87 protein-coding genes, 1 tRNA gene and 2 pseudogenes (1 of these 90 running past the window's edge) are annotated in these 115343 nt (G+C 61.9%); 54 read left to right on the top strand and 36 right to left on the bottom strand.

Annotated features, from left to right (window positions below; genetic code table 11):
* The first annotated feature begins 341 nt into the window (after positions 1 to 341).
* From NKF27_RS15350 to NKF27_RS15335, 4 genes are all read left to right on the top strand, one after another.
* Positions 342 to 953, top strand: a complete 612-nt coding sequence (locus NKF27_RS15350) for a superoxide dismutase (RefSeq protein WP_045992322.1) — start codon at positions 342 to 344, stop codon at positions 951 to 953.
* Positions 954 to 1111: 158 nt separating this feature from the next.
* On the top strand, positions 1112 to 2911 hold the full coding sequence (locus NKF27_RS15345; protein ID WP_045992321.1) for an ABC transporter ATP-binding protein: 1800 nt from the start codon (positions 1112 to 1114) through the stop codon (positions 2909 to 2911).
* Positions 2912 to 3067: 156 nt separating this feature from the next.
* Positions 3068 to 4318, top strand: a complete 1251-nt coding sequence (locus NKF27_RS15340; protein ID WP_253552957.1) for a ComEC/Rec2 family competence protein — start codon at positions 3068 to 3070, stop codon at positions 4316 to 4318.
* Positions 4315 to 5313, top strand: coding sequence for a hypothetical protein (locus tag NKF27_RS15335; RefSeq protein ID WP_253552955.1), 999 nt, complete (start codon positions 4315 to 4317; stop codon positions 5311 to 5313). Before NKF27_RS15340 ends, NKF27_RS15335 begins: the two co-directional genes overlap by 4 nt.
* Before the next feature lie 21 nt (positions 5314 to 5334).
* Here NKF27_RS15335 and NKF27_RS15330 read toward each other — a convergent pair whose 3' ends face one another.
* The 4 genes from NKF27_RS15330 to NKF27_RS15315 form a co-directional block, all read right to left on the bottom strand.
* Positions 5335 to 6639, bottom strand: a complete 1305-nt coding sequence (locus NKF27_RS15330; RefSeq protein ID WP_045992316.1) for a TRAP transporter large permease — start codon at positions 6637 to 6639, stop codon at positions 5335 to 5337.
* Between the two features lie 54 nt (positions 6640 to 6693).
* Positions 6694 to 7251: a TRAP transporter small permease gene (locus NKF27_RS15325; RefSeq protein ID WP_108448300.1), complete on the bottom strand. Its 558-nt coding sequence runs from the start codon at positions 7249 to 7251 to the stop codon at positions 6694 to 6696.
* Positions 7252 to 7407: 156 nt separating this feature from the next.
* The gene (locus NKF27_RS15320; RefSeq protein WP_253552953.1) at positions 7408 to 8400 is read right to left on the bottom strand and encodes a TRAP transporter substrate-binding protein; all 993 of its coding nucleotides are present in this window, start codon (positions 8398 to 8400) and stop codon (positions 7408 to 7410) included.
* 131 nt (positions 8401 to 8531) lie between these two features.
* Positions 8532 to 8969: a VOC family protein gene (locus tag NKF27_RS15315; protein ID WP_045992313.1), complete on the bottom strand. Its 438-nt coding sequence runs from the start codon at positions 8967 to 8969 to the stop codon at positions 8532 to 8534.
* A gap of 313 nt (positions 8970 to 9282) precedes the next feature.
* Between NKF27_RS15315 and NKF27_RS15310 the strand changes: the two genes are divergently transcribed.
* The 3 genes from NKF27_RS15310 to NKF27_RS15300 are packed head-to-tail and all read left to right on the top strand — an operon-like array spanning position 9283 to position 11716.
* Positions 9283 to 10035 carry a 5-oxoprolinase subunit PxpA gene (locus NKF27_RS15310; RefSeq protein ID WP_253552952.1) on the top strand — a complete coding sequence of 251 codons (753 nt, stop codon included), beginning with the start codon at positions 9283 to 9285 and terminating at the stop codon, positions 10033 to 10035.
* Entirely contained in the window at positions 10032 to 10754 is a 723-nt protein-coding gene (pxpB, locus tag NKF27_RS15305; protein WP_108132500.1) for a 5-oxoprolinase subunit PxpB, read from the top strand. The genes NKF27_RS15310 and pxpB overlap by 4 nt, the downstream gene beginning before the upstream one ends.
* Entirely contained in the window at positions 10751 to 11716 is a 966-nt protein-coding gene (locus tag NKF27_RS15300; RefSeq protein WP_253552950.1) for a biotin-dependent carboxyltransferase family protein, read from the top strand. Before pxpB ends, NKF27_RS15300 begins: the two co-directional genes overlap by 4 nt.
* A gap of 132 nt (positions 11717 to 11848) precedes the next feature.
* Here the strand turns inward: NKF27_RS15300 and NKF27_RS15295 are convergent, their stop codons facing one another.
* From NKF27_RS15295 to NKF27_RS15275, 5 genes are all read right to left on the bottom strand, one after another.
* Positions 11849 to 13846 (bottom strand): TonB-dependent siderophore receptor, encoded by a 1998-nt coding sequence (locus NKF27_RS15295; protein ID WP_253556487.1) that lies wholly within the window; start codon positions 13844 to 13846, stop codon positions 11849 to 11851.
* Between the two features lie 658 nt (positions 13847 to 14504).
* On the bottom strand, positions 14505 to 15527 hold the full coding sequence (locus NKF27_RS15290) for an AraC family transcriptional regulator (protein ID WP_253552948.1): 1023 nt from the start codon (positions 15525 to 15527) through the stop codon (positions 14505 to 14507).
* 2 nt (positions 15528 to 15529) lie between these two features.
* Positions 15530 to 16402 (bottom strand): siderophore-iron reductase FhuF, encoded by an 873-nt coding sequence (gene fhuF, locus NKF27_RS15285; RefSeq protein ID WP_253552946.1) that lies wholly within the window; start codon positions 16400 to 16402, stop codon positions 15530 to 15532.
* 74 nt (positions 16403 to 16476) lie between these two features.
* Positions 16477 to 17490, bottom strand: a complete 1014-nt coding sequence (locus NKF27_RS15280; RefSeq protein WP_253552944.1) for a sucrase ferredoxin — start codon at positions 17488 to 17490, stop codon at positions 16477 to 16479.
* Positions 17487 to 18356 (bottom strand): ABC transporter ATP-binding protein, encoded by an 870-nt coding sequence (locus NKF27_RS15275; protein WP_253552942.1) that lies wholly within the window; start codon positions 18354 to 18356, stop codon positions 17487 to 17489. Before NKF27_RS15275 ends, NKF27_RS15280 begins: the two co-directional genes overlap by 4 nt.
* Before the next feature lie 545 nt (positions 18357 to 18901).
* Between NKF27_RS15275 and NKF27_RS15270 the strand changes: the two genes are divergently transcribed.
* From NKF27_RS15270 to NKF27_RS15245, 6 genes are all read left to right on the top strand, one after another.
* Positions 18902 to 21037 (top strand): TonB-dependent receptor, encoded by a 2136-nt coding sequence (locus NKF27_RS15270; protein ID WP_253552940.1) that lies wholly within the window; start codon positions 18902 to 18904, stop codon positions 21035 to 21037.
* A gap of 372 nt (positions 21038 to 21409) precedes the next feature.
* Positions 21410 to 23236: an IucA/IucC family siderophore biosynthesis protein gene (locus NKF27_RS15265; protein WP_253552938.1), complete on the top strand. Its 1827-nt coding sequence runs from the start codon at positions 21410 to 21412 to the stop codon at positions 23234 to 23236.
* Entirely contained in the window at positions 23229 to 24497 is a 1269-nt protein-coding gene (locus NKF27_RS15260) for a type III PLP-dependent enzyme (RefSeq protein ID WP_253552936.1), read from the top strand. The genes NKF27_RS15265 and NKF27_RS15260 overlap by 8 nt, the downstream gene beginning before the upstream one ends.
* 8 nt (positions 24498 to 24505) lie before the next feature.
* Positions 24506 to 26602, top strand: coding sequence for an IucA/IucC family siderophore biosynthesis protein (locus tag NKF27_RS15255; RefSeq protein WP_253552928.1), 2097 nt, complete (start codon positions 24506 to 24508; stop codon positions 26600 to 26602).
* Positions 26596 to 27360, top strand: coding sequence for an HpcH/HpaI aldolase/citrate lyase family protein (locus tag NKF27_RS15250; RefSeq protein ID WP_253552926.1), 765 nt, complete (start codon positions 26596 to 26598; stop codon positions 27358 to 27360). Before NKF27_RS15255 ends, NKF27_RS15250 begins: the two co-directional genes overlap by 7 nt.
* Before the next feature lie 120 nt (positions 27361 to 27480).
* Positions 27481 to 29586, top strand: coding sequence for an IucA/IucC family protein (locus tag NKF27_RS15245; protein ID WP_253552924.1), 2106 nt, complete (start codon positions 27481 to 27483; stop codon positions 29584 to 29586).
* A 76-nt stretch (positions 29587 to 29662) separates the two neighbouring features.
* Here the strand turns inward: NKF27_RS15245 and NKF27_RS15240 are convergent, their stop codons facing one another.
* The 6 genes from NKF27_RS15240 to NKF27_RS15215 form a co-directional block, all read right to left on the bottom strand.
* The gene (locus NKF27_RS15240; protein WP_253552922.1) at positions 29663 to 30286 is read right to left on the bottom strand and encodes an RraA family protein; all 624 of its coding nucleotides are present in this window, start codon (positions 30284 to 30286) and stop codon (positions 29663 to 29665) included.
* Between the two features lie 66 nt (positions 30287 to 30352).
* Positions 30353 to 31435: an iron ABC transporter permease gene (locus NKF27_RS15235; protein WP_253552920.1), complete on the bottom strand. Its 1083-nt coding sequence runs from the start codon at positions 31433 to 31435 to the stop codon at positions 30353 to 30355.
* Positions 31432 to 32436, bottom strand: a complete 1005-nt coding sequence (locus NKF27_RS15230; RefSeq protein ID WP_253552918.1) for an iron ABC transporter permease — start codon at positions 32434 to 32436, stop codon at positions 31432 to 31434. Before NKF27_RS15230 ends, NKF27_RS15235 begins: the two co-directional genes overlap by 4 nt.
* Positions 32436 to 33524, bottom strand: coding sequence for an ABC transporter substrate-binding protein (locus tag NKF27_RS15225; RefSeq protein ID WP_253552916.1), 1089 nt, complete (start codon positions 33522 to 33524; stop codon positions 32436 to 32438). The genes NKF27_RS15230 and NKF27_RS15225 overlap by 1 nt, the downstream gene beginning before the upstream one ends.
* Before the next feature lie 138 nt (positions 33525 to 33662).
* A complete protein-coding gene (locus NKF27_RS15220; protein WP_253552914.1) occupies positions 33663 to 35222 on the bottom strand; it encodes an MFS transporter in 1560 nt (519 codons plus the stop codon).
* A 212-nt stretch (positions 35223 to 35434) separates the two neighbouring features.
* Positions 35435 to 37669, bottom strand: coding sequence for a TonB-dependent receptor (locus NKF27_RS15215; protein WP_253552912.1), 2235 nt, complete (start codon positions 37667 to 37669; stop codon positions 35435 to 35437).
* Between the two features lie 288 nt (positions 37670 to 37957).
* Here NKF27_RS15215 and NKF27_RS15210 point away from each other — a divergent pair, with 288 nt between their 5' ends.
* The 22 genes and pseudogenes from NKF27_RS15210 (at position 37958) to NKF27_RS15105 (ending at position 57632) form a co-directional block, all read left to right on the top strand.
* Entirely contained in the window at positions 37958 to 38998 is a 1041-nt protein-coding gene (locus NKF27_RS15210; RefSeq protein ID WP_253552910.1) for a hypothetical protein, read from the top strand.
* A 393-nt stretch (positions 38999 to 39391) separates the two neighbouring features.
* Positions 39392 to 39468 (top strand) — tRNA-Ile (locus NKF27_RS15205).
* A gap of 97 nt (positions 39469 to 39565) precedes the next feature.
* Positions 39566 to 40627, top strand: coding sequence for a site-specific integrase (locus tag NKF27_RS15200; RefSeq protein WP_253552908.1), 1062 nt, complete (start codon positions 39566 to 39568; stop codon positions 40625 to 40627).
* A 36-nt stretch (positions 40628 to 40663) separates the two neighbouring features.
* Positions 40664 to 41281 carry a hypothetical protein gene (locus tag NKF27_RS15195; RefSeq protein WP_253552906.1) on the top strand — a complete coding sequence of 206 codons (618 nt, stop codon included), beginning with the start codon at positions 40664 to 40666 and terminating at the stop codon, positions 41279 to 41281.
* 37 nt (positions 41282 to 41318) lie between these two features.
* Positions 41319 to 41588, top strand: a complete 270-nt coding sequence (locus NKF27_RS15190) for a tyrosine-type recombinase/integrase (protein WP_253552904.1) — start codon at positions 41319 to 41321, stop codon at positions 41586 to 41588.
* A 369-nt stretch (positions 41589 to 41957) separates the two neighbouring features.
* Complete coding sequence (locus NKF27_RS15185; protein ID WP_222237259.1) at positions 41958 to 42191, top strand: plasmid-related protein; 234 nt, start codon at positions 41958 to 41960, stop codon at positions 42189 to 42191.
* A gap of 31 nt (positions 42192 to 42222) precedes the next feature.
* Entirely contained in the window at positions 42223 to 42864 is a 642-nt protein-coding gene (locus NKF27_RS15180; protein ID WP_222237260.1) for a hypothetical protein, read from the top strand.
* A gap of 73 nt (positions 42865 to 42937) precedes the next feature.
* Positions 42938 to 43261: a hypothetical protein gene (locus tag NKF27_RS15175; RefSeq protein ID WP_253552902.1), complete on the top strand. Its 324-nt coding sequence runs from the start codon at positions 42938 to 42940 to the stop codon at positions 43259 to 43261.
* A gap of 2 nt (positions 43262 to 43263) precedes the next feature.
* Positions 43264 to 43914 carry a type IV secretion system protein gene (locus NKF27_RS15170; RefSeq protein WP_253552901.1) on the top strand — a complete coding sequence of 217 codons (651 nt, stop codon included), beginning with the start codon at positions 43264 to 43266 and terminating at the stop codon, positions 43912 to 43914.
* Between the two features lie 9 nt (positions 43915 to 43923).
* Complete coding sequence (locus tag NKF27_RS15165; RefSeq protein ID WP_253552899.1) at positions 43924 to 44217, top strand: EexN family lipoprotein; 294 nt, start codon at positions 43924 to 43926, stop codon at positions 44215 to 44217.
* On the top strand, positions 44214 to 45209 hold the full coding sequence (locus NKF27_RS15160) for a type IV secretion system protein (protein ID WP_253552897.1): 996 nt from the start codon (positions 44214 to 44216) through the stop codon (positions 45207 to 45209). The genes NKF27_RS15165 and NKF27_RS15160 overlap by 4 nt, the downstream gene beginning before the upstream one ends.
* 3 nt (positions 45210 to 45212) lie before the next feature.
* Positions 45213 to 45506, top strand: a complete 294-nt coding sequence (locus NKF27_RS15155) for a hypothetical protein (protein ID WP_253552895.1) — start codon at positions 45213 to 45215, stop codon at positions 45504 to 45506.
* Positions 45503 to 45697, top strand: coding sequence for a hypothetical protein (locus NKF27_RS15150; RefSeq protein ID WP_253552893.1), 195 nt, complete (start codon positions 45503 to 45505; stop codon positions 45695 to 45697). Before NKF27_RS15155 ends, NKF27_RS15150 begins: the two co-directional genes overlap by 4 nt.
* 627 nt (positions 45698 to 46324) lie before the next feature.
* The gene (locus NKF27_RS15145; RefSeq protein ID WP_253552891.1) at positions 46325 to 47101 is read left to right on the top strand and encodes a type IV toxin-antitoxin system AbiEi family antitoxin domain-containing protein; all 777 of its coding nucleotides are present in this window, start codon (positions 46325 to 46327) and stop codon (positions 47099 to 47101) included.
* Positions 47091 to 47384, top strand: coding sequence for a nucleotidyl transferase AbiEii/AbiGii toxin family protein (locus tag NKF27_RS15140; RefSeq protein WP_253552889.1), 294 nt, complete (start codon positions 47091 to 47093; stop codon positions 47382 to 47384). Before NKF27_RS15145 ends, NKF27_RS15140 begins: the two co-directional genes overlap by 11 nt.
* A gap of 68 nt (positions 47385 to 47452) precedes the next feature.
* The gene (locus NKF27_RS15135) at positions 47453 to 50506 is read left to right on the top strand and encodes a type I restriction endonuclease subunit R (RefSeq protein ID WP_253552887.1); all 3054 of its coding nucleotides are present in this window, start codon (positions 47453 to 47455) and stop codon (positions 50504 to 50506) included.
* Positions 50507 to 50510: 4 nt separating this feature from the next.
* Entirely contained in the window at positions 50511 to 51740 is a 1230-nt protein-coding gene (locus NKF27_RS15130; RefSeq protein WP_253552885.1) for a restriction endonuclease subunit S, read from the top strand.
* Entirely contained in the window at positions 51737 to 52921 is a 1185-nt protein-coding gene (locus NKF27_RS15125; protein WP_253552883.1) for an AAA family ATPase, read from the top strand. Before NKF27_RS15130 ends, NKF27_RS15125 begins: the two co-directional genes overlap by 4 nt.
* Complete coding sequence (locus NKF27_RS15120; RefSeq protein ID WP_253552881.1) at positions 52918 to 54522, top strand: type I restriction-modification system subunit M; 1605 nt, start codon at positions 52918 to 52920, stop codon at positions 54520 to 54522. The genes NKF27_RS15125 and NKF27_RS15120 overlap by 4 nt, the downstream gene beginning before the upstream one ends.
* 851 nt (positions 54523 to 55373) lie before the next feature.
* Positions 55374 to 56227 (top strand): IS5 family transposase gene (locus NKF27_RS15115; protein WP_253552879.1). Its coding sequence is split into 2 segments (ribosomal slippage): positions 55374 to 55728 and positions 55728 to 56227, totalling 855 coding nucleotides; the frame shifts between segments, so codons are not numbered across the junction.
* Positions 56228 to 56257: 30 nt separating this feature from the next.
* A complete protein-coding gene (locus NKF27_RS15110) occupies positions 56258 to 56530 on the top strand; it encodes a hypothetical protein (RefSeq protein ID WP_253556532.1) in 273 nt (90 codons plus the stop codon).
* A gap of 83 nt (positions 56531 to 56613) precedes the next feature.
* A pseudogene (locus NKF27_RS15105) lies at positions 56614 to 57632 on the top strand (IS30 family transposase).
* A gap of 38 nt (positions 57633 to 57670) precedes the next feature.
* On the opposite strand, the gene NKF27_RS15100 reads toward NKF27_RS15105, so the two are convergent.
* Both NKF27_RS15100 and NKF27_RS15095 read right to left on the bottom strand, forming a co-directional pair.
* The gene (locus NKF27_RS15100; protein ID WP_253552877.1) at positions 57671 to 58093 is read right to left on the bottom strand and encodes a type II toxin-antitoxin system VapC family toxin; all 423 of its coding nucleotides are present in this window, start codon (positions 58091 to 58093) and stop codon (positions 57671 to 57673) included.
* Complete coding sequence (locus tag NKF27_RS15095) at positions 58090 to 58347, bottom strand: type II toxin-antitoxin system Phd/YefM family antitoxin (RefSeq protein ID WP_253552875.1); 258 nt, start codon at positions 58345 to 58347, stop codon at positions 58090 to 58092. Before NKF27_RS15095 ends, NKF27_RS15100 begins: the two co-directional genes overlap by 4 nt.
* Before the next feature lie 655 nt (positions 58348 to 59002).
* Between NKF27_RS15095 and NKF27_RS15090 the strand changes: the two genes are divergently transcribed.
* On the top strand, positions 59003 to 59539 hold the full coding sequence (locus NKF27_RS15090) for a hypothetical protein (protein WP_253552874.1): 537 nt from the start codon (positions 59003 to 59005) through the stop codon (positions 59537 to 59539).
* Here NKF27_RS15090 and NKF27_RS15085 read toward each other — a convergent pair.
* Together NKF27_RS15085 and NKF27_RS15080 are read right to left on the bottom strand one after the other, a co-directional pair.
* Positions 59490 to 59777 (bottom strand): type II toxin-antitoxin system RelE/ParE family toxin, encoded by a 288-nt coding sequence (locus tag NKF27_RS15085; RefSeq protein WP_253556486.1) that lies wholly within the window; start codon positions 59775 to 59777, stop codon positions 59490 to 59492. The two genes, NKF27_RS15090 and NKF27_RS15085, sit on opposite strands and share 50 nt — an antisense overlap.
* 26 nt (positions 59778 to 59803) lie before the next feature.
* Positions 59804 to 60091, bottom strand: a complete 288-nt coding sequence (locus NKF27_RS15080) for a CopG family ribbon-helix-helix protein (RefSeq protein ID WP_253552873.1) — start codon at positions 60089 to 60091, stop codon at positions 59804 to 59806.
* A gap of 490 nt (positions 60092 to 60581) precedes the next feature.
* Here NKF27_RS15080 and NKF27_RS15075 point away from each other — a divergent pair, with 490 nt between their 5' ends.
* Entirely contained in the window at positions 60582 to 60938 is a 357-nt protein-coding gene (locus NKF27_RS15075; protein WP_213231463.1) for a nucleotide pyrophosphohydrolase, read from the top strand.
* Positions 60939 to 61190: 252 nt separating this feature from the next.
* Here NKF27_RS15075 and NKF27_RS15070 read toward each other — a convergent pair whose 3' ends face one another.
* On the bottom strand, positions 61191 to 61604 hold the full coding sequence (locus NKF27_RS15070; protein WP_253552871.1) for a DUF6691 family protein: 414 nt from the start codon (positions 61602 to 61604) through the stop codon (positions 61191 to 61193).
* Positions 61601 to 62059, bottom strand: coding sequence for a YeeE/YedE family protein (locus NKF27_RS15065; protein WP_253552869.1), 459 nt, complete (start codon positions 62057 to 62059; stop codon positions 61601 to 61603). The genes NKF27_RS15070 and NKF27_RS15065 overlap by 4 nt, the downstream gene beginning before the upstream one ends.
* Positions 62060 to 62255: 196 nt before the next feature.
* Here NKF27_RS15065 and NKF27_RS15060 point away from each other — a divergent pair, with 196 nt between their 5' ends.
* A complete protein-coding gene (locus NKF27_RS15060) occupies positions 62256 to 63170 on the top strand; it encodes a LysR family transcriptional regulator (RefSeq protein WP_253552867.1) in 915 nt (304 codons plus the stop codon).
* 138 nt (positions 63171 to 63308) lie between these two features.
* Here the strand turns inward: NKF27_RS15060 and NKF27_RS15055 are convergent, their stop codons facing one another.
* Both NKF27_RS15055 and NKF27_RS21185 read right to left on the bottom strand, forming a co-directional pair.
* Positions 63309 to 64058 carry a 2OG-Fe(II) oxygenase gene (locus NKF27_RS15055; protein ID WP_253552865.1) on the bottom strand — a complete coding sequence of 250 codons (750 nt, stop codon included), beginning with the start codon at positions 64056 to 64058 and terminating at the stop codon, positions 63309 to 63311.
* A gap of 192 nt (positions 64059 to 64250) precedes the next feature.
* Positions 64251 to 65037: pseudogene (locus tag NKF27_RS21185) on the bottom strand (CmcJ/NvfI family oxidoreductase).
* 439 nt (positions 65038 to 65476) lie between these two features.
* Here NKF27_RS21185 and NKF27_RS15040 point away from each other — a divergent pair.
* Together NKF27_RS15040 and NKF27_RS15035 are read left to right on the top strand one after the other, a co-directional pair.
* On the top strand, positions 65477 to 66274 hold the full coding sequence (locus NKF27_RS15040; protein WP_253552853.1) for an OBAP family protein: 798 nt from the start codon (positions 65477 to 65479) through the stop codon (positions 66272 to 66274).
* 365 nt (positions 66275 to 66639) lie between these two features.
* Positions 66640 to 66843 carry a cold-shock protein gene (locus tag NKF27_RS15035; RefSeq protein ID WP_045993826.1) on the top strand — a complete coding sequence of 68 codons (204 nt, stop codon included), beginning with the start codon at positions 66640 to 66642 and terminating at the stop codon, positions 66841 to 66843.
* Positions 66844 to 67252: 409 nt separating this feature from the next.
* On the opposite strand, the gene NKF27_RS15030 is transcribed toward NKF27_RS15035, so the two are convergent.
* From NKF27_RS15030 to NKF27_RS15020, 3 genes are all read right to left on the bottom strand, one after another.
* Entirely contained in the window at positions 67253 to 68425 is a 1173-nt protein-coding gene (locus tag NKF27_RS15030) for a hypothetical protein (protein WP_213231808.1), read from the bottom strand.
* A gap of 237 nt (positions 68426 to 68662) precedes the next feature.
* Positions 68663 to 69376, bottom strand: a complete 714-nt coding sequence (locus NKF27_RS15025) for a metal-binding protein ZinT (protein WP_253552851.1) — start codon at positions 69374 to 69376, stop codon at positions 68663 to 68665.
* Between the two features lie 74 nt (positions 69377 to 69450).
* Complete coding sequence (locus tag NKF27_RS15020; RefSeq protein ID WP_367399241.1) at positions 69451 to 70500, bottom strand: zinc ABC transporter substrate-binding protein; 1050 nt, start codon at positions 70498 to 70500, stop codon at positions 69451 to 69453.
* Between the two features lie 96 nt (positions 70501 to 70596).
* Between NKF27_RS15020 and NKF27_RS15015 the strand changes: the two genes are divergently transcribed.
* Positions 70597 to 71364: a metal ABC transporter ATP-binding protein gene (locus tag NKF27_RS15015; RefSeq protein WP_253552844.1), complete on the top strand. Its 768-nt coding sequence runs from the start codon at positions 70597 to 70599 to the stop codon at positions 71362 to 71364.
* A complete protein-coding gene (locus NKF27_RS15010; RefSeq protein ID WP_253552842.1) occupies positions 71364 to 72188 on the top strand; it encodes a metal ABC transporter permease in 825 nt (274 codons plus the stop codon). Before NKF27_RS15015 ends, NKF27_RS15010 begins: the two co-directional genes overlap by 1 nt.
* Positions 72189 to 72567: 379 nt before the next feature.
* Here NKF27_RS15010 and NKF27_RS15005 read toward each other — a convergent pair whose 3' ends face one another.
* Positions 72568 to 73170: a helix-turn-helix domain-containing protein gene (locus NKF27_RS15005; RefSeq protein ID WP_052704543.1), complete on the bottom strand. Its 603-nt coding sequence runs from the start codon at positions 73168 to 73170 to the stop codon at positions 72568 to 72570.
* Positions 73171 to 73548: 378 nt separating this feature from the next.
* Between NKF27_RS15005 and NKF27_RS15000 the strand changes: the two genes are divergently transcribed.
* The 7 genes from NKF27_RS15000 (at position 73549) to NKF27_RS14970 (ending at position 86172) form a co-directional block, all read left to right on the top strand.
* On the top strand, positions 73549 to 74613 hold the full coding sequence (locus NKF27_RS15000; protein WP_045992514.1) for a C4-dicarboxylate ABC transporter substrate-binding protein: 1065 nt from the start codon (positions 73549 to 73551) through the stop codon (positions 74611 to 74613).
* A 93-nt stretch (positions 74614 to 74706) separates the two neighbouring features.
* Positions 74707 to 75222 (top strand): TRAP transporter small permease subunit, encoded by a 516-nt coding sequence (locus NKF27_RS14995; protein ID WP_108133679.1) that lies wholly within the window; start codon positions 74707 to 74709, stop codon positions 75220 to 75222.
* Entirely contained in the window at positions 75219 to 76550 is a 1332-nt protein-coding gene (locus tag NKF27_RS14990) for a TRAP transporter large permease subunit (RefSeq protein ID WP_045992516.1), read from the top strand. Before NKF27_RS14995 ends, NKF27_RS14990 begins: the two co-directional genes overlap by 4 nt.
* Positions 76551 to 76579: 29 nt before the next feature.
* The gene (locus tag NKF27_RS14985; protein ID WP_253552834.1) at positions 76580 to 77617 is read left to right on the top strand and encodes an Ldh family oxidoreductase; all 1038 of its coding nucleotides are present in this window, start codon (positions 76580 to 76582) and stop codon (positions 77615 to 77617) included.
* 171 nt (positions 77618 to 77788) lie between these two features.
* Positions 77789 to 78682, top strand: coding sequence for a DMT family transporter (locus NKF27_RS14980; RefSeq protein ID WP_253552833.1), 894 nt, complete (start codon positions 77789 to 77791; stop codon positions 78680 to 78682).
* A gap of 845 nt (positions 78683 to 79527) precedes the next feature.
* On the top strand, positions 79528 to 84957 hold the full coding sequence (locus tag NKF27_RS14975) for a tandem-95 repeat protein (protein ID WP_253552831.1): 5430 nt from the start codon (positions 79528 to 79530) through the stop codon (positions 84955 to 84957).
* Between the two features lie 492 nt (positions 84958 to 85449).
* Complete coding sequence (locus NKF27_RS14970; RefSeq protein ID WP_253552829.1) at positions 85450 to 86172, top strand: hypothetical protein; 723 nt, start codon at positions 85450 to 85452, stop codon at positions 86170 to 86172.
* Here the strand turns inward: NKF27_RS14970 and NKF27_RS14965 are convergent.
* Positions 86084 to 87103, bottom strand: coding sequence for an IS30 family transposase (locus NKF27_RS14965; protein WP_108450240.1), 1020 nt, complete (start codon positions 87101 to 87103; stop codon positions 86084 to 86086). The two genes, NKF27_RS14970 and NKF27_RS14965, sit on opposite strands and share 89 nt — an antisense overlap.
* 413 nt (positions 87104 to 87516) lie before the next feature.
* Between NKF27_RS14965 and NKF27_RS14960 the strand changes: the two genes are divergently transcribed.
* From NKF27_RS14960 to NKF27_RS14950, 3 genes are all read left to right on the top strand, one after another.
* Positions 87517 to 94581 carry a tandem-95 repeat protein gene (locus NKF27_RS14960; RefSeq protein ID WP_253552827.1) on the top strand — a complete coding sequence of 2355 codons (7065 nt, stop codon included), beginning with the start codon at positions 87517 to 87519 and terminating at the stop codon, positions 94579 to 94581.
* 974 nt (positions 94582 to 95555) lie between these two features.
* Positions 95556 to 102266: a tandem-95 repeat protein gene (locus NKF27_RS14955; RefSeq protein WP_253552825.1), complete on the top strand. Its 6711-nt coding sequence runs from the start codon at positions 95556 to 95558 to the stop codon at positions 102264 to 102266.
* Between the two features lie 612 nt (positions 102267 to 102878).
* Positions 102879 to 105218, top strand: a complete 2340-nt coding sequence (locus NKF27_RS14950; protein WP_253552823.1) for a type I secretion C-terminal target domain-containing protein — start codon at positions 102879 to 102881, stop codon at positions 105216 to 105218.
* A 67-nt stretch (positions 105219 to 105285) separates the two neighbouring features.
* Here the strand turns inward: NKF27_RS14950 and NKF27_RS14945 are convergent, their stop codons facing one another.
* The 8 genes from NKF27_RS14945 to NKF27_RS14910 all read right to left on the bottom strand — a co-directional run bounded on the left by NKF27_RS14945 (position 105286) and on the right by NKF27_RS14910 (position 112486).
* Positions 105286 to 106311: a LacI family DNA-binding transcriptional regulator gene (locus tag NKF27_RS14945; RefSeq protein ID WP_045992521.1), complete on the bottom strand. Its 1026-nt coding sequence runs from the start codon at positions 106309 to 106311 to the stop codon at positions 105286 to 105288.
* A 38-nt stretch (positions 106312 to 106349) separates the two neighbouring features.
* Positions 106350 to 106877 (bottom strand): gamma carbonic anhydrase family protein, encoded by a 528-nt coding sequence (locus NKF27_RS14940; protein ID WP_253552821.1) that lies wholly within the window; start codon positions 106875 to 106877, stop codon positions 106350 to 106352.
* Positions 106878 to 106888: 11 nt separating this feature from the next.
* A complete protein-coding gene (locus NKF27_RS14935) occupies positions 106889 to 107821 on the bottom strand; it encodes a 3-keto-5-aminohexanoate cleavage protein (protein WP_045992523.1) in 933 nt (310 codons plus the stop codon).
* A gap of 74 nt (positions 107822 to 107895) precedes the next feature.
* Complete coding sequence (locus tag NKF27_RS14930; protein WP_253552819.1) at positions 107896 to 108831, bottom strand: 3-hydroxyacyl-CoA dehydrogenase; 936 nt, start codon at positions 108829 to 108831, stop codon at positions 107896 to 107898.
* Between the two features lie 16 nt (positions 108832 to 108847).
* Positions 108848 to 109621 carry an SDR family oxidoreductase gene (locus NKF27_RS14925; RefSeq protein ID WP_222568798.1) on the bottom strand — a complete coding sequence of 258 codons (774 nt, stop codon included), beginning with the start codon at positions 109619 to 109621 and terminating at the stop codon, positions 108848 to 108850.
* A gap of 20 nt (positions 109622 to 109641) precedes the next feature.
* Positions 109642 to 110910, bottom strand: coding sequence for a TRAP transporter large permease (locus NKF27_RS14920; RefSeq protein WP_253552817.1), 1269 nt, complete (start codon positions 110908 to 110910; stop codon positions 109642 to 109644).
* A gap of 2 nt (positions 110911 to 110912) precedes the next feature.
* Entirely contained in the window at positions 110913 to 111425 is a 513-nt protein-coding gene (locus NKF27_RS14915) for a TRAP transporter small permease (RefSeq protein ID WP_045992527.1), read from the bottom strand.
* 62 nt (positions 111426 to 111487) lie between these two features.
* Positions 111488 to 112486, bottom strand: coding sequence for a TRAP transporter substrate-binding protein (locus NKF27_RS14910; RefSeq protein WP_222568800.1), 999 nt, complete (start codon positions 112484 to 112486; stop codon positions 111488 to 111490).
* Positions 112487 to 113116: 630 nt separating this feature from the next.
* Between NKF27_RS14910 and NKF27_RS14905 the strand changes: the two genes are divergently transcribed.
* Together NKF27_RS14905 and nspC are read left to right on the top strand one after the other, a co-directional pair.
* Positions 113117 to 114337, top strand: coding sequence for a saccharopine dehydrogenase family protein (locus NKF27_RS14905; RefSeq protein WP_045992530.1), 1221 nt, complete (start codon positions 113117 to 113119; stop codon positions 114335 to 114337).
* A gap of 3 nt (positions 114338 to 114340) precedes the next feature.
* On the top strand, positions 114341 to 115343 hold the 5' portion of the coding sequence (nspC, locus tag NKF27_RS14900) for a carboxynorspermidine decarboxylase (RefSeq protein WP_253552815.1). Its footprint extends 173 nt past the window's final position; 1003 of the gene's 1176 nt are visible here — the first part of the coding sequence; its start codon is at positions 114341 to 114343; the stop codon falls past the right edge of the window.

The raw sequence follows: 115343 nt of genomic DNA, 5'->3' as shown, positions 1-115343 counted from the left end.
TGGCTGGTCCGGGCAGGAAAGATAATGGATAGGAATGGTTATCAATTTGTTTGTTATTGTCAATGATGCACGTCAGGGAGGCGTTGCGCTGAAAGACTATTGATCAACCCTTGTAGAAGGGGCGTAAAGGATGACACCCTGTGGTCCACGACATCGGGCCTCTTCAACGGCGGCAGGGATGCCGACACCGCCAGGCGGGCAATGCGTTTGGCGTGGAGCACGCTAGCGAGAAGAACGCGTCTTGCCTATAGTATGAGGCCCACGATGACGTAAGCTGGTGAGTGGGATACGATTATCCCCCCTGAACCCAGCCCAATTTCGACAAGGAAGGAGGTATCACCATGGCACATACTCTGCCGGAACTGCCCTACGCCTACGACGCACTGGAACCCTCCATTGATGCGCTGACCATGGAGATCCACCATTCTCGTCACCACAACACCTACGTCACCAACCTCAACGGCGCCCTGGAAGGCACCGGTCTCGAGGACCTGCCGGTCGACGAGCTGATCTCCAACCTGGAGCGTCTGCCGGAAGACAAGCGCCAGCCGGTCATCAACAACGGCGGCGGCCACTCCAACCACTCGCTGTTCTGGACCGTGATGTCCCCGAACGGTGGTGGCGACCCCAAGGGCAAGGTCGGTGAGGCCATCGAGAAGGAACTGGGCGGCTTTGACGCCTTCAAGGATGCCTTCACCAAGGCCGCGCTGGGCCGCTTCGGCTCTGGCTGGGCCTGGCTCTCCGTCACTCCGGACGGCGCCCTGGTGGTGGAAAACACCCTGAACCAGGACAGCCCGCTGATGCACGGCAACACCCCGGTGCTGGGTCTGGACGTGTGGGAGCACGCCTACTACCTGAAGTACCAGAACAAGCGTCCCGACTACATCGCCGCCTTCTTCAACGTGGTGGACTGGGACGAAGTCGAGCGTCGCTACCAGGCCGCCACTGCCTGAGCGAAGCCGGCCTGACGTCGATGTCTCGACGTCATCCGTGCTAGCGCAAGACCCGCGCCGCGGCCCCCAGGGCCGCGGCGCTTTTGGTTGGTGCCCCGGTCGGGGCGCCGTCTGGATTGGTCGTCGCCCTTGTGGTGCGACAGCAAGGAGTTCACGCCGTGTCCCGCTCATCCAGCCTGCAGGCGCTAGGGCGCCTGTTGCGCTACGCCCGCGGTTATCGTCGACGGATCGTCGCCGCCACCCTGTGTTCGATGATCAACAAGCTGTTTGATATCGCCCCCGAGATCCTGATCGGAGTGGCCATCGACGTGGTGGTCAACCAGGAGCAGAGCTTCGTGGCGGGGCTCGGCTTCGTCTCGGCCAGCTCCCAGATCATTGTGCTGGGGGTGCTGACCTTCTTTATCTGGGCCGGCGAGTCGCTGTTCGAGTACCTCTATCAGATCCTGTGGCGCAACCTTGCCCAGCGCCTGCAGGCCGACCTGCGTCAGGACGCCTACGAGCACGTGCAGCGCCTGGACATGGGGTTCTTCGAGTCGCGCTCGTCCGGTGAGCTGGTCGCCACCATGAATGACGACGTCAACCAGCTCGAGCGCTTCCTCGACGGCGGTGCCAACTCGCTGATCCAGGTCGCCGTCACCGTGGTGGCGGTGGGGGCGGTGTTCTTCGTGCTGTCGCCGCTGATCGCGCTTTTGGCCTTTACCCCGGTGCCGTTGATCCTGTGGGGTGCCTTCGTGTTTCAGCGCAAGGCCGGTCCCCTCTATGCCGACGTGCGTGAGAAGGTCGGGGTGCTGTCCAGCCGGCTGTCCAACAATATTCAGGGCATGGCCACCATCAAGAGCTTTACCGCAGAGGCCCGCGAGGCGGCTCGGCTGAAGGCCGACAGCGAGGCCTATGTGGACGCCAACAGCCGTGCCATTCGTATCAGCTCGGCCTTTATTCCGGTGATCCGCATGGCGATCCTCACCGGGTTTCTGGCCACCTTCATCGTCGGTGGCATGCAGGCGCTGTCCGGTGAGCTCAACGTCGGCGCCTACGGCGTGCTGGTGTTCTTGACCCAGCGGCTGCTATGGCCGCTGACCGGACTGGCCCAGGTCATCGACCTGTTCGAGCGGGCCATGGCCAGCACCCGGCGCATCCTCGATCTGATCGCTACCCCGATCCGGGTGCGCGACGATGGACGCCGTGAGCTAGAGACGCCGGTGCGTGGCGAGGTGCGCTTTTCAGAAGTGAGCTTTCACTACCCGGGCAGCGGCGCCGGTATCGACGCCGTGGAGCTGGCGGTACCCGCCGGCAGTACCCTGGCGCTGGTCGGGCCCACCGGCTCCGGCAAGTCGACCCTGATCAAGCTGCTGTTGCGCTTTCACGACCCCGACCAGGGGCGGGTCGAGCTCGACGCCGTCCCGGTGGCGGAGCTTCGCCAGGGAGCGCTGCGCGACGCCATCGGCCTGGTCAGCCAGGACGTCTACCTGTTCGAGGGCAGCGTGCGTGACAACATCGCCTACGCTCGTCCCGAGGCCAGTGATGAGGAGGTCATCGCAGCGGCACGCACCGCCGAAGCCTGGGAGTTCATCGAGCGTCTGCCGGACGGCCTCGATACCCGTGTCGGCGAGCGCGGCGTGCGCCTGTCCGGCGGGCAGCGCCAGCGTCTGTCGCTGGCCCGGGCGCTGCTCAAGGATCCCCCGGTGCTGGTGCTGGATGAAGCCACCAGTGCGGTGGACAACGAGACCGAGGCGGCGATTCAGCGCTCGCTGTCGCGCATCGGCGGTGAGCGTACCGTGATTATGATCGCCCACCGGCTCTCGACCATCGTCCACGCCGACCAGATCGTGGTGATGGAGCGGGGGCAGGTGGTCGAGCGCGGAGACCACGCCGAGTTGATCGCCCGGGGTGGGCGCTACGCCGCCCAGTGGCAGGTGCAGACCGGCGAGGCGGCGACGGTGGCAGCCACGTCGCCCTGACCTGGCGCGATGCGTGGGGCTTGGCCGTGGGCCCGGGGCCGGCCCAGGAACAGGCCCCGGAACCGGTTCCGGTGTGGAGGATACGGCTCGCCAGCGCCGCCCGTGCAGTCTAGGGTAAGTAAGTAGTAACTTCCTATGCTGCATGAGGCGTGAAGGATGAGCTGCGTACTGCTCGGGGACGGGGTTCGTCGCCGGGCGTTCCATCGTCTGCTGTCGGGCTTTGTTGTACCGGGCTTTGTTGTACCGGGCTTTGTTGTACCGGGCTTTGTTGTACAGGGCATAGCTGCACCTGCCTTGGCGATGCGCGCCCTGCGAGTGTCGGCGTCTTGTTTACTGGCGGCTTGTTTACTGGTGGCTTGGCGACCGAGAGCCCTGGTCCGGGCCGCTCTGCTGCTGGGTTGCCTGGCAACGACGCCGGCCCTTGCCGACTTGCGCATCCTGCATCTCGACGTGGGCATGGGCGACGCCACCCTGGTAGTGGATACCGGCAGCGGTCAGAGTCTGTTGATCGATGCGGGAAATCGTGGTGATGGCCGCAGGGTGGTGGCGCCGGCCCTGATCGCACTGGGGATCGATCGACTCGACTATTTTCTCGCCAGCCACTATGACGCCGACCATATCGGTGGCTTCGATGAACTCATCGAGGCGGGCATCACCGTCGAGACGGTGCTGGAGCGACCCGGTATCAAGCCCGAGGTGCTGTCTCCCACCGGCCGCGACACCCAGTACGGCGAGTACCTGGCGGCGGCCCGGGCCGTGGGGGCGCGGCTGATCGAGCTTGTCCCCGACTGTCGTCCCGATCATCCCCAGCTGCGCCTGGGCGCCGACACCCGTATCCAGGTGGCCGCAGCCGGCGGCCGGCACCTGGCCGGGGATATCGGTTTCTGCGAGGTCGGTGAGCAGTCACTTCATCCACGGCGTGAAAACGCCCGCAGCGTGGCACTGATCATCGAGCACGGGCGCTTTCGCTACTTCACCGGCGGCGACCTCACCGGCGGCGACCTCACCGGTGGCGGCGCTCGCAGCGTACCCATGGAGGCCTTCGTCGCCGCCCAGGTGGGCAACGTCGACGTGCTCAAGCTGAATCACCACGGTTCCGACACCAGCACCAGCGACACCTTTGTGCAGACGCTGAGACCCGAGGTGGCCGTGCTCAGCGTCGGCGATGGCGGAGTGAACCTGCGCTATCGCCTGCCGCGTCAGGCTCCGCTGGATCGCCTGGCCAAGCTCAGCCCGGCACCGCTGCTGTTCCAGACGCGCCAGGGCGAAGGTGGAAGCTACCTGGGGGCCTACGTCGAGAATCGCCACATCGTCGTTCATACCGATGGCGAGAGCTACACCATCAACGGCCTGATCTGTGTGGTGGACGAGCGCACCCAGGCAAGCGAGGGAGGACACTGTCGATGAGCAGTTCAGAGCAGGAGGGGCCTCGTCGCGATCGCAGGGACGATGATGCCGACGGCGGCAGCGATAGTGACAATCTTAACGGCAACGGCAACGGCAACGGCAGTGAAGATGGCTGCGGAGAGCGTATCCGCAAGCTGCTCGACGACACCACGGCGCTGCTGGACTACGCCCAGGAGTTCGAAGGTTACCCGCCGGAGATCGACCTGACCGCCTACTTCGTGGCCAAGGAAAGGACCGATCGCAAGGAGCTGTTGACCACCGAAGAACTGGCCGGCGTGGTGGTTTGCTACCGGCGCCTGTCCCGGCTCTACCCAGGTATCTCGCCTCGTACCCTGGCGGCGACGCGCCCGGACAGCGATGGTCGAATGCGCGACAGCCGCACCGGCAAGTACTTGATTCGCCTTTGGTGGTGGACCGGGGCGGTGGTGATGGCGGTGATCGGCTCCAACGTGCTGATGTACGCCATCGATACTGGCCGGCCGTCCTCTGGGCTCGACTGGACCCACTGGAATACCGCGCTCGACTTTATCTACGAGGGACTTCGCCACACAGAGCCCTTTCTTTATGGTGCCCTCGGGGCCTTCGCCTTTGTGCTGCGGGTGACCGCGACCCGGCTGTACAGTCGCACCTTCGATCCCGCGCGGATCGGCGAGCATGTCAATCGCATCGTGCTGGGCACGCTCTCCGGTGGCGCCATCGTGTTGTTCGTCTCCCAGATTCCCACCGATCAGGGCGCACAGGTGGCGCTGAGCGGCGCCGCCCTGGGCTTTCTCGCCGGCTACAGCATCGATTTTCTGTTCGGCACTCTGGACCGGGTGATCTGCGCCTTGCTGGTAAACGACGCGGGCGACAAGACTGGCAAGGCGGCGCGGGCTCGCCGTGACGCCGACGTGGTTCAGGTGCTGGATGATCTGGTCGCCGAGCAGCCAGACGGCGAGGCCAGGCGTCGTCTGGGAGAGGTGATCGAGACGCTCAGGCAGCGCCACCAGGCCTGATGGGTAGGGCAGTCGTAGGCCTCAGCCGCTCATCGCCTGTGGCAGATAGGTGGCGATGCCCGGGAACAGGCTCATCAGCACGATGGCCACGATCATCAGCAGGAAGAACGGCAGCGTGGCGCGGGTGATCGACATGATGTCACGCCCGGTCAGGCCCTGGATCACGAACAGGTTGAAGCCCACCGGCGGGGTGATCTGCGACATCTCGACCACGATGACCAGGTAGATGCCGAACCAGATCAGATCGAAGCCGGCGGTCTCGATCACCGGCATGATGATCGAGGTGACCAGCAGGATCAGCGAGATACCGTCGAGAAAGCAGCCCAGCACCAGCAAGAAAAGGGTCAGCACCACCAGCAGCCAGGCCGGCGACAGACCCATGGCGCCGATCTTCTCGGCCAGGTCCATGGGCAACTGGGTGAAGCTCATGGCCGAGGAAAGAAACGAGGCCCCGGCGATGATGAAGGCGATCATGCAGGAGGTGCGCACCGCGGCGAACAGGGCGTCTTTGAAGATAGTGCTGTTGAAGTGGCCGTTGGCTCGAGCGATCAGCATCGACAGCACGACCCCCGAGGCGGCGGCCTCGGTGGGCGAGGCAAGCCCGCCGTAGATGCTGCCGAGGATGCCGCCGATCAGCGCCAGCAGCGGCAGCAGTTGCAGGCTTCCCGACAGCTTCTGGCGCAGCGGCATGTCGCTGTCGCGCTTGCCCACCGCGCCACGACGATTGCCCACCAGCAGCGACCAGCCGATCACGTAGGTCATGAACAGACCGAGCAGCATCAGTCCCGGCCCGACGCCGGCGATGAACAGGCGAGAGATCGACTGTTCGGTGACCACGCCGTAGACGATCATCATGATCGACGGCGGAATCAACAGCCCCAGGGTCGAGGCGCTGGCCAGGGTGCCGATGGCCAGGTCGTTGTCGTAGCCGCGCTTTTCAAGCTCCGGCAGGGTCATCTTGCCGACGGTGGCGCAGGTCGCCGCCGAGGAGCCGCAGACCGCGGCAAACAGCCCGCTGCCGATGATGTTGGAATGCAACAGGCGTCCGGGAATACGTCCGAGCCAGGGCGACAGCGCCTGGAACATGTTGTTGGCGAGCCCCGAGCGAAACAGGATCTCGCCCATCCACACGAACATCGGCAGCGCGGTCAGGTCCCAGCCGTAGCTGGCGCCCCAGAAGTCCGAGGCCAGGATTGGGCCGGGCTCCAGCGGGAAGAACAGCGTCAGCACGATAAAGCCGGTGCCGAGCAGGGCGTAGGCGATCCACACGCCGCTGCCGAGCAGCACCGCCAGCGCCAGCAGGGTGACCAGACTGATCGTCAGCATCTCGGCAAGCCCTCCTGGCGAGACAGGCGCTGCAGGCGAACAGGAATCCTCGGGTCAGTCATGGCTGGGTTCCTCGTCCGGGGCCTCGAAGCGGCGTGGCGCCGTCAGCGCCTGTCTGGCGGTGTAGATCAGCGCTTCGGCCAGGGCCAGGCTCATCAGGGCCATGCCGACCAGCAACGCCAGCTGGGGAATCCACAGCGGAACGGCGAGCAGTCCCGAGGAGACGTCGTCGAACTCGAGGCTCTCGTGCATCAGTTGCCACAGCGATACGCACAACAGCGCGTTGAGCGCCGAAGCCACCGCCAGGCAGAACAGTTCGGTGAAGGCGCGCACCGCCGCCGGCAGGCGCTGGATCACCAGCGACATGCGGATGTGGGCGTGGTGGCTGAAGGTGTAGGCCATGCCGAGAAAGGTCGCGCCCACCAGCAGGAAGGACGCCAGTTCCGACACCCCGGTGATCTCGAGGCCAAGACGCGCGCCGCCGAACAGCACCAGCAGGGCATCCAGCAGGCGAAACAGCACCTGGATGGTGATCAGGCCGCAGATGGCGACCATGGAGGCGGCCGCACCCAGCCCACCAAGGCGGTAAAGCGGCATCAGGCGAAACTTCATGGGCGATCCTTGGCGTCAGTGGAGCGATACGTTGTCCGTGAGTCGTTGACCGCACCCTTCTTGCACGGCGTCGTGACGTGCCATGTTGCGAAAGACAGGCCGTGAACGGGACAACGAACGAGCGGCGAGGACACTCCCCACCGCTCGTCCCTAGCGCTATTCGGTATTGGCGCGGTAGTCCTCGATCAGCGCCTTGGCCCGGTCATCGGCGCGGCTCTCCCAGTCCTGAAAGAGCTTGTCGCCGGCCTCGGAAAGGGCTCCGGCCACCGCCTCGTTGGGCTCGCCAATGGTGATGCCGTTTTCCTCCAGGGCCTGGGCGCTGCCTTCCATATCGGCCTTGCTGGCCTCCCAGCCGCGCTCTTCGGCCTCGGCCGCCGCTTCCATCAGCGCTTGCTGGGTCGCCTCATCCAGGCGATCGAAGGCCTTCTGATTGACGAAGATGATGTTCTTCGGAATCCACAGGTTGGCGTCGGAGAAGTGGGAGACATAGTCCCAGGCCGCCATCGACTCGCCGGTGGACACCGAGGTGATCATGGCGTCGACCCGGCCGGTGGAGAAGGCGGTGGGGATGTCCGACTCCTCGGTCTCGGTGGGCAGGCCGCCGAGGTTCTCGGTCAGTCGCTGGGTATTGATGTTGGGCGCACGTACTCTGAGTCCCTCGAACTGGGCGGGGTCATTCAACTCGAAGTCGGTGTAGATGCCCTGTGACGGCCAGGGCACTGCGTACAGCGGCTTCATGCCCTGCTCGGCGAACAGCTCCTCGATCACCGGCTTGCTCGCCTTCCACAGCTCCCAGGCCTCGTCGTAGCTGCCGGCGAGCCCCGGCAGGGTGTCCAGTTCGAACACCGGCGACTCGTTGGACAGGATCGACATGAAGATCTCGCCGGCCTGGACGGTACCACGGCGCACCGATGGCTTGATCTCGCCGTGGCTGATCAGCGAACCGCCGGAGTGCACGGTGATGTCGAGCTCGCCATCGGTGGCCTCGCGCACGTCTTCGGCGAACTGCTTGGTGTTCTCGGTGTGGAAGCTGGCATCCCCATAGGGCGTCGCCAGGTTCCATTCGGCGGCCTGGGCGCTGCTGACCACAGTGGCGGTGGAGAGTGTGGCCACGGCAACGGCCAGCCCCAGGGAGGAGTATCGAGTCATGATGCCTACCTTGTTGTTGTAGAAACGTGGCGGTGAAAACGACGTGTCGTGATGGAGGTATCAGTCTGACTATGCAGCATCGGGCAGGATGGCGTTGAAGATCAAGCCGCCTTGCCGATGCCGCAGGGCCCTCAGGCCTTCTTGAACAGCTGGCTTTCGCGATCCTTGAACGCCTTGAACTCCAGTGCGTTGCCGGACGGGTCCTTGAAGAACATGGTGGCCTGCTCGCCGGGCTCGCCCTTGAAGCGGATGTAGGGTTCGATCTCGAACTTGACGCCATGGGACTTGAGCTTCTCGGCCAGGGCCTCCCAGGCGTCCATTTCCAGTACCACGCCGAAGTGCGGCACCGGCACACCGTGGCCGTCCACCGGGTTCTTGTGGGCAGCGTCGGCGGCGTCCTTGAGACCGGGGTTCAGGTGGCAGACGAACTGATGGCCGTAGAGGTCGAAGTCGACCCAGGACTCGGAGCTGCGGCCTTCGGGGCAGCCGAGAAAGTTGCCATAGAACTCGCGGGCCTCGTCGATATCACGGACCTGAATGGCAAGATGGAAGGGATCGCTGACGGCCATGGGGAAACTCCGGAGTGCGTGAAGGGGTATATCACTGATTCTTGGCCGGGGAGGATCGTGGCGTCAATCTTCTTGCCGAATTTGTCGGGAATCGACTCGGGCGTTAGATTCAACTGACAAGAGGAGATTGTGTGGCGCCCCGGCAACGCGATCGAAGCATCCACGAAAAGGCTCGAAGGCAAGTGCTCGGAGCGCGCGCTGGACGCCACGAAGGCGACAGAAGACAGCGGAAAACGACAATAACAGGTTCGTTAACCACCTGACGTCCATTGGCGAAGGTTCACCAGAGGACGTCGACAACAGAGGCTGCCCCATGCCGATACCCCGACTCAACTGCGACGTTGGCGAGAGCTTTGGTGCCTGGAAGATGGGCCGTGACGCCGACGTGATGCCCTATATCGACTGCGCCAACATCGCCTGCGGCTTCCACGCCGGCGACCCTGACGTGATGCGGCGCACCGTAGGCTACGCCGTGGCCAACGAGGTGCTGGTCGGCGCCCACCCCGGCTATCCCGACCTGGTGGGTTTTGGCCGGCGCAGCCTGGCGGTGTCCCCGAGCGAAGCCGAGAACCTGCTGCTCTACCAGATCGGTGCCCTCGACGGCGTCTGTCGTGCCGAGGGCACCAGGGTCGGCTACGTCAAGCCCCACGGCTCGCTCTACAACGACATGGCCACCAATATGGAACTGCTGCGCGCCACCATGCGCGCGGTCAAGGCCTATGACGGGAGACTGCCGCTGTTGGTGATGTCCACCGCCGACACCGCCGCAGTGAGGGCGCTTGCCGAGGAGGAGGGTGTCAGCCTGTGGTTCGAGGTGTTCGCCGACCGTGCCTATGACGGCGAAGGTCGGCTGGTGTCCCGGCGTGAGCCAGACGCGGTGCATCACGATGAGGACACCATCGTCGGCCAGGCGGTGACCCTGGCCCGGGGCGAGGCGCTGACCGCCCGCGACGGCACCAAACTGGTCCTTCCCGCCGATACTCTGTGCGTGCACGGCGACAACGAGAGTTCAGTGGCGGCGGTGCGCGCCATCCGTGAGGCCTTCGACCAGCTGGAGGGGGCATGACGCCGAGCCCACGTCTGGAGACGGTGGCCTTCGATAGCCTGATCGTGCGGCTGTTCGACGCCATCGACGAGTCGCATATGCCCTGGGTGCTGGCGGCGGTGGACGCCATCCGCGAGCGGCTTGGCGAGGATGCCCTGGAGGTGGTGCCGTCCTATACCACGGTGCTGGTGCAGCTCGATATCCGCAGGCTGTCGCTTGGCGAGGCCCGAGCGCGCCTCGGCGAGGCCCTGGCGAACCTGTCGCCCCGTGCGACGGAGGACGGCAGCCTGCACGAGATCCCGGTGTGGTATGACGCAAGCGTCGGCCCTGAGCTTGAGCTGATCGCTCAGCGCGCAGGCATCACCGCCGACCAGGTCATCGAACGCCACTGCGCCCACGACTACAGCGTCTTCGCGCTGGGATTTGCCCCCGGCTACGGCTTCATGGGACTGGTCGAGGACGCCCTGGCCACGCCTCGACTCAAGACACCGCGCCAGAAGGTGGCCGCGGGCAGCGTCGGCATCGCCGATCGCCAGACCGCCGTCTATCCCGCGCCGTCGCCTGGCGGCTGGAACCTGATCGGACGCACCGCCACCCGGCTGTTCGATCGCGAGCGCGAGGGTTACACCCTGTTCAAGCCCGGCGATCGCGTGCGCTTTGTGGCCATCGACCGCGCCACCTTCGAGGCGCAGGGTGGCGACACCACTCCCCAACCCCCGGCCGAGGAGAGCGGCGCATGAGTCTCAAGGTGGAACGCGCAGGTCCCCTGGCGCTGGTGGTCGACGGTGGTCGCCAGGGTGTGCGCCATCTGGGCGTGACCCAGGGCGGTGCCATGGACTGGGTGGCATTGGGCTGGGCCAACTGGCTGCTGGGTAACGCCCCGGACGCCCCCGGCATCGAGATCATGGTTGGCGGCCTTGCGCTGGTGGCCGAGGCCGACGTGAGCGTGGCGCTGGCCGGTGCCGACCTGGGCGCGACCCTGGACGGCGAACCCCTGGCCCTGGCGGAGCCGGTAACGCTCAAGCGTGGCCAGCGGCTGGTGTTCGAACGGCCGAAAAGCGGCCTGCGCGCCTATCTGGCGCTGCCGGGCGGGATCGAGGCGAGCGCCATCATGGGCAGCGTCACGAGCACCGTGCGTGAAGGGCTCGGTGGCCTCGACGGTTTCGGCAAGCCGCTGGCCCAGGGCGACGTGCTGACGCCCAAGCAGGATCGGCCCTCGGGCGGCGATCGTCGCCTGCCACAGCGGGACGCCGATTCGGGGCAGCGGGACGTTGATGGGGAGCCGGGGGCTCTGGTCACGGCAAGCGACGGGCCGCTGGCGCTGTCGCTGGTGCCCGGGGCCCAGATCGCGAGCTTCTCGGGCACCAGCCTGTATCGCGCCTTCAATGACGTCTGGACGCTGGATCAGCGCGCCGATCGCATGGGGATTCGCCTGACCGGGCCGCAGCTTGAGGGCAGCATGAGCGGCATGGTGTCAGAGGGCATTCCGCTGGGGGCGGTACAGGTACCGCCGGACGGCCAGCCGATCATCCTGATGAACGACCGCCAGACCATCGGCGGCTACCCCCGCCTGGGGGGGCTGACCCCGCTGGCCTGCGCCCGCCTGGCCCAGTGCCTGCCTGGCACCGAGGTGCACCTGGTGCCGGTGTCGCCGGAGCGTGCCCGCGATGACCATCTGAGACAGCTTGCCCGTTGGGAGTAGGAGCGGTGGACTGCCCACCAACAACGCCTTGCTGCGGATTCCGGTGCAGCAGCAGGCGAGGATAGCGGTCGGGCCGAAACGCAAAGCGCCCCGTTCATGGACGGGGCGCTTTTCCTTCATTCGGGTCAGTGGCTAGAAACGATAGCTCAGGGTAGCGCTGACGCTGCGCTCGGCGCCGAAGTAGCATAATTCGAGCGAGTTGCAGGAGGCCACGTAGTCCTCGTCCAGCAGGTTGCTGACGTTGAGGCGGCCGCTGACGTTGGTCAGTCCGACCTGGCTGAAGTCGTAGCCCAGGGTGGCGTCGACCAGGGTGTAGTCCGGGACCGACTTGGTGTTGTCGCGGTCGGCCTGGATATCGGCGTGGTAGCGCACCCCGAGGCCGGTGTTGAGTCCGGCCAGCGGTCCCTTGAGGAAGTCGTAGTAGCCCCATACCGAGGCGATGTGCTTGGGCGAGTAGATGGCGTCGTTGCCTTCCTCGCTGGGATCATCGCTTTCGGCGTAGGTGATGTCGGTGTAGGCGTAGCCGGCCTGGAAGCTCAGCTCCTCGGTGAGCTGAGTGCGCGCCTCAAGCTCGATCCCCTGGGATTCGATCTCGCCCACGGCACGATACGGATCGGTGGGCTGCTCCTTGGTGGCCACGTTTTCCTGGGTGATATGGAACAGGGCGATGGAGTACTGGTCCTGGGTACCCAACGGCTGGTACTTGAGCCCGGTTTCCAGCTGCTCGCCCTCCATCGGCTCGAGCAGATCGCCGGAGGCATCGACGAAGCTGGTCGGGGTGAAGGCGGTCGAGTAGCTGGCGTAGGGCGAGACGCCGTTGTCGAAGGCGTAGAGCAGGCCAGCGCGGCCGCTGAACTGGGTTTCGTCGAGATCCGAGCTGTCGCCGCTATCGAGGTTGGTGTTCTCGATGTCGACCCAGTCGTAGCGGCCACCCAGGGTCAGGTGCCAGCGATCCCAGCTGATCTGGTCCTGCAGATAGGCGCCGGCCTGGTCGAGTTCGTGCTTCTCGCGGGTGATCACGACGATATCGCCGATGGGGCCGGCACCGTAGCTCGGGTTGAAGGCGTCGATGTTGGGGAAGGTGCCTCTGGACCAGACCACGTCGTTCTCGCGGGTCTGGTAGTCGAGCCCGGTCAGCACCCGGTGCTCGAAGCCGCCGGTGGAAAAGTTGGCTTCGAGCTGGTTGTCCACGGTCCAGGCCTCGAGGTCTTCGTCGGCGCCGGAGTAGCGGCGGTTGAGCTCGGTGTCGTTGGCCCAGCCGTAGGCGAAGACCTGGTCCATCTCGACGTCGGATTCCAGATACTTGAGCTTCTGGCGAGCGGTGATGCCGTTGCCGAAACGGTGCTCCAGCTCATAGCCCAGCAGGGTCTGGTCGCGCTCGAAGTTGTCGTAGTCGTCCTCGCCCTCGAAGAAGGTGTTGTCGATATGCCCGCCGGCATGGCTGGTCACCGTGCCGTCGTAGGGCAGACCGGCGTGATAGCCGCCTTCGGGCTCACGCGAGACATAGGCATTGAGGTTGAGGGTGGTGGCGTCGGTGATGTCCCAGGTCAGCGACGGCGCGATGGCGTAGCTCTCTTCCTCGACCTGATCGAACTGGGTATCCGAGGAGCGGGCGATGCCGGTCAGGCGGAAGGCGGCACGCTGGCCTTCGTCGACACTGCCGGTGACATCGAAGGCGGCGCGCTGCTGGTCATTGTTGCCGAAGCCGACCTGCACCTCGCCGGTGGGGCTGTCGCTGAACTCAGGGCGCTTGCTGGTCAGCGCGACCAGGCCGCCAGGGGAGGCGCGACCATAGAGCACCGAGGCCGGTCCCTTTACCACCTCGATGCTTTCGAGCATCCAGGGGTCGACCTTCAGCGAGCTGAAGCTGTTGGTGTCGCCCATCAGCTTGAGGCCGTCGAGGAAGGTATTGCTCAGGCTGCCGTCGGAGAAGCCCCGCAGTACCAGATAGTCGTAGCGGTTGGACGACCCGAGTTGGTTGGTATAGACCCCGGGGGTGTAGTCCAGCGCCCGCTGCACCGTCTGGGCACCACGTCGCTCGATCTGCTCGGCGCTGACCGTCGAGGTGGCCTGGGGCGTCTCGAGGAAGGGCGTATCGGTCTTGGTGGCGGCCTGGCCGGTGACCGTCATGGTGCCCAGTTCGGTATTGGTGGAGGTGCCGGCATTGACGGCATTGTCACTGAGGGTGGTCTGGGCCAGTGCGGCGGAGGACACGCTGGCCGCCAGCAGCGCCGGGCCAGCTTTCAAGGCGAAAGGTTTCAGGGCGAAAGGCGTCAGCGCGAAGGGCAGGGTCGAGGTGATACGCATGTAGTCGCTTACCATTGGGAGCAGGGAATGGCGCCACGGGGTAGGCACCTGAACAAAGCGGTCATGTTTCGGTAATGCGAATTATTACATTTTGCGAGTGGGCCTGTTTATGCGCGGCGCCAAGAACCTTATGCGGGGTGACAGGACCTGCGCCGATAATGAAACCTCAGTAGCCAAGTGCGATCGGCGTAGCGAGTGCTAGGCGCTGTCCGAAAAGTCGACGAGCGAAGGTTAGACAAGGCAAAAATCGGTGAGAAAGCGCAGTTTACGGGGTGTAAATGAGCATGTTGATCCGATTTGTAACGCCGTATTACCGAGCGCAGGCACTTTTCAGACAAGCCCTAGCTGATGTAGTGGATCCAGTCACCGACGAAGCACCGCCCGACGGCTGGGTGCCGTTGCGGTGTACTGTATCCAGTTGAGGTCTCGGGGAGAGAGGTGCCCAGGGGGGCTGGGCGAAGGGCGAACGTCCTGGAAGCGTCTAGCCAACGTCGCGGGGTGAGACCCCGAAGCGCCGCCGAAAGGCGGTGGAAAAGTTGGAGGCGTGGCTGTAGCCGCTCTCGAAGGCTGCCTGTTGCACGCTGGCGCCCTGGGCCAGCAGCTCGTGGGCCAGGGTCAGCCTGCGTTCTCGCAGGTAGTCGAAGACCGAAACGCCGAACAGGCGCTGGAACTTGGCGCGCAGGCCCGAGGCGCTCATGGACGCCATCGCCGCCAGCTGCTCCAGGCAGTAGGACTCGGCGGGAAAGTCGTGCAGCCGCTGGCGGATCCGCTCCAGCCGCTGGCGCTCCGGCAGGGGCAGGTCACCGCGCTGGCGCGGGCCGGGATGTCGCAGGCCGTGGGCCAGCAGTTGCAGGCCGATGGCCTCCATCAATAGCTGGCGCTGGCCGGGGGAAGGCTGCGGCATGACCGCCTGTTCGAGCATCGGCGCCAGATAGCCCGGCAGTGGCCAGACGTGCAGATGAGGACGCGGGGCGTCGAGCAGTTCGGTGATGTCCGGGCGCTGGCTCAACGAGGCGATCGCGGCCTGGTCCAGCGACAGGTTCAGGGTGCGCAACCGCTGCCCCTCATCCTGATGCACGCGCAGGGAAACCTGATCGGCGAGCCGGGCGCTCAGTGCGCTGCCGGCGGTGAGTCGCTGTCGCCGTCCTCCGGTGTCGACCACGATGGCGCCTTCCATCACCACGCACACAAACAGCGGCGAGGCCATGGTGGAGCAGGAGTCGTAGGGCTTGAGCACCTCGACATCGGAAAAGGTCAGATGCCAGCCGCTGCGCACCTCTTCCTCGATGACGCGGCCTCTGAGGATTTCCAGGTGGTGGGCCACCGCCGGGAAGCGGGCACCGTCGAAGCGGTAGTCGATGCCGTGGCGCTGGCCGAAGCGCAGAAAGTCCCGCGCGCGGATGACCCGGGTATCACCAAGTCCCGCGGCGGCCCCGGCCAACGGGCGCGAGCGAGGCTGATCACCACTCGACTCGCAGGCTTGCGCGTGGCTTGCAGCGGTCATCTTCAGCTTGCGACCAGGCGGCGGGCTTCGCCGCGGGAGGGGAAGGTCTGCACTACTGCCCCGGTGCTCTGGGGCATCGCTGTGGTCCTGGTCTGCCTGGTCTTGTTGCTGGTCGTATTGCTGGTCTTGCTGCTGGTCGTGTTGCTCGCCTTGGCAACGACGGCATCATCCAGCGGGCAGTTGCCGCAGCAGCCGAAGTCCTCCAGCCGATAGCGCAGGCAGCACAGCCGCCGGGTGCGCTGGGTCTCGCCGTGTTCGTCGGGCAGGTAGCGCACCGGCATGAACAGGGGATTGCGCCGGCCATCCGGGTAGACCCGGTGGTCGATCAGGCGCAGTGCCTCGTCGCCGAGCCCTGGTGAGGCCATGGGGTGGTGCACGGCGGCCCTGGCAAAGTACTCGAAGTAGTTGCCGAAGTTGCTCCAGAACACCTTGGGGGAGGCCCCGGAGACGCAGCCCAGCATGTCGACCAGCGGTGCCACATGCCCCTGCAGCAGGCGTTCGAAGCGCTCGAAGGCGTCGAGTGACCCCAGCGGGGTGCCTTCGTGGGGCAGGGCGATGCCAGTCGTCTGGCCGCTGTCGCTGATATACAGGCCCATCTGATCCAGCGCTACCGGCAGGTCGCGCTCCAGCAGCAGGTTGGAGGCCAGGGTATGGGCGGCCATCGCGCTGAAATGCCACTTGGACCAGAGCGAGGCCACCGCCTTGAGGTCATCGCCCTGGTACTGGGCGGCGAAGCGCTCGAGCAATTCGTCCAGCACGCCAGGTTCGAGCAGACGCTCGGTAGGCATGGCGTCGTCGGGTAGCTCGGCCGCGACGGTGGGTACGGCAAGGTGTTCCAGGGGACCGCAATACAGACGAGGCAGCGCTGATGTCATGGGGTGTCCTGCAGGCCGGAGGCTTGAGGTCATAAGACCAACGGTGGACACCATAAATTAAATGCGAATTGTTATCAAGAATATTGCCGATAGCCGGCGTCGATCGATTGAATGCTGGCGGCCCGCCAGACCTGGCTGGGGCTGGGCCCCTTTTCGATATCCGAGCACATGTCGATCCGTTCAAGCGTGAGGGTGTGGCAATGGACGACCAGCTCACCGCTCGCTTCCCCGACATTGCCCCTGCCATCGCCCTCGCCGGGCTGGCGCCAGCGCCAGATCTGTCGGCGGTATTGCTGGGCGTTGTGGCTGTCGTTGTATGTGTGCTGGCCGGGCATCTCTTGCGGGTCCAGGGCGTTGTCCTCCACCAGCGCCAGTTCGACGCAGGGCAGGGCCGAGTCCCTGGCCAGCCACTGGAGCGCGGCGACCTCGGCGCACTGCTGGGCCGGGGTCAGATGGGAGGCTCCGCGATAGCCGGGCAGAAAGCGCTGCCCCTGCGCCTCGGCTTGCAGCATCGGCAGGGCCTGGTCGGGCTCGATACGCCCGTACTTGCGCACCGGTGACAGCAGGATGATGCTCGCGGCGAAGCGGCAACCGCCCAGGTGGCTGCTCTCCCACACGTCGAAGGGCAGGCGATGCTCCTCCACGGCGCGGGCCAGCGCCTTGTAGCTGCGATAGCCGTAGCGCGCGCAGCACTTGTCCTTCTTGCCGTGGGTGCAGCACAGCACCAGGTCGTGGTGCTGTGGTGTGGACGGCCAGCGCTCGAGATCCTCGCCTGCCGCCAGCGCCTCGACAAAGGCCAGCAGTGCACTGCGGTCGAGCTGGAGACGCCGACGCTCCGGCATCAGGATCACCTCGTGGACCTCGGCAGGTTGATCACGACGATGGATCAGATTGACCCGGCGACCGCTGGCGGCCAGGGCGTCGAGTTGTGCCACCAGATCGGGGGCCATGTCGCTGGCGTGGCGCAGGTTGCGCTGCCACCTGGCCCGGGGCCAGCTGATCAAGAGGTTGCGCTCGGCGTGGGCGCCGCTGCCGGGCAGCGGATCCCCGGCTTCGCGAGACAGGTCGGTGCAGAAGACGTGGTTCATGGCCTCGGCCCTGACATTGTCGAAGGATGTCTTGCCTGAGTGTGCGGCACCGGCGACTCGGCGGTTGGTCCCTGCTGCGCCGTCTGTGATTCACGGCGCCCCAGCAAAGGTACGCACAGCGGCTTGCCGCTTTCAGGGTCGATCATGACGTGGGCGTCCAGGTCGAAGACGCGCTTCAGATTATCGGCGGTGAACACCTCTCGCGGCGCGCCGCTGGTGAGGATGCGGCCGTCACGCAGCATCACCAGCTCGTCGGCGTAGGCGGCGGCCAGGTTGAGGTCGTGCAGCACCAAAAGCAGGGTGCGCCCCTGGTCGTGGGCCAGACCCGAGAGCAACTCCAGCAGGTCCACCTGGACCTTGAGGTCAAGAAAGGTGGTGGGCTCATCGAGCAGGATCAGGTCGGTCTGCTGGGCCAGCACCATGGCGATCCAGCAGCGCTGGCGCTGTCCGCCGGACAGGGTGTCGACGTGGCGCTCGGCGAACTCGGTGACTCGGGTGTAGGCCATCGCCTGCTTGACCACCTCGGCGTCGCCACGGGCATCGCGTTGCCACAGGCGCTGGTGGGGAAAGCGTCCCATCGCCACCAGCTGTCGCACGCTCAGCCCCTCCGGTGCCGTCGGCCCCTGGGGCAGCAGCCCCAGATGCTGGGCGACCTCGCGGGTGGAGCGACGGTGGATATCCTGACCGTCGAGCAGCACCTGGCCGCCCTGGGGCTTCAAGGTGCGTGCCAGGGTCTTCAGCAGGGTCGACTTGCCGCTGCCGTTGGGACCGAGCAGCACCGTCAGCTTGCCTGGCGCCACCGCGATATCCACCCCGTCCAGTACCAGCCGTTCCTCGTAGCTGACCTTGAGAGAATGCCCCGCCAATGGATGGTCAAGCGCGGACGCCGCGGTCGATCCATCTGACGACACGCCTGACGATGCATCGGACCGGTGTCGGGGTGCCGCGCTGGACGAGGGTGTGGTCGGCAAAGAAGGCTGAGATGAGGTCATGCAAGGCCCGCCTGGGGTGTGTGGCAGCAGCACGGTATGACAAAAAATTCTCATTTTCAATCCGGCCAAGCCCGTATCGGCGCGGTTTGTCGGCATGGCGCGCGGCGTTTTAGCACAGTGCGTTGTTAGCTTATGCCGAACGAATGGTTCGCATTTCGTAGACAGCGGGAAAGCGATTAATTAGGATAATCGTTCTCATTTGTATGTGAGATGGCAATAAACGACGCAATGCGGCATCGAGGCTTCGGTAAGGTGCGGCCGTTCGGGAAGGTGGCGAATTGCATCGCCACAGCTCGCCGGGAGCGGCAGCACGGGGCAGGGACGACGTCCGAGAGCAACGTCCTGGCGTGAGGGACTCGCCAGACCTCGAGTCAGCGTTTGCGCGATCATTCGATTTAGCAAAAGGAACGATGCACGACATGAAACGTCATGCTCTCTGGCCCACCGTTTCACTGCTTGGCCTGGTGGCCGCACAGCAGGTCGCGGCGCAGACCTCCGTCGATACCTCTTCCTCGAACGGCGCCCGTGCCGACCAGGCCCCGACCATGGTGGTGACCGCCTCGCGGACCAATACCACCGCGGAAGATTCGCCGCAGACCGTGCGCATCATCAGCGAGGAGGAGATCGCCCAGCAGCTGGACGTGACCACCGACTCCTCCCAGATCCTGAGCAACCTGCTGCCGTCCTACTCGCCCAACCGCCAGAAGATGACCGGCAGCGGCGAGACCCTGAGGGGCCGCACACCGCTGTTTCTGATCGACGGCATTCCCCAGTCGAATCCGCTGCGTCCGACCGGTCGTGAGGCCCACACCATCGACTTCTCCCAGGTGGAGCAGATCGAGGTGATCCAGGGCGCCAACGCCACCAACGGCGTCGGCGCAGCCGGCGGGGTGATCAATATCATCACCAAGCGTCCGGAGCCGGGTTCCTTCAATCAGCACTTCGGCGTGCAGATGACCACCCCGACCAGCGAGCTGGACGAGGACACCCTGAGCTACAAGACCGACTACGGCTTCAGCGGCAACAAGGGCAACGTCGACTACCTGTTTGGTCTGAGCTACGAGGACCAGGGGCTGTACCTGGACGCCAAGGACGACCCGGTCGGTGTCGACAACACCCAGGGCGACCTGATGGACTCGCGCAGCTATGACCTGCTCGGCAAGATCGCCTACTGGATCGACGATGACCAGCGCATCCAGTTCACCCTCAATCACTACGACATCGAAGGTCACAACGACTACGTCAGCGTGACCGGCGATCGCGACGCCGGCATTCCGACCACCTCCGTGCGTGGCACGCCCGAGGGCGACGCTCCCTTCAATGAGGTCTGGACCACCGGGCTGAGCTACGAGAACTACGACCTGGCCGGCATGCACCTTAGCGCCCAGGCCTACTATCAGGACTACGAGGCGCTGTTCGGCGCCACCGACTCCAGCAACTACCAGGATCCGGCGCTGGCGCCGGTAGGCACCTACTACGACCAGAGTTCGGTCAAGACCGAGAAGTTCGGCACCAAGGTCTCGCTGACCAAGGACGACCTGTGGGATGACCGGCTCAAGCTGACCGGTGGCTTCGATACGCTGTTCGACGAGACCGAGCAGTACCTGTATCAGAGCAACCGCACCTATGCACCGCCCGCCGAATATACCGACCTGTCGCCATTCTTCCAGGCCGAACTGCAGCCGATCGACTCGTTGCTGCTGTCCGCCGGGGTGCGCTACGAGTACGCCGAGCTGGATATCGACGACTATCAGACGGTGTGGGCCAACAATGGCGTCGACGTCGAGGGCGGCTCGCGTGACTTCGATGAGACGCTCTACAACGTCGGCGCGGTGTGGAAGCCGGTCGATCGCGTCAGCCTGTTCGCCAACTACTCCGAAGGCTTCTCGATCCCTGATGTTGGTCGCGCCCTGCGTGACATTGACGACCCTGGGAAATCAGTAGATGACTTTGATAATTTGCGCCCGATTGTCACCGAGAACGTCGAGACCGGTGTGCGCTTCGAAGGGGATCGCCTGTCGGCAGAGCTGAGCTACTACGAGTCCACCTCCGACTTCGGAAGTCGACTGTCCGAAGAAGACGGCGTCTTTATCATGAATCGCGAGAAGACCCAGATCACCGGTATCGAGGCCTCGGTGGACTATGCCTTTACCGAGCGCCACTCCGGTCGCCTGGCCTATTCCCACATGACGGGACTCTCGGACACCGATAACGATGGCGATCTCGACACCGAACTTGGTGGCCTTGATGTGTCGCCGGATCGACTGATCGGTAGCTGGTCCGCCAACTGGACCGACAAGGTGTCCACCTTCGTCCAGGCCAACTACGCCTTTGACGAGACCTTCGATGACGACTGGAGGGAGTTCGACGGCTATCTGCTGGTGGACGCGGCGGTGGGCTATCAACTGCCTACCGGCAAGCTGAATGTCGGCGTTTCCAACCTGCTCGACGAGGACTACATCACCTACTACTCCCAGAGCGCGCTGGAGAACGACGACCGTTACTTCGCCGGTCGTGGTCGTACCCTGACGGTAGGGTATAGCGTCGACTTCTAAAGGCCGCGGTTCGTAAGCACTGCTACTGGAAAGCGCCGCTGCTGTAGAGCGCCGCTGCTGGAAAGCGCTGCTATTTGGCTGACCCGGACCGCCGCCAGGACGGCGGCGGTCCACGCGGACGGGCCGTGGTGCCGCTCCGATGACACCAGGCAACGTCTGACGCTGTTTTCAGACCATCTCCAGAATCAGTTTCCAGATCAACGACTTCATAACATCGTATGCCATAACAACGTACGCAATAACAACCACGCCATAACAACACCCCTTCGCCAAGTGACTAGCCAGGAAAGCGCGGTTTCCCCTGACGAAAGGCGTCGATGATTCGACGTCCGGGGAAGCAAAACAAGGAAGGAATCCTTGCGGAGGTTGCCTATGCAATTCCCCCCATCTACTCGCATCCCTGGCGAGATCGCTCGGCATGCCTCACAGCATGCCCTGCTCAACGGCATCATCAAGGAAGTGGCGATCCCCCACGACCTGTTGCGCCACCACTGGCCCGCCAACCGGCGTGGCCTGCCAACGAGCCTCCAGGGCCTGCCATTGCAGGTCGCCTGGTCGTCTTCGTTGACCCTGTTCGTGCTGGTCGATCGCCACTCGGCGATGGGCTGCCATCAGGTTGTGTCGCCGCTGTATCTGCGCCGCAGCCTCGATCAGGCCTGGCGGCTGGCCGATACCGGCGAGCTGGTAACGGCCCTGCTGGAAGATGGCCCCTGGCGCGAGGCCAGCCCCAACCCCGAGTTCGGCGACCAGGTGCTGCAGAGCCAGGCGGTGATGGCCTCCATCATCGAGGACGCTCGGCGACGCCCCCATGACCCGCTCAAGGACTACGCCGCCAGCGAACAGGGACTGTGGTTCGGCCATCCCAATCACCCCACCCCCAAGGCCAGGCAGTGGCCGCAAGGCTTGAAGGGGCAGGGCAGGGACTGCTCCCCCGAGTTTGGTCAGGGTACCCGCTTGCACCAGTTCTCGTTTCCGGCGCAAGGGCTACGGATCGCCTGCAATGGCCTGGAGCCCGGTGAGGTGCTCAGCCAGGCCGCCGACCAGAGCGCGGAGCCCGAGGCCGGGCGGGTGGTGCTGGCCATGCACCCGGTCCAGGCCGAGCTGTTTCGCCAGGCGCCGGATGTCGCCGCGCGGATCAACGGCGGCTGCATCCGCGACCTGGGCAGAAGCGGCCCGCTGGCGCTGTCCACTGCCTCGATGCGTACCTGGTATGCGCCTGAGCATCCCTGGTTCATCAAGGGCTCGCTCAATGTGCGCATCACCAACTGCGTGCGCAAGAACGCCTGGTACGAGCTCGAGAGCACCCTGGTGATCGATCGCATCATGGGACGCTTGATCGACAGTGAAGACCCGGCGCTCGAGACCCTCGAACTGGCCCGGGAGCCCGCCACCCTGCACTGGGCCCCGCAGGATGCTGACGACGACCAGCGCCGCTGGTTCCGTGAGCAGACCGGGGTCATCCTGCGCGAGAACTTCTGTCGGCGTTTTGGCGCCGAGCGCTGCCTGCTGGCGGCGACGGTATTCGCGCGTGACACCGACCTTGAGCCGATGGCGCCAACGCTGGTGGCGCGCGCGAGTTCGCCTGCATCCGCTGCTGGTAGCGGCGCTCCCGCCGACGATGTGCCCGAACACAGGGTCGTCGACTGGTACAAGGCCTATCTTGGCGCCCTGGTCGAGCCGGTGCTGGCGCTCTATTTCCGTCATGGCATCGTGGTCGAGCCGCATCTGCAGAACTGTGTACTGATCCATGACCAGGGCTGGCCCCGTCGCGTACTGCTGCGCGACTTCGAAGGCGTCAAGCTGACCGAGGATCAGGGCCTTGACTGGCTCGCCGGCGAGACGCTGGATGAGCGCGTGCGCGAGTCGATGACCTACAGTCGCGACAAGGGCTGGAAGCGCATCGCCTACTGCCTGCTGGTCAATCACCTGGCCGAGGCGATCCTGGCGTTGAGCTGTCGCCGCCCGGCCCTGGCCGAGTGTCTGTGGGCGGCCACCGGGGAGGAGCTTTCGCGGGTCAGGCAACGGCTCGGGGTGGCCACGCCCGAGCTCGATGTGCTGCTCGCTGGCGGTGACTTGCCGTGCAAGACCAACCTCAAGCTCAGGCTGATGGCCCGGGCCGATCGTCACGCCGACTATGTGTGGCTGCCCAACCCCTGGCATCAGCTCGCGGCTGAGCGCCGGGAGGTGGCCCATGGCTAGCGTTGCTGCCTCGGGCCGGAAAGAGGCCCAGCGGCTGCCGCCAGCGGTGCGGCAGGCGATACGTTGCCACCAGGCCGAAGCGCAAGATCCCATCGCCGCCTTCGTCTACGACCTGGATGCGCTCGCCGCCCGGGCGCGCTCGATCAAGGCCACGCTGCCCGACGGTGTCGAGCTTTTCTACGCCATCAAGGCCAATAGCGAGGCGCCGGTCCTCGGGACCTTGGCGACCATCGTGGACGGCTTCGAGCTGTCCTCCGGTGGCGAGATCGGTCGCATGCGCGAGGCGACGAGCACGCTGCCCTGGGTGCTGTCGGGACCGGGCAAACTCGACACGGAGATGGCGTTGGCCATGGACGAGGGCATCGAGGCCTTTCACGTGGAGAGCCTTGGCGAGATCGCGCGGCTTGAGCGACTCGCCGCGGCCAGGGGACGCCACCAGGCGGTGCTGATCCGCATCAATCCGACCCTGCCCGAGGCGCTGTCGAGTCGTCTGCGCATGGCCGGTACCGCCACCCCCTTCGGCATCGACGAAGCCAGGCTTGGCGAGGCGGTGGCAGCTGTGGACGCCGCTGGCCATCTCACCCTGGTCGGCTTTCATATCCACGCCATGTCCCACCAGACGAGCGTGGCGCGCCACCAGGCGTTGCTGGACGGCTACCTGGCGCGCTGGCCCGAATGGCGAGCGCTTGCCGCCTCGCCCGCCAGGGTCACCCAGCTCAATGTCGGGGGTGGCATCGGCGTCGACTACATGGCGCCGTTCGAACCCGAGCGTCAGTTCAACTGGCAGGCGCTGTGCGCCCATCTGGACGCGCGACTCAAGGCGATGGCTCAGGCCCCGCGGGTGCGCTTCGAGATCGGCCGTTTCCTTAGTGCCTTCTGTGGCTACTACGCCATCGAGGTGCTGGACACCAAGCACAGCCATGGTCAGGGCTTCGTCGTCTGTCGTGGCGGTACCCACCAGTTCCGGCTGCCCGCGGCCCAGGGCCACGACCACCCGGTCATCCACCTGCCGAGCGGGGAGCGCGGCGAAGCGTCGTCCGGCGAGAAGCGACCCTGGACGGTGGTGGGGCAGCTATGTACGCCCAAGGACGTGCTGGGGCGCGATCGACTGCTTGGCGACGTCGCCCCGGGGGATCTTCTGGTGCTGCCGCTGGCCGGGGCCTACGGCTACAACATCTCCCACGCCGACTTCCTGTGCCACCCAAGGCCGCCGCAGATCTTCATTGGCGCCGACAGGGCGTCACCCGACACCGCACGCTGAGGTTATTCATGTCATCACCTTCTTACGTTGCCGAGCCCGCGACGGGGTCCGCTGACGCCGTCGCAGACGTCGCCGCGCCTCGAGTTGCCCCCTGTGTTGCTCCCGGTGCTGTTCCCGCTGCCGTACCCTTTGCCAGTTCAGCCGACTGGCGTCATCGGTCGCGCATCGAGCGGCGGGTCATCGGCCAATTGCTGCAGACCCTGCTGTACGAAGACGTGCTCGAGTATCGCTGCGAGCACCTGGCCCCGCCTGAGGGTGAAGGGCAGGGGCGTGAAACCACCTTCGTCGTCTCGCTGGGGGTGCGCGACTATCGGGTGCGAGGCTGGCTGTGCCACAGCTTCTCGCTGATTCGCCTCGATCATCAGAGTCTGGCTGTTGCATCGACACAGGCGTCGGCTCGGGCGCCGACAAAGGCGCCGGCTCTGGCCGGACACGATGGTCGGACCCAGTCGCCGTCACTTTCGGAGTTTCTGGACGACCTGTCGTCCACACTGAGCGCCAGGGCCGAGGGAGACCTTCAAGGGCGGCTGCAGCCGGGGTTCATCAATGAGCTCAAGCAGACCCTGATCAAGGACCTGCAGTCTTCGACAGCAGCGCCCGTCACCGGTAAGAGCGCGCCCCATACGCTCGACGCCGACGCCCTGGAGCAGTACTTCACCGACGCCCACAGCTACCATCCCTGCTACAAGTCTCGTCTCGGTTTCACGCTTGGCGACAACCGTCGCTTCGGTCCCGAGTTCGGCCAGCCGCTGCGGGTGCTATGGCTGGCGCTGCCGGCGCGGCTGGCGCATCAGGGGGCTGTTCCTGGTCTCGGCGCCCTGGCGACGTTCGCGGCCATGGCCGATGCCGAGCTGGGTGAAGAGGGATCGCCGGCCAGGCAGCGTCTGGCCGAGTGGCTAGGCGAGCGTGGCCTCTCGCGCGAGCAGGCGGTGCTGCTGCCGGTGCATCCCTGGCAGTGGGAGAACGTGCTGGTCAGCGCGCTCTACCCGGAGCTTGCCAGTGGCGAGATCGTCCTGCTCGGCGAGGGCGAGACCCGCTATCGGCCGCAGCAGTCGATTCGTACCCTGGCGCCGCTGGACCATGATCGGCGCGCGTCCCCGACGCCCTATCTCAAGCTGGCGCTGGGAATCACCAACACCTCCAGCACTCGTATCCTGGCGCGCCATACCATTACCAACGGGCCCATCATCACCGCCTGGCTCAAGCAGCTTCTGGAGAGCGACGGTGGCGCCGGGGCGGCCAACGTCGTGATCCTCGGCGAGGTGGCCGGGGTTGCCCTGGACGAACGCGCCTTTGGCGGCCTGCGCCAAGACGAGGTGTACGGCCAGGCCGGCGCGCTGTGGCGTGAGCACATCGACGGCTTTCTCGCCCCCGGCGAGCAGGCGGTTCCCTTCAACGGCTTGAGCCAGTGTCTGCGCGACCCGGACGGGGCGCCCGCAGAGCCCTTCATCACCGACTGGATCGCCCGCCACGGGCGCGACGCCTGGACCCGTCAGCTGGTGAGGGTGGCGACACTGCCGATCATCCACCTGCTGTTCGCCGAAGGGGTAGGGCTTGAGTCCCACGGCCAGAATATCGTGGTGATCCATCGTGATGGCTGGCCAGTGCGAGTCGCGCTCAAGGACTTCCACGACGGGGTGCGCTTCTGTCCCTCGGCGCTGGCCCGTCCCGAGCTGGCCCCCAGCCTGGAGCCGTTACCGGCGGCCCACGCCGCGCGCAACCGCAACTCCTTTATCGTTACCGATGACCTGGCGGCGGTGCGCGACTACTCCTGCGACGCCTTCTTCTTTATTGCCCTTGCCGAGATGGCGATCTTCCTCGAGCGTCACTTCGGACTCACCGAGGGCACCTTCTGGGCCATGGTCGCCGAGGTCATCACCGCCTACCAGGACGCCCATCCAGAGCACGCCGAGCGCTATCGCCAGTTCGACGTCTTCGTCCCCGAGTGGGAAGTGGAAGCACTGACCCGCCGGCGGCTGTTCGGTGACGAGGTGCCTCAGATCAAGCGGGTGCCCAATCCCCTGGCCGTGCATGCGCCGGTGGCGCGCCCTGCGTCTGTGACCACGGGGGCGCCAGCCGCGACACAGGAGCGCACCCCATGCTGAGAACCAATCGCCTGAAACGTGCGCTAAGCGAGCAGCGCGAGGTCTACGGCGTGCTGGCCTCGTTGCCCACGGCGGCGTCGATCGAGCTGATCGCCGAGGCCGGCTTCGACTTCGTGGTGATCGACACCGAGCACGTGCTGATCAACCCGGAAACCGTCGAGCACATGATCCGCACCGCCGAGAGCTACGGCCTGACGCCGCTGGTGCGGGTCGCCGACGACAACCCCAAGACCCTGCTGCGACTGCTCGACGGCGGCGCCCAGGGCATCGTGTTGCCGAGCGTCGAAGACCCCGAGCGACTGGCCGCCGCGGTGCGTGCCTGCAAGTACGCGCCCCAGGGCACGCGCAGCCTCAACGCCGGGCGCCCCGGCGCCTTCGGCAAGCACTCCCTGGCCGAATACGTTCAAAAGGCCAACGACGAGATCCTGGTCGTTGCCATGATCGAGAGCCGGGCCGGCGTCGAACGCATCGACGAGCTGTGCGCGGTCGATGGTCTCGACCTGGTGCTGGAGGGCGCCGCCGATCTGTCCCAGTCCCTGGGCGTGAGCTGGCAGACCGCCCACCCCGAGGTGCTAAAAGCGCTTTGCCGTGTGCAGCAGCGCGCGGCGGACCACGGCCTTCCCTACGCCGCCTTTCTGCGCCATGCGGACGCCAAGGCCGAGTGGCGCGAGCGCGGTGTGCGTACCTTCCTGCTCGGCGACGAGCGGGGCATCGCCTTTCGCGCCCTGACGAGCGCCTTGAAGGAGGCACGCGCATGAGGTGCCTGTCGCTTGCTTCCGGTGCCCCTGGGTCCCGAACCCCTGTTGCCCGAACCCCGAACCCTGCTGTCGCGCCTTCGTCGGTGCCCCCGATCGTTGCAGTTGCAAGGAGAGCCCAATATGGCCTCGTTTGATTCCGTTTCTTCGCCTGTTTCTTCAGCCGTTCCTTCACCTCAGGCTTCACCCCAGGCGAGGCGCCTGGCCAGCGAGCAGATCCTTCAGTCGCTGGTCGATGGCCTGCTGGTCGAGGGGATCCTCGAGATCGACTCGCTGGCCCGTGATGACAGCGATGCCCGCTCGTTTGCCGCTGAGCTGTTTGGTGATGACACTCTGGTGGCCCACCCCGGGGCGCGATTGTGGCGCCAAGAGCGGGCCCAGGGCGCTAGCCAAAAGACCAGCCTGGTGATGCTGCTGGAGCCCGGCATCGCCCAGGACTGGCAGAGGGTGCCCGGCACGCCGGTGTTGGCTCACGATGGGGGGACTCCGTCGCCCCTGGACCCCGTGGCAGTGATGCGCCGGGTGTTCGGCGGCGATGACCAGACCCTGACGCCAGGCCAGCGCGTCTTTCTCGACGCCCTGGAGGACAGCCTGTGGCAAGCCACGGCCTCCATGGCCCATGGTGTGGACACCCGCCATCTCGCCTCCCTGGGCACCCTTGAGCACTTCACCATTCTGGAGCAGTGGGCGTCGCTGCTCGACCGGCCCTACCATCCCACCGCCAAGGCCAAACAGGGTTTAAGCGCTGCCGAGTACCGTGCCTATATGGCCGAGTTTGCCAACCCCGTCGAGCTTTACTGGGTGGCGGTAGCGCGTCACCGGCTGACCCATGGCGCAGGGGTGGGGGCACTCGCAGCCGGCGCGGCTTCGGGCGCCGATAGAGAGAGCGCCCCTTTGGAACAACCCGCAGACTGGCTGCTCGCGCCAGAGGAGCGTCAGGCACTCGCCGATGAGATGCTCGCCAAGGGAATCGCCGATAGCCACACGGCGCTGCCGGTGCACCCCTGGCAGCACGATCATGCCCTGCCGAAGTGGCTCGCCGAGGACTTTGCCGCTGGTCACTGCATCACCCTGGAGGCTAGCGCCGGGCGCTGGTGGCCGACCTCATCACTGCGCTCGCTGCTGCCGGCTGCGCCCTCATCAGACGGCGAAGCGCACAGCCTCAAGCTGCCCATGGCTATCCACTCGCTGGGGGCCTCGCGCTACCTGCCGGCGGTGAAGATGATCAATGGCGACTTGAGCGCACGGCTGCTGGAAGAAGCCCGGCAGCGCGATCCACTGCTGGAAAGCGCCCTGCACCTGTGTGACGAAGGCAAGTGGTGGGCCTACCTGCCCGAGGGCGCCAGCCTGTTCGATGAGGCCCCGCGCCACCTGAGCGCCATGGTGCGCAGCTATCCTCAGGCGCTGCTCGAGCAGGCCGGCACCCAACTGGTACCCATGGCGACCCTGGGTACGCCGCTACCGATGGTCGGGGCGTCAGGTCCAGCACGCATCAGCGCCCATCACGTCTTCGATGACTGGATGGTGCAGCGTGGCATGGAACAGGGAGCCGCGAGCGCACAGGCGCTGTTTGGCGAGCTGTGTGCGCGCTTTTTCGAGATCAACCTGCGCATGCTGAGGCTTGGCATGCTGGCGGAGGTGCACGGCCAGAACGCCGTGCTGGTGGTGCGCCAGGGTAGGGTCGAGGGACTGTTGCTGCGTGACCATGACTCGCTGCGTATCAACGTCGGCCAGCTCGAGCGTCACGGCATGCAGGATCCCTGCTACCGGATCAAGCCGGGTCACGCCAACACCCTCTACCACGACAGTCAGGAGGCGCTGTTGTTCTGGCTGCAGACCCTGGCGATCCAGGTCAATCTGCGTGCGATCATCGACACCCTGGCGGGGCACTATGGCCTTTGCCAGCGCGAGCTATGGCGAGATCTGACGGTTCAGCTCGAGGCCCAGCTCGACGCCGTGCCCTTCGATGCCGCCGAGCGCAATGTCTTGAAGTCCGCGCTGTTCGAGCGCGAGCGCTGGCCCTACAAGCGCCTGATCGCCCCGATCATCGAGCGTGCGGGCGGTCCCGGCAGCATGCCTTTTGGCGTCAGCGAGACCGTCAATCCGCTGAGGGCCTGCCAGGGGGAGCTGACGCATCAGAATGCCGAGGCAACTGCTGGTGTTGAACAGGGTGTCGGTAGCGCTGGCGCTGGCGAAGCCGACCGCCTGGGGACGCTACAGCAGGCCTGATCCTACCGTCAGCAAATGCGCGGCGGCATCGGTGAACCCCGATGCCGCCGTTTTATGTGAGCAAGACGCGGGATATTCAGCGCAGCCATTCGGGATGCTCAGCGAGCATCGCCTCGCGCCGACGAGTTTCGTCCTGCTGCTTGGCCAGGGCTTTTTCGGCCAGCTCGTCGGCCCGGTGCGGGGGCACCACGAACAGACCGTCGTCGTCACCGAGCACCAGATCGCCGGGCGCGATGGCGACGCCGTCGATGGATACCGGGGTGTTGATCTCACCCTCCAGCGACAGCGAGCGGGTGGTCAGCGGACTGGTACCCGCAGCAAACATCGGCAGAGTCAGCCGAGACAGCGTCTCCCGGTCGGTGACAGCGCCATTGGTGACGACACCAGCGAGTCCCTTGGTGAGCGCCGCGTAGGCGCGAAATTCGCCCCAGCAGGCGCGACGATGATCACCGGACACGTCGATCACCAGCACGTCACCGGGGCGTGCGAGCGTCAGCGCCTCGCGGATGATGGCGCCGTCGACATGAGGAATTCGGACCGTCAGGGCGGTGCCGACCAGGCGCACCGGACGATGCAGCGGCTCCAGCGAGGCGATGGCGCCAAAGTCACTGAAGTGGCCCAGGGTCGAGGTGGCAAGCCCGGCGAAGCGATCGATCTGCGCCTGGCTGAAGCTGTCCCTGCGTGGGGCAATGTGGAACATCGGAGCTCCTGTCGGACGTGTTGCTGAGGGGGTGCTGACCGGATCACGGCGAGGCACCTAGCACCATTACTGACGGGTGCGATAGAGCAGATAGACGAAGAAGGGCGCACCCACCGCAGAGACGAAGACCCCGGCGGGCAGGTCCTTGGGCAGAAAGGCCACGCGGCCGATCAAGTCGGCGTAGAGCACGATCAGCGCGCCACACAGCGCCGCCACCGGCACCAGCCGCGCCAGACTGCGGCCGACCAGGTGGGCCGCCAGATGGGGCGCCACCAGGCCGACGAAGCTGAGTCCTCCGGCAAACGCCACCGCCGCGCCGGCCAGTGCCACGCTGAGGGCCAGCAGGATCAGCCGGCTTCTCAGCACATCGACACCGAGCCCGACGGCCACGGCGTCGCCCAGTGCCAGGGCGTCCATATGCCGAGCCAGGCTCAGGCATAGCGGAATCGCCACCAGCAGCCAGGGCAGCAGCGACAGCACATGGCTCCACTGGGCCGCATACAGGCTGCCGGTGAGCCAGACATAGGCGTGCAGCGCCGAGGCGTCATCGCTGATCACGATCAGCAGGGTCGTCGCCGCCCCCATGGCGGCGGACAGCCCGATACCGACCAGTACCACCCGGCTGGGGTTGAGCCCTTTACGCCAGGCCAGCGCCACCACCAGCACGGTGGCCACCAGGGCGCCGCCCAGCGCCGCCAGCGGCAGCAGGTGGATGCTCAGCTGACTGGCAAAGCCTGCCAGAAACACCACCGCCGCCAGCGCCGCGCCACTGGTGATACCGATCACATCCGGCGAGGCCAGGGGATTTCTGACGATGCCCTGCAGCACCGCGCCGGCCACCGCCAGCGCCGCCCCCACCAGCACCGCCAGCAGAATGCGCGGCAGCCTCAACTCCCAGACGATAAAGCCGATGTCGCTGGCCTGGGGCGCGGCCAGGGCTTTCAGCACCTCGATGGGGGGAGTGGGGAAGCTGCCCAGCGACAGCGACAGGCCTGCGCTTGCCACCAGCGCAAGCGCCAGCAGCGCCACCAGGCGGCGATAGCGCCGGTTGGCCCGATCTGGTGTATGGCCTTGTGCATGGCCCGGTGTTTGGCCCTGTGTCTGGTGCTGTGTGGCGGATTCGGCGTTGGCGCCAGACAAGCTGCTCATGCGGATACCTGCTTCTTGCGGGCCAGATAGATAAAGAAGGGCGTGCCGATCAGCGCGGTCATGACGCCGACCGGGATCTCCTGGGGCGCCATCAGAAAGCGCGAGGCGATATCGGCGACCAGCAGCAGCGTGGCTCCGAGCAGCGCACAGGCCGGCAGCAGCCAGCGATGGTCGATGCCGACCAGGCCGCGGGCCATGTGTGGCACGATCAAGCCGACGAAGCCGATCATCCCGGCCAGCGCCACCGAGCTGCCGGCCAGCAGGATCACGCATAGACCCAGGGCAAGCTTCAGGGTGCCGGCGCGCATGCCAAGGCCGGTGACCATGTCATCGCCCAGCAGCAGGGCGTTGGCCTGACGGGCGAGGGCCGCCGTGATCGCAAGGGCCAGGGCAAACAGCGGCAACAGTGGCACCACCAGTTCAAGCTCACGCCCGGAGACCGAGCCCGCCAGCCAGTACAGCACGCTCTCGAAGCTCTGCTGGTCGATGATCAACAGGCCCTGACTGAAGGACACGAACATCGCCGTCACCGCCACCCCGGCGAGCACGACCCGAAGCGGTGACAGCTCGCCGCGCCGGCCACGGCTGAGCGCTACCACGGCGAGTGCGGCCACCAGCGCGCCGAGCAAGGCCGCCCACACATACTGACCGGGGGTGTGCAGTGGCAGCAGCGATACCGCCACCACCACAAAGAACATGGCGCCGGCGTTGATGCCGAGGATGCTTGGCGAGGCCAGCGGGTTGCGCGTCATGGTCTGCATCAGCGCACCGGCCACCGCCAGGCTGGCACCGGTCAGGGTGGCGATCACCGCCCGGGGCAGGCGTTCGCTGAGGATGACGATATGGCTAACCCTGCCACCGTCATAGTCGGTGACGGCCTCAAGGGCGGTCAGCGGCGTGATCTCGGTGGTGCCGAGGATCACGCTGGCGCCAAAGGCCGCCAGCAGCAGCAGGGTACCGAGGATCAGTCCGGCGGCCCGGGTCGAGGTGCGTTTCAGCATCAGGCCGCACCCTCGTCTGTTGTTGGCGACGGCTCTTTAATAGCTGAAGGCTCTTCCCCCAGCGCGCAGGAAGGAGAGAGCGCCTGAGGCGCCAGGCCGTAGTGGCGATAGAGGTCATCGAGCATCGCGTTTGCGGCGAGGATGCCGCCGCCCATGATCCAGTTGACCGTGTCCACCTCGTACACTCGGTCGGCGCGGGTCGCGGTCAGCCGCTGCCATAGCGGGTGGGCGGTCCAGTGGCGGTAGGTGTTTTCGATCGCCGGGTCGTCTTCCAGCAGCACGAAGATGACGTCGGCGTCCAGCGCGGGGATGTTCTCCTCGCTGGTCAACTTCATGCCCCAGCCTTGGTCTGCGGCGGCGTCAGGCTGGCGGAAGCCCAGCTCCTCCAGGATGCTGCCGGCGAAGCCGGAGGAATACAGACGCACGTGGTCGCTCTTGAAGCGTACCACCGCGGCCTTCTGCGGCCAGGCGTCACCCAGTGTCGTGGCGATTTTCGCGCGCAGATCCGCTACCCGGTCGTCCCAGCAGGCCAGCAGTTGTTCGGCCCTGGCCTCGCGCCCGGTCGCCGCCGCCACCAGCGTGAGCGAGGCCTTGAAGTCAGACACCGTGGACGAGAACCGCGTCGGTGCGATCTGCTCGAGCAGCGGGCGTACCCGTTCGTGACGAAAGCGGGTGGCGACGATCACTCCGGGATCAAGCCAGGCCACCTTCTCCAGGTTGGGCTGGGTCTCCAGGCCCACGTGCTCGACGCCATCGAGCGCCTCGCGCAGGTAGCGATAGGTAGGCTTCTCCATCCAGGCATCGACCACCCCGATGGGCGTTACCCCCAGCGCCACGGCGCTGTCCGTGGCCCCCTGATACAGCGTGACCAGGCGTGGCGTCGAAGCCGAGGAGACTGCCAGAGCAGCGGCCGCCGAGACCGCGCTTACTTCAGACCTTACATCAGCCCTTGTATCAGCCCTTGCGTCAGTCCTGATGTCGGCCTCGGCAGTGCCTGTAAATAACAGCATCCCGGCGAGCAGGGCGAGTGCCACAAAGGCCAGCACGCCGGCGAACAGCCCGAGCACCAGCAACAGACTGCGCAGCACTGAGGGTGCCTGCCGAGGCTGGGACCGGGAGCGGTGCGGCGGCTCGGGTGGCATGTGCGATGAAAATGGCGAGCGCGAGCCTGGTGAGGGTTGCGACGGCGGTCGCAGCGATGGCGTGAACGTCATGGGGATGATCCTTCACCTGTATTGGCGTGTCTGGCGCCCCGACGAGCGGCCGATTTCTCGCCCCAGCGCCCAGGCCAGCGGTAGGCACAGCAGGGCAATGGCGGCCAGGGCGATAAAGGTCTCGTGCAGGGCCTGGGCGCTGGCCTCGGTGGCACTCACGCCAGCGGCGGTGACGCCACTGACGCGGGTGTCGTAGTAAAGCGAGAGCGCCACCAGACCCAGCGAGGCGATCAACCGCCTCGCCATATTGTTCATGGCCGAAGCCTGGGCCATGTCCCGGTCGGGCAGGGCGCGCATGCCCACGGTGGTGGAGGGCAGATAGCCGCAAGCCAGGCCAATGCCACGCGTCACCATCCACAGCCCCACTACCCAGGCTGGCGTCGCCGACGACATCAGCGCGAGCCCGGCCAGACTGACAGCGGTCAGCACAAGGCCGGCGAGCAGGCACCACTGGGGCGGGTGGCGGTCGATCATCCGCCCGGCGATGGGCGAGGACAGCGACGCCATCAGGGCCGTGGCCAGAAACACAAGCCCCGTGGTCAGCGGACTCGCCCCGAGCACCTGGTGCATCCACAGCGGCACCAGCAGCACGCAGCCGAACAGGATGATGGACTGCAGGCAGGCCAGGACGACGCTCAGGCGAAAGGCGCGGTGTCCAAACAGCGACAGCGACAGTAGAGGCGCCGGGGCTCCCTGGGCTGCTGTGGGGTCGGCTTTCCGTTCCTGCATTCGCCCCGCCTTGCACTCCATACCCCGTTCGACCACCACGAACCCTGCCAGGGCGGCAAGTCCGAGCCCCAGGGGGACGAGCGCCGAGGGTGTGAGCAGTTCGGCCAGACTGTCGATTCGGCTTAGCGAAAACAGCACCGCGCCCATGCCGAGGGTGATCAGCAAAAAGCCCGGCAGGTCGAAGCGCCTGGCACGGTTGGGCGCCTCCCGATGGAGGCAGCGCCAGCCGACCACCAGCCCCAGCAGCGCAAAGGGCAGGTTCATGACGAACAGCGCCCGCCAGTGGCTGACTTCCAGCAGCAGGCCGCCGACGCTAGGGCCGATGGCCGGCGCGATCATCACCGCAAACCCCCAGATGCCGCTGACGCGGCCACGCTGCTCGGGCGGATAGGCGGCAAAGATCAGCGCCAGCGACAGCGGCATCATCAGCCCCGCCGCCATGCCCTGGACGCCCCGAGCGATGATGATGCTGTCTAGACTGTCGGCCATGGCGCCAAGGCCAGAACCGGCGATAAAACCGATCAGCCCCAGCAGATAGATCACCCGCCGGCCGAAGCGGTCGGCCAGATAGCCGGTCAGCGGCATGGTCATGGCCATGCTGATCATGAACAGGGTGATGACCCAGTTCACCTGGCTGGCGCTGGCATCGAAGGTCGCCATCAGCTCCGCCACCGCCAGGTTCAGCGCACTGTTGTTGAGGCTGACGGTAAAGGTGCCCAACAACACGCTGACCAGCACCCAGGCACCTCCGGCGTGGGCCTTCGACGACTCATCACAAGACAGCTCAGCACCCCGCGAGGCAGGGACCTTGGTAAGCGTATTGGTGGGCCGGGCCTGGAACATGAACCGTCTCACAGTCCTGGAAAGCGGAAATGCGGAGGGCCAAGAGCATGCCACGACGCAAAAGCAAATGCAATTCATTATCAAATGAGAGAAGAGAGGAATATTCCCCGAAGTCGTCGCGCCAGGTGAGCGACGCCACCAGCCTGAAACCATAAGCGCCGGACCTGAAATGGCCCGGCGCTTGGTGGGGATGGAAATTCCCAGGACGAATATTAGAAGTCCATGGTCCAGCCAAGGGTAAAGGTCCGTCCCCGACCCTGATAGTCGTACAGGTACTCCGGACCGTAGTAGGGCGAGTAGAACATTGCCGCTCGCTGTCCCCAGACGGTGGAATATTCCTCGTCGAGCAGGTTGTCGATGCCCAGCGTCAGACGGCCGATATCGATATCCTGGGCCAGCGCCAGGTCCACCGTGGTGTAGCCGTCGATCTGGCGGTCATCGTCATCTTCCAGGTTATGGGCATGGTTGGCCTGCAGGCGAGCGCTGCGACCTGCCGCCATGTCCTGCCAACCGACGAAGGCCGTGGCGGAGGACAGCGACGCATAGCGGGCGTCACGCTTTTCCCAGCTGCCGTTCTCGTCTTCCTGCTCCGAGCGCACCAGGTGCAGGGTGCCGCCGACCTCGAAGCCGCCGTCCAGGAAGCGGGTCACCGCCGCCTCGAGGCCGTAGTCGCGCTTGTTTTCCTCGACCACGCTGACCGACAGGTCTTCGGCATTTTCCACCGCCTTGTCGGACCAGGCGTAGTAGATCGCCGCCTGGGTGCTCCAGTCGGCGTCATTGAAGCGCCAGCCGAGTTCCACCTGGTCTGTCTTGATGGCGTCCAGCGGGTTGTCGTCGACGCTGACATCGGCGCTCTTGCCGTAGTACTTGGCCGGGTCCGGCAGCTCAAAGCCCTGGCTGAACTGGATCCAGTTCTGGTGGCCGTTGCCGTAATCGTAGAGGGCGCTTGCGTTGACCAGGGTGGCGTCATAGTCATTCTCGCCACCCGGTACGCCGTTGAAGTCATCGACCTCGACGTCCATATGCTGCTGGCGCACACCTGCTGACAAGGTCAGGCCATCGGTGACCCGCCAGTCGCCCTGGGCGAAGCCGGCGTAGCCGTCGATCTCGTAGCTTGGATAGCGCGGGCCGATCTCGCGCTCTTCCTGGGTGAGACCGCCACTGGCATTCGAGGTGGCGATGTCGAAGTACATCTGGTCGGCGTCGAAGGACTCACGGTCCATGTCGAGGCCATAGGTCAGCGAGATGCGATCGCCCAGCTCGGCATCGAACAGCGCCTTGATACCGCCCAGATCGGTGTCCTGCTTGGAGGCGCGGAATTCGACGCCCTGAGTGGTGGCGTAGGGGAAGGCATTGAAGCTTGCCTCTTCTTCCCGATAGAACGCCTGCAGGTAGAAGTCCTGACCCAGCAGGTCGGCGTGGTGGTACTGCAGGTTGACCATGCGACGATCCGTCTCGGGATCGCGATCCGACGAATAGCCGTCGCGGATCTCGGCGCCTTCCAGATTGCCTAGCGCCAGGTTGGGGAAGTAGAGCCCACGGTCACCCTCATAGGCCGAGCGGTATAGCTGAGCGCCAAGCGTCAGCGTCTGCTCGGCGCTGAGTGCCAGATCGACGCTACCCATGATGTCGATGGAGCGATTGTCCTGCAGGTCGGTCTGGGCGATGTCCGGGAAGATCTCGTCGCCACGCCCGTCATAAAAGCGGCCATTGTCCTGATAGGCCACCGCCAGACGACCCTGAACACGCTCGCTGCCGCCACTGATCGACTGGGCCAGACGGAAGTCGGCGTCGTCACTGTCATTGAAGCCGCTGGTGACGCTCGTCGCGGTGGAAAAGTGGCGACCGGGGCCGTCACCTTTCTTCGTCACGATATTGATGATGCCACCGGTGGCGCCACCGCCATAAAGACTACTGGCGCCGGACAGCACCTCGACGCGCTCGATGTTGAACGGGTCGATGGCGTCGAACTGGCGCGACAGGCCCCGGGAGCTGTTCAACGAGACGCCGTCGATCAGTACCTGCACGCTGCGGCCACGCATGTTCTGGCCATAGTTGGTGCGTCCCTGGGGCGCAAGATCCAGCCCCGGTACCAACCGGCCCAGCGCGGTCTTGAGGTCCGCGCCCGTCGCAATCTGGGTCTCCAGCTGCTGCTGATCCACCACCCACACCGCACCGGGGATCTCGCTGATCGACTTCGGCGTGCGCGAGCCGACCACCACCATGGTCTCCTGGGACTGGACGGCTGCCTCGTCGGTGCCTTGCTGATCGGCGCCAACCGCCTGCGCCCAGCTAAGCGACGGAGCAGCGGCCAGCAGCAAGAGGCCTGCACCGAGGGAAAGTGACGCTGACGAGGGAGAGCCGCCATATGACGTGACGCCGGTGATTGGCGAAGTAGCAAGGGGACGCGGGCGTGTGTGGATCTGAATCGGAATCTGGGAAGGCATGGAATGATCGCTTGGCTAGTGTTGACCGGCTTGCCGAGACGAGCCGATGGGACAGTGCGGACCGGGCTTCTGGCGGCCCGTCTCGCGCCACCTGCCGAGGGAGCTGCGTGTTGCCCGTGGGGCAGGTGTGCAGCTTCGGCAGCGGCAAGCAATATAGCGAATTGTGAAAATAATGCGAAGCGTTCGTATTCAATTTTAAGATTTGTGCAAGTCAAGCTCACCCCCTCGCCGACCAGAGGCACAAGGCGTAGGCTGGATGCATCTACCACGCGACGATCAGGAGGCCTGATGGCACGAGTTAAAATCCTCAAGCAGGGCACGATCCACTGCTTTCCTCCCGGCCTGCGTGACGACCAGGGCGAGCTGGTCAACGCCGAGATTTCCGCGGTGGCCTACGATGGTGAGCGACTGTTGATGGCCAGCGACAAGCCGATTCCCGGCCACGAGCGTTCTGCCGCCTTCAGCCTGCCGTTGACCGCCGATGGTCCCGACGACAGCCGCATCGACTACCTGACCCAGCAGACCATCAAGGAAGCGGTGAAGTATGAAGACTTCGCCCTGACCACCGATGGGCGCCACATGATCGCCACCACCGGTTTCGATCGCATCGACGACGAGACCCACGAACTCAACGCCTACAACCACCTGCTGATCTGGCCACTTCACGAGCCTGACCGGGTCCAGGTGGTGGACCCGGACCCCCGCGACGGTGTGGAAGGCTCGCTCGAATTTCGTCGCAAGATGGACGCAGCCGTAGGCGAGCCCTACTACAAGATCGAGGGCCTGGCCGCGATCCCCGGCGAGCGTGGCGATGGCCTGCTGCTATTCGGCATCCGCGAGCAGGGCAAGGCCCACGATGACTTTGACTACGTGCGTCGCGTCATCGGTGCCCACTACATCATCAACGACGACGACAACCTGGAGTTCGTCGACGCCCTCCACGACGTCTTCAGCTTCGACCCTGGCGAGTACGACGGCGTGGAGCACATCTGCGGCCTGTCGAGCCTCGAGTACGATCCCTACCACGGCCAGCTCTACCTGCTGACCAGCTTCGAGACGGAAGAGGGCGACGACGAGCTCATCGGCGGCTATCTGTGGGTGATGTCGCTGCACGACTTCCGCCAGGGCAGGGCACCCACCCTGGTACGCGACGAGAACGACAAGGTGCTCGAGTTCGAACACAAGGCCGAAGGCCTCGCCGTGCTCGACCGCGAGCGGCTGTTCGTCGCCTACGACAACGACCGCAACTACGACCTGCACAGCGTCAGCGAACGCGACGAACGCCGCTGCTGCGAAGCCCCCTACACCATCCTTGGGTTGGTGCAGTAGGCACCAAGCGGTTCAGGTATGGCGCATTGCCACATCGAACCGAGACAGGGCAGAACGTGGCGGAGGAGCCTGATAGAGAGCCCCGGAGAGTAATACCAAGCCATAGAGGGCGAGCGCGTGAGAAGGAGCGCGGAAAGAGGGGGCGTGTGAAGGGAAAGGGGCGCATGGGGTGGAGCGGGGCGCTGCGGGTACGCCGGCGGTACACCCAAGCGCCAAAACCGGTTCTCGAGGCGCCAGAGCATTGATGCGACAAGGGCTACGATGCGAGGACGGCAACAGTCAAAGCACAACGGAAGCGCCTCGAAAGCCGCCATACTGACCAGCGGCAAGCGTCCACCCGAAACCCGCTAGCCTACGGCCGCAGCTTTCGCTATCATACGCCCGCGCTGATAAGGGCCTATAGCTCAGTTGGTTAGAGCAGGGGACTCATAATCCCTTGGTCGCTGGTTCGAGTCCAGCTGGGCCCACCAATGAAATCAGTGTCTTACGAATTTTGCCTGGTGAGTCCCATGGTCCAAGGGTACAGTTTCGGTACAGTGCCGATCCTTCAGCCCCCTGGAGACCTTCATGGCCACCATCGTCAAGACCCCTGCCGGTAGCTGGAAAGCCGTCATCCGCAAGACCGGCTGGCCCACCACCGCCAAGACCTTCCGCACCAAACGAGACGCCCAGGACTGGGCACGCCGCACCGAAGACGAAATGGTGCGCGGTGTCTATATCCAGCGCAGCGCTTCGGAGCGCATGACGCTCGAAGCAGCCCTCAAGCGCTACCTAGCCGACGTCACACCCACCAAGAAGCCCAGCACCCAAAAGAGCGAGCGCCACAAGGCCAGCACGCTGATCGAGCACTTGGGCAAGTACTCCCTCGCGGCCCTGACGCCGGAGCTGATCGCCAATTTCCGTGACACCCGCCTGAACAGCATTGGCCATCGTGGCCAGCCTATCAGCGCCAATACCGTGCGCCTGGAGCTCGCCTTGCTCGGCCATCTCTACACCGTGGTCATCCAGGAATGGGGGCTGGGCCTGACCTACAACCCCGTCCAGAACATCCGCAAGCCAAGCCCTGGGGAGGGGCGTGACCGGCGCCTGAGCGCCGACGAGGAAAAGCGCCTGTTCGCCGTGCTACGGCAGCACAGCAATCCCATGTTGGCCTGGATCGCAAGAATCGCCCTGGAGACGGGCATGCGCTCCTCAGAGATCCTGACCCTCACTCGCTCCCAGGTCGACGTGAAACGCCGCGTGGTGCGCCTCACGGACACCAAGAACAACGATGCCCGCCTGGTGCCGCTGACTCAGGCCGCCACCGAGGTGTTCAAGCAGGCGCTGAACAACCCGGTGCGCCCGCTCGATTGTGATCTGGTGTTCTTTGGCGAGCCTGGAAAGGATGGAAAGCGCGGCCCCTACGCCTACACCAAGCTCTGGAACCAGGCAAAGAAGCAAGCTCGACTGGATGACTTCCGCTTCCACGACCTACGTCATGAAGCCGTCAGCCGGTTGGTGGAGGCGGGGCTATCCGATCAGGAGGTCGCCGCGATCAGTGGCCACAAGTCGATGCAGATGCTGCGACGGTATACCCACCTGAGGGCGGAGGACTTGGTTATAAAACTGGATCGTATGAGGGATCATTAGTTACGAGTTTTCTAATTCTTGCATGGAGGGTGAAAAATGCTGGGTGTTTCATTAAACGATGGCTACCTACCTAAGGAGATGTACGTTTTCTTGGGAGCTGTTATCGGTGCGGTTGCCGCATACATAACGACAAAAACAACAGTTAGAAATCAGGTAAGGATTGCTGAGATTACTGCCCAAAAGGATGTTGCTCTTCAATCAGATAGATTGCTGCATGAGCGTGTTATGGCAGAAGTGGCCATTGAGAGAGAAGAGTTAAGAAAAATGCATGCGATATTGTCAAGAGTTTCGCTGGAGACATCTCTAACTATGAGTTATATGCAGTCTGATAATAACATGAAACTCCATGAGTTTCGGGAGAGATATGTAGAGAGCTGTCATCGGCTTCATGAGGCTAAAGCCATTTCAGATATTTATTATCCTGAGATGAGTGATTCTGTCTGCAAGATTTATGGGCAAACTAATGTTTTTTGGGGGCACCAAGAGAGCGTTTTGCGAACTGATGTTAAACATGAAAGAGGCGTATGGGAAACTAGTTTGTCCAAAGTGATTAAAACGGGAGATGAAATATCAAGCTATTCTCGCGTTCTTCAAGAAAAGATAGCTACTCGTGGAAAAGAGCTGAAGAGTGCGGTGGGGGAAAAAATTGATTAACAGTTGGCTGAGGCTAATGAAAGCGTGAAGTGACCTGGTGTTCTTCGGTGAACCTAGCGGAGACGGTAAGCGCGGCCCCTATGCCGACACCAAGTTCTGGAACCAGGCGAAGAAGCAGGCCGGACTAGATGACTTCCGCTCCGATAATCTGCGCCATGAGGCTGTCAGTCGGCTGGTAGAGGCTGGACTGTCTGATCAGAAATTAGCGGCGATCAGGGGTCTCAAATCAATGCAGATGCTGAGGAGATATACACAACTGCGGGCGGCAGATCTGGTCGCGAAGCTAGATCGAACTAAAAGTCAATAGCCAAACTTCTTGACCATTGTTTGTTGAGCGGATGCCGGTGCTTTGTCACCGGTGGTAAAAGGAGTGTTGCCCCCCCCCTGGCAAAAGGAGGATTTCTTTTAGGAATAATAAGAATAATAATTCTATTATTATTCTTATTATTGCTCCGCTTGAGCTCCTTGTCTTCACGTCTGTGCAATTTGTTAAATTTTGTTATTTATTTAAGTGGCTGTAATACCTAGTATTTTTATTTCGCCTTTTCTTCAAGATAATACACTTTGATAATCAATGTCTAGTGCATTGATTGCTATGCAAGAGGCGCGCGCTTGAGCTTTGGCTTTGCTTGGTTAGCATTGATTACGTCGATGTGTGATTGATGGAGTGCTAGCCATGAAAGTCGAAGAATATCTTATTGATCGGTTCGGCCTACTGATGAGCATAACAGACCTGGCGGATCTTCTTGGTCGTTCGCCCGATGGTGTGCGAGTTTCTCTTTATTCAGATACTGAGGTCTCTCGAAAGCTGAAGCCGACGATGGTGAAGGTAGGGCGTCGTGTCTATTTTCGGACGCTCCAAGTCAAAGACGCTCTGGATTTGGAGCCTTCTGAATATGGCGCGTGTTAGTCCCTCGGTAGTACAGAAGATCTTGGGTAGGGTGGTTGCTTATCATGCCGCATTCACGCTCCTTCCCGGCGTTTCAGTTCCTGGTGCAGTTTTTCTCAGCCAAGCATTTTACTGGACGCGTAACACCAAGGCGGAGGAAAGAGGAGGGTGGTTTTATAAGAATCAGCGTGGCAGAGATAGCTGGGAGTCAGAAACAGGGCTTTCTCCAAAGCAGCAGGCTAATGCTAGGAAATCGCTAGTGGAAATTGGCGTATTGGAAGAGGAAAGGAGAGATGTACCTGCAAAAATGTGGTATCGGGTGAACTGCGAGCGCTTGCTTGAGCTTCTGGCGGAGCAATTCGACGACGACCCTTCTGGAAGTGATTGTAATTCCCAGTTTTTCCCTTTGGTCGATTCTACTATCCCTTCTGGCCAATCTGGTGATCAGGATGGTCAAACCTTGATTCGACCAAAGGGCAAATCTATTACAGAGAATACAACACAGAGTACATCAAGAAATAAAAGCGAGGCGGCCAAGGCCAAGAGTTATCTTGGGTCCGAATCAAAATTAACTCGGGCGGAGATGGCTGAGTTATTGGGCCAGCAAAGAGCAGATCTCATCGCCAGAAATTACGGCAGCGACAAGGTTGGAGCTCCTGCAGTAGAAGAAATGCGCAGAACCCTCCGGACATAAAACTCAAGCGGCGCGGAACGGGGGTGATGGCCCCGACCGCACCTAACCACGACTGCCTGCATAGGAGGCATCCATGGCTAACAAACAGGGTATCACACCCGCCTACACCGACAGTGGCCTGTCACGGCTGTACCGATCACACGCGGTCGAACAGCACGCCATCCAGGGTGAGATTCAAACTCTGGTGATCATCGCCGGTTACGCTTGCGATTTTCTCATCGAAGGGTTGGAAGCCCTTCCCGAAGACTTCTTCACCTGTATCGAGGAGATGAAAGAGGTGATGGAGTCTATCGACCTGAAAAGCCTGGATTTTGAAAAACGGTCGCTCACGCTCCAGAGGACGAGACGGCGTCTGGAGGCCAAAGCGACCCGCCAGGATCGTCAAAAGGAGGTTTGATCATGAGCAACAAAATTTCGTGTGCGCGAAAAATGGCCGGTGTCGCCCTCGCGGCCACCATCGGACTATCGCAGCCAGCCATGGCAGGCGGGATTCCCGTTATCGACGTGTCGAGCCTGACCCAGCAGATTTTGCAGGTTCAACACATGCTTACCCAAATCGAGCAACTGAAAAGCCAGCTCGAAATGGCCAACAAGGAGTTGGACAGCATGAGCGGGGTTCGTGGCTTGGGCAACGTCATCGACTCGGCCTATGACACCGCCGTGAACGTCGATCCTAACCAGGTGCTGAGCGACGCCGGCATCAGGGGGGCGAACGAACACGGCCTGACCGGCGATGTGGCGGACCTGTACGACAGCGGCAACCAGAACACGGCGACCTGGCTTGGCCAGTCCCAAAAGTCCCTGGAACAGGCGCAGGAGCGTTTCAGCGAGCTGACTGGCTTGGTGGCTGAGGTCAACAACAGCCCTGACCAGAAAGACGTTCTGGACCTCCAGGCCCGTATCGGCGCCGAGCAAGTCATTCTGCAAAACGAGATGGCAAAGCTGTCCATGCTCCGTTCGCAGGCCGAGGCTAGCCAAGCCATGCACAACCAGCGCGTACAGCAGATGCGCGTCGCATCATCAGGGGAACCTTTCGAGCTTGATTGGTAAGGAGGCCTTATGAGTATCAGGAAAAATTCGTGCGCAAGAAATATTGCCATTGTGGTTCTGGTCAGCGTTGCGCAGTCGGGGTGTTTTGATGATACCCCGAATACTGGCCCGGTGCAGACCGTGGACTGGTACAAAGCGCATCACGACGAGCGCAAGGAGACACTGGAGACGTGTGGCAACAACCCTGGCGAACTCCAGGAGGCGCCGAATTGCATTAATGCACTCCAGGCGGAGCGGGCACTGTCTAGCGGTGAGCCCTTCGAGCTCGACCTATCTAGCCTCAAAAGCGAGGAGGACTCATGAACCTGTTTGAAGGCATGTTCTCCGTCGTTGATCAGGCACTGGATCAGTACATCATCAATACGGCTACTGACCTCATCGCTTACATCACGCCAATGTTTACCAGCATGTTGATCGTCTGGATTGCCATCTGGGGCTATTTGATGATGTTTGGCAAGGTCAGTGAGCCCTTGCAGGAGGGCGTTTTTCGTATCCTTCGCATCGGCTTCATTATGGCGCTGGGACTGACGGTCGGTACCTATATGGGCGTTGTGGTGGACGTGCTGGCTCACGGCCCGGAAAAGGTAGCAGCAGTCATCACGGGGTCCAATGGAGGTGCCGCGGCCATTTTGGACAGCCTGTTCTCCCGCGTTCTCGCCGTAGCTGATCAGGCCTGGGATAAAGCGGGAGTCATGAGTGGTGATTTCGGCATGTATCTGGTGGCAATTCTGATCATGGTGTTTGGTGGCGGTGTTGCCATCGTAGTGGCGTTTCTCCTGCTGGCCAGCAAGGTAGCAACGACTGTGCTGCTGGCGATTGGTCCGCTCTTTATCATCGGCCTGCTGTTTAACAGCACCCAGCGTTTTTTCGAGAGCTGGTTGGGCATGGTGATTAATTTCGGCATGCTGCTGGTTTTGGGTTCAGCCATTGGGCGCATGGTCATCGATGTCAGCGAAGCGTTCATGAACATCGTGGAATCCTCGGCAGGCAGCATGGCCAGTATGACCACAAGCGCCTATCTGATTGCTTTTTTTGCCCTTGGCATCCTCGTGCTGAAGCAGGTGCCGGCCATTGCTTCTGCATTGGGCGGCGGTGTGGCATTGGCAACTCAGGGCTCTCTGGGCTCTGCTATGTCCGCGATGCGTCCCTCAGCCATCCGCCGTCAGTATCGCGGCGTTCAACGTGATGCACGCTTAGTAGGCAGTGCAGCAACCTCTCCTTACCGTGGCGCCAAGTCTGCCTATCGTGCCTACCAGAAGCGTTTCGGTGCTGGCAACACGATGACAGGAGGCTAAGTCATGAATACCAATATCAAGTGGTTAGATACCTGTCGCGTCCGCTGGGCACGGGTAAAGCGTGGGGTAGGGCTGGCCATCTCGGGCATGTTACTGGTGGTGGGTATCCTGTTGTCTGTGGCATTGCTCCCTGAACTGCCTGGTTTGATCAGCGTCGCCCTTGCTGGCGATGGCGAGGCTGCTCGTACCCTGTTTGTCTGTGTGGTCGGTATTGCCGTATGTGTTCTTCAGTGGCAATGGCGAGCAGCGATATATCCCGAGCTCCGGCGTGATTCATCTCAGAAGGAGACCTCATGAGCTACCGGCGTTTGACACCCGAGGAGATCGAGGAACTGCGAGCCGAGATGCGCGCCGCCGGGCAGTGGATGAAAGCTGAGATGGCCAAGCGTCGGCGCAAGTGGGGAGAGGCTCTTGAAGATGAGACAAGTGCCTCCCCTATTACTAATGGCGAAGCCTCCCGCTCAGCCCCAGGCGACGAGCAGGTTTGAGACAGGTCCGTCCGTATTACTAATGGCGAACCCCTGCGGATTGGGGACGACAACGCAGCCGCAAGGGCATGCATCTTTTCGTGCACACGAAACGAAGTGGTTGTAACGAGGCAAGTCCGAGAAGTTTGAGACAGGTCCGTGCGTATTACTAACTGGGTAATCTAGCGCGTCCCTGACCCCATTTTCGTGCGTACGAAAAGAATGAATGGGTATAGAGCTAGAGCAGGATTCGCGAACTGCCAGCCAGTGGTACCACCGCCCTATTCGTAGCGCGAGAGAGGGCACCGCCAGAGTCAAAATTTCGTGCGTACGAAATCCATGAGCTTTTTTTGAGCTAGGGCAGGATTCGCAAAGTGCTGGCAGTTGCCGGCAATCCGGCGTCGTCATCAAGTTACCACCTGCTTCAGCTTCGCCGGTCGCCTGGGGAGAGCGCCGGCATCGATGATGGGCGACTGATCCTGCAACCGTTGCGGCGAGGTCACCCTCTAGCTCGAGTGGGGGCGGAAATGCAGCTGTCGGTTTAAAATTTTTCCTAAAAGTGGCTTGGAATGGCGGTTTGGGGCTTGAAGATAAACCGTTGTGGTTTATCCTTTACTCTGAAAACGGAATATAGGGCGGCTTTTGGGCGTGGAAATAAACCGTCTGCTGCACAAGATCCCGTATGGCGCCGTCGTGACGACCGCCTGGCTGGCATCACACGGCGTCACCTCGGATCAGGCGCGTAAGCTGGCCGGCAGAGGCTGGCTGAAACGCGTGGGGTACGGCGCCTACTTCCAAGCGGAGGCGCCTCTTACCTGGGAGAGCGGTGTGTTCGCCCTGCAGGCAAGCTACGACACGGGGCTGCCACCGCTTTGGCCGGGTGGCCAGACGGCCCTGGCACTGCATGGCATTGTTCATTATCTGCCCATGGGGGAGCGCACGACGCACCTGTATGGTAAGGAGGCCGCTCGGCTGCCCCGGTGGCTGAGTGACGCCGAATGGGCAGGGGGGATAGTGCACCACTCTGAAAAGGGCCTGCCAGTGCAACTTCCCGGCAGCTTCATGGACTACGAGCCGGATGGCAGGGCCTTCAGCTTGCAGGTATCGACCCCGGAGCGAGCGGCTCTTGAATGGATTGCCGTGACGCCGAATGAGCTGCTTTTCAGCAGTGAGCTGGTGGACACCTTCGGCGGGCTCAATACGCTGCGTCCGCGTCGGCTGCAGGCATTACTGGAGGGGTGCCGTTCGGTGAGAACGAAGCGTGCCTTCCTAGTGCTGGCTCGCCACGCCGGGCATGCCTGGTACGGTCGTCTGGAACCACGTCGACTGGACCTCGGCAGAGGCAAGCGGCAGCTCTGCCAGGGCGGCAAGCTAGACAGGGAATATCATGTGACGGTGCCGGAGACGTTCTTGTATGCCGATTGACGCTCGCTACCACGAACAGGTCAGGCTGCTAGTCTCGCTGCTGCCATTCCCCAATAGTGGGCCGTGCTTCGCTCTCAAGGACTGTAGGGCCATCAACCTCTTCGTGCAGCCAATACCCCGTGTATCGGGCGACTTCGACCTGGCCTACCTGCCGCTGGAGCCACGTGACGAGGCCCTGCGACGCTGTCGCGAGGCGCTGCGACTGGTTGAGGCCTTCAGTGCTGTGAATGATCTGGGGGCAGTACAACGGCGCACACTTCGGTCCTCGAGCCTCAGCGTGTGAAACGCTCCCCTAATCATCAAGGCATGTTTCGCAGTCACGATCCCGTGCAATTCAGAAGAGTTATCAGGATGACCTTAAAAGAAAGCCAGATCGAGCAGGATCTCATTAAGAAGTTGGAAGAGCTTAAATACACATACCGTCCTGATATCCGAGACAAGATCACGCTGGAGCAGAACTTCCGTGAGAAGTTCGAAGCACTCAATAGGGTCAAGCTGCTCGACGCCGAATTCGCCCGCCTGCGCGATGAGATCATCAACGCTGATGTCTTCCAGGCCGCAAAGTCCCTGCGGGAGTATGGCTATATCGAGCGCGAAGATGGCACCCCGCTGCACTATCAGTTGGTCAACCTTAAGGACTGGTGCAAAAACGAATTTGAGGTCATCAACCAACTCCGCATAAATACCGAAAACAGCCATCACCGCTACGATGTGATCCTGCTCATAAACGGCTTGCCGCTGGTACAGATCGAGCTGAAATCTCTGGGCATCAACCCGCGTCGGGCGATGGAGCAGATCGTCGAGTACCGAAACGAACCCGGCAATGGATACGCGAACACGCTGCTCTGCTTCATGCAGCTCTTCATCGTCAGCAACCGCGATCGCACCTGGTACTTCACCAATAACCACAACCACCACTTTACCTTCAATGCCGACGAGCGCTTCCTACCCATCTACCAATGGGCCGAGGAGAACAACCAAAAAGTCTCTCACCTGGACGACTTCACCGAGCAGTTCCTCGCCAAGTGTACGTTGGCGCGGATGATCAGCCGCTACATGGTACTGGTTGCCAGCGAGCAAAAGCTTCTCATCATGCGCCCGTACCAAATCTATGCGGTCAAAGCCATTGTCGACTGCATCCACCAAAACCGGGGCAACGGCTACATCTGGCACACCACTGGCAGCGGCAAGACCCTTACCTCCTTCAAGGCTTCCACCCTGCTCAAGGACAACCCTGATATTGAAAAATGCCTGTTCGTGGTGGACCGAAAGGACCTCGACCGCCAGACCCGCATCGAATTTAATAAGTTTCAGGAAGGCTGTGTCGAAGAGAATACCAACACTGAATCCCTGGTGCGCCGCCTGCTCTCCGAGGACTACGCTGACAAGGTGATCGTGACCACCATCCAGAAGCTGGGCTTGGCGCTGGATGAGACAAATAGAAAGGCTCTGCAGCATAAGGAGAAGGGCAAACTCACCTACAAGGAGCGCCTGGCCCCGCTGCGCGATAAGCGTGTCGTCATCATCTTTGATGAATGCCACCGCTCCCAATTTGGCGAAAACCATGCCGCCATCAAGGATTTCTTCCCCAAGGCGCAGCTCTTTGGTTTCACGGGAACACCCATCTTTGAGGAGAACGCCAGCTATAAGCAGATCGATGGCACCGTGGGTTCATACCGCACCACCAAAGACATCTTTGAAAAGCAGCTACACGCTTACACCATCACCCACGCCATCGATGATCGCAACGTGCTGCGCTTTCATATCGATTACTACAAGCCTGAGGCCGCACAGCAAGGTGAGGCCGACAATCCAATCAGTGGCAAGGCCAACACAGCTAGCCCCAAGCCCAGCCAGGCGCTCACCCAGCGGGCCGTTGTGGACGCCATCCTCACCAAGCACGATGCCGCCACCAACCACCGCCGCTTCAATGCCGTGTTAGCCACTGCCTCTATTAATGATGCGATCGCCTATTACAATCTCTTCAAGCAGGCGCAGGCCGAGCGTCGGGACGAAGATCCGGACTTCATCCCCCTCAATCTTGCTTGCGTTTTTTCGCCGCCGGCGGATGGCAGTAAGGATGTGAAGCAGCTGCAGGAAGACCTGCCACAGGAGAAGGCAGACAACCAGCAAGAGCCGGAGAAGAAGAAGGCCGCTCTGCAGGAGATCATCGGCGACTACAATGCCCAGTACGACACTAATCACAAGCTCGGTGAGTTCGATCTCTACTACCAGGATGTGCAGCAACGCATCAAGGACCAGAAGTACCCCAACAGCGACTACCCGAGAAAGAACAAGATCGATCTCACCATCGTCGTCGACATGCTCCTTACAGGTTTCGACTCCCAGTACCTCAACACTCTGTACGTGGACAAAAACCTCAAGCACCACGGACTGATTCAGGCCTTCTCACGCACCAACCGCGTGCTTAACGACACTAAGCCCTACGGCAATATCCTCGACTTCCGCGCCCAAGAAAAGACCGTGGACGAGGCCATCGCCCTCTTCTCTGGAGAGGACGCCAAGCGCTCCCGTGAAATTTGGCTGGTCGACCCCGCTCCCGAAGTCATCGATAAGCTGGATGAAGCCGTCAAGCAGCTGGAAAACTTCATGCAGGCCCAAGGCGAGCCCTGCACTCCAGCAGCGGTCAACAACCTAAAGGGCGATACCGCTCGTGCCGAATTCATCAATCGCTTCAAGGAAGTCCAGCGCCTCAAGACCCAGCTTGATCAGTACACCGACCTGAGCGACGAGCAGCAACAGCAGATCAAAGAGCGCCTGCCCGAAGATCAACTACGCGGCTTCAAGGGCATGTACCTGGAGGTCGCACAGCACCTCAAGCAGCAACAAGGCAAGACAGGGAGCGACGCTAGAGAAGACCAAGCAGCCATTGAGCAGCTTGATTTCGAATTCGTGCTCTTCTCCTCGGCCATGATCGACTACGACTACATCATGGGGCTGGTCGCCCGCTTTACCCAGGAGGCTCCCGGCAAGAAAACTCTCACCCGCGAGCAGCTCATCAACCTCCTCGCGGCCAACAGCAACCTGATGGACGAGCGCGACGATATCATCGCCTACATCAACACCCTTGAGTCCGGCAAGGGCCTCAGCGAGTGGGACATCCGCGAAGGCTACCAGGCCTTCAAGGCGTGCAAGGCCGAGTCTGAACTCAGCACCCTCGCCGAACGGTACGGGCTGGAGCGCGACAGACTGCAAAGCTTTGTCGACGATATCCTCGACCGTATGATCTTCGACGGCGAGCAGTTGAGCGACCTCTTCGAGCCGCTAGAGCTGGGTTGGAAGGCGCGGAGCAAGGCCGAACTGGCACTAATGGAAGAGCTGGTGCCTTTCTTGAAGAAACAGGCTAGTGGGCGAGAGATTTCGGGTTTGGCAGCGTATGAGTGATAACATGAAAGATGAAAAGCAGGCATTGGTGCCCAGGTTGCGGTTTCCCAAGTTTCGGGATGCGGAGGAGTGGGTGCCTAAAAAGCTCGGCGATAAAGATGTCTCTGAGTTTGTGAAAAAAAGGCTTTCGCTGAGTGAGCTTTCGCTAGATACATATGTTAGCACAGAGAATATACTGCCTGATTTCGGCGGTATTGCTAGTGCTTCAAAATTACCGCCTTCAGGGTCATTTACGGCCTATAAAAATGGCGATATTTTGATTGCAAATATTCGGCCCTACCTGAGAAAGGCTTGGGTGGCAAACAGAAGTGGCGGTGCATCGAATGATGTTGTTGTCATTCGCCCGAAGGGTAGAAGTAACAATGTCTTTTTGCCGTTTTTGTTGAAAAATGAGGTTTTCATTAATTATGTAATGAGGGGTGCGAAAGGCGTAAAGATGCCGAGGGGCGATGTCGCACTAATGAAGGAATACCCTCTTGCATTGCCAGGCTCAGATGAACAACAAAAAATCGCCGACTGCCTTTCTTCCCTTGACGCGATGATTGCCGCCCAGGTGGACAAACTCGACGCTCTCAAGACCCACAAAAAAGGGCTCATACAGCAACTCTTCCCCCGCGAGGGCGAAACCGTTCCCCGCCTGCGCTTTCCTGAGTTTCGGGGGGCGGGAGAGTGGGGGGAGACGACGCTGGGTCAGTTGGTTGATATTAGAAGCGGCTACAGCCCCTCTCGATACAACCTGACAGGTAAAGCACAATATCCCTTCCTCAAGGTAGAGGATCTTAATAACTGTGAGAAATATCAGTCAAGCAGCAGGGAATATAGCAATGACGAGCTGGGAGTGATTCCTTGCGGCTCTGTTGTTTTCCCCAAAAGAGGTGCTGCTATTCTAAAAAATAAGGTGAGAATTAATTCTTTAGAAGTTTTAATGGATACAAATCTCATGGCTATTACACCAAGGAGTAGTGTGCTCGCGGAATTTCTCTACTACATGATTGTTGCTGAAGGGTTATCGAAAATCGCGGATACTTCAGCGATACCGCAAATAAATAATAAGCATATAACACCTTATGTGGTTCGATTGCCGAGAAAACCGGAGCAGAAAAAAATCGCCGACTGTCTATCTTCCTGCGATGCGCTAATTACAGCCCAAGTGAAAAAACTAAAAGCCCTCAAGAACCATAAAGATGGGTTGATGCAGCAGCTCTTCCCTGACGTTGAAGGTACAATGTCATGAGTGGGATTCGCACCTACCAGAACTTGAGTAGACTGGTCACCCGCGTGCGCGATGATCTGAATAATAAAGAATTGATTCTTCTTTATGCTTACAATCGTACGGGAAAGACCCGCCTCTCTGTGGAGTTTAAAAACCATGGTAAGCGTAGAAACAACGGTAATGCCGATACACTTTATTTCAATGCCTTCACCGAGGACCTGTTCATATGGGAAAATGACCTCGAGAATGACTCTGATCGCGGATTGAAGGTGAACTATAGTTCAAGATTCTTTGATGGATTTACAAACTTGGGTCTTGAGCCTACCATCGATGAATATCTAAAACGCTATGCTGATTTCGGTTTTGATTTTGAATACAAAGAAATTCATCAAGGAGAAGAATCATTCTCTAAACCTAGCTTTGTAAGGTTCAGTAAGGATGGGCAAGACAATATAAAAATATCTCGAGGTGAGGAGAATATCTTCATTTGGTGCCTCTTTATGGCCATTTGTGAGCGCATTCTTGATGGTCATGAAACTTATCAATGGGTGAAATACCTATACATCGATGACCCAATTTCTTCCCTCGATGACAATAATGCCATCGCTGTTGCCTGCGACCTCGCCAAACTCCTCCGCCGAGCCACTAACCGTCTAGATGAGAATGAGACCGCTGCCCCCCTCAAGGTCGTCGTATCCTCGCACCATTCACTATTTTTCAATGTGATGTGTAATGAGATTGGTAGGTCGAAAGAAAATGAGCCCAGTGTGAGGCACAAACGCTATTTCCTTCATCGCCCCAATAGTGAGGGCAGGTACACCCTGCGACCCACCGAAGATGCACCTTTCTTCCATCATGTTGCCTGCCTCGCCGAGCTGAAAAAAGCAGCCGACCCGGACACAGGAACCCTCTATACATTCCACTTCAATGCACTGCGGAGTATCATGGAGAAGACTGCTGCCTTCTTTGGCCATTCAGATATTTCTTTTTGCCTAAAGGCTCTTGACGACGAGGATAATAGGGCTCTCTTCAATCGAGCGCTTAATCTTCTCAGCCACGGCAAATATGCCATACATGAACCAACTAGGATGGGCGAGGATAACCAAGACCTATTTCGTCATATTCTCAACGATTTCATCGCCCGTTTTCAATTCGATCTCCCGGAAATTCTCGGTGGCTCAACAATGGTGACAACACCATGACCAAAGAACAATTCAACCAACTAGGTAAGACTCTCTGGGCTATCGCAGACGACCTGCGCGGCGCAATGAATGCCGACGATTTTCGCGACTACATGTTGTCGTTCCTGTTTCTGCGCTACCTCTCCGACAACTACGAGGCCGCAGCTAAAAAGGAACTGGGGACGGACTACCCCAAACTGGACGGAGAGGATCGACGTGCGCCGCTGACGGTCTGGTATAAGAACAACGCTGACGATGTGCCAGCTCTGGAAAAGCAGATGCGCCGCAAGGTGCACTATTGCATCCACCCAGACTATCTCTGGAGTAGCATCTATGACCGTGCCCGAATTCAGGATGCCGAGCTTCTGCAAACCTTGGAGCGAGGGTTCAAGTATATCGAGAACCAATCCTTCGCCAGCACCTTCCAAGGTCTATTTTCCGAGATCAACCTCAACTCGGAGAAACTCGGCCGGACCCCCTCCGACCGCAACAAGAAACTCTGCACTATCATCACTAAGATCGCCGAAGGGATCGCCCAGTTCTCTGCCGAAAGTGATATTCTCGGCGATGCCTACGAGTACCTGATTGGCCAGTTCGCCGCCGGATCCGGTAAGAAGGCCGGGGAGTTCTACACCCCGCAATCGGTCTCCACCATTCTCTCTCGTATTGTCACCCTCGATAGCCAAGAGCCCGCCACCGGAAAAAAGAAGAAACTCAATTGCGTGCTCGACTTCGCATGCGGCTCCGGCTCGCTGCTGCTTAATGTTCGCAACCAGATGGGACCTTACGGCATCGGCATGATCTACGGTCAGGAAAAGAACATCACCACTTACAACCTGGCGCGCATGAACATGCTGCTGCACGGGATGAAGGACACCGAGTTTGAGATCCACCATGGCGACTCTCTGATCAACGATTGGGACATGCTCAGCGAGATGAACCCGGCCAAAAAGGTCAAGTGCGATGCCATCGTTGCCAATCCGCCCTTCAGCTACCGCTGGACGCCGACTGAAGAGTTAGGCGAGGACTTTCGCTTTAAGAGCCACGGTTTGGCACCGAAGTCAGCGGCGGACATGGCGTTCCTGTTACATGGATTCCACTTCCTCGGCGACGAAGGCACTATGGCTATTATCCTGCCCCACGGCGTTCTCTTCCGCGGTGGCGTGGAGAGTCGTATTCGTACCAAGCTGCTCAAAGACGGTCATATTGATACCGTCATCGGCCTTCCTGCCAATCTCTTTTTCTCTACCGGTATCCCGGTCTGCATTTTGGTCCTGAAGAAGTGTAAAAAGCCCGACGATGTGCTCTTTATTAACGCCAGCGAGTACTTCGAGAAGGGCAAGCGTCAAAACGCTCTGCGACCAGAGGATATCGATAAGATCGTCGATACTTACCAATACCGTAAGGAGGAAGAGCGCTATGCAAGGCGTGTTTCGTTGGAAGAGATCAAGAAGAACGACTACAACCTCAATATATCTCGCTACGTCAGCACTGCCGAGGTCGAGCCGGAGATCGACTTAGCCAGCGTCAATGCCGAACTGAGCGATATTGAAAAACGTATTGCCGAAGCCGCTGAGAAACACAACCGGTACCTGAAAGAGCTGGGACTACAGTCGGTGTAGTGGGACACAATAGGGTATATTGCCGAAAGCTCATAACCAAGCGCGGCACTGGACCGCAATTTCGCTGGTGGCCAGTGCCGCTGGGGAGCTTCAGTATTGCGTCAATATTTACTGAAATGCTGCTCTTGGTCGTAAGCGATCAGCATGCCTTTGAGAGAAGCAGCCTTGCGCTCTCTCTGAGGCATGCTATTCGAGTTAGGGGAGGTCCCCAGAACGGTACACCAGCGGTACACACACCAGCTTCGTATGCTATCCTCAACTTTCGTTAAGCTACTGATTCCAAAGAACTGTACCTTTCGCTCGATTACAGTCTCTTTCCCTTTTCTTTCAGTGGCTTATTGTTTTAAAAGCGAACTCATAATCCCTTGGTCGCAGGTTCGAGTCCTGCTGGGCCCACCATCGTCCCTTTCTACCTGCTGGTTGTGCCGTCTCTGTCTTTTTATTGCTTCCGTACCACGGGAACTCCAGGTACTGAGCTGCCACACGGAGATGGTTGTAGCGCCCCCTTTCTTGGTTTAGCCGGCTTCAAGCCGCGTGCAAGCGCAAATGGCCCCAAGTTGAGGTCATGTTGCGTAGTCCGCACCATCGTGACCGCCCGTTTTGATCTATCGTGACCGACTATTCCAGGCTAACGTGACCGGCCATTACGTTTCATCGTGATCGATTTCGGCCGCTTTCCCAAAATCCGTGGTCACGATACCGGAATCATCGGTCACGTTCCCGGAGTCTTATCTAACTCACTGTAATAATTCGGCTTTTTACGGAAGCCCCCTTCTTTTGCTTTGGCCTAGGCTTTGTCCGAAAACTCGAATTTGCTAATGCCACCTATGCCGCAGCAGCATAGGTGACTCATGGCAGGACGCTACGAGATCTCCGACAACGGCTGGGCCCTCATCGAGGACATCGTGTCGCCGCCGCAGAAAACGGGGCGCCTCCGCCGCGATGACCGCCAGGTGCTGAACGGTATCTTCTGGATCCTTTGTTCGGGCGCCAAGTGGCGCGATCTGCCAGAGCGCTACGGCCCATGGAAGACCGTCTATGACCGCTTTCGTCAGTGGTGCGATGACGGCACCTTCGAGACCATCCTGGCGCGGCTCCAGCTCTGTTTGCGAGAAGATGGCCTGATGAATCTGGACACTTGGATGATCGACTCGACGTCGATTCGCGCCACCCGTGCCGCCTCTGGAGGCGGCAAAAAGGGGGATGCCAAGAGCCGGTAGACCACGCCCTGGGCCGCAGCCGAGGCAGCCTGACGACCAAGATCCACATGGTCTGTGATCGGTATGGTTGGCCGCTAACCTTCACGCTCTCGCCCGGTCAGGACTCGGATACAGGCCACTTCATCACCGCCATGGAACACGTTCATCTGCCTGGAAGCCGGGGCAGACCACGTAAGCGCTGTCGCTACATCGTGGCCGACAAGGGCTATGGCAGTGATCCTTTTCGCCGCTACTGCGACCGGCGCCGCATGAAACCGATCATCGCTCGGCGCAAGATGAAGCGAAAGCCTCGACCTGGCGCCCCTCGGGGCTTCGACAAACCCCGTTATCGAGAGCGAAACATCATCGAGCGCTGTTTCGCGTGGATCAAGGAACTGCGCCGCGTCTGCACCCGCTACGACAAGTTGGCCAGCAGCTTCAGAGCGATGGTATGCCTGGCCTGCATAGATCGCTGCCTACGTGCTGACTTTCCAGACAGAACCTAGGAGGGGACGATGCTAGCACCGAGGATTCCCATGCGAACCATCACCGAGGTGTTGCGCCTCAAGTACGACGCCGGTCTCAGCCACGAGAAGATTGCTTGGGCCTGTGGCCTCTCCAAGGGCGTGGTCAGCAAGTACGTCAGCCTGGCCCAGGAGGCCGGCTTCAGCTGGCCACTACCCGATGGCACCGACGAAGCGGCGCTGGAGGCTCGACTGTTCCCGGCTGTCAAGGGTCTCACTTTCCGGCGATTCCGGCTTTTGTGCGGACCGAATATTAGTTATCACCTCGAATACCCCTTCGAGTAGCTCACCTTGAATAGTATCTTTTTGTCTGTATGGCGGTCTCAATGAGCAAGTGCAACACCTGATCGATCAGGTACGCTATCGCTATGACTCATTGCTACCACCACCTTACTGCTGAAGAACGTGCCACCATCATGCTGATGCGTGAAGACCGTCAATACGCTCCATCGCCAAGTACCTTTGGAGAGCTGCCAGCACGATTTCTCGGGAACTGGCTCGGCATGCGGTACCTTCTCATGCTGGCTATGACGCCAGTCTGGCGGGTTTCAGGGCCACGCTGACGCGACATCGAGCACGACGACAATCGAAGTTGCGCCTTGGTACGCCTCTCTTCGATCTGGTGACCTACCTGTTACGCAAGTACTGGTCTCCTAGGCAGATAGCCATCACACTGAAACGCATGTATCCAAATGACCCCACACGTCAGATCTCTCACGAGGCCATCTACAACGCGCTCTATGTGATGCCCCGAGGCTCGCTGAAAAAAGAGCTCGTTGCTTGCCTTCGGCAGGGGAAGGGAAAGCGGCGTCCACGCAGTCGTGGCAAGGATCGTCGCCGCCAAATTCCTGACTTGGTCAGTATTCATCTCCGGCCGCCTGAGATCGAAGATCGGTTGATGCCCGGGCATTGGGAAGGCGACCTCATCATGGGAGCCAGCAACCGTTCTGCCATAGGCACGTTGGTCGAGCGCACGACACGCTTCGTCATCCTGGTGAAAATGGACGGTACGACCGCAACGGATGCGATGGTCGGCTTTAGTGACAAATTGAACTGTGTTCCACGCTCACTACGGCTGTCGATGACCTACGACCAAGGGATCGAGATGGTCAAGCATGCCGAAATAACCCAACGTACCGGGACAGCCATCTACTTCGCCGATCCACACAGCCCGTGGCAACGTGGGTCGAACGAGAATACCAATGGTCTGCTTCGACAGTATCTGCCCAAGGGAACGGACCTATCGACCTACACCCAGGAGGAGCTCGATGAGATCGCAGACTCACTCAATACCAGGCCTAGAGAGACGTTGAACGCCAAGACGCCTCTGGAGGTATACGCGGAGGTTCTCCAGAAGTCAGCGCCCGGATCTCCGACACTCCAATAGTGTTGCGCTTGTAGTTTGAGACCGCCGTATTCGATCTTTCATTGCATCGCCTCCCACGGATTGAGGATGGTCACTCCTGTAGGCTCGAAGTCGGCCACATTGCAAGTGACTACCGTCATGCCATGAACAAGGGCCGTTGCCGCGATGAGCGCGTCACGTTCGCCGCGCTTGTCGGGGACGTATAGCCGGGCGCAGCGTTGCGCTACAGCTGCATCGACTGGCAATGTTCGCCCCGAGAACTCCGGCAGTACCTGTTGCTCCAGCCATGAGCGCAGCACTGCCCCCTGGGTAGCGTCCTTGCGCTCAATCGACAACACCCCAAGCTCAAGTTCCATGATGGTGGACACAAAAAGCTCGGCGGCATCGACACTTTCAGTCCATGTCGCAACGTTCAGGTCAGCTTTGCCAGCCCGAACTTTTCGTAGTTCGGACACGACGTTAGTGTCGAGAACATACATCATGAGAAATCAGCGGACTGTGTGCCAATGGTCACACGCGGCGGTTCAAACTCGATATCCTCCGAAACGTCTGGCATAGCCAGAGAATCAGCAATGTTGCGACGTTGCCTTATAAGCCGCTGGTATTCCTCGATGCTCAACAGCACATGAGCAGGCTTGCCGCGATCTGTGATGAACACTGGGCCGCTCTTGGCCGCCTTCTTTGCGCGGGTAACGTCCTGGTTAAGTTCTCGACTGGATAGGGTTGTGATGGTCATGATGGCACCTCCTATACGAGCCACTAATGTAGGTATGTTGCTACACGAGTGAAGGGCGGTTCATGAGCGGATGGCAGGCTATCGTGACAGTAGCAACTGGGCGGTACAGTAGGGGTACATTCATCAGGTCTGTCCTGTTTCGCCAATCTTCGCTAAACCATTGAAACTCGAATGTTTTGTGGTTTTTTGGATTTCGCTCGGCTACGCTTGATTTTTCAATGCATAGCGCGTGGGCGGCAAATTCACAATCCCGTGGTCGCAGGGTCATGTCCTGCTGGGCCCACCACCGCCCTCCCACTTGCTTGTTGGTTGTGCTGTCTGGAATTGACATTGCTCTCGCACCTCGGGAATTCCCGATGCTTGGCTGTCCACGGACATCGTTTCAACGCCGCTTCCTTTAGTGAATGGGCTTCGAGCCCCAGGCGAGCGCTTGCTGCCCAGCGTAGTCTCCATCTAAATAAGTCCCAGCATTTGATCGAACTCTGAAGCGAGTCGGCGCCATAAGATGCGACCGCCAGCCGGTACAGCAGCCGAATTGGTAGGCCTTACGGCCCTGACACGGGATCTGACCAGCAACCATCGCGATATTCGCTTTACTAGTATCGGGCACCGGGGACTTTCGGCCAGCATTCATACTCTGAGCCTGACACCTAGAATGAGCTACGCCAGAATGATCGGTCGGGCGATCCTAAGGATGGTGCGGAATACGCAGGTGTTGCGCGTCGATCTGATGCCGGACCATGACGACGTGCTCGGCTTCAGCAATCACTGGTATCCCCAGGCACTGGAAACGGCACAGCCCGTCTCCCTAGGTGGGGGTCTTTCCATCCGTGTGGTCGCACCACCGCTTTTCGTTGCCACCAAGCTTGAAGCCTACAAGGGGCGGGGTGAGGACGATCCTTTATCGGGCCACGACATCGAGGACATCTTCAATCTCGTGGATGGCCGCCCCGAGCTACTTGATGAGGTGAGAGCCGCCGGCAGTGACCTTCGGGCCTGTATCGCAGATGAGCTCAGCAAACTTCTCGCTAATGCTCTCTTCGGATATGCCGTGCAGAGTGCCGCCGGAGACCCCAACCGGAACGAGGCCTATTTCATCGCCATGATCTACCTGATCGGCAGCCTGTGTGGCGCATGCTGGATCAGGTCAAATCCCCATGAAGTGACGAAGAACACCTTCTTATCCCAGTGAGGGCGGCCACTGGCGAGCTGTGTGCACTACACTCAGTATCCGCACCTGCATCCCCACAACGTCGTAGACCAACATATAGCTGGGGTGAACAACCAGCTCCCGGAGCACGGCCAGGCTGTCCACATTCAGGGTGGCCTGTCAGTTGTGCCGCCTTCTCTGAAAACAGGTCATCCAACGTCAAGGCTGCCAGCGGATTCTCTGGCTCTATGTAATCGTAAATGTCGTCACGATCCTGCATCGCCTCTGGCGTCCAGACCAGTTCCATCAATTAGGCTTCGCCAGACGAGCACGGGTAGACGCACGGCGGGCAGCAAACCTGGCTTCCACATCGACAGCAGGTATTAGATTACCAGCTTCTGCCGAGGCTCGTGATTGCTCCACCTTGGACATCAGCCAGGCGTCATAGTCCTGTGCTTCCTGCTGCTGGGCTACATAGTTGCGCTTAAAGTCGCGTAGGAGCTGTGCCCCGGTCCGATCGTGAGCCTTGGCTGCACTGGCAAATTCTGCTTTCAGGCCCTCATCGACCCGAAAGGTGAAGGTAGCATCGCTCATGACACACATCCTCATGTGTTACACGGTGACCACGGGATAGCACGGGAAGTATGCCATGCATCCACTCGCATCCGCTCTGAACAGATACACCACTGGTACTCAATCACATCGTCTATTCGAGATGCACGTCAGGCTCTAGGTATCACGCTGTTCTTACTCAATGGTAGATAGACCATCGTTTGTGCGGTGAGGGCGCATCCCCAACGGCGCCTGGCGGCTGTTCCGTGCCAATCCTGGTGGCACACGGCAAGGCAAGGTCGTTGTGGTGCAGCATAGCGCCATTGAGGACGCGGACCACGCCGGCAGATTCACGATCCAGCTGTATCAGAGCGAGAAGGTCAGGGGACCTGAGAGTCATCGGAAAATTCCTCTCCACGCTGTGAGCGAGTCGACAGCCGGATGGTCGCCTTTGTCGATGCTGGCTGGATAGCGAGCGGCAGAGCAGGCATGCTCAGCGCTATCCGATACCGCAGAACCAGGTGACCCTCAGATGTCAGACCCGTTCAAGCAGCTTCGAGACGCCATGGACCAGTTCGCCACCGAGCGTGACTGGGATCAGTTCCACTCACCCAAGAACCTGGCCATGGCGCTGACGGTGGAGGCAGCTGAGCTGCAGGAGTGCTTTCAGTGGCTGACCGAGGCGCAGTCCAGGGAGCTGGATGAGCAGCAACTGGCCGCCGTGCGCGATGAAATCGCCGATGTTCAGCTCTATCTGATCCGGCTGGCGGGCAAGCTGGACGTGGATATCGAAGCGGCGTGCCGGGCGAAGATGGAGAAGAATGCTGAGAAATATCCCGCAGATAAGGTAAAGGGGAGTGCGAAAAAGTACACGCACTATCAGGATTGACGTGCTGTGTGGCCGTTTCGTTCTCTACAGCGGACTTCTCAGCCTGGCCTCGTCTCTCAAGCTTCCTCCGACTGATTTTGGCCTCAAGCAGGGCCAGAGACTCAGCTTTCGGTTTAAATTATCTGCTAAAAGCGGCCTTTAATGCCGTTTTCAGAGTGATAAATAAACCAGCTGCCGCACAAGATCCCGTGTGACACCGTTGTGACGCCCGCCGGATGGCCGGCGTTTGCTGGGCGAAGCGTGGCACTCGGGTCAGTGACGGCGAGTCAGGCGTGTGGCCAGCCACCAGCCCAGTAGCATCGTCAGAAGAAAGCCCGCCAATGGCAGGCTCATGGCGCTGCTGGAGACGATGGCAGGCCCGGGGCAGTAACCGCTCAGGCCCCAGCCAACACCGAACAGGGCCGCGCCGAGCAGCAGGCGGCCATCGATATCGCGACGCCTGGGCAGTTGGAAGCGCTCGCCCAGCAGGGGAGTGCCGCGCCGCCAGACGAGGCGATAACCGATGAAGGTGGTGATGACGGCACCGCCAAGTACAAAGATCAGTGTGGGGTCCCAGTCACCGGCCACGTCGAGAAAGCCGACGACACGCGCGGGATCGGTCATGCCGCTGAGTGTCAGCCCGAGGCTGAAGACCAGGCCGGTGATGAAGCCGATGACAGCTTTCATGGTGACTCTCCCATCAGGTGTTGGCTCACGAAGACCGTCAGCATGGCGACGGCCACGAACACCACAGTGGCCACCAGCGAGCGGGGTGAAAGACGAGCGATACCGCAGACGCCGTGGCCACTGGTACAGCCGCCCCCGATGCCTGTTCCCACGCCTACCAGCAGGCCTGCGAACATCATGCTCAGGCCCCCGCTGGTGGGATTTCCGATCAGCGCATCTGAGCGCTCGGCCACATTGCCCCAGTCAAGATTGAACAGCACAAGGAGCAACGGGCCGCTGATCAGCCCGAGCACGAAGGCAATGCGCCAGCGGTGGTCCGGGCCTGATTCCAGAAGCGCTCCCCGCGTGATGCCACTGATACCCGCGATACGTCCCAGAAAGGCCATCAGCATCACTGCCGAGAGGCCGATCAGGACGCCGCCGGCGAGTCCTTTCATGCTGCTCATGATGTCCATGTCATTCGTCCTCCCTTTCGGCCATCCAGCGTTGCGACGATGATATGCTCGAGCCCGACCATCGCCAACCGTCATCGCCAACCGTCATCGCCAGGCGACTTCGCCCACCGACTGCCGAGTCTACTGGTCAGGTGATTGGCCGGCCGGCTGACCTGTGGGGCACGCGACAGGGACGCCGAGGATTCGCAGGAGCACCATGAACGAACTGACTCAACGCCTGCGCACCTTTCTCAAGGTGGCGGAGCATCAGAGCTTCAATGTGGCGGCGCGGGAGCTGGATATCGCCAGTTCCACGGCGACGCGTCATGTCAATCATCTGGAGCGCCAGCTGGGCGAGCCGCTGCTGGTGCGCACCACTCGCCATGTGCGGCTGTCGCCCGCTGGAGAGCGTGCCCTGATCCGCTTTCGCGCCATTCTGGCCGAGGTGGAACAACTGGAGGGTGAGCTCGAGACGCTGAGTGAGCGCGTCGCGGGGCCGCTGCGTATCTCGGTGCCGTGGCGCTATTCACGCCTCTATCTGGCGCCGCTGGTGAGCGAGTTCATGCAGCGCTATCCCGAGGTGGCGCTGGATATCGTCAGCAGCGACCAGCGTGTGGATCTGATCGAGGACCACTTCGACGTGGCCCTGCGCATCGGTCACCTGGAAGATTCGAGCCTGATCGCGCGGCACATCAGTGATCAGCGCTTCGTGCTGGCCGCCGCGCCGTCTTACCTCGCGGCCCGGCCCCCGATCCATCGGCCGGAAGACCTGGAGCAGCACCGTCTGCTGACCTTCAGCTATACCACCGCCAATCATCACTGGCGACTGGTGCAGGGGGATCGGGAGCATCGTATCTCGGTGCGGGCCCGTGCGTTGCGCACCAACAATGCCGACATTCTCACCCAGGCGGCGCTGGGCGCCGCCGGCGTCGTGGTACAGCCGCTCTGGGCCATACGGGAAGAGCTGGCAAGCGGCCGCCTGATGCCGGTGCTGGAGGACTATCAGGTCACCTCATCGGATTTCGACACCGGTATCCATGTCGTCTACGCGCGCGAGAATCAGCATAACCCGCGCGTGCGCGCCTGGATCGACTTCTTGCTGGCCCGCCGCGAGCGGCTGTCCTGTCACTAGCCAGGCGTGAGCGCTGTCCGTCGTCCAGATACACGAAGGGCCCGATCTAAAGGGAGATCGGGCCCTGTGCGCACGTCGCGGCTGCTTGGACGATACTCATCAGGCGGTGTTTATCAGATGGCGCTCATCTGAGAGCCTTCAGTAGAGGATATCGCTGCGGATGATGTACTTGGCTCCGTCGCGGATCGGCTCGCTGGCGTGCACGCAGTGCTGCGGATGCGAGCCATGCGGGAAGCACAGTACGCCACCCTTGGGCGTGGAGACCGAGACCGTCTGGATATCGTCCCGCGACTGAGCCGGCTTGTCGGGATCACGGCGGCTGACCAGAAACTCGGTGCGCCCGCCAGTGTAGCCATCGCTCAGAAAAATGAGGAAGGTGTACTGGCTCATCAGGCCCGGATAGGCGTCCTGGACGACCTCGCCATTGATGACGCGACTGCCCGGCCAGGCGCCATCGGTGTGCGGCTTGAAGAAGTCGCCGGCCTCGTAGCGATAGACACGAAAGCGCGCATTGATGCCTTTGGCTCCCTCGCCCTGGATCTGCTCGGTGACCAGCGGCGCCGAGCGCTGCCAGATGACCTGATCGACCGCTTCACTGACGATCCAGTTGACGTTGTGATTGTGGCGTACCGAGCGCGGCAGGGAGACGGGCGCATCTTCCTCGAAGCCCATGTCCTCCAGAACGGCAACGAAGTTGTCGGCCTCGGCAGGTGTCAGCACATTGAGCAGCTGGAAGGCGCCGGGGACACCCTCGACCTCCTGACGGACAACCTCAGGCGTCGCGTCGGTTTCGAAGAGGTCAGACACGTCGCCGTTGTCCGTCCAGATGGGCAGGGGCGTGGGGGAGAAGCCGCGTTCGTGGCTGACGACATGGAATGACAAGCTCATGGCAAAGCTCCTGAATGACAAAGAATGTGAGACGAAAACGTGGGGACAGCGATGCCTGCTGGGAGGAAGGCCTGGATGACCGTCAACTGGCGGTGAGTGCCGGTACCGAGGAGAAATGGTCAGCTACCTGGATGGGCCCGGTATCCGCCATGTTGCCCTTGGCGCTCAGCCGCTACCAACGGCCGCTGCACCTCAGTCGGGATAGCGGACCAATACCCGCGTCTCCAGGCTGGTGCGTGTGGGCGCATCTTCGGGCGTGTCGAGCAGCTCGGCCGCGGTATGCGCGACCGGTGGCTTGCCGGCGCTGTCGAAGGCATTGAAGACGATGGCTTCGTCGGGGCGCATATGTGAGACGAAGTACCAGCGGTGATCCGGATTATGGACGAGGCCCTGGATCTGGCCGCAGCGATCTGGATAGAGGATGTCGATGTTGACCCAGTCCTCGTGGTGCACGCTTTGGGTATCGGCGAATGCCAGGGTCACGCGCGACGGCCTGCTCGACGGGCTGCCAGACATTGACGATGCCGTAGTGGCCGCTCAGCCAATGCTCCGCCTGCTCGGGCGGCAGCAGATCGCGCACGCGCTGCGGGCCAGAGCGTGGCGAGTAGTCGACATGCACATGCTGCGCCGGCACGCGTTCACCTTGGAAGCCTCGCAAGGTGTGGTCGAACACATGCACCTCACTGACACCGAGCTGCTGCTTGAGCAACGCCTCGATGGCTGGCGTGTGCAGGCGGTCGCGCGCCTTGGCGTCGCGTACATCCACAGCAAGCTCGGGCGTATCGAGAAACAGCAAGCCCTGGGACGCGAAGCTTGGCGGAGTAGCGCGCAGATCCTGCAAGCTGACGCTTTGGCGATCATGCTTCGGCTCAATGCGCCGACCGGTCTCGCCGTCCGGGTCCACCTTGATCAGCAGACCTTCCGGGCGATCGAGCTGATAATTGACGAACGCCAAGCGGGTAAGGATGGGCGCTGACATGATCGAGACCTCCTTCACGATGAGTCGTCAGAGGATGAGCACTGACATGCACTTGGGCCGACCGCCTGTGCTGTGGCGAGTCCAACAGGCTGGTTGGCGAGCTTAGTGCATTGGTGCAGACACAAAAAAGGCGCCTGTCTGCAATTTGTTATTGCACGAATGGCAATAATCAACGGCTGACAAGCGTCCGTGGCTTCCGCATGTTGTCTCCGTCTCCGTCCTCATCCCGATGCCCAGAAGCCGCTAAATAACTGATAAACAACGGCTGGGAGAGCCGCCAAGAGCAAGGCTGACGTCATATACAGTTGGCATTCGGCGTGTTGATGTAGATAAGGGCCGGCTTGTATAGTCGTGATGCTATTGCAAAGACGTCATCCAGTCGCATCTGTCAGATAATGCGATGGGTGAGCGTGATATTCATCGTGCCAAGGGAATGGTCATGAAAGATAAGCGTGTGCCTGTAACTCCAGTGTTTTATCGCGGTGCGTCAGCGGCTCTGTGTGTCGTCGTTCTAAACGGCTGTACCGGTATGGCCGAGACGGGCCCTGCAACCGACGTGCCCGGACAGCCAGAAAGCACCAAGACCAATGTGCTGGAAGCAGGAGCCAGTGCATTGCAGACCGATGCACCGACGGATCAGCTCAATATTTATCTTGTTGGCTTCCATCCCATGAAGGATGAGCCAAGCCATCAATTCGAAGCGCATCACTTCTGCCAGCAGGTCAATGAAGACTTCATGCAGTGTGCGCTTTACGATGGAAATACTGCGGATGCCCACCTCACCGGGGTGGAATACATCATATCCGAAAGCGTTTTTGAGAGCCTGCCTGAAGAAGAGAAGCAATATTGGCATCCTCATAACGGGGAGATTCTGTCTGGCCAATTGGTCGCGCCCAACCTGCCTGAAACCGCTGATCATGAGCTGATGCAATCCAAGATGAACAGCTATGGCAAGACGTGGCATACATGGAGCAGTTCACACAGCGATGAAGAAGACCAGGCCTTGCCACTGGGTAAGCCCAATCTGGCTTGGTCCTTTAATCGTACCGGAGAGCCGCAGCCAGGCCTGGTCGAAAATCGAGACCAACGTATGGGGATCGACACAGAGGAGCGGCGTCAGGCCCGGCAAGATCTGGTGCCGCTGGCCAATCCCCAGTCGGGTGTTGACGTATTGAAAGGGGCGTTTCCCAGGACAACCCAGCCCATCCCTGGTGTGGAAGCCAAGACCAGTGAGTGATGTCGTCGTTTTTGCCGGTTGGCTGTGGTGATCGGTACCGCCGGGTTCCGGATGATGGGTTGCTCGCTTGGTGAAACGCGAGCGGCCCTGCGGGTCCTTGGTGGGAGCGGGGGGAGGTCAGCGACGCCAGCCTCGTCCCGGGCACCAGCAGCGCAACGTGCGAAAGTTCTGTTGCCATGCTTTAAAAAGGTTTGACAAGGCGCGGCGAGCCGTGAGAGGATGCTTTTCGTTGGTTAGCAAGTCGTATATTTCAGTAGTGATCGAATCATTCGGTAGCCTGGCAATATCCCCCTTGTTATATCCATATTTCTGGGATGACACCCGGCAAACTGTAATGACAACGCTCTGCGTTAAGGAAATCGATCATGGCAACTGGCACAGTTAAGTGGTTTAACGACGCTAAAGGTTTCGGCTTCATTTCTCCGGCCGACGGTGGTGACGACCTGTTCGCCCACTTCTCCGAAATCAAGGCTGAAGGTTTCAAGTCCCTGCAGGACGGTCAAGAGGTATCTTTTGACGTGACCCAGGGCAAGAAAGGCCTTCAGGCTTCTAACATCAAGGTTATCTAACTTCTAGTTAGCTTACTGAGATGAATGACAAGACCCGCTCCGGCGGGTCTTGTCGTTTTTGTGTGTGAAAAGTCTAGGTCTGGCCGTGTGTGGTCGGCGTTTATCTTCTTTTCGGGCTCCGCATGCTCGGGTTGTCTTGCGAAGCAGCCTGGCCCGGCTATCTAGGGCTTGTCTGAAAAGTGCCTGCGCTCGGTAATACGGCGTTAAAAATCGGATCAAAATGCTCATTTACACCCCGTAAACTGCGCTTTCTCACCGATTTTTGCCTTGTCTAACCTTCGCTCGTCGACTTTTCGGACTGAGCCTAGGAGGCCTTCGTGCTGGACCAGCGGGATTGGCAGGCCGGTAGCTCAACCTGCCCAAGAGGCGATAGTGGTGGAGAGAAAACTTTGCTGACGGCTTTAACGCGTCAAAGGGGCTTCGCTGGGCTTGCCTCATCAGCATAGAGCAGCCAGTCTCCCATGCCGCTGTCCTCAAGGGCGTAAACTCCCCGACCAGAGCGCCACACCAGGCCCTTCTCGCGAAGCGAGTCGAGCGCACGTTGAATGGTGGATGCCGAAGGCTGGGTCTTGCGCTTGGCAAGAGCCTGGATCTCCTTGAGCGTATCCTTGGTGAAGGGTGTAAAAGGGCGCTGTTGCGCCGATGTTCGGGCCAGGACGAGCAAGATGGCGCGCTGTAGCTCGGGCAGTTGATCGAAGTCGGACTGGAAGAGGGCCTGGTAGTCTGCCTGGATCGATTGTGCACCTTGCTCCAGCAGCTTTCCGAGGTCGTCGGCCCGCCCGTGCTCCAAGGCAACGCGCTTGATGACGTCCCACAGCAGTTCAGGACGGCGACCCACACGTTCGAAGGTCTTGGCGACATCTGCGACCTGGAAGGTGTTGCCAGGAGCCAGCCTTGCATTGACGTGGTGGGTAAATGCCTCCACGAAATCATCCCCCAGCAGCGGGAAGGGTGTGACGGTATTGCCGAAGAAGGGCTGGTCGCGGCTCAACACCAGTTGGGCCAGCTTGTCACGACTGCTCCCAGTGAACACCAGACGCAGGCCTGGTTTTGCCCTGCCCAGGGTCAGCGCATCGCGAGCGGCCTTGAGTGCGAACATGGTGTTCATCCCCTGCTCGCTACTCAGTGCATGCTGTGCCTCATCGATGAAGAGTACGACCAGACGTTCCGATGCTTCGTGCAGTGCCTGCAGGGCTTCCGTCAGGGTGGCTTCATCCGGCAGAGCGGAACCTGTCAGGTCCCACGTCAGCGTCTTGTGTAGCGTGACGGAATCGACGCCGGCAGCACTCAAGAGCTTCTTGATGCGCGGCGAGTAGGTCTGCAATCTGGCCATGATAGCGCGTTCGATCAGCAGGCCTGGGTCCATCTGGCGGTCTGCCCAGAGGTCGACGTAAACCACTTCCCAGCCGTGCTGTTCGCAGGCAGGCATCAGGTCCTGCCGCAGGAAGGTGCTCTTGCCGGTGCGCCGTGGTGCGGCGAGGAATAGCCCGCCGCTGTAGTCGATCAGGCCATCGCCAGCCAGGCCTGTCACGATCGACTGTGCGAGGGCTGGTCGGTGAAAGACATAAGTTGCGGAAACCATGGAATACGCCTCTTTACGCAGCTATGCGTAAAATTATACATCATGGCGGTAAAGGGGAATAATGCGGGCCTGCATCGCCAGCACGATAGGCGAGTTCAGCAGGATGGCGCTGGCAAACCGTTTCTGGTGGGTGAACAGTCTGTCCGGCGCACTGCTGTGCATTGCGGCTAGTGCACCGATTCACCGATAAAACAAAGCCCCTCGTTCGAGGGGCTTTGGTCTCTCTGTGCCTGGTCCTTAGTGGGCCAGCATTTCATCGACGATACCCTGGCCGTCCAGCTCGGAGGGGTAGTAGGTTGGCCAGTTGGTGACTTCTTCAAGCAGGGCCGCACGGTCGTCACCCCAGTACAGGTGGTAGTGATCGGCCTCGGTCGGGTAGATGGCATGGTCGCTGAACTGGATGTAGTTCGGCAGGCTGTCGTCTTCACCCTGGTATTCGAAGATGTAACGAACGCCACGGTTGCCGGCCTTGTAGGTCAGGACTTCGTAGCCGTCGGAGGCGTATTCGCCGGAGAGCACCTGACCATCTTCGTGGAAGGAGACGGTAGAGCCATCGATGACGATACGGTCGACGTCGGTCTCGTAGCCGATCTCGTAGTACGCCTTGTATTCCTCGGCGGTCTTGTCATCGCTCTGTTCGGCCTTGTGGGCGAACACTTCGTCGAGGGTGCCGTCCAGCAGGTAGGGGTAGACGGACTGCCAGTCGCCTTCCCAGTCGGACAGCGGCCGATCCTTGATCTGGTCGTCGTCGAAATAGCCGGCGTAGATGTCCTTGGCGTGATCATGCTCATGATCATGATGGTCGTGATCGTGATCGTGATCGTGGTCGTGATCGTGATCGTGCGCTTCGCTGGCCGCGGAATCGCTTTGTGCGAGGGCCAGGGGGGCGGTCGCCAGTGTCAGGGCGCTGATTGCGGCGACGGCCATGCGGCGGGTCAGAATCGGGTCCATCGTCTTGCTCCTTGGGATGATCGGTGGGGCGTTGTGGCCTCCCAGGGGAGGCCTTGGAAAGAACAGGGCTTTCATCACTCGGCCTCGGCGGCGCAGCGGGTGACGCCGTCGGCCAGTTGGCGCAGCAATGCGGGATAGAGCTCGGTACCAAGCGGCAGGTCGACGCCCAGTGGGTCGATGACCAGCGACGTCTCGACCCCGGTGCCTGCGAAGACGCTGTCCACCAGCGCCGGGTTGAACTGGGGCTCTCGGAAGACGCACTGCACGCCGAGCTCGGCGACACGCTGCTGGATCTCTCGGATACGCGCAGGGCTCGGGTCGGAGGCATCCCCCAGGGCGATCGCCCCGGCCCCCGGTACATCGAAGCGGCGCTCGAAGTACTGGTAGGCATCGTGGAAGACGATGAAGCGCGTACCCTGGGCCTGCTGGAGGCGGGTCTCCAGTTCATCGATCAGGTCGTCGAGCTCGCTGCGGGCTTCCTCTGCGTTGTGTCGATAGATGTCGGCGTTGTCGGGATCGAGTTCGGCCAGTGAGGTGGCGATGGCATCGAGCCAGGCCTGGGCATTGACCGGGTCGAGCCAGCCGTGGGGGTCCCAGCCTGAATGGTCGTGATGGTCGTGGCCGGCATGCTGCTCGTGCTCGTGGCCGTCATGCGCGTCGTGCTCGTGCTCGTGGCCATCATGCTCTTCGTGGTGCCCGTGGCCCTCATGTTCCTCGTGCTCATGTTCCTCGTGGTGCTCATCATGATCGTGGGCCTCGAAGGTGGCGCCCTGTCGATAGGTAAGGCGCTGTGTGCCGGCGCTTTCCATCAGCTCGACTTGTTGTGCATCCGGCGCCAGTGACTGGCGTGCCTTGGCAAGCCAGGGCGTCAAGCCATCGCTGACCCAGAACACCACGTCGGCCTGCGCCAGTGCTTCGGCCTCGGAAGGCCGCATGGCGTAGCCGTGGGGAGAAGCCCCAGGCTGGATGACCAGTTGCGGCGTCCCCAGGTCTCCCATGACGCGCTCCACGAGGCTGTGGACCGGCGGAATATCCACGGCCACCGAGGGGACCTCTGCGGCAGCCACCGCAGGAAGCAGCAGGCAAGGGAGGATAAGGGGGCGTAGCGAGGTGTGCATCGTCATCGATCTCTCGGAGCATTCTCGGGGCGGGTGATTGTGGCATGTTTTGTTATGATATAACATTGTTTTCGACGTCAAGAAAGGCTCTGGAGAATGTTCATGCCGCTATTGTCGATCGATGATCTGCGGGTCGTCCTGGGAGGGCAGACTATCCTCGAGGGCATCGACCTCCAACTCGAATGCGGCGAAATCGTGACGCTGGTCGGCCCCAACGGGTCGGGCAAATCGACGCTTTTGCGCACCATCATCGGTGCGCTGACGACTGCTGGCGGACGCTTGGTGCGAAAGCCCGGGCTCACCATCGGCTATGTACCGCAGCGGCTGGCCATCGATCCGACCCTGCCGATGACGGTCACACGCTTTCTGAACCTGCCGCGTCGACGTTCCGGTGAAGCCGTGCAGCAGGCCCTGGCGCAGGCCGGTGTGCCTGAGCTGAGCTCACACCAATTGATGTCGTTGTCAGGCGGCCAACGTCAGCGTGTTCTGCTGGCGCGAGCCCTGCTCGAGAAGCCCGACCTGTTGCTGCTCGATGAGGCAACCCAGGGACTCGACCACCGGGGTACGGCGGATTTCTATCGCCAGATCGAGCGGGTGCGACGCGACACGGGCTGCGCGATCCTGATGGTCAGCCATGAGCTGCATGTGGTGATGCGCACCTCGGATCGGGTGATCTGCCTCGATCGCCACGTCTGCTGCCAGGGCTCGCCCGAGCGAGTGCTGGCGTCCCCGGCCTATCAGGCGCTGTTTGGCCCCGATACCGCTGACGCGCTCGCCTTTTACCGCCACGAACACCTGCGCGAAAGAGACGCCGCTAGCCCGGCCTTGGCGCAGGTGAGCGCTGCCCACTCAATGGGGGCCTCGGCCTGATGCTCGATGACTTCATGCTGCGTGCGGCGCTCGCCGGAATCGGTGTGGCATTGGCCGCCGCCCCGCTGGGCTGTTTCGTGGTGTGGCGCCGCATGGCCTACTTCGGCGATGCCACCGCGCACGCCGCCATCCTTGGTGTGGCACTGTCGCTGTTGCTGTCGACCTCGATCTTCGCCGGAGTGCTGGTGGTGTCGTTGCTGATGGCGATCCTGGTCTCGTTGCTCAGTGGTCGGGGCTATGCCATGGATACCTTGCTCGGGGTCATGGCTCATTCGGCGCTGGCCTTCGGGCTGGTGGCGGTGTCCTTCGTGTCCGGGGTGCGTATCGACCTGATGGCATATCTGTTCGGTGACATTCTGACGGTCGGCAAGGGGGATCTGGTGTTGATCGCCGGCAGCGCCTTGCTGGTCATGGCGCTGGTGGGGTGGCGCTGGTCGTCACTGTTGACGGCGAGCCTGGACGCGGATCTGGCACGGGCCAATGGCATCCATCCCGGGCGCGAGCAACTTGTGCTGACACTGTCCCTGGCGGTGGTCGTGGCGGTGGCGCTCAAGGTGGTGGGGGTACTGCTGATCGCGGCACTGCTGATCATTCCCGCCGCCGCCGCCAGACCCTTCTGCCGCACCCCGGAAGCCATGGTGCTGGTGGCAGCGGTGATCGGAGCCGCGTCTACTAGCGGCGGTCTTCAGGCGGCCTACTGGCTCGACACGCCCACCGGTCCCACCATCGTCAGCCTCGCCGCTGTGGTGTTTGTCCTGTGTAGCCTGGTGGATATCGGCAGGCGCCGGCTCGCAAGAATGTCTTCCAGCGATATCTCGTCCTGAACGGGTGACCCGTGCGTTGCTGCTTTGGGCGCAGGCCGCCACTGCAGGATCAGCCTTGCCTTACTGGCCCTTGCGCAGTCTAGCAGCATCATGGGTCATCGGCTGGTCTGGTGGCGATCTCCGCACGAGGAGGTTCTAAGTCGATATCGATGTCGCCATCGTCAGGCATCGCCAGCGTATCGGCGATGTTGCGACGTTGCCCGGCAAGCCGTTGGCACTATCGCTCGCACTGGAGCCATCGCTCGTCTGCCTGTACGAAAGCGCTACGGGCATCTAGCGTGGTCGGCCCCCTGTGTGGCCGACCACGCGGGCATTAGCCAGAGCCGGTGCAGTGTGCATGGGGCTCGGTGTCAGGACGAGCCTACGGCTGCCGGGCCCCTCAGGACGTACAGATCCACAGTATCCGCGCCGGCTCGTCGCCGACCGATATCACCGCGTGGCCCATCTGGCTGTCGAAGGACATGCTGTCGGCGACCTTGAGCCGGGTCGGCTCGTAGTGCTCCGTCCATACCTCCACTTCACCCTGCTGCACCACGATCTGCTCATGTCCGGCGTGGCGCTGCAACTCGCCGAACTCCTCGATACTGGTGTTGAGCACCGTCGTGGAAAACACCAGAAAGTCCTTGGCCACCATGTCGTTGCACAGAAGCTCGAAGCGATAGTTGGGCGTCTCGACCACCGGCCCCTGGCCCGCCCGGGTCAGGGTACGCCAGCCGCTCAGGGCGCTGCGTTCGTTGTGATAGAAGAGTTCGCTGACATCGACCTCCAGGGCGGCGGCCAGCTTGACGATCACGTCGTAGGTCGGGGATAGCCGGCCGTTCTCGATACGCGAGATGCTGGCGGCGGAACTGCCCGAGGCCTCGGCCATCTGGGCGATGGTCAGGCCCCTATCGCTTCTGAGTGCCTTCAGGTTGGTGCCGATGGAACCTGCCTTGCGCGGACGCTCCCTGACGCGTGGGGGCGGGGTGACGGTGTCGCTCATGCTGGCCTCCGACGCCTTTGTCTCGAATTTTTCAAGAAAAAAAGCGTTGATTTTTGGTCTTTTTTTATAATTTTGACTGAATATTGCGTATATGCAATCCTCATTCACGAAGGCGACAATAGCAAGGTGTGTGCGTGTGAGCGGGCGCTCCGGCGTGATCCCGGGGTTGCCAAAGCGCTTGCCAGCACGGTCATTGCGCTCCTAGGGCTTGTCTGAAAAGTGCCTGCGCTCGGTAATACGGCGTTAAAAATCGGATCAAAATGCTCATTTACACCCCGTAAACTGCGCTTTCTCACCGATTTTTGCCTTGTCTAACCTTCGCTCGTCGACTTTTCGGACAGCGCCTAATTTCCACAAGAAAATCCAATGGGGATAATAATGTACAAACTGAATCGACTGGCGGGCGGTGTCGCCCTGGCGGCCGCGCTGGCGGGTGCCTCGCTGAGTGCAAACGCAGAGGAAATGAACTGGAAGATGGCGACTCCCTGGGGCGGCGGTCCCTGGCTTGAGCGCGATGCCCAGACCTTCGCCGACTACGTCGACCAGCTGACGGCCGGCGACATCGCCATCGAGGTGTTCCCCGGTGGCACCCTGGGGGGCGCGCTGCGGGTCACCAATACGGTCAAGGCCGGGGTGGCCGAGGTCAGCCACAACTACGTCAACTACGACTACGGCACCGATCCCACCGCGGCGCTGCTGGCCGGGCATTCCAGCGGCCTGACGCCGGAAGAGTTCATGATGTGGATGTACGAGGGCGGCGGCGTGGAGCTGTATGAAGAGTTCCGCCGTGACGTCTTCGATGTGGTGGCCTTCCCCTGTTCGATTCTGGGCACCGAGATCTTCCTGCACTCCAACAAGAAGGTCGAAACGCTGGAGGACTTCCAGGGTCTGCGCCTGCGCACCTCCGGCGCCTGGGCCGAGATCGCCTCTCAGCTGGGTGCATCCACCGTGGTCATGGCGGGCAGCGAGATCTACAACGCCCTGGACCGTGGCGTGATCGACGCCGCCGAGTGGGGTAGCCCCGAGATGAACAAGCCCACCGGCTTCCAGGACGTGGCGCAGTACGTGATCCTGCCCGGCGTGCACCAGTCGGGTGGTTTCCTCGAGTGCCAGGTCAACCAGGACGCCTGGGATGCGCTGAGCGCCGAACAGCAGGAACTGCTACGTCTGGCCGGCAAGCTCAGCGTGTTCGACTCCTGGCTCGCGAGTTCCTACGCCGACCTCGAGGCCTATCAGGAGCTGGTCGACGGCCCCAACGAGATCGTCCAGCTGGATCAGTCGTTCATCGACGCCATCTATGAAGAAACGCGCAAGTGGGAAGACGAGAACGCCGAGAGCAACGAGTGGTTTGCCCGGGTGCTCGAGTCCCAGCGTGAGTTCAAGGCCAGCATGACCAACTGGCAGCAGTATCGCCTGCCGATCGGTGCCATGGGTCGCGACTGACCACACGCCTTGCGGCCCGGCCAGACAGCAAGAGCTAACCCCCTTGCTGCCTGGTCGGGCCGCTGTCTTTACCACCACCTGTGGGCAAACGAGATGAAGCTTATTCACGCTATCGAGCGGCTGACCCGCCTGGCGGGAGGGCTGGGCGCCATGCTGACCTTTCCGCTGATCGCGGCCTTGGTCTATGAGGTGTTCAGCCGTTACGTGCTGGGCCGCCCGACCCTGTGGGCCTTCGAGGTCAGCTACATGGTCATGGGTGCCATCTTCATGCTGGGCATGGCCAACGCCCTGCGTCTGGGCCAGCACGTCAGCGTCGATCTGTTGACGTTGCGCTGGTCGGATCGCACCAACGCAGCGGTGCGCCTGGTCGGCTACCTGCTGTTTCTGCCGGTGCTGGGCTGGCTGGTGTGGGAGCTGGGGCAGTATGCGCTGGAGGCCTTCGCCTCGAACGAGCGCTCTGGCCGCTCGGCCTGGAACCCGGTGATCTGGCCCGTATTTCTGACCTGGTGGGCCGGCTTCGTGCTGCTGGCGCTGCAGGTCGTGGCCGAGATCCTCAAGGCGGTTCATATCATGCAAGGGCGCACGCCCGAACAGGGGGGCGCGGCATGAGCGACTATCTTGCGCTGGTGATGTTCCCGGCTTTGATCGGTTTCATCATCGCCGGCTTTCCGATCGCATTTTCAATGATTCTGGTGGCGACGCTGTTCGGCATCATGCAGTTCGGCGACGCTGCCGCCTATCAGTTGCTGACCAAGATCGAGGACACCGCCTCCAATTCGATCCTGGCGGCGGTGCCGCTGTTCATCTTCATGGGCGCCATGCTCGAGCGCTCCGGTATCGCCGAGCGGCTGTTCACCGCGATCCACTTCTGGACCCGTCGACTGCCGGGGGGACTGGGCGTCGGCGCGGTGGTCATGGGGACCTTGTTCGCCGCGGCCAGTGGCGTGGTCGGTGCCACCGAGGCGGTGATCGGGCTCTTGGCCATCCCGGTCATGCTCAAGCATCAGTACAGCAAGTCGCTGATGTCCGGCACCATCTGTGCCAGCGGCTCGCTGGGGACGGCGATCCCGCCGTCTATCACGGTGGTGGTGCTGGGCCCGGTGGCCAGCGTCTCGGTGGGGTCGCTGTTCAGCGGCCTGATGTTCCCGGGCTTCCTGATGGCGCTGTTCTTCTTGCTCTACATCGTGCTGATCGCCTACTTGAAGCCGGAGATGGCGCCGCGCATGGCGCAGGATGACGCCGAGCGGGCGACCCTCGGCGAGAAGCTCAAGATGACCTTCGGTGCGCTGCTGCCGACCATGGCGCTGATCATGACGGTGCTCGGGACGATCTTGCTCGGCATCGCCACGCCGACCGAGGCGGCCGCCTGCGGTGCCCTGGGATCGGTGGTGCTGGCGCTGGCCTATCGCAACCTGACGCTGGACGTGCTGTGGAACTCGGCCAAGCGGACCTTGAATATCTCGGCGATGATTCTGCTGATCGTGCTGGGGGGCAACATGTTCGCCGGGGTGTTCTTCGCCGCCGGTGGCATGGCCACGGTGCAGTCGCTGTTGATGGACACCGGCATGAGCCCCTGGATGATCCTCGGCATGATCCTGCTGATCGCCTTCCTGGCCGGCTTTGTGCTCGACATGATCTCGGTGGTGCTGATCGTCATCCCGGTGGCCATGCCCATCGTGCGTGCACTCGGCTTCGACGAGATCTGGTTCTGCGTGGCCTTCCTGGTAGTGATGCAGACTAGCTATCTGACGCCGCCGCTGGCACCGTCGATCTTCTACCTCAGGGCGATCACACCGCCGGAGGTGACGCTCAAGCACATGTACATCGGGGTGGTGCCCTTTATCGTGGTACAGCTGGTGGTGCTGGCGCTGGTACTGAGTTTCCCGTCGCTGGCGCTGTGGCTACCCGAGCAGTTGAGCGGCCCCTCGTGGAAATGACCCCGGACACTGACAAAGGAGACGCCCCCATGAAGGACACCGACACCACCGTCGACAACGGGGCCTACCTGACCCGCGAGGCGCTGATGTCGCTCAGTCGCCGCGTGCTGGAGCACCAGGGCTTCAGTGCCGAGCAGGCCAGGGCCCTCGGCGAGACCCTGGTGGCGGCGCAGATGGATGCCAGCCACTCACACGGGCTCTACCGTCTGCTGGGGATCGTCCAGACGCTGCGCCAGGGCGCGGCAGTCGCCGACGCCGTCCCGGAGGTAGAAGACGTGGCCGCCGGGGTGGTGCGGGTCGATGCCGGCGGTGGCTTTTCACCGCTGGCCTTCGAGCTGGGGCTGCCGCTGCTGGTGGACAAGGCCCGCGACGCCGGGGTCGCGCTGATGGCGATCAATCACTGCGTGCATTCCACCGCCTTGTGGGTCGAACTCGAGCGGCTGACGGAACAGGGCCTGGTGGCGATCGCCTGCAACCCCACCCAGGCCTACATGGCGCCCCACGGCGGCAGTCGCCCGCTGTTGGGCACTAATCCGCTAGCCTTTGGCTGGCCCAGGCCAGGGCGCGAGCCACTGGTGTTCGATTTTGCCACCAGCGCCATCGCCCGGGGCGATATCGAGCTGCATCGCCGCGAGGGCAAGCCGATCCCCGAGGGCTGGGGGGTCGATCGCGACGGGGCGCCCTGTACAGACCCCGAAGAAGTGCTGGATCACGGCGCCATGCTGCCGTTTGGTCAGCACAAGGGGTCGGCACTGGCGCTGATGGTCGAGCTGATCGCCGGCCCGATGATCGGCGACCTGCTGAGCGTCGAGTCAAGCGAGCATGACGCCGGTCGCGCAGGACTTCCGTACCATGGCGAACTGATCATCGCCATCGACCCGGCGCGCACCGCAGGCGCCACCAGCGAGGCGCACATGGACAGGGCCGAGCGGTTGTTCGACGAGCTGCTGGGCCAGGGCGCACGCTTGCCGGCCCAGCGTCGTTACCGTGAGCGGGCGCTGAGTGAATCCCGTGGCGCCTGGGTGCCCCAGGCGCTGCTCGATGATATCGAGGCGCTGCTGGCGTGAGGTGACGCGGGCGCCTTAGCCGAAGGTGTCGCCGCCAGACCGAAGGTACATGAGGCTTACACGAAGTCATTGCCGCGCCTCTAGGACGCGCCGTGATCATTTCCTACGCTGGGGTACGGTTGGGCAGCGACGCCCGACCGAGAGCTCATTTGTTCGAAGCGAGGGCATGTCATGGCAATGACAGGGACGTTATTGGTGATGCTGGCATCGCTGCAGTGGGGGCTCGCCGGCGGTTTCGGCAGCCTGCTGTTGCAGCGCGACTGGGCGCCTGAGGCGGTGTCCTTCTGGCGGGCGCTGGTGGGGGTGGGTGTGATGCTCGTGTGGCTGGCGCTGTCCTGGTGGCGGCGCGGGCGACCGACGGTCAACCGCCGGATGGTGATGTGGGCAATGCTCGCCGGGTGCGGTATCGCCGCCAACTTCACCTTTTACTTCATCAGCATCAGTGAGAGCAGCGTGGCGGTGGCGGCGACCCTGATGTACAGCGCGCCGATCTTCGTGTTCGTGGTGTCCTTCCTCACCGGGGCCGAGCGTCCGTCACTGGTGCAGTGGCTGGCCATGGCGGTGGTGATGGGCGGTATCGTGCTGTTGACCGGCATCTATCGCGCCGATGCCGGGGTGGTGACGCCGTTCGGCATCGCCGCCGGTTTGCTGGCAGGCGTCGGTTACGCCTTCTTCATCTTCGGCTTTCGCTTTGCGGCATTGCATGGCTCGGCCACGGCGGCGCTGCCGATGGCGCTGGCCACCGCCGCCCTGTTGATCCTGCCGCTGGCGGATTTGTCGACGCTGGCCTCGGTGCCGGCGTCCGCTGACGTTTCGTTGTTTCTGCTGGTCGGTGTGCTGGGCGGCGCGCTGTCGTTCTTCTGTTACGTTGTCGGCGTGCGCTATACGCTGCCGACCATGGCCTCCATCGTCGCCATGGTCGAACCGGTCACCGCGACCTTGTTCGGGCTGTTCGTGCTGGACGAGAGCCTGACCCTGCCTCAGGTCGGGGGCATGCTGCTGATTCTCGGCGCGGTGACCGGTATCAGCCTGCTCAAGCACCGTGCGGCGACAGCCTCAGACTAGGGCTTGTCTGAAAAGTGCCTGCACTCGGTAATACGGCGTTAAAAATCGGATCAAAATGCTCATTTACACCCCGTAAACTGCGCTTTCTCACCGATTTTTGCCTTGTCTAACCTTCGCTCGTCGACTTTTCGGACAGCGCCTAGGCAAGTCGCCTCGATAGCACGGACGTCGTCGGTGGCATGAACGTCATCGGCGACAGCTTGGAGAGAGGTGGACCTCCCTTTGACGGCGCCGGTCTTGCGCTCGACTTCCGGGGGAGGAGGGCAGCCGTCTGCTGCGCGTGATGGGGGGCGTCGGTTGACGGCTGACAACAGGGTAGCAAGGAGCGCCGCTAGCGACTCATCCTGGAGTGCAGTCCCGCATTGTTTTGGAAATGCAAAGGTAATTTGTTGCTACTCTGTGCGAAGGGCGATGCTCAATTGGCCCAAGTATGAAAATTGGGTGTGTTTTGTCATCTATTGCCGCCAAGCGGTTATGGAAGAAAAGGTTTTATCAGGTAAGGCGGTTCCAGCATATGGCAAGATAATGCGGAACCTTGTTCGTTAGTGGCCGTATTTTTTTGCTATTTCTTGGCCATTTTAGCTCTATTCGAGCAATGATATGATTCTGGTTAAAAAAAGCTTTTGTCAAACATGAAGCCGAAAGCGCTTCCAAGGCCTTTTTGGCATAAAACACTGGCTATTGTATTAGATTTTCTTCGTTAAAATCTTAAATATTATGCATTAGTGTCGGATTTTAATGAAATATCTGGTTTCCGTACACCAGTACAGTGTTGATATCGTTTTAGGTGACATAGGTTTTCCTTGCCTTCGTCTTCGTGACGGACATTGAAAAAGGAACTCCTGATGAATACCGAAGAAAACATGACCTCCGTACATTCTAGTGTTGCCGCGCTGATGGCGGTGGACTGTGATTGCGAAGTCAGTGCCCTGGCCTCACTCGACGAGGACGGCTTGCCTCAGGGTATTGCCGGTGGGCCGCAGGATGCGCCCGGTGAGGCGGTCACGGTGACTGATACCCTGGGCTACAGTTTCGGCAACAGCGGGCCAGCAGACAGCGACGCCTTTCGCTGGGATCCGACCAGCCTTCCTGACCTCACCTCCGGCGGTGAGTCGCTTCGTTATCTAGTGTCTCCCAGCGGCCAGACCCTTACTGCACGTACCCCGGATGGCACGCCGGTTCTTCACCTGAAGCTGATTGATGTGGATACCGGAAGCTACAAGGTGACCCTCATCGGCCCGCTGGACCATCCTCAGCAGGGCACCGAAGACAACCTGGTGTTTTCCGTCAACTACGTCATCACCGACAGTGCCGGTAATGAGGCGACCGCCCGACTTGGGCTGGATATCGACGACGACACTCCGACCAACAGCATCGATGCACCGTCTTCGGTTGAGCCCAGCGATACCGTGACCGGTACCTGGTCCCAGCATGGTGGTGCCGATGGCGTTGCCGATACCACCGTCAAGCTGCCCGGTGACGATACCGACTATCCCCTGGGTAGCCCCATCGATACCGGCAACGGCATCCTGACGGTGAACCCCGGCGGCAGCTGGAGCTTTACCGCGGATCCGGACGCTGAAGGCTCGCTGGACTTCCAGATCGTCACCACCGACGGTGACGGCGACAGCATCACCTGCGACGGCCATGTCAACATCACCGAGGGTGGCGACAGCATCCCGACCACCCCCGAGACAGACGGTGATCCGAACACCAATCCTGCCAAGGCCATCGTCGACGAGGACGGTCTGCCCGGTGGTATCGCCGGCGGCATCAACGATGTGGCCGGCGAGCGGACCGCCGCCACTGGCTCGCTGGGCTATGACTTCGGCGATGACGGACAGGGCAACTTCACCTGGAACACCAACAATCTGCCGAGTCTGACCTCCAATGGCAGCCCGGTCACCTGGACGCTCAGCGGCAACGGTCGCTCGCTGGTGGGCTTCGACGGCAACGGTGATCGGGTGATCTCGGTGCAGCTGACCGACGTCGCCAATGGCACCTACAAGGTTGTGCTGGCCAAGCCGCTGGATCACTCCAACCCCGAGGTCGAGGACGACATCAACTTTGATGTCAGCTACACCATCACCGATGGCGACGGCGACAGCGCCTCCGGCGTGCTCAAGGTCACCGTCGATGACGACATGCCGGTGGCCAGTGACGACACCGCCAGCACCGACAGCAACACCCCGGTGACGGTGGACGTCCTCGACGACATCGATTTTGGCGCCGATGGTCCCGGCACCGTCACCGACGCCACCGTCGAAGGCGGCCCGGACGTGGGTACCGTGACCATCAATCCCGATGGCAGCCTGACCTTTGTGCCGGATCCAGACTTTTCCGGCAATGCCGATATCGACTACACCGTCACCGACGGTGACGGCGACACCGTCGACGGGCAGGTGACGGTGACGGTGGATGAGGGCGACGAGGACGACACTCCCACCACCCCGGAAACCGATGGGGATCCGAACACCAACCCGGCCAAGGCCATTGTCGACGAGGACGGTCTGCCTGGCGGCATCGCCGGCGGCATCAACGACGTGGCGGGAGAGCCGATCGCCGCCACCGGTTCGCTGGGTTATGACTTCGGCGACGACGGCCAGGGCAGCTTCACCTGGAACACCGATAGTCTGCCGAGCCTTACCTCCAACGGCAGCCCGGTGACCTGGACACTCAGCGGCAACGGTCGCTCGCTGGTGGGCTTCGACGGCAACGGCGATCGGGTGATCTCGGTGCAGCTGACCGACGTCGCCAACGGCACCTACAAGGTGGTGCTGGCCAAGCCGCTGGATCACTCCAATCCCGAGGTCGAGGACGACATCAACTTCGATGTCAGCTACACCATCACCGACAGTGACGGCGACGCGGCCTCTGGCGTCCTCAAGGTCACCGTCGACGACGACACCCCGGTGGCCAATGACGACACCGCCACCACCGACAGCAACACCCCGGTGACCGTGGATGTCCTAGATGACGTCGATTTTGGTGCAGATGGCCCCGGCACCGTCACCGACGCCACTGTCGAGGGCGGCCCGGACGTGGGCACCGTGACCATCAATCCCGACGGCAGCCTGACCTTCGTGCCTGACCCGGACTTTAGCGGCAACGCCGACATCGACTACACCGTCACCGATGGTGATGGCGATACCACCGAAGGACAGGTCACTGTCACGGTAGATGAAGGTGACGAGGACGACACTCCCACCACCCCCGAAACCGATGATGACCCCAACACCAACCCGGCCAAGGCCATCGTCGACGAGGACGGCCTGCCTGGCGGCATCGCCGGTGGAGTCAATGACGTGGCGGGAGAGCCGATCGCCGCTACCGGTTCGTTGGGTTATGACTTCGGCGACGACGGTCAGGGCAGCTTTACCTGGAACACCGACAGTCTGCCGAGTCTTACCTCCAATGGAAGCCCGGTGACCTGGATGCTCAGCGGCAACGGTCGCTCGCTGGTGGGCTTCGACGGCAACGGCGATCGGGTGATCTCGGTGCAGCTGACTGACGTCGCCAACGGCACCTACAAGGTGGTGCTGGCCAAGCCGCTGGATCACTCCAATCCCGAGGTCGAGGACGACATCAACTTCGATGTCAGCTACACCGTCACCGATAGTGACGGCGACGCGGCCTCTGGCGTGCTCAAGGTCACCGTCGACGATGACACACCGGTGGCCAACGACGACACCGCCAGCACCGACGGCGACACTCCGGTGACCGTGGACGTGCTCGGCAATGACGACAACGGCGCCGACGGCCCCGGCACCATCACCAATGCTACTGTCGATGGTGGCCCGGATGTGGGTACCGTGACCATCAATCCGGACGGCACCCTGACCTTCGTACCCGACCCGGACTTCTCCGGCAATGCGGTCATCGACTACACCGGCACCGATGGTGACGGCGATACCACCGAAGGACAGCTCACCGTCAACGTGGGCGAAGGGGACGACCAGCCGACGACCCCGGAAACCGACGGCGACCCTGACACCAACCCGGCCACGGCGGTTCTGGATGAAGACGGTCTGCCGGGCGGTGCCGCAGGTGGTCCCGGCGACGTCGCCGGGGAAGCACGGGTCGTCTCGGGCAACCTGGGCTATGACTTCGGTGACGATGGCGCCGCCAACGGGGGTGGGTTCGCCTGGACGCCGGATACCACCAAGCTGCCGGAAACGACCGCCGACGGCCAGGAGATTCGCTACTTTCTGAGCAGCAGTGAGCTGTCACTGGTAGGCCTGGATGAGGATGGCAACCGCGTCATCGCCATCGATATGCTGGACCCGTCCACCGGCGACTATCGCGTCACCTTGTCCAAGCCGCTGGAGCATCCGGTGCCCGGTGTCGAGGACGACCTGCGCTTCGAGGTTGGCTACACCGTCACCGACAGCGACGGTGACACTGCCCAAGGCGTGTTGAATGTGGTCGTCGACGACGACACACCGGTCGCGGTCGACGACAGTGCCAGCACCGACAGTGCGGCGTCGGTCACCATCGACGTACTGGCCAACGACAACACCGGCGCCGACGGTGCCACCGTCACTGGCGCCACGGTGGTGGGAGGCCCGGATGTCGGCACCGTGGTGATCAATACCGATGGTACTGTGACCTTCACCCCGGACCTGGACTTCTCCGGTGACGCGGTCATCGACTACACCCTGACCGACGCCGACGGCGACACCAGTTCCGCCTCGGTCAATGTCGATGTCACGCTCGAGAAGGCGGACGACGAACTCTTCGTCGGTGACAACGACGACGATACCAAGGCGACCCAGTCCGGTAACGATGTGCTGATCGGTGATCTCGGTGGCACGGTAATCGGCACGAACCCGACAGCCAGCTACAACGTCTCCTTGATCCTCGACACGTCTGTCACCATGAGCTACCAAGCGGATGGTTCGGGTACGACAGGGCCAGGACCGAGCCGACTGGATATCGCCGTCGAGGCCATCAAGGCCTTCGCCGCCGAGCTTGCCGCCTCCGGGGGCACGGTCAACTTCAATCTGGTCGAGTTCAATGAAAACGCCACCAGTACCATCGATATCCGTGGCTTCGACGTATCGGACCTCGATGCGCTCAATGCACATCTGGACAGCATTGAATTTGACTTCGGCACCAATACCGAGGCGGGGATTCGCAAGAGCACAGAGTTCTTCGAGTCGGTGGACAACGACTTCAACAATGTTGCCTATGTCATGTCCGATGGCTTCTCCACCGCCTATCTGGACAACAATGGTAACCCCGTCGTTATCGGCGGTTTCTCGAAAGCCCTGCCGGTGAAGCAGGCGATCGAGGCCTTCGATGTATTGAAGGAAATCGCCCAGGTGGAGGCGATCGCCATCGGCAACCCGGTAAGATCGGTGAATGAGCCAGCCAACGTCGCCAAGCAACTCCAGTTCTACACCAATACTGGAGATGTGAAGGTCGTAACGGAGAACTTCAACCAAGGTTCCGTCACCGATGAAGCCGGCGACGTGACCAAGGTCCTGACCGCCAGTGACTTTGAAACCTCCTTGTTCGAGGGCACCGAGACCGAGTTTGAGGCGCCGCTGGGCGACGACGAGCTCTCCGGTGACAGCCGCGACGACATCATCTTCGGTGATACGGTGAGCTCCGACCACCTGAGCTGGAAGAATGGTGATACCGGTGAGGTCTTTATCGCTGGCGAGCACGACGGCCTCAACTACGAAGGTCTGACCGAGTTCCTCAAGTGGTCGGTCAACGAGGGCAACGGTGAGGCACCGACCGACGCCGAGATCATCGACTACGTCCAGGACAACTACGAAGAGCTGATGGACACAGACCGCACCGATGGTGGTAACGACACCCTCAAGGGCGGAGGTGGCGACGATGTGCTGATCGGTGCCGGTGGCAACGACACACTGATCGGCGGCAGCGGCGATGATGAGCTGTGGGGGGGCGTTGGCTCCGATACCTTCAGCTACCAGTCGGGTCACGAGGGCAGCTCCAGCAGCCCCGCAGAGGACGACATCAAGGACTTCACCCTGGGCGACACCTCCAGCAACCTCGAGGCCGACAAGCTCGATCTGTCGGATCTGCTCGACGGCGCCACCGAAGACGATGTGTCGGACTACCTGAGCGCCAGCCAGGAAGGCAACGACACCGTCATCTCGGTCAAGTCTGACGGCGGCATCGGAGCGGGTGGCTCCGGCGCGGATCAGGTGATCACCCTGTCCGGCGTCAGCATGGGCGGTGCCTCCAGCGACGCCTTCCTCAACCAGCTGATTCAGGACGGACAGCTCGAGGTGGAGTGATCCATGCCCGTACGGTGCGATCCTGGCACCGGACCTGAAAGACCCATCACCCGGCCTCGTGCCGGGTGATGTGTTTATGGTAGTTGCCTGGGCATCGCTGGCCTTGCTGCCTCATGCTCGTGGTTTTCTCATTTCTCCGCTAAATCCTCTCGCCTTGGCCTTTTGGATGGCGTGCAAGGGTACATTTGTGTGCCAAAACGAGCGCTATTGTCCTTGGAAGATGTTCTGCAGATCAGCTTCGAGGAGGTTTGGCCTAGGTATATCAACAGTTAGCCGGTGTCAAAAATAATATTGGAGGAAAGTGAGGGCCTCGTTGCGAGTTTGACCAATAGGTAACCATGGAGATTCGTTGAACAAATGCTCTATAGCGGGCAATTGGGGCAATAGTGCCAGGCAATGGACGGCCAGCAGGGCAATACCGAGCTGGGGGTGGGGCGTCTAGCTTGAAAACCCCGTCCCTCGACTCGCCGCTCAAGCGGCCAGGAGTCTAGCATGAGTTCGGATATTCGCCGCGATCAGACAAGAGACAGTGATACCTATACGCCCGACATCGTAGTGATAACCGGAGAAAATGGCGACTACGACAGTCCTTTTCAATTGAACCACGACTTTGGCTTCAATAATGGGCCAGCGCCCATTCGCACCTTCCGTTGGGTCGAGCCGGACCTTGCCGGCTTGATCACGGGGGCCGGTGATCCAGTGTTTTCGAGGTTATCCGGGACCGGCAGACTCCAGATATTGGAAAACGAGAAGTTCAGCGAGGAATTTCTTTGGAACTTCGAGTTTGAGGATGAAGGGTACTTATTCATATCGAATGGCAGCGATGATAGCGAAGGATACGGGAATCTGGACCACGGTCGGCAGGACTCACTGTCGATTGCGCTGCCCTATATCGCCACCGATCGTTTCGGCAATGAGGAGATGAGCTGGGTGGAAGTCCAGTTCGAGGATAGTGAGCCCCTTGACCATCCGGCGCCACTGGCCACGGCGGCACCAGGGGCTAGCGACAGCGGTCTGTTGTACCGGACGGAGAGGCCGACGAGGTCTACACCTGTAGACCCCATCTCCGAAGTGCGCGTCAAGTTGCCCGACAGTGACAGGACGGTCTCAACCTACAAGCGCAACACTATTGGAGTGCCGGAGATCCGGGCACTGACTTCTGGAGAACCTCCGCGTATACCTCCAGAGGCGTCTTGGCGTTCAACGTCTCTCTAGGCCTGGTATTGAGTGAGTCTGCGATCTCATCGAGCTCCTCCTGGGTGTAGGTCGATAGGTCCGTTCCTTTGGGCAGATACTGTCGAAGCAGACCATTGGTATTCTCGTTAGACCCACGTTGCCACGGGCTGTGTGGATCGGCGAAGTAGATGGCTGTCCCGGTACGTTGGGTTATTTCGGCATGCTTGACCATCTCGCTCCCTTGGTCGTAGGTCATCGACAGCCTCAGTGAGCGTGGAACACGGTTCAATTTGTCACTAAAGCCGACCATCGCATCCGTCGCGGTCGTACCGTCCATTTTCACCAGGATGACGAAGCGTGTCGTGCGCTCAACCAACGTGCCTACGGCAGAACGGTTGCTGGCCCCCATGATGAGGTCGCCTTCCCAATGCCCGGGCATCAGCCGATCTTCGATCTCAGGCGGCCGGAGATGAATACTGACCAAGTCAGGAATTTGGCGGCGACGATCCTTGCCACGACTGCGTGGACGCCGCTTTCCCTTCCCCTGCCGAAGGCAAGCAATGAGCTCTTTTTTCAGCGAGCCTCGGGGCATCACATAGAGCGCGTTGTAGATGGCCTCGTGGGAGACCTGACGTGTAGGGTCATTTGGATACATGCGCTTCAGTGTGATGGCTATCTGCCTAGGAGACCAGTACTTGCGCAACAGGTAGGTCACCAGATCGAAGAGAGGCGTACCAAGGCGCAACTTAGATTGTCGTCGTGCTCGATGTCGCGTCAGCGTGGCCCTGAAACCCGCCAGACTGGCGTCATAGCCAGCATGAGAAGGTACCGCATGCCGAGCCAGTTCTCGAGAAATCGTGCTGGCAGCTCTCCCAAGGAACTTGGCGATGGAGCGTATCGAGTGACCTTCACGCATCAGCATGATGGTGGCACGTTCTTCAGCAGTAAGGTGGTGGTAGCAATGAGTCATAGCGATAGCGTACCTGATCGATCAGGTGTTGCACTTGCTCATTGAGACCGCCCAGTTGGGTTTCGACCAATCGTCCCATCAATACTGGCAAGGGCCTACTGACGATTAGTCACGAAGATTACTACGTCAGCTGGCGATTTGGAGCATCGGAGGACGCCGAGGGCAGGTTCGATTTTCAGATAATGGTGATCGACAGCGACGGTGATGAGACCATTATGGATCGCTATATCCTCGTGACCAGCGATGAGAATAGCTTCCCCACCTCCCAGCCGGACCATGTCGTCCTCGATGACAATGCACTGCACTTTTTCGACCGCTCCTATGGAGAAGACCCTATTCGCGCGAACGTTGTGACAGGGGAACTGGGCTTTGACTTTGGCCACAATGGCCAGGCTTGGGAGTATAGCTCTTTCTTGAATTTTGAGTTTGGCTTTCACTGGGACATGGACCGACTGCCGACGCTGACCACCCAGGGCGAGGCTGTGACATGGCGGGAGCGCGACAATGGCAGGCTGACCGCCATGCTGGGTGATCAAGAGGTGCTCAATGTATTTATCACCGATATCTTTACCGGTGGCTTCGAGATTTGGCAGCACACTGCTCTGGATCACGGCGATGGTGAGGACGAATTAAACTTTTCGCTGGGTTACAGCTTGATCGATGGCGGTGGTAACACTACCGACGGAGCGCTGGAATTCACGGTCAAGGACGACACGCCTGAGGCTCGCGATGACTGGTTTCGCATCCCCAAGGGCCAGTCGGCCTTGATGGATGTGATAGCCAACGACGACTTTGGTGGCGATGGCGTTACCAAGGCGCTCGTCGATGCCAGCGTTCGCGGCGGCGCGGATGTCGGTAGTGTCGTCCTCCAGACCGTTCAGGATAAGCTGCGTTTTGTGCCCCATCCCGACTTTGTCGGTGATGCCGTGATCGACTACACCATGCAGGACTCCGACGGTGACCTCGCCAACGGGGTGCTTGTCGTCAGTGTCCACGAAAATGGTGGGGCGCTACCGACCACCCTGCCGTCCAGGGCGGTGGTCGATGAGGATGGCCTGGTCGGCGGTATCGCCGGCGGTGTCAGGGATGTCGGGGGCGAAGCCGTCGTCGCGACCGGTAGCCTGGGCTACGATTGGGGCGGTGGCCGGGGGCCCGGTAACTTTCGCTGGTCCATCGATCCGACCATCGTTGCCGGCGTGTCAGCCCTGGGTTTTGAAGACGATATTCGCCTGAAGCTAAGTGACGACAAGATTCGCTTGATGATAAGTGACGACGGACTCTCGCTGTCCGGTGTTGTCGAACATCCATCTTATTCCTTTCCCCTAGGAGCTTTGCCGATCTTCAACCTGGAGATTGTCGACGTTCGGACAGGAGAATACCGCTTCGAATTGTTTCGGCCCCTGGGCCACGACAAGCCCGGTGAAGATGACCTCATCATCAACTTCGGCTATAGCCTCATCAGTTCCAACGGTAAGAGCGTCGATGGCGTACTCAAGGTCATCGTGGATGATGATAGCGGGCGCGCCAACGACGATAGCGCCACCACCACAAGCGCCACCCCGGTCACTGTGGACGTGCTGAGCAACGACGAGTATGGCGCCGACGGTGCGGGCAGCAAGCTGATCGATGCCACCGTTCAGGGAGGAGACGAGGTCGGCAGTGTCGTGGCCAATCGGGATGGCAGCCTGACCTTCGCCCCCGCCCTTGGCTTCGTCGGGGTGGCCTTGATCGACTACGAATCTCGCCCGGACGGTGATGGAGACCGCCTTTCCGCCACCCTCTCGGTGACCGTCACGGAAATCCCCCCGGATGTGCCGACGACACCCGAGACCGATGGCGACCCCGCTACCCAGGCGGCCATCCTTACCGTCGACGAGGATGGCCTGCCCGGCGGCCTCCACGGAGGCGTCGAGGATGCGCCCACCAGGCTTGCCGTGGCGACCACCAGTCTGGGCTACGGTATCGGCGATGACGGCCCGGGTGACTTCAGCTGGCACACCGACAGCCTGCCAGGCCTGAGAGCCGGAAAAGAGCTGCTGACCTGGGCACTTCGCGACGCTGGCCGCGTCCTGGTCGGGCTCGATGGCAAGGGTGATAGCGTCATCTCGGTGGGCGTGACCGACCTCGTCGACGGCACCGTCGAGGTAGCGCTGGCGCGGCCGCTGGATCACGCCGATGGCCTGACCGAGGACGATCTCAGCGTCGAGTTTGGCTATACCATCAGCGATAGCAATGGCGATACGGCTGACGGGGTATTCAAGGTCGTCATCGACGATGACCGGTTGCAGGTCGAAGACGAGGCCGTCCGCACCCTGGTCGATACGTCGGTACGTGTGGATGTGCTGGCCAATGATGCCTTCGGCGCCGACGGTTTCAACGATTTCCGCAGGATCGAGGTACAGGGCGGCGCCCAGGTCGGCCGCGTCCTGATGAACGACGACAATACCTTCATCTTCGAGCCAGCCAGAGGGTTCATCGGCACCGCTCTGATCGACTATCGCGTAAGTGATGGTGATGGCGATGTCGAGGGTGGCACCCTCGCCGTCATCGTCAGCTCAGGGCTAGGCGCAGACAAGCCGACCACTCCCGACAGCGATGACAACCCCGACACCGTGGCAGCGTTGGCCCTCCTCGACGAGGATGGCCTGCCCGGCGGCAACCCCGGCGGTCGCGGCGATACCCCCGGCGAGGCGACCGTCGTGACCGGATGGCTGGGCTATGAATTTGGCGACGATGGTCGCGGCGACTTCCGCTGGTCCACCGAAGGCCTGCCGCAGTTGACATCGCAAGACCGCCCGCTGAGTTGGTCGCTCAACGCTACCGGCCATACCCTCATGGCGACCGACAGCGAGGGCAACGACGTCATCAGCGTTCGCATCATCGATATTCTCGCCAGCCAGTACCGTGTCGAGTTGCTTCGTCCACTGGACTACGGTCCTGGCTTAAGCAGGGCGCTTGCTCCGTTCGAGGGTGACATCAACTTCAGTGTGGGCTACACCATCACCGATCGTAACGGCGACAGCGCTGACGGCAGTCTGAACATCAGCGTGGACGACGATGCTCCGCGGGACATCCGCGACTATGCCTGGACCACCATCGGCACTCCGCTGACGATAGACGTGCTGTCCAATTATCCGGTCGGCGCTGACGGCCTTGGGACTTTTAGAATTATAGGAGGGGAGCCGGACGAGACAGGAAGCTTCACCGTCAACCCCGACAATACCCTGACCTATACCCCCCATAGGTACTTCGAGGGCACCACCAGCATCAGTTACTACATCACCGATGCAGATGATTCAGACGATGTCGATGTAAGCACGGTTATCGCCGTCACGGGGCCAAGGCCCGGGGCTCCCACCACGCCCGAGACCGACGCTGACCCGCGTACCGAGCGCCCCATGGTCAGGATCCACGAGGATGGTCTCCCGGGCGGTGTCCCTGGTGAATATGGCGATGAGCCGGCGGGACCCACCGTCGTGGCCGGGTTTCTGGGCTACGATTTTGGTGACGATGGACCCGGTGATGTCCGCTGGGCCAGCGAAGGCCTGTCGCGGCTGCCATCGCTAGCCCGCCCGCTTAGTTGGTCGCTAAACGCCACCGGCCATACCCTTACCGGCGCCGATGGTGAAGGCAACGAGGTCATCAGTTTTCACATCATCAATGCCCTGACTTCCCGCTACCGTGTCGAGCTGCATCGGCCGCTGGACCACTTTAATACGGGATGGAACTGGAACTGGCTGACCTTCGGTGTGGATTACCTTGTCACCGACGCTGACGGCGATACTACCCCCGGTACGCTGGAGGTCACCGTGGTCGACGATACCCCTTACGACCCCAACGGCGATAGGAGTGAACTCGCCGCCACCACCACGCTCGGCACCCCGCTGACGCTTGATGTGCTGAGCGACGATAGACTCGGTGGCGATGGCAAGGGTGGCATCGTCGAGGCCTCGACCAGCGGCGGCACGGTGGTCGTCAACCCCGACAATACCCTGACCTTTACCCCCAGGCCGGATGTCCTCGGTGATGTGAAGGTAAGGTATCTGGTGACCGATGGTGACGGCGACACAGCCAAACGGAATCTGGTCGTCACCGTTGAGCAACAGACCCGAACCGACGTGCCGACCACCCCCGAGACCGACGGCGATCCCGCCACCGTGGCGGATCTCGCCGAGGTCGATGAGGGCGGCCTGCCCGGAGGTAACAAGGATGCAGCGACCACGCCAACCATGGCGACCGGCCTGTTGGGCTACGACTTCGGCGACGACGGCCCGGGCAGCTTCCGCTGGCACACCGACTCGCTGCCGACACTGACCAGCGCCGGCGAATCCGTCGACTGGCGCCTCAGCGACAATGGGGGCTCCCTGGTGGGCTCAGATGGCGACGGCGAGCAGGTGGTCGCGGTGCAGCTCACCGACCTGGACAGTGGTCGCTACACGGTAGCCCTGGACCAGCCCCTGGATCACCCTTACGCCTCTGACGAGGGCGATCTTGCGTTGACGCTGGGCTATACCATCAGCGATGCCGACGGCGACAGTGCCGATGGCCTGCTGCGCGTCAGCGTCTACGACGACAGCCCGCAGGCCACGGACGACAGCGCCACCATCGAGCGCGGCTCAGAGGTGACGCTGGATGTGCTGGCCAACGACGCCCCTGGTGCCGACGGGGGGGGTGAGATCTTCGATGTCACCCTGCAGGGGGGAAGCGACGTCGGTAGCGTTACCCTGAACGACGACAATACCCTGACCTTCAGACCGAAAGGCGTATATACCGGCACTGCCCTGATCGACTACGCCATCCGGGATGGTGACGGCGACATCAGCCGCGCGCAGTTCGCCGTCACGGTCGAGAAATCGGGTAACGATGTACCGACCACCCCCGAGACCGATGGTGACCCCGCCACCGGTCCTGACAAGGCCGTGGTCGACGAGGACGGCTTGCCCGGCGGAGTCCCCGGGGGCATCAAGGATGTGCCTAACGGCGTGAAAGTGGCCAACGGTGTGCTGGGCTACGATTTCGGCGATGACGGTTGGGACAGCTTCAGCTTCAGCTGGGACATCGATACCCTGCCGGTGCTTTACCGTGGTGGTGATCCGATCGACTGGGAGCTTTACTCTAAAGGACGCTTGCTGTGGGGTGTGGATGCCGCCGACGGTCAAGCTGTGTTGCAGTTGCAGCATAGAGATCTGGCAAGTGGCGCTTACCGGGTGGTGATGTTCAGGTCGCTGGATCATGGCACCCCCGGCATCGAGGACGATCTCAACTTCAGCGTGGGCTACACCGTCACTGACTTCGACGGCGACACGGCCTACGGCGAACTGCGCGTCACCGTGGACGACGACAGCCCGCAGGCCAGCGACGACAGCGCCACCACCACCATTGGCACTTCGGTGACGCTGGATGTGCTGGGCAATGACGCCTTCGGTGCCGACGGGAGCGACGGGGTGGTCGCCGCCAGCGTCCAGGGCGGGGCCAGCGTCGGCAGTATCAGCGTCAATGACGACGATACCCTGACCTTCGTGCCGGGGGATGGCTTCAGCGGCAGCGCCCTGATCGATTACACCATGCAGGATCGTGATGGCGACACCAGCGACGCCCAGCTTACCGTCACGGTCGAGGGGCAGCGCAACGATGTCCCGACCACCCCCGAGACCGATGATGATCCCGCTACCGGCCCCGACGAGGCCGTGGTCGACGAGGACGGTCTGGCCGGAGGCGTCCGCGGCGGCGTCAGCGATGCGCCGACCGAAGATACCATCGCCAGGGGCGTTTTGGGCTACGACGTGGGCGACGATGGCCTGGGCGGCTTCACTTGGCACACCGATAGCCTGCCGGCGCTGACCAGCGGCGGCGATTCGGTCAACTGGCGGCTCAGCGGCAACGGTCGCTCCCTGGTGGGCTTCGATGGCAGCGGTGAGCGGGTGATCTCGGTGCAGCTCACCGACCTCGCCAGCGGCAGCTACAAGGTAGCGCTGGCACGGCCGCTGGATCACGCCTATGACGGCAGCATCGAAGGCGACATCGCCTTCAGCGTGGGTTACACCATCACCGACAGTGACGGTGACAGTGCCTCGGGCGTGCTGAGTCTCACCGTGGACGACGATACGCCGGTGCCTCGCGACGATTTCGCCGCCACCGGCATCGATACACCGGTGACGGTGGACGTGCTGGCCAACGATGCCTTCGGCGCCGACGGGGGCGTCGGCGTGGTCGCGGCCAGCGTCCAGGGTGGGGCAGCTGTCGGCACTGTCAGTGTCAATAGCGACGATACCCTGACCTTCGTGCCGAGTGCTGGCTTCACCGGCAGCGCCCTGATCGATTACAGCGTCAGCGATGGCGATGTCGACACCAGCGACGGCCGGCTTACCGTCACGATCACGCCTGCCGATGTCCCGACTACCCCCGAGAGCGATGGTGATCCCGCCACCGGTCCGGCCAAGGCCGTGGTCGACGAGGATGGTCTGGCCGGCGGCATCCACGGCGGTGTCGGGGACGCGCTAACCGAGCAGACCGTCGGGACCGGCGTCTTGGGTTACCTCGCTGGCGATGACGGCCCCGGCGAGTTTACTTGGCATACCGATCGCCCGCGGGTGCCTCTCAGCGGCGGTGATCGGGTCGACTGGCGGCTCAGCGGCAATGGGCACTCCCTGGTGGGCTTCGATGGCAGCGGCGAGCGGGTGATCTCGGTGCAGCTCACCGACCTCGCCAGCGGCAGCTACAAGGTAGCGCTGGCACAGCCGCTGAGGCACACCTCTGACGGCGGCATCGAGAGCGACTTCGACTTCAGCGTGGGCTACACCATCACCGACAGTGACGGCGACAGCGCCGACGGCGCGCTGCGTATCACCGTGGACGATGACAGCCCGCAGGCCAGCGACGACAGCGCCACCACCGACAGCAATACGCCGGTGACCGTGGACGTGCTGGCCAATGACGCCTTCGGTGCCGACGGGTGTGGCGGGGTGGGCGCGGCCAGCGTCCAGGGAGGGGCGAGCGTCGGCAGCGTCAGCGTTAATGCCGACGATAGCCTGACCTTCGTGCCGGGGGATGGCTTCACCGGTAGCGCCCTGATCGACTACAGCGTCAGCGATGGCGATAGAGACTTCAGCGACGGGCGGCTTACCGTCACCGTCGGGGACCCGCAGGGGGGCGATACTCCTACCGCCCGCGAGGCCGAGGCTCAGGACGACGTCCTCGGCAACGTCCACGGCGACGTCGTGGCAAACGCCGAGGCGAGCCGGCTGGCGTTGTCGGAATTGCTCGACGAGAGCGACGAGGAGGTAGCGGCCTGGCTGCCGCCGGAACAGGACCAGACAGACAGCGTAGGCCCCGCGTCGGCAGGGGGCAGTGGTGGCGGCAGTGGTGGCGTCATGGACAGCGGCGCAGATAGTGAACAAGCGCTGGCCCTGAACGGCGCCGGTGCCGGCGACTCCACCCTTGAACGCATCGGCCAGGAGGCCGCGCTGCTGGTGGAGTAGGCAGTGGAGTAGAGAGTGGAGTAGAGAGTGGAGTAAGCGGTCGAATAGGCCGTGGAGCAAGTGTTGGAGCAAGCGGTCGAATAGGCCGTGGAGTAGGCCGTGGAGTAGAGACTGGAGCAAACGGTGGAATAGGCCGTGGAGCAAGTGGTGGATCACTCCAGCGAAAGTCCCCTTCGATCACCCGGCCCTTGGCCGGGTGATGTTTTTTTGCATAGCGACGAGCCTCCCTCGAGTACGAGACGCCAGACGCCAGACGCTGGACGGCTATCTCTCATCACTACTAGCATCCCTCTCAGCCCCTCCCTCCCAGCCCTCTCCCAGCGACAGGGCCGTGCACTGCATCCTGCAAGCGCAGCAACTATCGGCTGTTCTTCGGGGGTGATCTCGACCCATAACATCAGCACTTGAATCCAGCCAATCGGGGTTTGAATCAAAAGGTAATAATTCTTTGGTATGGCGTTATAACGGCGTGCGTAAAGGCCGGCGTGTACTCGCTTATGGAAAGATGGAAGCGTGTTTTTGTTTTTTTAGTTGTCGAACTGACAAGGGAAGAAAATCGTGACGTAAAGTCTAGAGTGTTTTGTGTGATTGTTCGCAGTCATCGTTGCCCGGGGCGTGGAATAAGCATGCAAAATTGTGCTTAACCGATTGTGGAATCTCTTAATGGCAGCGACCTTGGTTTTTTATTTATAAAGTAAAGTGTCGTGTTGTCAGTAATTTAAAAATTTGTGAATTTTTTATCACAAAATGTGAATTGGTGCCTGAGGTGTTTTCTGACACGCAATTAGCTGTTTTATAAAAAAGAAATTTTTGATGTCGGAAAACAAGGAGACTTTGAGTGATATTGGTGTTCGTCAGTCCAGTGTCGAGAGCGAAAATCAGTGCCTAGGTTTAAGGCAGTCGCAGGAATAAAACCGAGCTTGTTGCCTTGTTTTCGTTGTTTGCCGCCACCCACCGGCGGCGAGGACACTCCCATGAATACCGACACCGAAAGAGCCAATGCCAACGCCACTGCGCTGCGCGCCATGGAGCCCACCAGCGTTGTCTTTGTCACCGATGGTGGCGATGGCAGTGACAGGCTGGACTACGATTTTGGCTACAACAGAGGGCCCGCCAGCAGTGGCGCCTATCGCTGGGTGGCCACGGATCTTCCCACGCTGACGGCGGACGGTGAGCCAGTACGATTTCGGATTTCCCCCGACGGGCAGCGTTTGATGCTGTTCGAGGAGAGCTTGATCGATACCGATCCGGATCGAGCCTTGCTGACCCTGCAACTGACGGGTGACGATGGCAGTTTTACTGTCTCGATGAATCGAAAACTGGACCATACGGGGCCAGATTTCGACGACATTATCTCGCTATCGTTTCCTTACATCGCCACCGACAACGAGGGCAGGGAAGAGAAGGCCTGGGTCAACATCAATGTGGTGGATGTGGCGCCACCCACCGACCCGGCGGACAACGGCATTGATACGCCCAGTTCGGTCGTCCCGGGGGACTCTGTGTTCGGTAGCTGGAGGCTGGACGCCGGCGACGAGGGCCTAGACCGCGTCTTTGTCCGCGTGCCCGGTGACGACACCGAATATCCACTGGGAGCGATGATCGAGACCGATAAAGGCCTGCTCGCCGTCAACTGGGGCCGCTGGGTGTTCAAGGCCGACCCCGATGCCGAGGGATCGTTCGACTTCCAGATCGTTGTCATCGATGGTGACGGCGACCAGGTGATCATCGAGGCTCATACCGATATTCGGGAGCGTGACAGCAGCGAGGTCGTGACGACCCCGGAGACCGATGGCGATCCCACTACCGAACCGGCCCACGCCATCGTCGATGAAGCCGCCTCCTACTACGGCAGTGCCAGCGGCGCAGGCACAGGCGAAATGGTCATGGCAACCGGATCGTTGGGCTATGACTTCGGCGGCAATGGCCAGGGTGGGGCAGACTACGCTCACCAAGTGGTGAGCGGCTTCAGTTGGGATATTGCCAGTTTGCCGCGGCTGACCGCCGACGGTTATCCGGTGTCCTGGTCGCTTAGCGACGATGGCCGCACGGTGCGTGGGGTTGCCTACGATAGTGACGCCCTGGATGAGTATAGTGTCATCGAGGTGGTGCTTACCGATTTTGCCACCGGCAGCTATGAGGTGCGGTTGCCTGACGATAGACACTTTGCTGGTCGCGTCCAGATTGCCGCGCTGGATCACTCAGGCGCCGGCGCCGAGGACAGTATTCACTTTGAGTTGGGCTATATCGTCTTCGACGGCGGTGGCGACAGCGCCTTCGGCGTGCTCAAGGTCACGGTCAATGATGACGCTCCTCGCGCCAACGATGACAGGGCTTCCACGTCCAAGGACGCCCAGGTCATCGTCGACGTGCTGGCTAACGACGTTCCCGGTGCTGACGGTTCGGGTGGGGTTGTCGCGGCCAGCGTTCAAGGCGGAGCCGATGTCGGTAGCGTCACGGTCCGGGGCGATGGCCGCTTGTCCTTCGTGCCTCACCCGGACTTTCTGGGCGATGCCCTGATCGACTACACCAGCAGCGATGGCGATGGTGACACCACCCAGGGGCGGCTCACCGTCAATGTCCGCGACGGCGGCGCAGCGACGCCGACCACTCCCGAAACCGACGATGACCCCGACACCCAACCGGCCAGGATCGTTGTCGATGAGGAGGGTCTGCCCGGCGGCATTGCTGGCGGTATCGGTGATATCGCCGGTGAATCAACGGTCGCCACCGGTTTCCTGGGTTATGACGCTGGCGACGATGGGGTTGCTGGTTTCTCCTGGATGCGTAGCTTCTCTTTGCCAGGTGTGGAGGTGAGAGGGGAAGGGCTGCGCCTGTCACGGGAGAATGATGGGCGGACCTTGATTGCCAAGGACGCGCAGTTCGACCCGGTATTCAGGCTTGAACTTGTCGATATCTCGACGGGTGAATATCGCTTCGAGCTGTTCCAGCCACTGGATCATTCGGATCCGAGCGTCGAGGACAATGTCGACTTCGCGATTGGCTATGTCATCACCGATGGTGACGGCGATACGGCTGAAGGCGTGCTCGAGGTCAGCGTCAATGACGACGACGGCCGCGCCAACAGTGATAGCGCCACCACCTTCAGCGCTACGCCGGTCACTGTGGATGTGCTGAGCAACGACGAGATCGGCGCCGAGGGCATACGCAAGGTCATGCAGGCAAGCGTTCAGGGCGGGGACGCTCTCGGCACCGTCTCGATCAACCCCGATGGCACCCTGACCTTTGTTCCCGCTGAGGGGTTCTCCGGCGATGCGCTTATCGACTACGCCCGCTCCGATGGCGACGGTGACTTTGCCGCCGGCACTCTCACCGTGTCTGTTGCGGCCGTCAATCCTGACGGGCCGATCACGCCACTGGTCGACGGCGATCCCGACACCCGATCGCCCAGGGCGGTGGTCGATGAGGATGGCCTGGCGGGCGGCATCCACGGCGGGGCCGGCGACGTGGCTACCCAGAGTCGCGTGACCATCGGATCGCTGGGCTACGACTTCGGCAATGATGGTCCGGGTGGCTTCCGCTGGCATACCGATGGCCTGCCGATACTGACCTCCGGTGGCGATCCGGTGAGCTGGCGGCTAAGCGGCAATGGCCTTTCGCTGCTGGGCGTCGATAGCAGTGGCGGCAGGGTCATCGCGGTGCAGCTTGTCGACGTGGTGACCGGCCGCTACAAGGTGACGCTGGACAAGCCGCTGGATCACGCCATTTCGGGCATCGAGGACGATCTCTATATCGACGTGGGCTACACCGTTACCGACAGCAATGGTGACGCGGCCGTTGGTATGCTCAGCATCGTTCTGGACGACGACAGCCTGGTGGCCCGAGACGATAGCGCCACAACCGCCGCCGACACGGCGGTCAGGGTAGCGGTGCTGGACAACGACGGGTTGGGTGCCGATGGCCCTGGGGGCATCATCGACGCCAGCGTGCGCGGCGGGCCGGCGGTCGGCAGCGTCACGATCAACCCCGACAACAGCCTGACCTTCGTGCCTCACCCGGAGCTTTTCGGCAGAGAGGTGCTGATCGATTATGTCGTCAGTGACGCCGACGGTGACACCGCCGCCGCCACACTCAGCGTCGTCGTCGAAGGCGGCGATACCGACGGCCCCACCACCCCGGATAGCGACGGTGATCCTGAGAACGTGACGCCCACAGTCATCGTCGATGAGGACCGGATTTGGTTGTTTGGCTATCGATTGATTGGCCTGGAAGGTGGTCCCGGCGATATCGGATACTACCAAGCCTATTTCGACGGTTTTCTGGGCTACGACTTTGGCGAGGATGGGCCTGGCAGCTTCCGCTGGTCCACCGATGGCCTGCCCGAATTGAGCGCGAATGGTGAGCCTGTGACCTGGTCGCTCAACGCCGCCGGTAACAGCCTGATCGGCAAGGCCCGCGGTCTCAATATTAGCGGCTACTATGACCAGGTAGACGTGATCAGCATAAAGCTCCTGGGCCTGGAGCCGGGCATCTTCAAAGTTGAACTGCTGAGGGGGCTGGATCACAGCGCCCCCTACCTGGAAGACGAGATCACCTTCAGTGTCGGCTACGTCATCACCGATAGCGACGGCGATAGTGCGCAAGGCTCGCTGGACATCGTGGTGGACGACGACAGTCCCAGTGGCGGGTACGGGAGTTCCTTCGACACCGAGATCGATCAGCCGGTCATATTTAATCTGCGGGATATCTTCAATACCGGCGCCGACCGCGCGCGGGTCACCAACTTTCGCGCCGAGGTCGTCGGCGGCGATAGCGTCGGCCAGATCAGCCACGAAGAGGGGAGTTTTCGCGTCACCTTTACACCGCACCCCGAGTTCAGCGGCACGGCCTTGTTGCAGCTTGGATTTGCTGACGGTGATGGCGATGAGACCGGCGCAAGTGTTTGGGTCAAGGTCGGCGACACTCGCAACGATGAACCGAGCACGCCACTGAGCGATGACGACCCCGCCACCGACTCGGCCCGGGCCGTGCTCGACGAGGAAGGCCTCGCCGGAGGCATCGCCGGCGGCCCGGGGGATGTCGCCGGAGAGGCCAGGGTCGTCACCGGGTCGCTGGGCAATGACTTCGGCAAGGACGGGCCGGGGCTGTTTCCCTTCCACTGGGTCATCGATGGCCTGCCGGCGCTGAGCTCACAGGGTAGCCCGTTGAGCTGGTCGCTCAGCGGTACCGGGCATGAGCTGACGGCCCTGGATACGCTTGGCAACGAGGTGATCAGTGTCCGCATCACCGATCTCGAGCAGGGGCTCTACCGCGTCGAGCTGCACCAGCCGCTTGACCACGACGATGCCAGCCTCGAGGACAATATCGACCTGACCGTTCGCTACGTGATCACCGACAGCGACGGCGACACTGCCCGGGGCCAGCTCAGGCTCAGCGTGGATGATGACGGCCTGCTGCTGGTCGATGACAGCGTCGCCACCGCCAAGGGCAGCCCGGTCAGCGTGGATGTGCTGGCCAACGATCAGTTCGGTGCCGACGGCCCGGGTAGCCTTGTTGCCGCCAGCATCCAAGGGGGGGCTGCTGTCGGCAGCGTCACCATCAATTCCGACAGCACCCTGACCTTTATCCCCGACCCTGACTTCTCAGGGAGTGCGCTGATCGACTACACCGCGAGCGATGCCGACGGTGATACCCGCAGTGCACAGCTCAGCGTCATGGTCGAAAACGATGCCCCCGGTACGCCTACGACCCCGGAGACCGATGGTGACCCCGCCACCGGTCCGGCCAAGGCCGTGGTCGACGAGGACGGTCTGGCCGGCGGTATCCACGGCGGTGTCAGGGATGCGCTCACCGAGCAGACCGTGGAGACCGGCGTCTTGGGTTACGACGCTGGCGATGACGGTCTGGGCGGCTTCACTTGGCACACCGATGGCCTGCCGGCGCTGACCAGCGGCGGCGATCCGGTCAACTGGCGCCTCAGCGGCAATGGTCGCTCCCTGGTGGGGTTTGACGGCAACGGTGAGCGGGTGATTTCGGTGCAGCTTACCGACCTTGCCAGCGGCAGCTACAAGGTGGCGGTGGCACGGCCGCTGGATCACGCCTACGCCGGCATCGAGGACGATCTCAACTTCAGCGTGGGCTATACCGTCACCGACAGAGACGGCGACAGCGCCTCAGGCGTGCTGCGTATCACCGTGGACGACGACAGCCCACAGGTCAGCGACGACAGCGCCACCACCGGCAGCAAGACACCGGTGACGGTGGACGTGCTGGCCAATGACGCCTTCGGTGCCGACGGGAGTGGCGGGGTGGTCGCGGCCAGCGTCCAGGGAGGGGCGAGCGTCGGCAGCGTCAGCGTCAATGGCGACGATACCCTGACCTTCGTGCCGGGCGACGGCTTCACCGGTAGCGCCCTGATCGACTATAGCGCCAGCGATGGCGACGGCGACACCACTGAGGGGCGGCTTACCGTCACCGTCAGGGACCCGCAGGGGAATGGTATTCCCACCCCCCCCTCCACGCCGCCCTGGGTTCTCCTCGACGAGGACGGTCTGGTTGACGGTTTAGGTGGTGGCCCTGGCGATCTTCCTGAGCCCGTTGACGATTTCCACAGTGGTCAACTGGGCTATGACTTCGGCGATGACGGGCCTGGCAGTTTTACCTGGCTGACCGAGGACCTGCCGACGCTGACGAGTCGGGGATCTTCGATCGATTGGCACCTCAGCGACGACGGTCTTGTGCTCAGGGGCGCTGCCGATGGGCGTACGGTAATACGGTTTGAACTCACCGATGTCCTCAGCGGGGACTATCAGGTGTGGTTGGAGCAGTCGATGGACCATGACGATGCCTATGTGGAAAGCAACATCGACTTCGATATTGGTTACCGGATCACCGATGGCGACGGTGACAGTGCCGCAAGCAAGATACAGGTACGGGTAAACGATGATAGCCCCTTCGCCGTGGCCAGCATGGAAGCAACCATCGAGAGTGGCTCCACGGTATTTTTCGGCAATGTACTGCGCTTCTCCAGGTCCGGTGCCGACTATGGCCTCGACTTCAGCGTCGAGGTTCAGGGGGGTGACGCGGTCGGCAGCGTCAGCACCACCAGCGCAGGATTTTTCTTCACGGCCCATCCCGACTTTACGGGAATCGCCACCGTTTACCTGAACGTCATCGACGGTGACGGCTCCATCGATGTGGACGATGTTTCCATCACAGTGGAGAGCAATGTCGATACCGGTGACTACGCCAGGGCCAACTCGAGTCTCACCCCGGTTGTCGTCGCTGAGGACGGTCTGGCGGACGGTATCACCGATGGCGGTGATGACGCCCCCGGTGAGTCCAGCATCCAGTCGGGATCGATGCCCTACGACTTTGGCTCCGTGAGTGTCCTCGAAGCCGAGGCTCAGGACGATGTCCTCGGAGACGTCCTCGGCAATGTCCCCGGCAACGCTGTGGACAACGCCGAGGCGGGCCGGCTGGCGCTGTCGGAATTGCTCGACGAGAGCGACGAGGAGGTAGCGGCCTGGCTGCCGCCGGAACAGGACCAGACAGACAGCGTAGGCCCCGCGTCGGCAGGGGGCAGTGGTGGAGGCAGTGGTGGCGGCAGTGGCAGTGGCGCAGACAGCGAACAAGCGCTGGTCCTGAACGGTGCCGGTGTGCCGGGCGCAGGCGACACCACGCTGGAGCGCATCGGCCAGGAGGCTGCGCTGCTGGTGGAGTAGAGAGTGGAGTAGAGAGTGGAGTAGAGAGTGGAGCAAGCGGTGGATCACTCCAGCGAAGATCCCCTTCGATCACCCGGCCCTTGGCCGGGTGATGTCTTGTCGGATATCGCAATATTTTTTTGCATCTTTTTGTGTCGATAAGTCAGCTGAAATTCTGCCTCGACTTCTCGATGATCGATGGATGTTTTTCCTGTCGCGTGGTCAATGTTGATCGATCAATATTCCAAAAGGTGGCGTTGACTTACAAGGTGGTCTGTTGGCTTTTATAAGCCAGGTCAGCGCCGGCGCTTATCCAGCCTACAGAACTGTGTTGTTTCGAGTTTTTCGATGCCGGAATCTCATGTTTTCAAATCGGTGGAAAAAACAAAAAAGTGTTGTTTTTCAGTTGGTAAAGAATTTCGTGAATTTTCTTTTGTGTGGCTTTTGGTGTGAAGTGGTTTTTTGCTGATTCGCAAGTGTCGGTTTTTTATGAAAGTCGCGGTTCGCACCAGGAATCGAGGAGTAATGGGACGAAAAGTGGTGGCCACCAGTCCAGTGTCGAGGTCGGTATCGACCACCTAGCTTCAAGGAGTCATGCGCGAATTTCGACCCACCAAAGGACAGGAGACTGTCATGAATACCGATTCCGAAACAGACAATGCGAGCACCTACACCTCGATCGACAGTCCACACGACCACACCCCGACCGCCGGTCTGATCAGGTCGGTGGTTGACGAAGAGGGCCTGCCCGGCGGCATTCGAGGTGGCGTAGGGGACGCCTTGACTTCCCAGAGCTTTACCGCCGCTCGTTTGAACTATGACGTCGGTAACGACGGCGTGCGTTCCTTCACCTGGCACACCGCCGGGCTGCCGGCACTGACCTCCGGCGGCGTCCCGATCAATTGGCAGCTCAGTGGTAACGGTCGTTCGCTGGAAGGCTTCGACGACAACGGTGACCGCGTTATCTGGATACTGCATGGCCCTGCAACGGGCCCCTATTACAAGTTGTTTGTCGAGGGTCCGCTGGACCACCGCAGCAGCAAGTTTGAAGACGATATCAAGTTCACGGTGGGCTACACCGTCACCGATGGGGACGGCGACAGCGCTGACGGAGCTGTGCAGATCATCATCGATGACGACAGCGGAATCGCCCATGACGACAGTGCCACCGCCGCCAGCGGCACGCCGGTGCGTGTGGATGTGCTGGCCAACGATGAGCATGGTGCCGATGGCCCGGGCGGTGTCATCAGGGCCAGCGTTCAGGGTGGTGCTGGCGTCGGCAGCGTCACCATCAACCCCGACAGCACCCTGACCTTCGTCCCGCACCAGGGCTTCGCCGGTGACGCAGTGATCGACTACAACGGTACCGATGGCGACGGTGATATCACCTCGGCGTCACTGACGGTCGATGTGATGGCGGGCCGGGAAGATGGCGAACTCTATGTCGGTGACAACGGGGACAATCATGGGTCGACCGGCCCGGGTGATGACGTCCTGATCGGCGACCTGGGCGGCAAGCAGGGATTGATTGCGTCAGGTGTCGACTACAACATCTCGATCCTGATCGACGAGTCCGGCAGCATGCGCCAGCCGTCCGGCACGGATGGTCTGAGTCGGCTACAGCTATTGCAGCAGAACCTCAATCTGTTGCTCACACGTCTGGCGGGTCACGACGGAAATGTGGACGTACAAGTGGTGCGTTTTGACGACAAGGCGCATTCACCCAGAGCGGTCGATGGTCTGAACGAACATAACGTGGCTGGCCTTATCGCTTACGTCAACGGTGCGGCCGCCCAGGGCTCCACCAACTATCAGGCTGCCCTCTCCGCCGCCAGAAAATACCATGTCGCAAAGGAAGATGAAGGTGACAGGTCGCTGACCATGTTCCTGACCGATGGTCTCCCAACCTCCTACCGGGAGGGTGGACACATCGTGGAGAGCGATGTGGCGGGGGCCTTTACCCCTGTCCACAAGGCGTATCAACAGTTCCTTCAACTCGGTCGGCTGTCCGAGGTGCATACCTTCGGTATCGGTGAAGAGGTAGCGGGGGAGCCGGATCCTGCGGGTCTGCTGCGCAAGGACTATCTGGACATCTTCGACAATACCGAGACCCAGGGGACTCGCACCATCACCCTGCAGGACGGCACCGAGTGGACGTCACCCGCCGGTGAGTCGGTCATCGTCAACACCCAGGAGGTACTGAACGCCGCGCTGGCGCAGGGCGGCCCCGACGCACCGCTCGAGGTGCTCGGTGACGATGTGCTTGCCGGCGGGGTGAAGGCCGATATTCTGTTTGGCGACACCGTCAACTCCGACCACCTCCGCTGGAGAGACGGCGATACCCACGAGAGCTTTGCCGCCGGCAGCCACGACGGCCTCGGCTACGAAGGGCTGACCGAGTACCTCAAGTGGTCGGTTCACCATGGCAATGGCGCCGAGGCGAGCGACGCCGAGATCATTGCCTATATCCAGGACCACTACCGGGAGCTGATGGATACAGACCGTGTCGATGACGGCAACGATACCCTGCTTGGGGAAGGGGGGCGCGATGTGCTGATCGGCGGTGGTGGTGACGACGTGCTGATCGGCGGTCGCGGTGGCGACGTGATGTGGGGCGGCTTTGGCGCCGACACCTTTGGCTACGAGGCGGGGGATGCGGGCAGTGTGCGCAGGCCTGCAGAAGACGAGATCAAGGACTTCACCCTGGGCAACACCGCCCGCAACCCCGAGGCAGACCGGCTCGATCTTTCCGATCTGCTCGATGACGCCCGTGACCACCAGGTGTCGGACTTCCTGCACGCCAGTCAGGAGGGGGACGATACCGTCATCGCGGTCAAGTCCGATGGTGGTATCGGCGCACACGGCGCTGGCGCCGATCAGTTTATCGTCCTGGCCGGCGTGCGCATGGGCGGAGCATCCAGCGACGCCTTCCTCGATCGATTGATCGACCATGGACAGCTCGAGGTGGAATAGGCGCTGGCCCATCCGCCGGCGCATGCTCACGCATGCGTCGGCGGATGGCGATAGGCTCGTCGCTTCACTAGGTGTCGTTGACGTCGCCTGAAGGGCGCCTGACGCTGCCGCGCAGCATCGGCGTGACCGGCAGGGTGATCTGCTGTGGTGGGGTGTCCGGCTGGTCGATCTGGGCCAGCAGCAACTCGGTGGCACGCATGATCATGGTCTGTACCGGCTGCTGCAGGGTCGTCAGCGAGTGGCTCGGCCAGGCGGCCATGGGCACGTCGTCGAAACCGATGACCGAGACGTCCTCGGGCACCTTGAGGCAGAACTCGCTCTGGATGACTTCCATGGCGGCGATGGCCATCAGGTCGTTGGCGGCAAACAGGGCGTCGGGTGGGGTGGTGCTGGCGAACAGCAGACGGGTGGCCTGGCAGGCGCTGGTGTATTGGTAGTGGCCGATGCCGCTGTCGTGAAGGGCTGCCCCCATGGAGGCCAGGCCCTCGACAAAGCCAGCGCGACGCTGGATGTCGGTGGAGGAATCGACCAGGCCAGACAGGTAGGCGATGCGGCGATGGCCCAGCGAGACCAGGTGGCGGCCCGCCCAGTAGCCGCCCTGGAAGTTGTCACAGGCGACCTGGCTGATGCCCGCGTAGTCGACCGTACGGTTGATGATTACCACCGGAATGCCGTAGTCGCAGACCAGAGCCGCCTGGTCGTCATTGAGGGTAATCGCCAGCATCAGGATGCCTTCGACCTGGCTTCTCAGGATGTCGTCGAGCACGTCATCGAAGCCGTCGCTGCTGGACGCCGAGAACAGCAGCAGGTGGTAACCCTGCTGCTTGAAGAAGCGGGACGCCTTTTCCAGCATATAGCTGTAGAAGGGATTCTCGAGGCTGTAGACGACCACCGCGATGGTGCGACTCGATCGCGTGATCAGAGAGCGGGCGATGGTGTTGGGCCGATAGCCCAGTTGCCGCGCCGCTTCCATGACCTTCTTGCGGGTCTTGTCCGACACCTTGGCATCCGGCGAAAAGGTCCGGCTGACGGCAGACTGCGAGACCCCGGCAAGACGGGCGACATCGTGTGAGGTGACGGATTTCTTTTTCATCGAGTCATGTCGTGTCGGGTGGCAGAAATGGCCGGCGATCACGCCGGCTCGACAGGCTCCAGAGACGCATAGGCGGCGATCTTGTCGGTGTAGACGCGGGCATTGTCGCGCACCGACTGTATCTCGTCCTCGGTCAGTTCTCTGACCACCTTGGCTGGACTGCCGACGATCAACGAGCCAGGGGGAAAGCGCTTGCCCGAGGTGACGAGCGCGCCGGCGCCGATGATACATCGATCACCGATGTCGGCACCGTTGAGTACCGTGGCATTCATCCCCACCAGCACGTCATCGCCGATGCGGCAGCCGTGCAGCATGGCCAGGTGACCGACCGTGACCTGGCGTCCCATGGTAACCGGATAGCCGGGGTCCGAGTGAACCACACAGCCGTCCTGCAGGTTGCTGTCGTCTCCCACCACGATAGGCGCATTGTCGCCACGAAGCACGGCCCCGGGCCACACGCTGACGCGCTCATCCAGGCGTACGTCGCCGATCAGCGTGGCCTCGTCGAACACCAGCGCGCTGGCGGCGATATCGGGGGCCTTGCCCCCGAGTCGATACAGGGTCATTGCCCGTCTCCCTAGAAGCCGACCTGGTCGGCGCCCTTGAGTCCGAGCATCTGACGCGCTTCGTCCGGTGTCGCCACCTCAAACGACAGACCCTCGAGGATCTCGCGCACCTTGGCGACCTGGCTTGCGTTGGTCTCGGCCAGCTTGCCCGGGCCCAGCCACAGCGAATCCTCGAGCCCGACCCGCACGTGTCCCCCCATGGCGGCGGCCTGGGCGGCGATGCGCATCTGGCTGCTGCCGGCGCCCAGCACCGACCACTCGTAGGCGTCGCCGAACAGCCGGTCCGCGGTGCGCCGCATGTGGATCACGTCCTCCGGGTGAGGACCGATGCCACCGAGGATGCCGAACACGCTCTGGACGAACACGCGGCCGCCGATGACGCCGCGGTCGAGCAGGTTGCGCAGGGAATAGAGGTGTCCGATGTCGTAGCACTCGCACTCGAAACGGGTACCGTTCTCGGCGCCCAGGGTCATCGCCTTCTCGATGTCGGCGAAGGTGTTCTTGAACACCAGGTCGCGACTGTTCTCCAGGTGCTCACGCTCCCACTGGTGCTCAAGCGACGCGTAGCGGTCGAGCATCGGGAACAGCCCGAAGTTGATCGAGCCCATGTTCATGGAGGCAAGCTCGGGCTTGAACTCCATGGCCGGGCGCATACGCTCCTCCACCGTCATGTGCGGACTGCCACCGGTGGTGAGGTTGATCACCGCGTCGCAGGCGTCCTTGATGCGGGGCAGGAAGCGCTCGAACATGGCCGGGTCCTGGGTCGGCTTGCCGTTGTCGGGATCACGCGCATGCAGGTGCAGAATCGAGGCGCCGGCCTCGGCGGCGGCGATGCCTGCCTCGGCGATCTCTTCCGGGGTGACCGGCAGGTGCGGCGACATGGACGGGGTGTGGATCGCGCCGGTGACCGCGCAGGTGATGATGACCTTGCGTTGCTTTGCCATGGGTCGGGTCCTTGAATGATGGATAGGCGGGTAAGGTGGGGCAGTGGTTGGTCTGGGTCCGTCGTTGGCCCGGGTCAGTCGTTGGTCTGGGACTGCTGGTGGGCGATCAGCGCCATCAGGCGTCGGTCGCGCCAGGCCTGTCGCTCGCCCAGGCGCTGGGCCGGCAGTTGTTGACGGCGCTGCTGGTCGAGTGCCGCCAGGGTCGTGGTTTGCCAGGGATCGTCGTCACCGCGCTCGCGGTCAACGTCGCGATACAGCGGCCCATAGCGGTTGCCATAGTCGACCACGCCATCGGGCGCATTGAGGTCGATGGTCTCGAAGGGCCCCATGAACGACCAGCGCAGGCCCAGCCCGTGCTTGACCGTCTTGTCCAGATCCTCGGCGGAGCACACCCCGTCTGCGAACAGTCTCAGCGCCTCGTTGAGCAGGGCGCCTTGCAGGCGATTGAGCACGAAGCCAGGGACTTCCTTGTTGACCAGGATCGGTGTCTGCCGGGCCTGTTCCATCAGCGCCATGGTGGACGCCACCGCGGCTTGCCCGGTGGCCGGCGCCGGCACCACTTCCACCAGCGGGATCAGGTAGGGCGGATTGACCGGATGGGCCACCAGGCAACGGTCAGGGTGATGGAGGTGATCGGTGAAGCGCGAAGCGGCGATACCGGAGGTCGAGCTGGCCAGCACGGTGTCCTTGGCCACCACGGCTTCAAGGTCGCTGTAGATGCGCCGCTTGGTCTCGACATCTTCCGGCCCGCACTCCTGCACGTAGCCGACCCCGGCCATGGCCGATGCCAGGTCGCTGTCGTAGCGGATACGCGACATCGCCCGCTCCGGGTCCTCGATCAGCCCCGCCTGGTGGAGGTCGTCGAGGGAGGTGGCGATGGCGTCGCGGGCCCGCTCGAGCGCCTCGTCTGCGGCGTCATGCAGGCGCACGTCGATGCCGGCTCGGGCGAACACGATGGCCCAGGCGCGGCCGATCAGGCCGGCGCCGAGAATACCTACGGGTCTGGTCATAAGGAGGCTTCCGTGGTCACAGGGATTCGACGTTGGCGCAGACGCTGAGTGCCTGGCCGCTGATGTTGGTGCCCCCCGGCGCCGCCAGGAACAGTGCCATGGCGGCGATATCGGTGGGCTCGACCATGCGACGCATGGAGATCTTCGACAGGTTCTCCGTTTCCATTTCGGCGTAGCTGATGCCGCGCTTGGCGGCGCGGTCCTCGATCACCTTCTCGATGCGTGGCCCGCGCACGATGCCCGGGAGGATGGCATTGACCCGCACGCCGTCCGGGCCAAGCTCGCAGGCCAGGCTCTTGGTCAGGCCGACCACCGCCCACTTGCTCGCGGCGTAGGGCGTGCGGTAGGCGAAGCCAAGCCGTCCGGCTACCGAGGCCAGGTTGACCAGCAGTCCCTGGCTGTCGCGCAGCAGCGGCGCGGCGCGGTGGGCGACGCGGTACTGGCCGTTCAGGTTGATGTCGATGGTCTGGGTCCAGCTTGCGTGATCGATCTCGTCGATGCCCGCGGTGGGGCCGGCGATCCCGGCGTTGTTGACCACCACATCGAGACCGCCGAGTGCGCGGGCGTCATCGAACAGGCGGGCGACCTCGTCCTCGCGGCTGACGTCGCAACGGGTATGGGTGATGCCGTCTGGCAGGGCGGCCAGGGCCTCGCTGTCGATGTCGCAGACGTGGACCCTGGCGCCGGCCTGGACGAAGGCCTTGGCGATGGCCAGGCCGATGCCGGAGGCGCCGGCGGTGACCAGCACGCGCAGTCCCTGGCGCGGGGTGAGGCTTTCAACGACGTTCATGGTGTTCTCCTTGTGTGGGGTCACAGCGACGGCAGCCAGGTGGACAACACCGGCAGCAGGCTGATGATCAGAAGGTTGGCGAGCACGATCGCGACAAAGGGCATGACCGCCCAGGTCAGACGAGCGATGCCGATGTTGGTGATCTGGGAGGCGACGAAGAGGTTGAGCCCGACCGGCGGGGTGAACATGCCCATGGCCAGGTTGACCACCATGATGATGCCGAAGTGGATCGGGTCGAAGCCGTAGCTCACCGCGATCGGCAGCAGGATCGGCACGAAGATCAGGATGGCGGCGGCGGCCTCGATGAACATGCCGGCCAGAAGCAGCAACAGGTTCGCCAGCAGGATGAACAGAAGCGGGCTGTCGATGGCCGAGATCACGAAGTCCGAGATCATGTCGGGGACCCGCAGGCTTTGCAGGATGCGCCCATAGAGCCCGGCGGCGCCGATGATGCTGAGCACCACCGCGGTGGTCACGGCGGATTGCTTGAGGATGCCTACCAGGCTTGCGAACTTGATCTCGCGGTAGATCAGGGTGCCGATGACGAAGGAGTAGGCGACCGCGATGACGGCGGCTTCGGTGGGGGTAAAGACACCCCCATAGATGCCACCGAGGATGATCACCGGCATCAGGATGGCCAGAATCGCCTTTTTACCGGCGCGAAAGACGTCGCCGAGCGAGCTTTTTTCTCCGCCGCCAAGTCCATTGGCACGGGCAAAGAAGTAGGCAAACACCAGCAGGGTGAGGGTCACCAGGATGCCCGGCAGAATACCGGCGATGAACATGTCGCCCACCGAGACGTTGGCGGCGATGCCGTAGAGAATCAGCGGGATGCTGGGCGGGATGATCACGCCGAGGGCGCCGGAGGCGGCCTGGTTGGCGGCGGCGTAGCCACCGGGATAGCCCTTGGACAGCATGGCGGGAATCAGGATGGCGCCGATCGCGGCGGTAGTGGCGGCGCCGGAGCCGGAGATCGCGGCGAAGAACAGCGACGTGACGATAGCCACCATGGCCAGGCCGCCGGTCATGCTGCCCACCAGGGTGTTGGAAAAGTCGACCAGGCGCTTGGAGATGCCGCCACCCTGCATCAGGTAGCCCGCCAGGATGAAGAACGGGATCGCCATCAACGGAAAGGAATTGACCGAGGCCAGCATCTGCTGGGCGACGATCAGCATCGGCATCAGGTCGCCGTGCCAGACGGTGATGGCCGAGGCCAAGCCCAGCGAGAAGGCGATGGGGACGCCAAGAATGAACAGTGAAATCAGCAGGATGAACAGTAACAGTGCCATGGTCAGTTCACCTCCTGATGGTGGTGGACCGGTTGGCCCAGGGCTTCGTCGATCAGCAGGCCGAGGCTGTTGACCATGATCACGATGCCGCCTGCCGGGATGGCGAGGTAAGGCCACATCATCGAAATACGGGTGCTGGGGGCGGTCTGGCTGGAGACCCGGCCGACCAGCTCGAAGCCGTACTTGATCATGACGAAGGCGAACACCGCCGAGCACAGCACAACCAGGATGCGCATCAGGCGGCCCACGCGTTCGCCGCAATACTCCAGCACGATGTCGACCGAAATCAGGGTGCCCTTGCGGTAGGCGTAGCCGGCACCGATAAAGGTCAGCCAGAGCATCGAAAAGCGCGCGATCTCGTCGGAGAAGAACAAGGGACTGCCGACCACGAATCGGGCGAAGACTTGCCAGAAGATCAGTACGGTCATGACCAGCAGCAGCAGCGCCAGGCCCCAGCCGATCAAGCGGTTGAAGTGCCCGATCCCGGCGTTGACGAATTGCAGGAAGGATTGCATGGGATGCCTCGCAGGAAGAGACGGCGCCCGCCTTGCCATGGGCTCGGCTGGCGCCTTGTTGCTTAGTGGTCGAAGTTGATCGCGGCGTCGACCAGGTCCTCGCCCACGGTCGGCGCCCACTTGTCGATGACCGGACGGACGGCCTCACGGAAGGGGGCCAGGTCCGGCTCGGTCACGGTCATGCCGAGTTCCGCCAGTTCGCCCTTGTAGCGCTGCTCCAGTTCCTGGCTGGCCTCGCGCTGCACCGGCAGTGCGATCTGCGCGGCTTCGAGGATGATTTGCTGATCTTCTTCGCTGAACGAGTTGAACAGGTTCAGGCTCATCATCAGCGGCGCCGGCGAATAGACGTGCTGGGTGATGTTCAGGTAGTCCTGGACCTCGTAGAAGTTGACGTCGTAGATGGTGGCCAGAGGGTTTTCCTGGCTATCCATGACCCCCTGCTGCAGCGCGGTGTAGACCTCGGTCCAGGCCATCGGCGTGGCGTTGGCGCCCAGCGCTTCCCAGGTGTCCACCTGAACGCGGCTTTCCTGGGTGCGGTGATTGATGCCGTCGAGATCGCTCGGGTGCTCGAGCGGGCGTACCGAGTTGGTGTTGTGGCGGAAGCCGTTTTCCATCCAGGCCAGGAACTTGACGTTCATCTGCTCTTCGGCGAGTTGAGCGAGCTGTTCGCCGTGTTCGCTGTCGAGGAAGCCGTAGGCGTGCTCGTGGTCCTCGAAGATGTAGGGCAGGTCGAACAGCAGGAACTCGTCGACAAAACCGCCCATGGGGCCGGTGGAGGCGATGCCGGCGTCGATGATGCCGAGCCCCATGCCCTCGATGACCTCGCGCTCGGCCCCCAGGGCGTTGTCGTAGTGAGGTTCGATGGTCAGACGGCCATCCGACAGGCGCTCAAGTTCCTCGCCGAACTTGAGGATACCGATGCCCTGCTGTGACTCGGGTCCCAGCGGCAGGCTGACGTCGATGGTGCGTTCCTGCTGGGCCAGGGCGGTCGCGGACAGGCCAAGACCGACAGCGGCGGTCAGGGCGGTCAGGCTGAAGGGGAGGGGGTGAAAGTGGCGCATGGAGCTCTCCTGTTGTCGTTGTGAGCCCCTGGCCGGCAGCGAGGGGCAATCGGCGGCGCTCGAGGTGGTGGCGCTGCGGAGTGCACACTTGTAAATCCAAACGACATACGTATTCAACAATAGAAAATTCCATGATCCATGTATGTGAAGTAAGTTGCTGAAAAGTAAATAAATATACTTTAGTTTAATTTAGTGACTACGTAGTCTTTTTTTGTGGATTGATGGGTGGCGTGCGCGCTCTGTAGCGTCGGGTGGAGGCTGGGGCAAGTGACGTCAGGTGACCTGAAGTGGAGTGTGCTGGCGTGTGCTGGCGTGTGCTGGCGCGAGGTGAGGGCGGCTCGTACATGGGCTCGCACCAGGCGCTCGACAGCGTCACATCAAGCTGTCATCTGGTGGTGATTGACTACACTGTCGCCAGGTCGGTGGCACGCCTTGACATCCACCTCGGCGACGCACAGCTAAGGGGCGAAAAGCCGTGGCGTGAAACGGCAAATCTGGTTAGCATGCGCCGTCCGGTAGTAGGGTAGGGGGCTCGTCGGGTGGACGAGCCTCGTGGGTCGCGATTCGGCTCACCTCGACCGGGCCTATCCATCTTGACGGGTCGTTGTACTCAGGCGGGAGCGTATTGTTATGTCAAAAGTGATCATCATCGGTGCCGGCGGTGTGGGCAGTGTCGTCGCTCACAAGTGTGCGCAGCTTGAATCGGTGTTTACCGATATCCTGTTGGCCAGTCGCACCGAGTCCAAGTGCAAGGCCATCGCCGAGCAGTTGCCGCGCCCGATTCGCACAGCCCAGGTCGACGCCGACAACGTCGCCGAGCTGACCGCCCTGCTCGAAGCCGAGAAGCCGGAGCTGGTCATCAACGTGGCGCTGCCCTACCAGGACCTGAGCATCATGGATGCCTGCCTGGCCGCCGGCGTGCACTACCTCGACACCGCCAACTACGAGCCGCTGGATACCGCCAAGTTCGAGTACAAGTGGCAGTGGGCCTACCAGGATCGCTTCAAGCAGGCCGGCCTGACCGCGCTGCTCGGCAGCGGCTTCGATCCGGGCGCCACCAACATGTTCACCGCCTATCTCGCCAAGCACTACTTCGACGAGATCGAGGAGCTGGACATCATCGACGTCAACGGCGGCGATCATGGTTACCCCTTCGCCACCAACTTCAATCCGGAGATCAACATCCGGGAGGTCAGCGCGGACTGCCGCCACTATGAAGATGGCGAGTTCGTTACCACGCCGCCGATGTCCAAGATGGCGCGTTTCAGCTGCCCCGAAGAGGTCGGTGACTACAACATCTACCGCCTCTACCACGAGGAGCTGGAGTCGCTGTCCAAGCACTTCCCGAGCCTCAAGCGCGCCCAGTTCTGGATGAGCTTCGGCGACAGCTACCTCAAGCACCTGGAGGTGCTGAAGAATGTCGGCATGACCGGCATCGAGCCGGTGGAGTATAACGGCCAGCAGATCGTGCCCATCCAGTTCCTGGCCAGCCTACTGCCCGACCCCTCCACCCTGGGTCCGCGCACCAAGGGCAAGACCTGCATCGGCACCGTGGTGCGTGGCAAGAAGGATGGCCAGGAAAAGGTCATGTACCTGTACAACATCTGCGACCACCAGGACTGCTACGCCGAGGTGAAGTCCCAGGCGATCTCCTACACCACCGGCGTGCCGGCGATGATCGGCGCCAAGATGATCCTCGAGGGCCACTGGAAGCGCCCGGGCGTGTGGAACATGGAGCAGTGCGATCCCGATCCGTTCATGGCCGACATGAACGAGTACGGTCTGCCGTGGAAGGTCATCGAGCTGGATCCGTCGTTCCGTCTGGACGTGCAGAAGGGCGAGGACCTCTAAGGCGTGGAGATCCTTCAGTTCACGGATATCACGCGGCTGGACGCCGAAGAGCTGCCGTCACCCTGCTACGTCGTCGACGAGGTGGCGGTGGAGCGCAACCTGGCGATCCTCGCCGAGGTCGCCGAGGCCAGCGGTGCCAAGGTGCTGTCGGCGCTCAAGGCCTTCAGCATGTGGCACTTCGCGCCGATGGTGTCGCGCTACTTGAGCGGCACCTGCGCCAGCGGCCTGCACGAGGCGCAGCTCGGGCGTGAGCACTATGGTGGCGAGGTCCACGTCTTCGGTGCCGCCTACAGCGACGCCGATCTGGCCGAGATCCTCAAGATCGCCGACCATGTGGTGTTCAACAGCTCGGCCCAGTGGCGGCGGGCCCAGCCGCTGGTGCGCGAGGCGCTGGCGCGTCGTCCGGGGCTGCGCTTCGGGCTGCGCATCAATCCCGAGCACTCCGAGGGCGATGTACCGATCTATGATCCCTGCGCACCGGGGTCGCGGCTCGGTATCCCGTTGTCCGAGCTCGACGAGCAGAGCCTCGACGGCATCAGCGGCCTGCACTTCCATACCCTGTGCGAGCATGACTTCCCGCCGCTCGAGCGTACCCTGGCGGCGGTGGAAGAGCGCTTCGGCCATCTGCTCGGGCGCATGCAGTGGGTCAACTTCGGCGGTGGCCACCATATCACCCGTCCCGACTACCAGCGTGACGACCTGATCCGCTGCGTGCGTGACTTCGCCGAGCGTCACCAGGTGCAGGTCTACCTGGAGCCCGGCGAGGCGGTTGCCATCGGTTCCGGGGTGCTGGTGACCACGGTGCTGGACACGAGCTTCAATGCGTTGAACCAGGCGATTCTCGACACCTCGGCCACCTGCCATATGCCGGACGTGCTGGAGATGCCCTATCGTCCCGGTCTGCTGGGGGCGGGGGAGCCAGGCGAGTACCCGCACACCTACCGACTGGGCGGGCTGACCTGTCTGGCCGGGGACGTGATCGGCGACTACAGCTTCCCCGAGCCGC

The sequence above is a fragment of the Halomonas sp. DN3 genome (genome assembly GCF_024137905.1).
GTDB classification, from domain to species: Bacteria; Pseudomonadota; Gammaproteobacteria; order Pseudomonadales; family Halomonadaceae; genus Halomonas; species Halomonas litopenaei.
The sequence above is the reverse complement of the archived record's forward strand: the minus strand, read 5'-3'. Positions and strand labels throughout refer to the sequence as shown.

Coding starts and splice junctions, on each gene's coding strand:
- NKF27_RS15085 (WP_253556486.1), bottom strand. CDS start 59,777: ATGCAGGATCGTGACGACATTTACGATTACATAGAGCCAGAGAATCCG.
- NKF27_RS14940 (WP_253552821.1), bottom strand. CDS start 106,877: ATGACCCTGTATCGACTCGGGGGCAAGGCCCCCGATATCGCCGCCAGC.
- NKF27_RS15265 (WP_253552938.1), top strand. CDS start 21,410: ATGCAATTCCCCCCATCTACTCGCATCCCTGGCGAGATCGCTCGGCAT.
- NKF27_RS14985 (WP_253552834.1), top strand. CDS start 76,580: ATGAAGGACACCGACACCACCGTCGACAACGGGGCCTACCTGACCCGC.
- NKF27_RS14995 (WP_108133679.1), top strand. CDS start 74,707: ATGAAGCTTATTCACGCTATCGAGCGGCTGACCCGCCTGGCGGGAGGG.
- NKF27_RS15120 (WP_253552881.1), top strand. CDS start 52,918: ATGACCAAAGAACAATTCAACCAACTAGGTAAGACTCTCTGGGCTATC.
- NKF27_RS15010 (WP_253552842.1), top strand. CDS start 71,364: ATGCTCGATGACTTCATGCTGCGTGCGGCGCTCGCCGGAATCGGTGTG.
- NKF27_RS15030 (WP_213231808.1), bottom strand. CDS start 68,425: ATGGTTTCCGCAACTTATGTCTTTCACCGACCAGCCCTCGCACAGTCG.
- NKF27_RS15280 (WP_253552944.1), bottom strand. CDS start 17,490: ATGAACCACGTCTTCTGCACCGACCTGTCTCGCGAAGCCGGGGATCCG.
- NKF27_RS15170 (WP_253552901.1), top strand. CDS start 43,264: ATGAGCAACAAAATTTCGTGTGCGCGAAAAATGGCCGGTGTCGCCCTC.
- NKF27_RS14930 (WP_253552819.1), bottom strand. CDS start 108,831: ATGACCAGACCCGTAGGTATTCTCGGCGCCGGCCTGATCGGCCGCGCC.
- NKF27_RS15255 (WP_253552928.1), top strand. CDS start 24,506: ATGTCATCACCTTCTTACGTTGCCGAGCCCGCGACGGGGTCCGCTGAC.
- NKF27_RS15065 (WP_253552869.1), bottom strand. CDS start 62,059: ATGGACATCATGAGCAGCATGAAAGGACTCGCCGGCGGCGTCCTGATC.
- NKF27_RS14905 (WP_045992530.1), top strand. CDS start 113,117: ATGTCAAAAGTGATCATCATCGGTGCCGGCGGTGTGGGCAGTGTCGTC.
- NKF27_RS15075 (WP_213231463.1), top strand. CDS start 60,582: ATGTCAGACCCGTTCAAGCAGCTTCGAGACGCCATGGACCAGTTCGCC.
- NKF27_RS15095 (WP_253552875.1), bottom strand. CDS start 58,347: ATGACCATCACAACCCTATCCAGTCGAGAACTTAACCAGGACGTTACC.
- NKF27_RS14915 (WP_045992527.1), bottom strand. CDS start 111,425: ATGCAATCCTTCCTGCAATTCGTCAACGCCGGGATCGGGCACTTCAAC.
- NKF27_RS15290 (WP_253552948.1), bottom strand. CDS start 15,527: ATGACCGCTGCAAGCCACGCGCAAGCCTGCGAGTCGAGTGGTGATCAG.
- NKF27_RS15185 (WP_222237259.1), top strand. CDS start 41,958: ATGAAAGTCGAAGAATATCTTATTGATCGGTTCGGCCTACTGATGAGC.
- NKF27_RS15350 (WP_045992322.1), top strand. CDS start 342: ATGGCACATACTCTGCCGGAACTGCCCTACGCCTACGACGCACTGGAA.
- NKF27_RS15260 (WP_253552936.1), top strand. CDS start 23,229: ATGGCTAGCGTTGCTGCCTCGGGCCGGAAAGAGGCCCAGCGGCTGCCG.
- NKF27_RS15295 (WP_253556487.1), bottom strand. CDS start 13,846: ATGACGGTCACCGGCCAGGCCGCCACCAAGACCGATACGCCCTTCCTC.
- NKF27_RS15160 (WP_253552897.1), top strand. CDS start 44,214: ATGAACCTGTTTGAAGGCATGTTCTCCGTCGTTGATCAGGCACTGGAT.
- fhuF (WP_253552946.1), bottom strand. CDS start 16,402: ATGACATCAGCGCTGCCTCGTCTGTATTGCGGTCCCCTGGAACACCTT.
- NKF27_RS14955 (WP_253552825.1), top strand. CDS start 95,556: ATGAATACCGACACCGAAAGAGCCAATGCCAACGCCACTGCGCTGCGC.
- NKF27_RS15175 (WP_253552902.1), top strand. CDS start 42,938: ATGGCTAACAAACAGGGTATCACACCCGCCTACACCGACAGTGGCCTG.
- NKF27_RS15270 (WP_253552940.1), top strand. CDS start 18,902: ATGAAACGTCATGCTCTCTGGCCCACCGTTTCACTGCTTGGCCTGGTG.
- NKF27_RS15110 (WP_253556532.1), top strand. CDS start 56,258: ATGCGAACCATCACCGAGGTGTTGCGCCTCAAGTACGACGCCGGTCTC.
- NKF27_RS14945 (WP_045992521.1), bottom strand. CDS start 106,311: ATGAAAAAGAAATCCGTCACCTCACACGATGTCGCCCGTCTTGCCGGG.
- NKF27_RS15245 (WP_253552924.1), top strand. CDS start 27,481: ATGGCCTCGTTTGATTCCGTTTCTTCGCCTGTTTCTTCAGCCGTTCCT.
- NKF27_RS15220 (WP_253552914.1), bottom strand. CDS start 35,222: ATGTTCCAGGCCCGGCCCACCAATACGCTTACCAAGGTCCCTGCCTCG.
- NKF27_RS15070 (WP_253552871.1), bottom strand. CDS start 61,604: ATGAAAGCTGTCATCGGCTTCATCACCGGCCTGGTCTTCAGCCTCGGG.
- pxpB (WP_108132500.1), top strand. CDS start 10,032: ATGACGCCGAGCCCACGTCTGGAGACGGTGGCCTTCGATAGCCTGATC.
- NKF27_RS15315 (WP_045992313.1), bottom strand. CDS start 8,969: ATGGCCGTCAGCGATCCCTTCCATCTTGCCATTCAGGTCCGTGATATC.
- NKF27_RS15240 (WP_253552922.1), bottom strand. CDS start 30,286: ATGTTCCACATTGCCCCACGCAGGGACAGCTTCAGCCAGGCGCAGATC.
- NKF27_RS15330 (WP_045992316.1), bottom strand. CDS start 6,639: ATGCTGACGATCAGTCTGGTCACCCTGCTGGCGCTGGCGGTGCTGCTC.
- NKF27_RS15000 (WP_045992514.1), top strand. CDS start 73,549: ATGTACAAACTGAATCGACTGGCGGGCGGTGTCGCCCTGGCGGCCGCG.
- NKF27_RS15125 (WP_253552883.1), top strand. CDS start 51,737: ATGAGTGGGATTCGCACCTACCAGAACTTGAGTAGACTGGTCACCCGC.
- NKF27_RS15300 (WP_253552950.1), top strand. CDS start 10,751: ATGAGTCTCAAGGTGGAACGCGCAGGTCCCCTGGCGCTGGTGGTCGAC.
- NKF27_RS14965 (WP_108450240.1), bottom strand. CDS start 87,103: ATGACTCATTGCTACCACCACCTTACTGCTGAAGAACGTGCCACCATC.
- NKF27_RS15015 (WP_253552844.1), top strand. CDS start 70,597: ATGCCGCTATTGTCGATCGATGATCTGCGGGTCGTCCTGGGAGGGCAG.
- NKF27_RS15165 (WP_253552899.1), top strand. CDS start 43,924: ATGAGTATCAGGAAAAATTCGTGCGCAAGAAATATTGCCATTGTGGTT.
- NKF27_RS15210 (WP_253552910.1), top strand. CDS start 37,958: ATGGCACGAGTTAAAATCCTCAAGCAGGGCACGATCCACTGCTTTCCT.
- NKF27_RS15340 (WP_253552957.1), top strand. CDS start 3,068: ATGAGCTGCGTACTGCTCGGGGACGGGGTTCGTCGCCGGGCGTTCCAT.
- NKF27_RS15335 (WP_253552955.1), top strand. CDS start 4,315: ATGAGCAGTTCAGAGCAGGAGGGGCCTCGTCGCGATCGCAGGGACGAT.
- NKF27_RS15005 (WP_052704543.1), bottom strand. CDS start 73,170: ATGAGCGACACCGTCACCCCGCCCCCACGCGTCAGGGAGCGTCCGCGC.
- NKF27_RS14910 (WP_222568800.1), bottom strand. CDS start 112,486: ATGCGCCACTTTCACCCCCTCCCCTTCAGCCTGACCGCCCTGACCGCC.
- NKF27_RS15090 (WP_253552874.1), top strand. CDS start 59,003: ATGAGCTACGCCAGAATGATCGGTCGGGCGATCCTAAGGATGGTGCGG.
- NKF27_RS15135 (WP_253552887.1), top strand. CDS start 47,453: ATGACCTTAAAAGAAAGCCAGATCGAGCAGGATCTCATTAAGAAGTTG.
- NKF27_RS15060 (WP_253552867.1), top strand. CDS start 62,256: ATGAACGAACTGACTCAACGCCTGCGCACCTTTCTCAAGGTGGCGGAG.
- NKF27_RS15150 (WP_253552893.1), top strand. CDS start 45,503: ATGAGCTACCGGCGTTTGACACCCGAGGAGATCGAGGAACTGCGAGCC.
- NKF27_RS15230 (WP_253552918.1), bottom strand. CDS start 32,436: ATGCTGAAACGCACCTCGACCCGGGCCGCCGGACTGATCCTCGGTACC.
- NKF27_RS14975 (WP_253552831.1), top strand. CDS start 79,528: ATGAATACCGAAGAAAACATGACCTCCGTACATTCTAGTGTTGCCGCG.
- NKF27_RS15055 (WP_253552865.1), bottom strand. CDS start 64,058: ATGAGCTTGTCATTCCATGTCGTCAGCCACGAACGCGGCTTCTCCCCC.
- NKF27_RS14920 (WP_253552817.1), bottom strand. CDS start 110,910: ATGGCACTGTTACTGTTCATCCTGCTGATTTCACTGTTCATTCTTGGC.
- NKF27_RS15140 (WP_253552889.1), top strand. CDS start 47,091: ATGCCGATTGACGCTCGCTACCACGAACAGGTCAGGCTGCTAGTCTCG.
- NKF27_RS14990 (WP_045992516.1), top strand. CDS start 75,219: ATGAGCGACTATCTTGCGCTGGTGATGTTCCCGGCTTTGATCGGTTTC.
- NKF27_RS15325 (WP_108448300.1), bottom strand. CDS start 7,251: ATGAAGTTTCGCCTGATGCCGCTTTACCGCCTTGGTGGGCTGGGTGCG.
- NKF27_RS15250 (WP_253552926.1), top strand. CDS start 26,596: ATGCTGAGAACCAATCGCCTGAAACGTGCGCTAAGCGAGCAGCGCGAG.
- NKF27_RS14950 (WP_253552823.1), top strand. CDS start 102,879: ATGAATACCGATTCCGAAACAGACAATGCGAGCACCTACACCTCGATC.
- NKF27_RS14970 (WP_253552829.1), top strand. CDS start 85,450: ATGAGTTCGGATATTCGCCGCGATCAGACAAGAGACAGTGATACCTAT.
- NKF27_RS15035 (WP_045993826.1), top strand. CDS start 66,640: ATGGCAACTGGCACAGTTAAGTGGTTTAACGACGCTAAAGGTTTCGGC.
- NKF27_RS15100 (WP_253552877.1), bottom strand. CDS start 58,093: ATGATGTATGTTCTCGACACTAACGTCGTGTCCGAACTACGAAAAGTT.
- NKF27_RS14935 (WP_045992523.1), bottom strand. CDS start 107,821: ATGGCAAAGCAACGCAAGGTCATCATCACCTGCGCGGTCACCGGCGCG.
- NKF27_RS15040 (WP_253552853.1), top strand. CDS start 65,477: ATGAAAGATAAGCGTGTGCCTGTAACTCCAGTGTTTTATCGCGGTGCG.
- NKF27_RS15130 (WP_253552885.1), top strand. CDS start 50,511: ATGAAAGATGAAAAGCAGGCATTGGTGCCCAGGTTGCGGTTTCCCAAG.
- NKF27_RS15200 (WP_253552908.1), top strand. CDS start 39,566: ATGGCCACCATCGTCAAGACCCCTGCCGGTAGCTGGAAAGCCGTCATC.
- NKF27_RS15155 (WP_253552895.1), top strand. CDS start 45,213: ATGAATACCAATATCAAGTGGTTAGATACCTGTCGCGTCCGCTGGGCA.
- NKF27_RS15320 (WP_253552953.1), bottom strand. CDS start 8,400: ATGACTCGATACTCCTCCCTGGGGCTGGCCGTTGCCGTGGCCACACTC.
- NKF27_RS15195 (WP_253552906.1), top strand. CDS start 40,664: ATGCTGGGTGTTTCATTAAACGATGGCTACCTACCTAAGGAGATGTAC.
- NKF27_RS15235 (WP_253552920.1), bottom strand. CDS start 31,435: ATGAGCAGCTTGTCTGGCGCCAACGCCGAATCCGCCACACAGCACCAG.
- NKF27_RS14925 (WP_222568798.1), bottom strand. CDS start 109,621: ATGAACGTCGTTGAAAGCCTCACCCCGCGCCAGGGACTGCGCGTGCTG.
- NKF27_RS15080 (WP_253552873.1), bottom strand. CDS start 60,091: ATGAGCGATGCTACCTTCACCTTTCGGGTCGATGAGGGCCTGAAAGCA.
- NKF27_RS15215 (WP_253552912.1), bottom strand. CDS start 37,669: ATGCCTTCCCAGATTCCGATTCAGATCCACACACGCCCGCGTCCCCTT.
- NKF27_RS15020 (WP_367399241.1), bottom strand. CDS start 70,500: ATGACGATGCACACCTCGCTACGCCCCCTTATCCTCCCTTGCCTGCTG.
- NKF27_RS15310 (WP_253552952.1), top strand. CDS start 9,283: ATGCCGATACCCCGACTCAACTGCGACGTTGGCGAGAGCTTTGGTGCC.
- NKF27_RS15025 (WP_253552851.1), bottom strand. CDS start 69,376: ATGGACCCGATTCTGACCCGCCGCATGGCCGTCGCCGCAATCAGCGCC.
- NKF27_RS14980 (WP_253552833.1), top strand. CDS start 77,789: ATGGCAATGACAGGGACGTTATTGGTGATGCTGGCATCGCTGCAGTGG.